The organism is Microbulbifer sediminum (assembly GCF_021729035.1).
GTDB classification, from domain to species: domain Bacteria; phylum Pseudomonadota; class Gammaproteobacteria; order Pseudomonadales; family Cellvibrionaceae; genus Microbulbifer; species Microbulbifer sediminum.
The window spans coordinates 1-115343 of the sequence record NZ_JAJSAP010000008.1 but is presented as its reverse complement, the minus strand read 5'-3'; the positions used below and the strand labels follow the sequence as shown (position 1 = coordinate 115343).

The following is a 115343-nucleotide window of genomic DNA, read 5'->3' as shown; positions in this document are numbered from 1 at the left end:
GTCGGTCATGTTGCCGGCACTCTCAAACTGGGACTGGGCAAGTGCCAGGTATGTGGCCTCCCCGGTGGCAGCTAGGAAAGCAAGACAGGTGTTTTTCAGGCGGCGTGCGGCAATATCATCAGCTTCGGGCCGGTATGGCCCCTCCCGGGTAAAGGCACGGTAAGTCGCCAGTAATTCCTCGTGCAAGGCCTGTCCCAGTGACACTTCAGCAAATTCCCGGGCCGCAATGATCGCTTGCGCATCGATCTCCCCGGCCTCTTCCGCCAGCACCTGTGCACTGGGCAGGGACAGCATCTCGGCAACCAGTGCCGGATCCAGCTCCCTGTTCTGCAGCACCGCGCGATAGGCGGATACCAATTCGGGGGAAAGCTGCATCTCCCGCCCCGCGCGATAATCCTGCTGCAGGGATTCCAGCGCGATGAAAGCCAGTCTCTGGCCAGCATCCCAGCGATTGAACGCATCGGACTCGCTGCGCATCAGGAACAACAGCTGCTCGGGGGTATAGCCGTAGCGCAGTTTAACCGGGGCGGAAAACCCGCGCAGCAGCGACGGCAGTGGCTTTTCCGGTAATCCCTTGAAACGAAACGTCTGCTCCGCCTCACTGACCTGCAGCACCAGTTCGGTGTGACCCGCCTGGTCCAGCGGCATATCATTGCCGATAGGATCCAGCAGCGCCATTTTCAACGGAATATGGAACGGTGCCTTTTCGGGCTGGCCCGGGGTGGCCGGACAGGACTGCCGCACCGTGAGTGCGTAATCGCCGGTTCCGGGGTCATAAGCATCCGTAACCTCCAGTACCGGTGTCCCCGCCTGGCTGTACCAACGGCGGAACTGCTGCAGGTCAACACCGTTGGCGTCTTCCATAGCCTTGACAAAATCCTCGCAGGTGACCGCCTGGCCGTCATGGCGCTCAAAGTACAGGTCGCTGCCACGCCTGAATGCTTCCTCGCCCAGCAGTGTATGGATCATGCGCACAACTTCAGCCCCTTTCTCATAGACGGTCAGGGTATAGAAGTTGGAAATTTCCATGTAGGAATCCGGACGCACCGGATGTGCCATGGGACCGTCGTCTTCGGCAAATTGCGCCGTGCGCAGCATGGACACATCCTCGATCCGTTTGACCGCACGGGAATTCATATCAGCGGAAAATTCGGCATCGCGGAAAACAGTAAAGCCCTCTTTCAGGCTCAGCTGGAACCAGTCTCGGCAAGTCACCCGGTTACCGGACCAGTTATGGAAATACTCATGGGCAACGATCGACTCAATACGCTGAAAGGCCGCGTCAGTGGCAGTCTCTGGGCTGGCAAGGACGCAGGCAGAATTGAAGATATTCAGGCCCTTGTTTTCCATAGCGCCCATATTGAAATGATCCACCGCCACGACCATAAATATATCCAGGTCATATTCACGCCCGTAGACCTCCTCATCCCAGCGCATGGCCTTCTTCAGGGAACGCATGGCGTGCTCGCACTTGCCGATGTTTTTTGACTCGGTAAAGATTTGCAGCTTTATCTCGCGGCCACTAGCTGTAATAAAGGCGTCCTCTACATGCTGCAGGTCCCCTGCCACCAGGGCGAACAGGTAGGACGGCTTGGCGAATGGGTCCTCCCAGGTAACAAAGTGGCGGCCATCTTCCGTTTCGCCTCGCTCAACTTCGTTGCCGTTGGATAGCAAGACAGGGTAGTCGCGCGGCGCCACGATCGTGGTCGTGAACCGCGACATGACATCGGGGCGGTCCGGGTAAAAGGTAATCTTGCGGAAACCCTCTGCCTCGCACTGGGTGCAATACATGCCGTTGGAGAGATACAAGCCTTCCAGGGAAGTGTTGTCTTCCGGGTTGATGCGATTGCTGATTTCCACCACGAACTCAGGTCGCTCCACATCCACTGACAGCCCCTCGACTGAGGTCCTGAAGCTCTCGCTTGCCACGGGCTCGCCGTCAATCGCGAGTGACAGTAATTCCAGCTCTACACCCTGGAGTTCCAGCGGTGGCAGCTTAATGTCCGCCCCGCCGTTTTCCTGCGCCACTGCTTCCGGATTCCGGCGGATATGCAGCTGGGAACGGACCAGCGTACCCCGGGGCTGCAACTCGAAGTGCAGGCGGGTCTGGTCCACCAGGTAATCGGGTACCCGGTAGTCGCGGAGACGGACTGTGCGCGGCTGGGCGTCTTTCATTGAGTAATTCCCTTGGCTTGCTTGCGGAAGTGCTTAAGTCGCCGCACACCTGGGGCGGCGGGCATCAGGCGCAAACTATAACCTCCGCGCCCCCGGGGATTCCAGCCAGCATTCTTCGCCGGGCCCGATCAGCATGCGGGCGAGCTAAAAAGCGCCATTGCAGCCAGCGGGCAGTCGTCGCCCCAGGCAATCGACGACAGGCAACGGACGGCTGCTGGCACCCCGCGTTATTTTTTTTCTCCAGCCGGTTACACTGTCTCCTGCCAGCGCCTGCAACCGGCATGGCCCAGAAACACCGTAGTCAATCCCACTTCAGGGGCCGAATGTGACCAGGTCGCGCCTGACATTTCTGCTTGTGATCTGCTGCCTTCTGGCAGTCATACTGGGGTGGGCATGGCTCGAGCGGGACCGCCTGGCAACCGGGCTAGCCAACCACCTTGCCGGAGAAGCCGAGGTCACGCGCATCGAGGGCCTGCAACTAACCCCCGGTGGACTGGACATCCGTTACGTGTCGCTGGTCCTGTCCAGCGGTACACCAGTCCAGTTGACGGGCATCACAATTTTGAACCCTTTAAGCCTGGCGCTCGGACGTGCGGCGACGCGGAGCGAAATAACCGTCGAAACCCTGCGCCTGGGCAGCACCCCGCCCTCTTCTGCCGCTCGCCCAGCCGTAAAAAGGGTCCACCTAAGTGACCTCCTGGCGATAGTCCGGCGGGCATTGCCACTTCGCCTGGACGTCCGCCACCTGGTCCCCGCCGGGGCCCCGGATCATCCACTCCAGGTACAGCTGGACCGCCCTGGAAGCGGGCGTCAGATCAGGTTCCGGATCTCCGGTGCAGGAGTGGCGGGACTGCTGATCATGGACACGCAGGATCCCGCGACACTCGGGAACGCGCCACTGGGGATAGAGGCCGCACTGGGAGAGTCACCATCCTCCCCGGCCATGGAAATCAGCGGGACTTTAGTACCGGACACAAGCCCTGGCGCACCAGGTACACCGCCGAATTCCTGGGCCAGTGAACTTGCCCTGTCACTCAACCTGGAACACCTTGGCCAAGCCCTCCCAAGGTTGCCAGTGGGGGCCCATATCGGGGAGATTCTGGGGCCCTTGTATCACTCTGTAACCACTGGTCACCCCAGCGGGACACTGCAGGTAGCGCTGAACGGCAATATCCCCGACAACCTGTTAAGCCTGGAACGCTACGGGCCAGCAACCATCAGGATTGACGGTCGGGAAGCAGCGGTCAATCTCACCGCGCTGGAGCCGCCGCTACCAATGAGAATGGTCCTGACCACCGATAAACCGCTTCGACTGGACCTGGCCAGCCTCAAACCCCTGCAAGTTCCCCGGGCCATGGGGGCTGCGCACCTGCGGCTGGCAGCGATCGGCACCCCCGGCACGCATCTCCTCACTGCCGCGGTCCAGGCCCATGGCGAAGCCGGTGTCTCCCGTGTCTCAGCCAATGGCTCGCTCGACCTGGCAGCGACCGTCTCTGTCCTCGAATCCAGCCCCGACAATTTCCTTGGCAGACTACGGGCGGCCGGCATCCGCAGCGCCAAGGGCGAAGTGCTGTTCAACGCCGCTGCCTCCCTGCCGCCTGTCGACCAGTTTACTGGTGACAGTGCCGCCACGAACCTGGTCGTGGAGCTCCAGCCCGGGGGCCAGCCCAGTGCAGATATTGTTGCAGGAAACACAATGCCAACGGCAATACGGCAGCTTTTCCAGGCCCTGTCTCTCAAGCGGGCAAGGGCATCGGCAACACTGGAGGGACCTGTTCGACTCCGTGCGGACCGCTGGCCCGGCCCGATCACCCTAGACAGTGAAACAATCCACTTGGCACTGGCGGACCACTCGGGCACAAAACGACTTTCAGCTACGATGGAATCACTGGAGTGCCGAACAGGTTCTGACAAGCAATGCAGGATCTCACTCACAGCACAGGCACCGAAGTTGGGCGTCGACGGGAAAACCGGTGCTTCCATCGCCGACACCCGCCTTGCATTGCGAGGAAAACTGGTATTCGGTACCGGAGAAAGCAGACTGGACAGCGAGCAGTTTAACATCAGCACAGCGTCATTGAAGGTGGGCGGGCTGGAGGCGGAAAGTGCCACTATTGAATCCGGCGACCTTTCCTGCAAGGCCGGTTCGCAGCAGGTTGTCCGTTGCACCGGCGACCTGCTGGCGACGCTCGTATGGTTCAAGGCCGGGCACCTGGAAGGTGGGGGATCGATCAAGCTGGAAGAGCTGGACCTGGCTCGCCAACAGGACAAGCTGCGGATTTCCGGCGTTTACAGCAGCGATGACTGGAGTACCCGAATTAATGACAAGTATCAGGTAATTGCCGAGGCCCGGGGCAAGTTTGACTTCCGCAATCAGGCCCTGCATGGCGATTCCAAAGTGAAACTGGGACACCTCGAGGCCAATGGCAAATGGCAACATGACTTCTCAACCGATGAAGGCTCCCTGACATTTTCTATCCCTGGGGCAGTATTCAGCCGGGACAGGCCCCTCAGCAACGCGGTCTCAGGTTTACCGGTGGAGCTGGTTTCCGGCCGGCTGCACGCTGTCAGCAGCCTTTCCTGGCCGGCGCGAGACTCAGATATGCTGAATACCGAACTGGAAGGCATTGCAGCCATTTATGACAAGACTTTTGCGGTGGGAATTACCGGTGATATTTCGCTGGCGAGACAGAATGGACAGTGGTACACCCTAAAGCCGCAGCCTATCGCAATCGATAGCATCGATGTGGGCGTTCCTATCGAGAATGCCCGCTTCCAGCTGGCGCTGTCCCCGGGTGGAGACCTGGTAATGAGCGGGCTCAGCGCAGAGCTGCTCGGCGGGAGCGTAAAATCTGAATCAGTTACCTGGAACCTGAATGGAGAAGAACGGCGTAGCCAAGTGTCGTTGGCCGGCGTTTCGCTCGAAGCCCTGAGCAATCAAATGGAGGCCGATAATTTTGCCGCTAGCGGTATACTGGACATGACCATCCCCCTGCATACAGATGCAGGGGGGATCACGGTGGAAAGCGGAACGGTCAAGGCCCGCCCGCCCGGTGGTCGCCTGCGCTACTATGGTGCCTTCTCGCCGGAAATGCTCGCCAGTAATCCGCAACTCAAAATGCTCGCGGGAGCACTGGAGGATTACGACTACCGCTCGCTGAGTGGCACCCTCGAGTATCCCCCCAGTGGTGACATGCAGATGAAACTCAAGCTGGTGGGGCGCAGTGCTTCCGTGGACAAGGACCGCGACCTGATCATTAACCTCAACCTGGAAAACAACATCCCCGCCATGCTCCGCTCACTGCAGGCAAGCCGGGACCTGGCTGACGCCCTGGAAAAACAGCTCCAGTGAGCAATTGCCCGGGTAAACCCGATTCAGTTTGGGTTAAGCTGGGTACCCTAGAATAGAATGGCGTTGAATCGAAGGAGTGCCAGATGAACTATCGCCCACTGCGACCTTTACTGTTCGCGGCCGCCCTGATGACAACCGGCTGTACCCCAACGGTTGCGGTGCAGGCACCCAGCGAACCGATTACCGTTAACCTGAACGTAAAGATCGAGCACGAAATCCGCGTCAAGGTGGACCGTGAGCTGGAGAATCTGTTCGAGGACAAGGAAGGTATTTTCTAAGGAGCCTATGATGAAAACCGTGAAGCACATCCTGCTGGCCCTGACTTTCGCAGTTGCACTACCCGCCGCCGCCATCACCCTGGATGCCGCCCGTAACCAGGGGCTTGTCGGTGAGGCCAACAGCGGCTATATCGCCGTAGTCGACCAAAGTTCGGCAGAACTGGAGCAGCTCGTCGCTGAGGTCAACGCCAAACGCAAGCGCGAGTACACCGCCATTGCCAAACGCAACGGCATCTCTGTCGCCCAGGTGGCCGCTCGCGCCGCAGAGAAACTGGAGGCGCGCCTCCCACCCGGCGCCTATTACCAGGACAACCGTGGTCGCTGGGTACAAAAGTAGGACCGGCCCCCGAAAGAACCGGTACCAAAAAGCCCGCATCCGTTGCCGTGATGCGGGCCTTTGATCCGGTAACAGTGCTGCCAGCCGTGCGGATACTGCGGTTCAGAGATTCCCGAACAGTGACATACCGTCGAGCCCCTGCTTTTCCATGACTTCCCGCAGGCGCTTCAGTGCATCGACCTGGATCTGCCGCACACGCTCGCGCGTCAGGCCAATTTCACGCCCTACTTCTTCCAGGGTACTGGCCTCGTAGCCACGCAGCCCAAAGCGGCGGGAAACCACCTCGCACTGCTTGTCCGGCAGCTCCTCCAGCCAGCGATTGATGCTGTCAAACAGATCGGTGTCCTGCAGCAATTCGGCCGGGTCAGATTCATGCTGGTCCGGTATCGTGTCCACCAGGGTTTTTTCCGAGGAGGGACCAATCGGGGTATCCACCGACGTTACCCGCTCATTCAGGCCCAGCATGCGCTCGACATCCTCAACGGGCTTCTCCAGCAGCGTCGCGATTTCCTCCGCCGAGGGCTCATGGTCGAGCTTTTGCGCCAGCTCCCGCGAAGCGCGAAGGTAGACATTCAGCTCCTTGACCACATGAATCGGCAACCGGATAGTCCGCGTCTGGTTCATAATGGCCCGCTCGATTGTCTGGCGGATCCACCATGTGGCGTAAGTGGAAAAACGGAAACCGCGCTCCGGGTCAAACTTCTCCACCGCACGAATCAGGCCCAGGTTGCCCTCCTCAATAAGATCGAGCAAAGCGAGGCCGCGGCTTACATAACGACGCGCAATCTTTACCACCAGCCGTAGGTTACTCTCGATCATGCGCTTTCGCGCTGCCGCATCACCGCGCAGGGCCTTACGCGCGTAGTAAACCTCTTCCTCCGCTGTCAGCAGGGGGGAAAAGCCGATTTCATTGAGGTAAAGCTGGGTCGCGTCGAGGTTCTTCTGCAGGTAGGTATCGCTATCGCTCCTGCGCACCCGGGGTTTGAGCGGTGTAGGCTCGGAAGTTGTTTTTGCCGCTTTTTTCACGGGCCGGCGCCCGGCTTTCGGTTTAGCCTCTCCGGAAGGCTTTGCCTGAACTTTCTGTTTTGACTGATCTGCTGCCAACTCTGGAGGAAGATCTGCTTCGCCAGCCACAGAAGACTGGTGTTGCCGTTGTGCATCCATTTCCCCAACTCCTTGTACTATGCCAATATCAGCCGCACCTCGGGCAAGCAGGGCCAAGGAGCCCCGTTACTTTCGGCGCGACAGCCACCGGGCCTGGACGACCGCTGGGGAGGGCGCGGGTACACTTACAAGGAAGGACTATCTTGATGCCGACCTTGCAGCCGTCACTACTCCGGTGACTACCTCAAGTGGTACAAACAAAAATCCATTTTTATCTGCAGAGCCTTCGGGCCACCTGGGTTATGGCAGGTAGGTCATGGGGTCGACCGGCTGACCGTTGCGACGGATCTCGAAGTGGAGCTTGTTGCGGCTGGTACCACTTGAACCCAGTTCCGCGATCCTCTGCCCCGCTTTCACCGTGCTGCCCTCCTTCACAAGAAGCTTGTGATTATGGGCATAAGCACTCAGATACTCCTCACTGTGCTTGACGATCAGCAGGTTTCCGTAGCCTCGTAGCGCACTTCCCGCGTAGATCACAGTGCCATCGGCTGCTGCAAGGACAGAGTCCCCCTTTTCCCCGGCAATATCAACTCCCTTGCGGAGGGGGTCCCCGGAAGCAAAGCGGCTGATCAACTTGCCGCGGGCAGGCCATTGCCACCGGATGGGGCCGCCCGAGGGCGCTGGTGTCGGTTTCTTAACCGGTCGGGGTGTCAAGGATTTTGAGCGCACAGGCGGCTTTGGCCTTGCCTGTTCCGGTTTTCTTACCGGTGCCCTGGCGACGGATTTCACCACCGGCCTCGAAGCCGGCCGGGACTTGGCGACAGGCTCAGGCCGTGATTCAACGCGCGGCGCCTTACCGTATAGTCTCAGCCGCTGGCCTGGGTAAATACTGTACGGAGCCCCTATACCATTCAGCGCTGCGAGCTCACGATAATCCCGCCCGTACCGCCAGGCGATGGAATAGAGAGTCTCCCCTTTGCTGACTGTATGGTGACCTATACGGATACTGGGAGGCTGGGCCAGGGAGCTGGTGGGCGCCGCGGGACTGGAGCACGCGGCAATGGCGACCGGCAACAGTCCAAAGATTAATATTTTAAACACACGACGAGCTTTCTGACTGAAAGCAGAACCATTGTCGCGCCATTGGCAGTGCCTAAAATGTTGAATCAAGTGACATTCCATTATTCTCTTTTTACATCAACCCGGAACATTTATGGAAAAAGTGTATAAAAAAATGTTCCGAAATTGTGCCCCCAAACCACAGAAAACACTGTCCATCCGACCTAAAACAGGTCACAGGGAAAGAAAGTAGCTTTTCGCGCCCCTTATTTGTGCGCGGGGCTTACTGCCCTGCCCAGGTGATCTACGGCAAGGACCAGCACCACCGCCAGCAACGCGGCCGCTGTCGCCTGCAGGATGAACGGCTCGGCCCCGGTTTCCCCGGCAAATCGCCACGGCAGCGCGTTGGACAACAGCGGGGTCAACTTGTCCCCCGCCACTAACGATTCTTCCGGTAGCTTCCAGGGCCAGACGATTTTAAGGCTGCCGAGCAGCACACCGGCGAGGAATGCCAGGGTCCGGGCCGGAAAATGGTGCATCAGCCAGGATAACAGCCGGCTGAACAGCATAAGCCCGGTAACCGCCCCGCCTGCAAAACAGAGAAGGTTGGCAACCTGCAGTTCGTGCACCGCCTCCAGCACCCGCGGGTAGATACCGATCAACAAAAGAATAAAAGAGCCCGAAATCCCGGGCAGTATCATGGCGCAGATCGCCAGGGCTCCGGACAGGAACAGGGTTACCGGCGTTGCGGTCACCTGTCCCGGGCGGACCTCACTGACACCCACCGCAAGCAGTACACCCAGCACCAGGCAGGCGAACACCGACCAGCCCCAGCGGGGGACCTGGCGGAGGATAGGCACGGTGGACGCCAGGATCAGGCCGAAAAAGAAAGACCAGACCACTATTGGGTAATTATCCAGCAGGAAACTGATCAGGCCCGCAAGGCTGAACACACTCACCAGTATCCCGCAGAACAGCGCCAGGAGGAAATTGCCATTGATGTACTGCCATGCCACCAAGGGGCCATGGCGCCTGAGTAAAGTCACGCAATGCGGGCCGATCTGGCTCAGGCTGTCGAGTAACTCACGGTAGATCCCGGTGATAAAGGCAATGGTGCCACCGGAAACGCCGGGAACCACATCTGCGGCGCCCATTGCCATGCCCCGCAGCACAATGCCCCAATAGCGGCTTTTCAGGGAGGCCAGGCCGTCCATCAACGAATCACCCCCGACAGCAGCGGCACGAATCGGACCGGTTCCAGCCGCTCGACTTCAAAGCGGTCGCTGTCCTCCCGCCGCGTCACCAGGGTCAGGAACTGGCGCTCGGTACCTACCGGAATCACCAGGACCCCCTCAGGCGCGAGCTGCTCCTTCAATTCCATCGGGATGCTGGACGGCGCCGCAGCGGTAAGGATTGCATCGAAGGGCCCCTTCTCGGGCCAGCCGAATCCCTCACTACTGACCTTTGTCTCCACATTGTATATACCCAGCTCCCGCAACCGGCTTCGTGCCTGCCCCAGCAGCGGGGCAATGCGCTCCACCGAGCACAGGTGCTCAACCAGCCGCGCAAGGATTGCCGTCTGGTACCCGGAGCCGGTGCCGACCTCCAGCACCCGGTGCAGGGATTTGGCGCGGCTCAGCAGCAACTCAGTCATCCGCGCGACAATATAGGGCTGGGAAATCGTCTGGCCATACCCGATCGGGAGCGAGGTATCCTCGTAAGCCCGGATGGCAAGGGCTTCATCGAGAAACAGGTGACGGGGGGTGGATGCCATTACCTCGAGCACTTCCTCGTTCTGGATTCCCCCTTCCCGCAGACGCTGTATCAGGCGGTTGCGGGTGCGCTGGGATGTCATCCCCAGCCCTTCGCGTTTCAAGCGGTCCATAGTGTCCCTTTCAACTGGCGACGGGCCCCTGGTCCCGTCGGCGTGCCGGCTCTGTCGCCGGTTATGATTCTTAGTTGTCGTCTATTTTATGGCGGCATTCGCAACGTTGGCCAGTTCTGCCAGTTCCCGTAATACCGCGGTGGCAAAAGCACCGACAGGAAGGGCGAAGGCCAGCTCCAGGTCATCGCCAAGCCATTCACTCTCCAGCGCCTCCGGCTTCAGAACCAGGGGCCGCCGCTCCTGTTTGAGACCACAGTGCTCCAGCCAGTCGCACCAGGGCTGCCACGGCTCAATCGCGTGCGCCTCGAGTTCGGCCAGCGCCGCGCCGGCCGGGTTCCTGCCTCGCCCCCACAAGGGACCGGTGGGCATGGTGTCGGGCTCCCCGTCCAGTAACCGCTGCCAGTTGCCGTCCAGCACCCGCCGCGCCAGGACCTGGTTGAACAGCCAGCTGCGGGCTGCTGACATGGCGAAAGTACGCTCGCTCTTACGGCTGCGCCCTCCCTCTTCTGCCAGCCGCCGCGCCAGCGACAGGTTGCCACCAGCGCGCCCGAAGCGCTGCTCGCCGAAATAATTCGGCACCCCGCCAGAGAGGCGGTCGATCAGTGTGTCGGCCTTATCCCGATCACCGTGCACATCACGCAGCCGGATCCGGAAGCGGTTGCCGGCATGCTCCCCGCGACGCAACTTGCGCGGGCCGCGCCCATGCTGGAGCAGTTCTATCTCCTCATTGACCACGGCGCCCCAGTCGGGTTCGGGCTTTTGTGCCAGCCAGACGCTGAACCATTGTGTGGTGACCGCATGGCGATCCTTGAGACCGTAATAACTCACGTCCCGCGGTGCCACGCCAGCCACCCGGGCAAGCTGTTGCGCCACCCAGCCGGTGTTGGCGCCGCGCTTGCGAACCTGCAGGTAGACATGCTCACCCGACTCGGCGAGTGTGGGAGCAGCCAGCTCCTCTACCACAAAATCCTCCGGCTCGCGCCGGAACAGGGCGCTGATCGCCGGGCCGCCCAGTGTACGCGGCCAGTCCAGGTCCCATTGCTCAGTCATCCACGCGCTCCAGCAGCACCGACGCCATGGCCGCGATGCCCTCACCCCGGCCGGTAAACCCGAGGCGCTCACTGGTGGTCGCCTTGACACTCACATCAGCGGGAGCGACAGCGCAGTCAGCGGCAATATTGGCCCGCATCTCACCGATATGGGGTGCCATTTTTGGCTTCTGAGCAATCAGGGTGCAGTCGGCGTTGCCCAGTCGGTAACCGCGTCGCTGTATCTCCCCGACCACGTGGCGCAACAGGCCGCGACTATCCGCACCCGCAAAGCGGCTGTCCGTATCGGGGAAATGATGGCCAATATCACCGAGGGCCAGCGCGCCCAGGAGGGCATCGGCCAGCGCATGGAGCAATACGTCTCCATCGCTGTGGGCTTCGAGCCCGCGGCTGTGGGGAATCCTGACACCGCCAAGAATGACATGGTCTCCCTCTCCGAAGGCATGCACGTCAAAGCCCTGGCCAATTCGAATACTCACTTGCGATTCTTCTCTCTGTTACTTACCCGTCGCCCGTCGCTTCAGCAGTTGTTCAACGCCTGGGTTCCGTCGCCGCGTAGCGCAGCCTCAGGACAGCCTCGGCCAGCGGGATGTCCGCAGGCAGGGTCACTTTGATGTTGTCCCTGCGGCCCTCCACCAGCAGCGGGCGATGGCCCTCCAGCTCCAGTGCACTGGCTTCATCGGTAATGCCCTCGCCCCGCTCCAGGCCCCTGCGCAGGCAGCGGTGTAGTTCCCCGAGCGGTGCCCGCTGGGGAGTCTGCGCCTGCCAGATGTGTGCTCGATCAAGGGTCTCGGCCACCCGTTCGCAACCCCCTTCCGCTTTGCCCAGCTTCAGCGTGTCGCTGGACCGCTGTGCCAGTAATGCCATTGGCTCGCTGTCGTCATCGAGCAGCGCGTGGATGTCATCGAGCGAGATACAGGGCCGGGCTGCATCGTGTACCAGCACCTGGGTTTCAGGCGCCACCCGGCCGGCAAGGAAGTTGAGGGCCTCCAGCACGGAATGGGCACGCTCTGGGCCACCGGTCGCCCGGTGCACCCGGTTGTCCGAGGATTCTGGAATATGCTGGTAGTAGGGATCATCATCGGATACTGCCACCACGACACCGGCCAGCCCCGGCCAGGTCAGGATATTGCGCAGAGTGAGGGAAAGGAGTGGGCGACCCAACAGGGGGAGGTATTGCTTGGGACGATCGGCCCCCATCCTCTTGCCCACCCCTGCGGCGGGAACCACTACCCAGTAGCCTGAAATCACTGGTTTTGGCCCTCCTCGGGATCGAGAAAGATAAACAGTGTCTCGCCCTCCTTGATCAGGCCAAGGTCGTAACGTGCCTTCGCCTCGACCCCTTCGGTACCTTCCTTGACACTGCGCACTTCACGCAACAGCTGCCGGTTTTCCCGCAACAGGGCCGCGTTTTTTTCACGCTGTTCGTCAAGCTGGCGCTGCAGCCGCGATACTTCCGCCATGCTGCCCTCACCGACCCATAGGCGGTACTGCATGACAAGCAGGGAAACAACAAGGAAAGCCAGCAACCATTTCATAACGGTGTCAATCATTTACCGGCCCGCGAATGCGGCAAGATGCCGCATTCGCGGGGACAGGCGCTTACTTGAACTCCGCGCGGCCGCGATAAGGAGCCTTACCGTCCAGTTCTGCCTCGATACGCAGCAGGCGGTTGTACTTCGCCACGCGGTCGGACCGGCACAGGGAGCCGGTCTTGATCTGGCCCGCAGCAGTTGCCACGGCCAGGTCGGCGATGGTGGTATCCTCGGTCTCGCCGGAACGGTGGGAGATCACCGCCGTGTAACCAGCTTCCTTGGCCATCTTGATCGCGTCCAGGGTCTCGCTCAGGGAACCGATCTGGTTGAACTTGATCAGGATGGAATTACCCACGCCCTTCTCGATACCCTCTTTCAGGATCTTGGTATTGGTTACGAACAGGTCGTCGCCCACCAGCTGGACCTTGTCACCGATTTTGTCGGTGAGGATCTTCCAGCCATCCCAGTCACCCTCGTCCATGCCATCCTCGATGGACAGGATCGGATAGTTCGCGGAGAGGTCTGCCAGGTAATCAGCAAAGCCGGCACTGTCGAACTGCTTGCCCTCACCGGACAGGTCGTATTTGCCGTCCTTATAGAATTCGGATGAGGCGCAGTCCAAAGCCAGGGTAATGTCGTCGCCCAGCTTGTAGCCAGCCTTCTCTACCGCCTCGGCGATTACTTTCAGTGCAGCTTCATTGGACGGCAGGTTGGGAGCAAAACCACCCTCATCGCCCACGGCAGTGTTGAGGCCCTGGGCCGACAGTACCTTCTTGAGGGAATGGAAGATCTCGGCACCCTGGCGCAGGGCTTCGGCAAAGCTCTTGGCCTTTACCGGCTGGATCATGAATTCCTGGATATCCACATTGTTGTCAGCATGCTCGCCACCATTGAGGATATTCATCATCGGCACCGGCATGGTGTATTCACCCGCCGTGCCATTCACTTCCGCAATGTGCTGGTAAAGCGGCACATTCTTGGAAGCCGCCGCGGCCTTGGCCGCCGCCAGGGAAACCGCCAGGATTGCATTGGCGCCCAGCGTGGATTTGTTCTCGGTGCCGTCAGCATCGATCATTGCCTTGTCCAGCGCACGCTGGTCAGCGGCGTCCATACCCTTGAGCAGGTCGGCAATAGTGGTGTTGATATTCTCTACCGCTTTCAGCACCCCTTTACCCAGGTAACGCCCCTTATCCCCATCACGCAGCTCCAGCGCCTCGCGGGAGCCCGTGGATGCACCGGAGGGTGCGCAGGCGGAACCGATGGAACCATCCTCCAGGACAACGTCCGCTTCCACGGTGGGGTTACCACGGGAATCCAGCACTTCAAAGGCTTTGACAGCAACGATCTTGCTCATTAACAGACTCCATGTTGAAAGTTATTTAATTGAAAGTGTTCGACCGCGGGGACAATAACCCCCACGACTTGTTCGATCCCGGCGCTACTTGGTATCCAGCGGCTCGAAGCCCTTCACCAGGTCATCCACCGCTTTCATCTGGGCCAGGAAAGGTTCCAGCTTCTCCAGCGGCAGGGCACTGGGCCCGTCACACAGGGCCTTATCCGGATCCGGGTGTGCCTCGAGGAACAGGCCGGCGATGCCCACCGCCAGTCCCGCACGTCCCAGCTCGGTCACCTGGGCGCGTCGGCCACCTGAGGCAGCGCCAGAGGGGTCGCGCATCTGCAGCGAGTGGGTGACGTCAAAAATCAGTGGCGCACCGCCGGAAGCATCGATCATGGTGCGGAAGCCCAGCATATCCACCACCAGGTTGTCATAACCGAAGCAGGCACCGCGCTCGCACAGGATGATTTTCTCGTTACCACCCTCGGCGAACTTTTCCACCACGTTCTTCACCTGCGGCGGGCTCATAAACTGGGGCTTTTTCACATTGATCACAGCGCCGGTGGCCGCCATCGCCTTCACCAGGTCTGTCTGCCGGGCCAGGAAGGCCGGCAGCTGGATTACATCCACCACCTCAGCGACTGGTGCAGCCTGGTCTGGCTCGTGCACATCGGTGATCAGGGGAACACCGAAAGTCTTCTTGATTTCCTCGAAGATTTTCAGGCCCTCTTCCATACCCGGACCTCGGTAGGAATGGATGGAGGATCGGTTGGCCTTGTCGAAGGAAGCCTTGAACACGTAGGGAATACCGAGCTTCTCGGTCACTTTGACATAGTGTTCGGCCACCTGCATGGCCAGGTCGCGGGACTCCAGTACATTCATGCCGCCGAACAGCGTGAAGGGGCTATCGTTGGCGACCCGGACTTTTCCGACTTCAATGGTTTTCATTTTCTTCCCTTTGTCTTGCGCTCTACCGTCAGGGGGAAATACGCAGATGGGCTGTATACATGCAAAAAGGCCCGCGGGCGGGCCCTGTTTTTTATACGTCCTGCTTATCGTGCTGGCGCATGGCCGCGGCTACAAAGCTCTCAAACAGCGGGTGGCCATCGCGCGGCGTCGAGGTGAATTCCGGGTGGAACTGGCAGGCGACAAACCAGGGATGCTCCGGTAGCTCGACCATTTCCACCAGGGTGTCATCCGCAGACCAGCCACCGATCTTCAGGCCTGCCTTCTGCAGGCGATCAACGTAATTGTTGTTGACCTCATAGCGATGGCGATGGCGCTCGACGATTACATCCGCACCATATATCTCACGGGCCTTGCTGTCCTTGGCAAGCCGACACTCCTGGCCGCCGAGACGCATGGTGCCCCCCAGGTCGGACTGCTCATCGCGCTTCTCGACCTTGCCCTCACTATCAATCCACTCGGTGATCAGTCCTATCACCGGATGACTGGTGTTGACATCAAACTCGGTGCTGTTGGCCTCTTTCAGGCCCAGCACATTGCGGGCGTACTCAATGACCACGGACTGCAGGCCAAGACAAATACCCAGGAAAGGAATGCCATTCTCCCGCGCATAACGCACAGACTCGAGCTTGCCTTCCAGGCCGCGCTCGCCGAACCCGCCAGGCACCAGGATGGCGTCGGCGTCCTTGATCAGGTCCAGCCCGCCCTCGGCCTCCACATCCTCGGCGTTGACGAAATCAATATCGACCTTGCAGCGATGCTTGATACCGGCATGGGTCAGCGACTCGATCAGCGACTTGTAGGCATCCAGCAGCTCCATGTACTTACCGACCATGGCAATTTTCACTTCGTGGTCGGGATTCAGCTTGCCATCCACAACCCCGTCCCACTCGGACAGGTCAGGCGCTTCGCACTCCAGCTGCAGCTTTTCCACCACGATATCGTCGAGGCCATAGGTATGCAGCAGGCGCGGCACGCTATAGATGGTCTTGGCATCCGGCAGCGGCACCACCGCCCGCTCCTCGACATTGGTGAACAGCGCAATCTTGCGCCGCGAATCCTCGTCGATCTCACGCTCGGAGCGGCAAAGCAGAATATCCGGCTGTAGGCCGATAGAGCGCAGCTCCTTCACGGAGTGCTGGGTCGGCTTGGTCTTGGTCTCACCGGCAGTGGCGATAAACGGCACGTAGCTCAGGTGGATCAACAGGGCGCGGTTGAGTCCCAGCTCCACGCGCAGCTGGCGTACTGACTCCAGGAACGGCTGGGATTCGATATCTCCCACAGTGCCGCCGATTTCGACGATGGCCACGTCCATGTCGCGGCCGCCTTCCAGTACCCGGCGCTTGATCTCGTCAGTAATGTGCGGGATCACCTGCACGGTACCGCCCAGGTAGTCACCGCGGCGCTCCTTGCGCAGCACGGTTTCGTAGACCCGGCCGGTGGTGAAGTTGTTGCGCTTGGACATGCGCGTGCGGATGAACCGCTCATAGTGCCCCAGGTCCAGGTCCGTCTCGGCGCCATCTTCGGTCACATAGACCTCGCCGTGCTGGAAGGGGCTCATGGTGCCCGGGTCAACGTTGATATAGGGGTCAAGCTTGAGGATGGTTACCTTGAGGCCGCGCGCTTCAAGAATAGCGGCCAGGGAGGCGGAGGCGATACCTTTCCCCAACGAGGAAACCACGCCACCGGTAACAAATATATAGCGCGTCATGCAAAACCTTGGTCAATCTGAGTGCCCGATGGAATCGGGTTGCGGGGCTGGCAGAGGCCGCACCGGGTGGCGCCATTCCTCTGCCTCGAGATGGGACGCCAGACTACCAGAATGCAGGATTCTGCTCAATCAGAAAACGTCTCCGGTTGCCAGCGGGGGACCTCCGGCAACGACTCACTCCCGGCAACGCGGCACAGGAACAGGTCGCCAACGGCCAGCATTCGCTCCCCCTCAAAGATTAGTGGAACCCGCTCGCGCAGCCAGGGCTCCAGCCCGTACTCCTGCAGTAGCTTCTTGAGCACCTGGGAATGCGGCCGCCCCACCGGCCTGGCCCGCTCACCACCATGGCGAAAGCGCACCCGGTAATTCCCCCTGGGCCATCCAGCCGGGGGGAGCAGCATCCCGGCACCCGGGATACGAAGGGCCTCCGTCCCGGACCAGGCCAGCTCCAGGTCCGGATCGGCGGGCTCCAGGGGCGGCAGCAAGTAGAGGCGCTCCCGGTAACGCCGGGCGGACAGGGCACAGAGCTCGACCGCCGGCTGGCGATCGCCGCGCGCCTCTCCCACCTGGCGCAGGAGTTCATCCAGCTGCACCGCGGTGGGCGCCTCCCATGCATGCTGGTACACCCAGTACCGCAGCAGGTTCTTGCGCCGTGCCAGACTCAGGGTATCCAGGGCTTCCAGGCCGATACTCTCCCCGCAGCGCTCGCTGCGCAAGCCACAGGCCCGCAGGTCTTCCAGAGCAACCTCCTGCAGTAGCTCCGCAGCCTCCCCCAGGTTGGCAGCCGCACGCCCCACCCGCTCGCGGAGGGGCCAGCGCGCCCGCAGCCCGGGCATCACTTCCCGGCGCAGGTAGTTGCGATCAAAACGCGTATCCTCATTGCTCTCGTCCTCCACCCAGGCGAGACCGGCCTCCCTGGCATACCGCTCCAGCTCCGGGCGCCCGATACCCAGCAGCAGTCGCACCAGCCGTCCCCGCCCCAGCGGCCGATCGGCCGCCATGCCGGCCAGGCCCTGCACACCGGCGCCGCGCAGCAGGCGCAACAGGAAGGTTTCCGCCTGGTCATCGCCATGGTGCGCGGTCAGCAGCTGGTCCCCGTCCTGCAGGACGCCGGCAAAGGCGGCGTAACGGGCACGTCGCGCGGCCTCTTCCAGCCCCCGGCCACTGTCGCTGACCGTTACACGCTCAGCGACAAAGGGAATATCGAGGGATATGGCCAACTCCTGGCAGTGCGCCTCCCAATCCGCGGAGTTCCGTGATAACTGGTGGTTCACGTGGATTGCGCTACAGGGCACGCCCAGTGCACTGAGCAGATGCAGCAAGACACAGGAATCGAGCCCGCCACTCAGGGCGACCCAGCGGCGCCCGTTGCAGGGATGCGCCGCCAGCGCCGCTGCCAGCCGTCGCTGTATATTCCCGACTTGATCGTGCATATCTCCCCACGCCGGATACTACCGGCCCAATCCGCACCTGCCACACACTGAAAAATGAAAAAGGCGCCGGCGACTCTCGCCCGGCGCCCTGTTGCGCTCAGTCTACAACAATGTCTTCAACAATCCCCACGACACTCCAGTGGGGGTATGCCGCGGCCAGCCGGTTAGCGGATGGCCTCCGCCACCCGGGTGCCAAGGGCACCGGCGGAAGCCGGGTTCTGCCCCGTGATCAGCCGGCCATCAACGACCACATGGGATTGCCAGTCCGCAGCGCTGCTGAACTGCGCCCCCGCCGACTCCAGAGCGTCTTCCAGCATAAAAGGTACCGTGCCGGCCAGGCCGACTGCCCGCTCCTCGCTGTTGGTAAATCCCGTCACCTTGCGCCCCTCGATCAGGCTGCTGCCATCCTCCAGCGTAATACCCAGGAGGGCTGCCGGGCCGTGGCACACTGCCGCCACCACGCCACCGCGGTCATAGATTGCCGCTGCCACCCGGTTGACGGCTTCATTGCGCGGAAAGTCCCACATGGTTCCATGGCCGCCGACAAAGATGACCGCAGCGTAGGAAGAGGGATCTACCGATGCCAGTGCCGGCGTATCCTGGATTTGTTGCCGGGTTTCCCCCGAGGCCAGGAACCGGCTGTTGTCCGCATCTTCTTTCTCCAGGCTACGGGGATCGATGGGAGCTTCACCACCAGCGATACTCGCGATATCCACCCCAATCCCCGCGTCGGCCAGGGCGAAGTAGGGATGTGTCAGCTCCGCCATCCAGAATCCGGTTTCTTTACCAGTGTCCCCCATCCGGTCGTGGCTCGTCAGCACCATCAGGACTCGCTCTTCGGCCATGGCGCCGGAAGTTGAGATTCCCAGCAGGACCAATGCCACCAGATTTATCAGTGCTTTCATCGGGTATCCTCAATTCAAGTGCCTGTCATGGACCCAAGCGTAACCGGCATCTGGCCATCGATAAAATCGAAAACCCGGATCTGGCTTATCCATTTTTTCTATTACAGCTGTGTGGCGATAACTCCGCCTGTCCGACACCCATCCCTGCAACACCAAAGGATGCGCCCAGCCGGGTCCACAGCGAGCCAGGCCGGCCCGAAATAGCAACTCTTTACAATAACTGGCGGGTCAGTACCGCTACAATCCCGCCCAACCGACAATTATTTGCAAAACAGAATAAAGTTACGGGAGCCGGTTGATGGAAGCGATTGAGAGTCAAGTAAAACAGGGGCACGCCGGAATCCAGGATTCCCCACCCCTCGCCTTTATCCTGCTGATCTGCAGTGTGGCCACCATTGGTGGCTTCCTGTTCGGTTTTGACAGCGGCGTGATCAACGGCACTGTCGAGGGTCTCCAGCAGGCCTTCAATTCCAACAGCGCCGGTACCGGGTTCAATGTTTCTTCCATGCTGCTGGGTTGCGCCGTCGGCGCCTTCGGTGCTGGCCGGATGGCAGATATCTGGGGCCGCAAGCGGCTGCTGCTTCTGGCCGCGGTCTTTTTCCTGCTGAGCGCCTGGGGCTCGGGTATCGCATCCTCTTCGCTTGAATTCGTGGTATTCCGGGTTATCGGTGGCCTCGCCGTAGGCGCGGCCAGTGTGCTGTCACCGGCCTATATCAGCGAGGTTGCACCAGCCGCGTGGCGTGGCAGGTTGTCCACGATCCAGCAGGTGGCGATCATCTCGGGCCTGTTCACCGCGTTTGTCAGCAACTACCTGCTGGCGCAGGTGGCCGGGTCGGCGATGACCGAATGGTGGTACGGCTACGAAGCCTGGCGCTGGATGTTCTGGGTGGAAATATTGCCCGCCGCAGTATTTTTCCTGGCCCTGCTATGGATCCCCGAAAGCCCCCGTTACCTGGTAATTTCACGGCAGGACAATCGCGCCCGGGCCGAGCTCCAGCGCCTGTATCCAGGCGCCGGGGCGGCGGATGCGAAGCTGCGCGATGTCCAGGCATCCGTGGCAGCCGACCACAAGCCGAGATTCGCCGACCTGCTGGATAGCGCCGGCAAGATCCGGGGCATCGTCTGGGTAGGTATCGGTTTGGCCGTATTCCAGCAGTTGGTGGGCATCAATGTGGTCTTCTATTACGGCGCTGTCCTCTGGCAATCAGTGGGTTTCTCTGAATCTGATGCCCTGCTGATCAACGTCATTTCCGGGGCGGTCAGCATTGGTGCCTGCCTGATCGCGCTGGGGCTAATTGACCGCATCGGCCGCAAACCACTGCTGTTCTTCGGCTCAGTGGGCATGGCTGTCACCCTCGCCATGATGGTCGCCGCATTCAGCACTGCCAGCCTGGATGGGAGCGGCAAGCTGATACTCTCCGACCAGATGGGCATCGTCGCCCTGATTGCCGCCAATGCCTATGTATTCTTCTTTAACTTTTCCTGGGGCCCGGTGATGTGGGTGATGCTCGGGGAAATGTTTCCCAACCAGGTGCGCGGCTCCGGCCTCGCAGTGGCGGGACTGGCCCAGTGGGGTTCAAACTTTGCCATCACCCTGAGCTTCCCTGCCCTGCTGGCCCTGGTCGGGTTGGCCGGGACCTACTCCCTGTATATGCTTTGCGCGGCCCTGTCCGTGCTGTTTGTGGCCCGCTGGATTAACGAGACTGCCGGCCTCGAGCTGGAACAGATGCCTGGCTGATTTACCACGGGCGGCATCGGATGCCGCCCGCTCCCTCCCTGCCATTGATGCCGGCCGGCAAAACTTTTTCCCACCTAAACCACCCAATCGGCAACACAGGGCCAAATCTTCCGACTCTATTGTTCGAAAAGTACAACAGTACTGATCTGCTGGGCTTGCCCCGCGGCAGATGATAAATTCCGCCAACGCACAATCACCACAATTTTCACAGAAAATTCAAACAAGAGTTACACATGGTCCAGCTCGTTGTGGATTCCGGATGCGACCTTCCGGATGAGTTTCTACGCAAATTTTCCATCCCGGTCCTCCCGCATACTGTGAGTGTGGGTAAGGATGTTTTCGGTGACCAGCGCAACCCCGCGCAGATGGCTCACTTCTATACCCTGTCCCTGGTGGATCGCTCCCACCAGATTGTCACCGGGCCCGCTCCCATGGCGGAAATTGAAAGCATGCTCCAGGCGGCGATCAAGAAAGGCCACAACGACATCGTCGTGCAGACGATCAACGCAGCCAACAGCCCAACCTATGCCAACGCCGTGGCCGCCGCCGAGAATCTCACCACCCGCGGTGCGGATGGATCGGTACGGGTTCACACGGTTGATACCCATTCGCTGTTCTCCGGCCAGGGGCTGCTGGCCCTGTACACGCTGTCGCTGATCCGTCGCGGCCTGGACGGCGCCCAGGTTGCGACCAAGGCAGAGGAGTTCCGCCGCAAGGTGCACGGCTACGCCGCGATCCGCGATGTCTATTACGTGCGCAAGCGCGCGCGCAGCAAGAACGAGAACAGCATCAGCTGGCTGAAGGCGATGGCCGCGCGCCTGCTGAAACTGAACCCTATCCTGTCGATGCACCACGAAGGCAGTACCGTCACCGATACCCTGCGTGGGTACGACCGCTGTACCGAGGCTCTGTTCAGGCTTGCCGTCGATAAAATCCGCGCAGGTGAACTACTGATGCCTATCGTGATGGTAAGTATCGCCGGCAAGCTCTCAGACCTGGAGAAGGTCCCGGGCTACCAGCTGCTGAAGTCAGTCGCCGAGGAACACCAGGTGAAAATCCATCAATCCGTGATGAGCCTTTCCGGCGGGATTAACCTGGGACCGGGCACGGTGTCCCTGGCGCTGGCCTCCGAAACGCCCTGAACCGCCTCACCAGGGGATTCCCTGGCCGCGAGCGCGAGCACAAAAAAAGCCACGGCAAGGTTACTTGCCGTGGCTTTTTTATATGACAGGCCCGCTTCTGACCGCCAACGCTATTCGCTTCCAGCGATCCGGGCGGTCAGGTGATATTGCCGTAGCTCATCAGGCGCTGGTAGCGCTTCTCCAGCAACTCGTCGATAGGTACATTGCGCAGCCGGTCCAGCTGCTCGACCAGGCGCTCCTGCAACCGCGCCGCCATTGCACCCGGGTCCCGGTGAGCGCCGCCCAGTGGCTCCGCGATGGTTTCGTCGACAATGCCCAGCTCCTCCAGCACACTGGAAGTGACACCCATGGCCTCCGCCGCCAGCGGCGCCTTCTCCACGGTTTTCCAGATGATGTTGGCACAGCCCTCCGGCGAAATCACAAAGTAAGTGGAGTACTGCAGCATATTCAGCTGGTCGCCAACCCCGATCGCCAGCGCGCCACCGGACGACCCCTCACCGATTACCGTACAGATAATCGGGGTCCGCAACCGCGACATGACCGCCAGGTTCTGGGCGATGGCCTCACTGATACCCCGCTCTTCACTGTCGATCCCCGGATAGGCCCCCGGGGTGTCGATCAGCGTCAGCACCGGCATCTTGAAGCGCTCCGCCATTTCCATGATCCGCAGGGCCTTGCGGTACCCCTCAGGTTTGGGCATACCGAAGTTACGTGCCACCTTGTCGTTCACGGAGCGGCCCTTTTCCTCCCCGATGACCGCGACCGGTTTGCCATCGAGACGTGCGATACCGGAGATAATGGCCTTGTCGTCTCCGAAGTGGCGATCGCCGTGGAGTTCATCCCAGTCCGTGAACATCCGCTCGATATAGTCTTTCGAGTAGGGACGCTGCGGGTGGCGGGCCACCTGCACCACCTGCCAGGGGGTCAGGTCCGCATAGATGGTCTCGGTGAGGCTGCGACTTTTTTCGCGCAGGCGGGCCACTTCGTCGGCGATATTCAGTTCATTGTCGTCGCCGACGTGCTGCAGCTCCTTGATCTTGCTTTCGAGCTCAGCAATCGGCTGTTCAAACTCGAGAAAATTGAAATTCATGCAATCCGCGCCTTTCAACTGTAAAAATGCCACCGGGCGATAATGGCGGCATAGCTTACCCCCATAGAACCGGGCAGTCGACCCGCGTTGCCAGTTTGGCCACTTTGGCGTCCGTAATCTCCTTTTTGGCCGCCGCCCCGGGCCTCAGCAACCCGGGCTTATCGCTCAACATAGTCGAGAACGACCCGGTCGCGGCCCAGCAGCTCCCGCAGGGACTGGACCATCTGGTCGTTCGGCTCCACCTTCCATTCTGCCGGCAACCGGAAAGTACCGCGGGCATCGCTGCGCTCCACTTCCATCAGCACGCCGCAGCTGCCCCCCACGTACGGGCGCAGGCAAGCGGACAGCCGTCGGGCCAGTCCCGCCGGTGCACTGGCACTGTCCAGTTTCAGGCGCACCCCGGTCACACTGCCCTGGCGCAGCTCATCCAGGGTTGCCACCCCGTTGACGGTCATCTTCAGCCCACCACTGTAATCATCGTGGGCCACCGGGCCATCCAGCACCAACAGGGAATCCTTGACCAGTTTCTCCCGGTGCTCGCCAAACGCCTCGCTGAACACCGCCGCCTCGATCCGGGCGCTACGGTCGTCCAGGGTGACAATGGCCATGGAGTCGCCGCGCTTGGTCTTCATCACCCGCAGGGCAACCACCAGCCCTGCCACTTTCTGTGATTCCCGCCCGGGTTTCAGGTCCGCAATGCGGGACTTCACCAGATGCTGCAGCTCATCCTCGTATTCGTCGATGGGGTGGCCGGTGAGGTACAGACCGAGGGTGTTCTTTTCCCCCTCGAGGCGCTCGCGGATCCCCCAGGGCCGGGCACGGCGGAATTCCGCATAGACATCGCCCTCGGCGGCAGTGGGCACCACCTCACCGAACAGGTCCATCATGCCAGCGCTGTTATTGCGCGACTGCTGCTCGGCGGCCTTGACCGCTTCGTCCACGGCACTGAACAGCACCGCACGGGCATAGTTGAGGCCATCGCTGCCCTCCCCGCCCGGACCGATGCTGTCCAGGGCACCGGAGCGTACCAACGCCTCCAGGGCGCGCTTGTTGACCTTGCGCGGGTCGATTCGCGAACAGAAATCGAACAGGTCTGTGAAGGGGCCGCCCTCGCTGCGCACGGCGATGATATTCTCGATCGGGCCCTCCCCCAGCCCCTTGATGGCGCCCAGGCCGTAGACAATACGGTTGTCCACATCCACCGAGAACTGGTAGGCGCCCAGGTTCACATCCGGAGGCACCATCTCCAGGCCCATGGCCCGGCACTCCTCGATAAAGGTGACCACCTTGTCGGTCTTGTCCATGTCGGAAGACATGGTGGCGGCCATGAACTGTGCCGGGTAGTGGGCCTTGAGCCACGCGGTCTGGTAGGACACCAGGGCATAGGCCGCGGAGTGGGACTTGTTGAAGCCGTAGCCGGCGAACTTTTCCACCAGGTCGAAGATTTTCGTCGCCAGGTCGGGATCGACGCCCTGCTCTTTCGCGCCACTGGCGAAGACTTCCCGCTGCTTGGCCATCTCCTCGGGCTTTTTCTTGCCCATGGCCCGTCGCAGCATGTCGGCGCCCCCAAGGGTATAACCCGCCAGTTCCTGGGCGATCTGCATCACCTGCTCCTGGTAGACGATCACCCCGTAGGTGGGCTCCAGGATCGGCTTCAGCTTCTCGTGCTGGTACTTGGCATCCGGATAGGCCACCTGGGCGCGGCCGTGCTTCCGGTTGATGAAGTCATCCACCATGCCCGACTGCAGCGGGCCCGGGCGGAACAGGGCCACCAGGGCAATCATGTCCTCGAGGTTATCCGGTTGCAGGCGCTTGATCAGGTCCTTCATACCCCGGGATTCAAGCTGGAACACAGCCGTGGTCTCGGCCCGCTTGATCATCCTGTAGGTTTCGGGGTCGTCCAGTGGCAGCGCCTCGATGACCAGCGGCTCCTTGCCCTCACGGGCACGCTGCTCGTCCACCATGTCCTTGGCCCAGTCGATGATGGTCAGGGTACGCAGGCCGAGGAAGTCAAACTTCACCAGGCCAGCGTCTTCCACATCGTTCTTGTCAAACTGGGTCACCAGGCCGGCGCCAGTCTCATCGCAATACAACGGCGCGAAGTCAGTCAGCTTGGTGGGCGCAATCACCACGCCACCGGCGTGCTTGCCCACATTCCGGGCGACCCCCTCGAGCTGCAGGGCCATCTCCCAGATTTCCTGGCCCTCTTCGTCGCCGTCGAGGAATTCCCGCAGGATATCCTCCTGCTCGAACGCTTTTTCCAGGGTCATGCCCGGGTCGGGCGGTATCATCTTGGACAGCTTGTCGGCCAGGCCGTAGGACTTGCCCTGCACCCGGGCCACGTCGCGCACTACCGCTTTCGCGGCCATGGTGCCGAACGTGATGATCTGGCTCACGGCGTTGCGGCCGTAGTAGTCGGCCACATAACCGATCACCCGATCCCGCTTCTCCATACAGAAATCGACGTCGAAGTCGGGCATCGATACCCGTTCCGGGTTAAGGAAACGCTCGAACAGCAGGTCATACTGCAGCGGGTCCAGGTCAGTGATCTTCAGCGCATAGGCAACCAGCGAGCCGGCACCCGAGCCCCGTCCCGGTCCCACCGGGATATCGTGGTCCTTGGCCCACTGAATAAAGTCCATCACGATCAGGAAGTAGCCCGGGAAGCCCATCTGGATAATGATGTCCAGCTCGAAACGCAGCCGCTTCTCGTAGGCGGCGCGGCGCTCGGCATAGTCGGGGGCCGACTGCTCGAGGATAGTCTCCAGGCGTGCATCCAGCCCCTCGAAGGAGATCTTCTCGAAGAACTGGTTTTCGGTCATGCCCTCCGGAATCGGGTACTCCGGCAGGAAATACTTGCCCAGCTGGATCGGGGCCGAGCAACGCCGGGCAATCTCAACAGTGTTCTGCAGGGCCTCCGGAATATCGCTGAACAGCTCCTGCATTTCCTCCGCCGTACGGAAGTACTGTTCCGGCGAGTAGCGACGCTCGCGACGCGGGTCGTCCAGGGCCCGCCCATCGTGAATGCACACGCGCACCTCGTGAGCCTCAAACTCGCTCTCCTCGAGGAAACGCACATCATTGGTGGCCACCACCGGCAGCTGCAGTCGTTCAGCCAGGCCCACCGCCGCGTGCAGGTAATCTTCATCACCCGGACGGCCGGTGCGTTGCAGCTCCAGGTAGTACCGGCCCGGGAAAACCTGCGCCCACTGCCGGGCGAGATCCTCTGCCTGGGCGGTGCGACCGGCAATCAATGCGCGGCCCACATCACCGTATTTGGCACCAGAGAGTGCCAGCACGCCCTCGGCATACTCCGGCAGCCATTCACGGCGAATATAGGCATTGCCGTGATACTGCCCCTCCATCCAGGCACGGGAGATCAGCTCAGTGATATTCAGGTAGCCCTTGGTGTTCATGGCAAACAGCGAGATCAGCGTCGGCTGCTCCTCGCCGCCCTCGCTGAGCCAGAAGTCCGCACCGGTAATGGGCTTGATGCCGGCCCCGAGGCAGGCCTTGTAGAACTTGATCTGACCGTAGAAATTGGTCTGGTCGGTCAATGCCAGAGCTGGCATTTCCAGTTCCGAAGCGCGGGCCACCAGTGGTTTGATCCGCACCAGGCCGTCGATCAGGGAATATTCCGAGTGGACTCGTAAGTGAACAAAGGGTTGGGTCATATTCTTCTGTATTGAATGCTTTGTGCGCGCCCCGTCACTGCCGCCATCGCCACGGCCACTGACAATGTGGGAAATCCGGCGCGTGGAGTGTCCCGGCCGGCGGTCGTTTCCTGGGTACGCTTAACGTTTCGAAATTCTAGCGGGCAGGCTACCAGAGCCGACCCATCTGCCGGGCGCGCTCGGTACAGCGTTGCAACACCGAGCGCCGCTCATCGTTATTCATATTGCCCCAGCGACTGATCTCCATGCCGGTGCGGAAACAGCCCTCGCAGATGTCCTCCGCGTTAAGGGCACAGACCGAGATGCAGGGGGACCTCACCGGCTTGGCAGCTGCCGTCGTTGCGGCATCCACGGGATTCTGCACTTTCACGGTCATGGTGCGTCGAGGGCAACCAGCTCTTCGGCGAAGCGACGGCCATTGTCGGCATAGTGGTCACTACTGGCCTTCAGCAGCTCGAGCATTGACTGGTCGAGGGTTTTGACCACCTTACCGGGACTGCCCAGGACCATGGAGAAGTCCGGGACTTCCATATTCTCGGTAACCAGTGCATTGGCGCCGATCACGCAACCACGGCCGATTTTGGCCCCATTGAGGATGACGGCATTGATTCCCACCAGGGAGTAGTCACCGATTTCGCAGCCGTGCAGCATCGCCTTGTGGCCTACCGTCACCCCGGTACCGATCGTCAGGGGAACACCGGGGTCGGTGTGCAGCACCGCACCGTCCTGGACATTGCTGTCCTCACCGATGGTGATGCGATCACAGTCACCGCGCACGACCGCGTTGAACCACACCGAGCTGCGACTGAGCATGCGTACATTGCCGATCACATGGGCACCCGGGGCGATGTAATGCCCCTCCCCTTCAAGTTCTGGCTGGTTTTCGCCCAGTCTGTACAGCATCTGGCCTCCGGCAGTGGATCTATTCAAGCGGCCATTATCCCGCCCGTGGCCGGTCATTGCCAGCAGCTTCCGCACGTTTCAGCGGAGGAAAAAAGACCCTGAGTAATATCCGCCGGAAGACGGGCCAGCAGGAGGGCCGGGACCGCCGGTGTCCCAGGCCAGCTCTGCCTACAGCAGCTCGCCCTGCCGGGTAAAGCGGGCCCCCTCGAGGGTGAGCAGGCGGGCCTTCAGCTCCAGTCCACCGGCGTAGCCGGTCAGGGTCCCATCGGCACCGATAACGCGATGGCAGGGAATCACAATGGCGAGGGGGTTAGCGCCATTGGCCCGCGCAACCGCTCGGACCGCCTTTGGATTACCCAGCGCCTCCGCCTGCTGGCGATAGCTGCGGGTCTCACCGAAAGGGATATCCCGCAGGGCCGTCCAGACCCGCTGCTGGAAAGGTGTGCCCGGGGGATGCAGGCGCAGGTCGAAAGCCTGTCGATTGCCAGCCAGGTACTCTCCCAACTGGACCGACGCCTTATCGGTCAGGGCACAGGACCGCCGCTGCCACCCGGGGCGAATCCCCGGCGCCTGGCCGTCGCGAACGAACCCCAGCGCAACCAACCCCGCCTGCGGGCCGCTGTCCTCAGCGGCGATACAGACATCGCCAAAAGCGGTGGGGTAAATCTCGTAAACGATCATTTATTGTCTCCGGTTTGAAGCGACTGCCACAGCAGCAGTGCGCCATAAGACCGCCATGGTCGCCATTGCTCCGCGCGGGCCCTGGCCGCACCCGGGGTGGCCCGGTCACCGCCCTCCCCAAGCGCCTGGAGGATACCAAGGTCGGAGGCCGGGAAGGCATCGGGCAGTGACAGCCCACGCATGGCGATGTACTGGGCTGTCCAGTCGCCGATTCCCGGCAACGCCGTCAACTGAGAACACCATCGCTCCAGGTCAGTCTCGGTGAAGTCTACCTGGCCTTCCAGGGCGGCCGCCACGAATGCCCGCAGCGTCGCTGCCCGCGCCCGGGTCACCCCCAAACCCTCGAAATCCACCCCGGCCAGCTGTCCGGCAGCCGGGAACAGTCGCCACTCGCGGCCACTGGTATCCACGAAGCGGCCCCCGTAGCGCTCCACCAGCCGGCCGGCGATGGTTGTCGCCGCGGCGACCGATATCTGCTGGCCGAGAATTGCCCGCAAGGCATACTCGAACGGGTCCCAGGCGCCCGGCAGCCGCACTCCCGGCAAGCGCTGCAGCTGCTGGGCCAGCAGCGGATCGGCAGAAAGCACCTGCCCGATCTCGCCGGTATCCGAGTCCAGGTCAAACAGCCTGCGCAACCGCTGGTTGAGGACATAGAGTCCGCGCGCATCGCCGGAATCCAGCTCCACCACCAGCCGATGCGCGGCCGTATCGTCACTGACCCGCAGCACACCAGGCTCCCCGCCCTCCAGGCAAAAGCTCCGCAGGTAAACGCCATCAATCACCTCTTCCACGCCCCTGAGGGCGCGGACACGAAAGAACGCCAGCAGTTGCCGCCAGTCGAAGGGCGGCCGGTAGGGGAGATAGAACCGGACTCCACCACTTACCGCAGTCCCGGCTTGGCCGTCCTGCCGCACATCGGACGGGGTGCGGTGGCATATCTCACGGAATACCGCATTGAAACGGCGCGTGCTGTTAAACCCGGCCTCGAAAGCCACCTGGGCCACCGGCAACCGGGTCTCACGCAAGAGCCCCAGCGCAAACATGACCCGCTCCACCTGCCAGTATTGCAGTGGGCTCATGCCCAGGTGCTCATTGAACAGCCGCCGCAGGTAGCGGCTGCTGATTCCCAGTCGCGCCGCCAGCGATTCCACCGACAATCCCTCGCGCTCACTGCGCATCAACGCCAGCGCCCTCTGTACGGTGGTACCTACCAATCCCCAGGCCGGACTGCCGGGCGCCGCATCGGGACGACATCGGCGGCACGGCCGATACCCCGCGGTCGCAGCCTCGGCCGCAGTGCGAAAGTACTCGACATTTTTTTCCAGCGGCGCGCGGGCCGGGCAGATTGGACGGCAGAAGATGCGGGTGGTTTTTACCGCGGTGTAGAACAGGCCATCAAATCTCTGGTCCCGGGCCAGCCGGGCACGGGAACAGGTTTCAGGGGACAAACGCACTGGCAACTCCTCTTCAGCTGGAGCCAGTCTATGGGCATTCCGGGCGGGAGACGAGTCACTTTCGGAACTGACAGGCCCGGGACTCCATAGGCACCTTTACTGGCGGGACGACTGGCAAGCGCGCCCGGGGCGGGGACCTGCCGGGCTACAGGTTGCGAAGCTTTAGGCGGGTTCGCCGGCCGGCCACATTCAATCTCCGGCCACATTTTGATGCCCTCGAAGTGCGCCGGGGTAGCCTCCCCTACCGGGTCAACCCGCTGGATGCCTGTCTCCCCTGCCTGGTGCCCCTGACACCGCAAAGAGAAGGTTTCGAACAGGCTCCGCTCTCACTGGCTGCGCAGGCAATTCCGACTCCCGGGCCCCGGGCTGCAACGATCCGGAAAGCCACAATACCAGGACGTCAAAACGACAGTAAATCATGAATAGTCACGACCAAAGACCCCAAACTCAATAGCATTGACGCCAAGGCGTAGACATGCATCACACTTTAAATTAGAAACCCATCACAACCCTAAGTGAATTTTTTTTACTAAGGGGTAAAAGAACGCCGTCACCATTCAGCTGCCGTGACGGCATGTCAGGGGCGACAGGGAAGTTGCTGTTCAGGATGCAGCCACCGACCACACGGGAGTGCCGGTCAGCGGATGCTGCTTTTCGAATGCATCTCCGCAGCTTTTCCCGCCTCGGATCGATAAAAAAAACCGCTCCCGGAGATCCTCGCATGACGCGTTTCCCAACCTTTATGCTCGCTGTAACCCTCACGCTGCTTTTCGGCTGTACTGCGGACGACAGTGGCCGGCAGCGGACAACCGCTGTCGATACCGGGGCCGCTGCAGCAGTGGACAGTGATGGTGATGGCATTACCGATGCGGATGACAATTGCCCGGGGACAGCCAACAGCAACCAGGCGGATGCCGACAATGACACTATCGGCGATGCCTGTGACGTTGACCAGGACGGCGACGGGGTCGACAACAACATCGATAACTGCCCCGCTACCGACAATCCTGACCAGGCAGATGGCGACCGTGACGGGGTCGGCGATGCCTGTGATAACGATATCGATGGCGATTCGGTGGGCAACGATGCCGATAACTGCCCGCTGGTTGCGAACAGCGGGCAGGAAGACCTCGACGGCGATGGCACCGGTGACAGCTGTGACAATGACACCGACGGTGACGATGTTACTGACAGCCTCGACAACTGTCCCGCGACTGTAAACCCGGGACAGGAGGACCAGGATAACGACGATATCGGGGATGCCTGTGATTCTGACAGTGACTCAGATGATGATGGTGTTGACGATGGTGTGGACAACTGCCCTTCTGCAGCCAACCCAGACCAGGAGGATACTGACAACGACGGCGCCGGAGATGCCTGCGACAACGATGATGACGGCGATAGCATCGCCGACGAATCGGATAATTGCCCGCTCGCAGCCAATGAGGACCAGGCCGACCTGGACAGGGATGGTATTGGCGATGCCTGTGACGACGACCACGATGGCGACAATATCCCATCCGCCGGGGACAATTGTCCCGATACCCACAATCCCGGCCAGGAGGACTCGGACAATGACTCCATTGGCGACGCCTGTGATGAGTTCACAGACCGTGACGACGATGGCATCGCCGATGAAAATGACAACTGTCCCGCCACCGCCAATGACGACCAGGCCGATGCTGATAACGACGGTATTGGTGACGCCTGTGAAAACGACGGGGATGATGACGGAATTCCCGATGATTCCGATAACTGTCCCGCGCTCGCCAACGAAGAGCAGTCAAACACCGACGGCGACGAGCTGGGCGATGCCTGTGACAGCGACGACGACAACGACGGTATCGAGGATGGCTCAGACAACTGCCCCCTGGTTGCCAATACGGACCAGTCGGACCTCGATGGCGACGGCACTGGCGACGCCTGCGATGAAGACCTCGATGGCGATGGCCTGCCCAACGCCAGCGACAACTGCCCAGCGGTGGCAAATGACGACCAGGAGGACCAGGACGGCGACGGCATCGGCGACGCATGCGATGCGGACAGTGATACCGACAATGACGGGCTGGATGACGGCGAGGACAACTGCCCGGCAGAGCCCAATGCCGGCCAGGACGATCTCGACGGCGACGGTGTTGGCGATGCCTGCGACGCCGATGTCGACGGCGATGGCTTCCCCAACGATGAGGACAACTGCCCCATGACCGCCAATGACCAGGCGGATAGCGACGGGGACGGCCTCGGTGACGCCTGTGACAACGATCTGGACGGTGATTCGGTCAATGACAGCGAGGATAACTGCCCGATCGATTACAACCCGGGCCAGTCAGATCTCGACGGTGACGGCACCGGAGATGTCTGCGACCCTGATCGCGACGGCGATGGGCTGGCTAACACTGACGACAACTGTCCCGCAGCTTCAAACCCGGATCAGCTCGATGCGGATGGGGACGGGATCGGCGATGCCTGTGACTCCGACGTGGATAACGATGGTGTAGCCAACGAGGAGGATAACTGTCCCCAGACCGCCAATCCCGAGCAGGACGACTTCGATAACGATGGCATCGGCGATGTCTGCGACAGCGGCCTGGCCGCCACGTGTGAATCTGTCGGCGATTTCCAGCCGATCACCACCAGTGACTCCTGGCTGGCCCACGGCATTATTTCACCCTGCGAGGGATGCTCTGTCACCAGTCCCGGCCGGGTTACCAATGACGTGTTCACCGACGCCGCCCGTATTGAGGTATCCGCCGGTGCCGGGGGCGGAGCCTATATCGATGTCACAAAAACCACGGTATTGAGCGGCAGGCATCGCATTGGTTTCCTGGTGGAGAAACCGGCCTCCCTGCTGGACCTGGTACTCCTGGAGACAGTGCGCATCAGCACCATGCTGAACGGCCAGCCAACCGGTGACAGTGGCACCGGCAGCGCGCTGGTGGTGTTCGATGTCGACGGTGCCGTGAACCAGCGCGTCATCACCATCAACTCGGTACAGGATTTCAATCGGGTGCGCCTGAGCCTCGGCAGCCTGCCCACCGAGGTGAACCAGCTGGACGTGTACATGGCCTGCCTGGCCCCCATCAACCCCTGATCGGCGACCGGCTGCCGGGCTTTAGCCCGCAGCCGGTTATTACTGTTCGCTTTTTGGCGCGACCACCGGCCACTCCTGTAGGCTTGAGCCCGGACCCAGTTGCCGGTCAGCCCTCCCAACAACAAAAAAACCCGGCAGCGACGCCGGGTTTCTTTATGGGTCAGGGGAGTAATGAGACTTATTTCAGACCCAGCACTTCCTTGCCCTGGATGAAAGTGACATCCACCGGGATATCGGCATCGGACAGCCGATCCAGGTCGGCCTGCAATTCGGTACCGACCACGCCCTTGCTCTCCAGCAGTTCTTTTGACTTCTTGTAATCACCGTCACCCTGAATGGTCAGGATCAGGTTGGAAAGGCTGGTCATCGCTTCCTGCATTTTGTCGAAGTCGACACTGTACTGCCCGGTTTCGGGGTCACGGGTAAAGGCACCCTGCTCCTTGAAGTAGTTGAAGCGCATCATGTTGGCCTTGCCATGGGCACTGGCGGCACCGAAGCGCACACTGCGGAAAATGCTGGCCAGGAAGGTGACGTAATTGTCCATCAGCTCACCTTCCTCGATCTCACCTTTCTCGTGGAGGCGGGTCACCATATAGAGACCCAGGATATCCGCCTTGCCCTCTTCCAGCGCCGAGGAGGTTTCCTTCAGGGCCTGGCGCACGTTGCTGCCATCGGTGACCGTCTTCTTGATGCCCAGGCCATGGGCCACTTCGTGGAACATGGTGTTGGAGAAGAAGGCCGGGAAAGTGATGTGCTGGCGCTGGTCCTCGGCGATCAGTACCTCACTGATGGGTACCAGGATCTTGTCAAACTTCGCGCGCATGGCATTTTTCAGTTGCAGGCGGCGAGTGCCTTTGGCCAGCTGCACCTCTTCATCGTTGGGCAGGTTGATGGCGATGGTCTTGGAACCAGCATTGCTGTGACCAGCGTAATACAGTACATCGTACGCATTCAGGTCGGAATCAGTGCCCGGCACCTCGGACTTGTACTTGTCGGGCACCGGCAGGCCTTTCTGCAGTTCCGGCAGGAAAGCAGCGAACTTGGCCAGTTTCTCACTCCACTGCATGTCTTTCAGCAGTACGTAGGACTCGTACGCAGTGCGGTAGGCAAACAGCTGGTCCTCGTAATTCTCAATCGGGCCAATTACCACATCGATCTCGTTGTCCTTCATATCCATCCAGGCCATATCGCTGGGGCGGAAATCATCGGACACCAGGGCATCGGCACGCATGCTCAGGTAGTTGGCAAACTGCTCGTCCTCGGCCAGCTTGGATGCCTGGCGCAGGACTTCCGCGGCCTTTTCAAGATCACTTTTATAGGCTTCGCTATATGGTACCAGCTTGAGATTGCCGTCCTGGTCGCGGCGAACCAGTGAGTACAGGCCATCCTTACCCGGCTGCTCCCACTTCTCGAACTCCTGCTTGGTCATGTCTTCCGGGTAGAACTCCGCACCGAGCGGCTTGGGGCCGTAGCCGTCGATAAACGGCTCGTTGTTGTTCAGCCGGTCCCAGGGCCCGTAGTTGATGCGTGCGAACTTGCGCTTGGCATTGTCCTCAATACCCGGCAACAGTTCTTCGGCAGGACCGAATGACTGCAGCCAGAAAAGCCGGTCCATGATTTTGCTGGCATCAATCAGCAGGCCAATCATCTGCCGCTGGTCTTCGGAGAGATCGGACAGGTCCGCATTCAGCTCCACCGGAACATAGATGTCGAAGCGGGTATTGGCTTCGCCGGACTCCACCTGGGTCTGCTCCACCGCTGTTCCGGTCTCTTCCACTACCTCGGTTTCCTGTTGCTCGCGGGGCGAACAGGCGCTCATGACAGCCAGCGCCAGCAGCGCTGTGGCAAATTTTGCAGTCTTCATAATTGGTCTCTGCCTATCGTTATCGTTGCAACGGCTCGCAACATTAGTGCGGTGTGAAGCAATTATCAAGGAAGCGCTCGAGAGCCTCAGTAGTCGCGGGCCCCGCTGTTCAATTCATAACCAGTAATTTTCTCCCTTTCCCCCTGCTCCTGCTGCATACGCCAGAGCGCAGCGTAGGGGCCATCCTGCAGGAGCAGCTGTTCATGACTCCCCTGCTCAACGATCCGCCCCTCGTCCAGCACCAGGATCACGTCCGCGTCCACCACCGTTGAGAGGCGGTGGGCGATCACCAGTGTGGTCTGTTCGCGGGCCACTTCCCGTAGCGCCTCCAGGATGCCCCGCTCGGAGCGGCTGTCCAGAGATGAGGTGGCCTCGTCGAACACCATGATCGGCGGGTGTTTCAGCAAGGCCCGGGCGATGGCCACGCGCTGGCGCTCACCGCCAGAGAGCTTCAGGCCCCGCTCCCCCACCAGCGTGTGGGCTCCCTCGGGGAGTTGGCGGACAAAATCGGATAACTGCGCGTGACGGATGGCCTCCATAACCTCCGTGTCGCTGGCGTCGACGCGCCCGTAACGGACATTTTCCAGCAGCGACTGGTTGAACAGCACCGTATCCTGGGGCACCACACCGATCGCAGAGCGCAGGGAGGCCTGGGTAACAGTACGGATATCCTGGCCATCTACCAAAATACGCCCGGCTCCGGCATCGTAGAAACGGAACAGCAGCTTGAAAAGCGTTGACTTGCCAGCACCACTGGCGCCGACAATCGCCACTTTCTCGCCCGGCCTCACAGTAAAGGTCACGCCTTTCAGGATCTCGCGGTCCCGCCGGTAGCCGAATCGCACATCCTCGAACTCCACCCGGCCCTCCGTCACCCGCAATTCCCGCGCCCCGGGTATATCCTCGACGCCCGGTGATACTTCCAGCAAGTCAAACATCTTTTCGATATTGGCCAGCGAGCCCTTCATTTCCCGGTAGACGAACCCGAGGAAGTTGAGTGGGATAAAAATCTGCATCATAAAGGCATTGATCAGCACGAAGTCGCCAATGGTCATCTGCCCCTGCGTGACGCGGGTAGCGGCCACCACCATCGCCGCAGTCATGGCAGTGGCGATAATCAGTGCCTGGCCCGCATTGAGGCCAAATAATGACAGGCGGTTCTTGCGCCGTGCCCGCTCCCACTGGGCCAGCTCCACATCGTAATGCCCTGCCTCATATTGCTCATTACCGAAATACTTGACCGTTTCGTAATTCAGCAGGCTGTCCACTGAGCGGCTGCTACTCCTGGACTCTGCCTCGTTCAGCTCGCGCACAAAACGCGTACGCCATTCGGTGGCGACAACGGAGAAACCGATATAAACCACCACCGCCCCCAGCACCAACAGGGCGAACACAGCGCTGTAATTCCACCACAACAGTACAGCCACCATGCCGATTTCCAGCAGCGTCGGGATAATATTGAACACCATAAAGCGCATCAGGAAGCCAATGCCGGAAATACCGCGCTCGATATCCCGCGACAGCCCGCCGGTTCGCCGGTTCAGGTGAAAATCCAGATCCAGCCGGTGCAGGTGCCGGAATACTTCCAGCCCGATCCGCCGCTGGGCGCGCTCGGTCACCCTTCCGAAAATGGTGTCGCGCAACTCACCGAACAGCACACTGGAAAGGCGCACCGCCCCATAAGCCAGCAACAGCCCCAGTGGCAGGGCGATGGCCGCGGTGGCACCGCCAGCAGCGTCCAGATCGTCGACGATATGCTTGAGGATGAATGGCAGCCCGACGCTGGCCAGCTTGGCCCCAACCAGGCACAGCAGGGCCAGCATCACTGCGCGGCGAAATTCGAGCAAATAGGGAAACAGGGTCTTCAACGCCCCCCAGTGGACATCTTCCAGGGCGACGGCGGACTTGGGTCTGGGCATAGTCGAACTCGGGTAAAACCAGCGGACATTATACGGGCCGGGTGGCACGCTCCAGCCGCCCCGGTAACGCCCACGTCAGTGAATTGAGATTAATTCAGCGCCCGCAATGGCACATCGCCGCGATGGGCGATCTCGGCATCCAGTATCTTGACCAGGAACTCGGTCAGGACACCGGCGGTAAAGCCCCAGATTTCGTACTCCTGGAACTGGTAGGCAGGCAGGTAAATGGCGTGCTCGTCGATGGTGATGCGATCCGTACGGATACGCGGGTCATCGAGGAAGAACGACAGGGGAACACGGAAAATCGCATCCAGCTCCCCGGGATTGGGCGTCAATTGTATATCGGGCGCAACCACTCCCAGCCAGGGGGTCACATGCACATTCCAGCGCGTGGTCCGAGACCACAGCGGGCCCAGCACCCTTACAGCTTCCGGGGGGATACCCACTTCCTCCTGCGTTTCCCGCAGGGCGGTCTGCTGCAGCGAGCTGTCGCCAGGCTCCCAGCGGCCGCCCGGCAGCGACACCTCGCCGGAATGCGTGGACAGGTTGGCAGAGCGTAAAGTGAGAATGACTTCCGGGTCCGCCTCATCGGTCAGCGCCAGCAATACTGCCGCGTGGCCCGTCAGGTCCGGCTTGTGCGGCACACGGGACTCCAGCTGCTCCCGCAGTCGGGAAAATTTACGCTCGATTTTGTCCAGCATCTGTCTGTTATCTGTACACCTGCAACTGCTAACAGGAATGCCCCGGCCTGCGCGGCACGGGCATCGTCACTCTCTACTATACGGCAAGCAATCGCTGTGACCACAATTTCGCGTCCGGGTTTAACCATCCGTACCGGTTCCCACCTGGTGTTCCGCCGGTGTGTGTCCCCCCTTTACCTTTTCCCGGAAGCCCTGCACCAGCGCGTAGTACACCGGCACCAGCAATGTGGCAAAAACCGCCGCTGCAGTCATGCCCCCGAAAACCGCCAGGCCCAGGGAAATACGGCTGGCGGCCCCGGCGCCAGAGGCCAGCAGCAGTGGCAGCACCCCCAGCACGAACGACAGTGCCGTCATCAGCACGGCACGGAACCGCAGCCGGGTGGCACTGATCGCCGCCTCGGCCACGGGCTTGCCGGCATCGCGCTCGTTCGCGGCAAACTCCACAATCAGGATTGCACTCTTGGCCGCCATGCCGATCAGCAATACCAGGCCAATCTGGGTATACAGGTTGTTCACCGCCCCCGCCAGCCAGTTGACCAGCAACGCCCCCGCGATGGCGACCGGAACGCAGAGCATTACCGCCACCGGAATCAGCCAGCTTTCATACTGCGCCACCAGGAACAGGTATACGAATACGATGGCAAGTGAAAACAGGATCGGTGCCATGTTCCCGGAAGTGATTTCCTGCAGGCTGGACCCGGTCCACTCGTAGCTGTACCCGGCGGGCAGGCGCCCGGCCACCTGTTCCATCGCCCGCATCGCGTCGCCACTGGAATACCCCGCGGCCTGGGCACCATTGATGGTGACACTGTTGTACAGGTTGTAGCGATCGATGGTCTGGGGGGCCACCGTGGGCGAGATCTCGACGATGGAAGTAACCGGCACCAGCTCACCGCTGTTGGCGCGCACAAAGAACCCGGACAGGTCCTGCTCCTCGCTGCGGAACTGCTCGTCACCCTGCAGCATGACCCGGAAGACCTTGCCGAACAGGTTGAAGTCGTTGACATAAAAGCCACCCAGCTGGGTCTGCAACGTGTTGTAGACATCCGTCAGCTGTACCCCCAGCGTATGGGCCTTGTCCCGGTCGACCTCCAGTGCCAGCTGCGGGGTGCTCGCCTGGAAACTGGTAAACGCCTGCGCGATCTCCGGCCGCTGGTTGGCCTGGCCGAGGACATCGTACAGGACACCGGCCAGCTCTGAGGCATCGCGGCCCATCAGGTCGGTGAGGATAAACTCAAAGCCACCGATGGTACCCACCCCCGGCAACGGCGGCGTGGGAAATACCATTACGCGTGCCTCGGGCACCGCCGCCACATTCTGCTGCACCCGCTGCATGACCGCCATCTGGTGCTGGGACCGTTCCGGCCGCTCTTCCCACGGACGCAGAATCCCGATCATGAAGGCCGAGTTGGAACTGACATTGTTGGCCAGGATATTGAATCCCGGCACTGCCATCACGTGGGCGACTTCCGGCTCGGCTCGCATGATCTCACGAATCTGCTCAACCACGGGGCCAGTACGATTTAATGAAGCCCCCTCGGACAGCTGCACATGCACCAGGAAGAACCCCTGATCCTCGTCGGGAATAAAGCCAGTGGGCACCGAGGTAAACAACCAGTAGCAGAGCGCTACAATCCCGACGACTGACAGCGCACCCATCAATGGCCGGGCCACCCAGAACGCGACCATGGCCATATAGGATCTGGTCAGCCGGTGCAGTGTCTTGTTGAACCAGCCGAACACCCCGGTCTCCTTCACACCGGCAACCTCACCGCGTTCACCGCGCTTGAGCAAGGTGGCACAGAGAGCCGGGCTGAGAGTCAGGGCATTGATGGAGGAGATGACCACGGCCATGCTGATGGTGACTGCGAACTGCCGGTACATGCCTCCGGTCAGGCCCGGCATCAACGTCACCGGCACAAACACAGCCAGCAACACAAGCGTGGTGGCAATTACCGGCCCGGTCACCTCCTCCATGGACTTGAGGGCTGCCTCCCGTGGTGGCAGCCCCTCAGACATCAGGCGCTGGGTGTTTTCCACCACGACAATGGCATCGTCCACTACAATTCCGATAGCCAGGATCAGCGCAAACAGGGTAACGGTATTGATGGTCATACCGAATGCCAGCATCAGGGCAAAAGTACCGATCAACGACACCGGAATGGCAATAGCGGGAATCAGGGTGGAGCGGATATCCTGCAGGAACAGGAATACCACCAGGATTACCAGTACCAGTGCTATCACCAGCGTCTCTACCACTTCCCTGATCGACGCACTGACAAATTCGGTGGTGTCGTAGAGTATTTCCGCCTCCAGCCCCTCGGGGAAGCGCTCTTCCAGTACCGCCATGCGTTCCCGGATACCCTCGGCCACGTTCAGCGCATTGGCATCCGGCAGCTGGTAAACTGCGATCACCGCTGCCGGCTTGCCGTCCAGCCGGCCGTAAGCGCTGTAAAACTCACTGCCCAGTTCCACCCGGGCAACATCCTTCATTCGCACCATCCCTCCCGCGGGATTCGCGCGCAGGCTGATGTCCTTGAACTCCTCCACATCCACCAGCCGCCCCTGGGCGAGAATGTTGTACTGGAACTGCTGGTCCTTGCCGATCGGGGGGGAGCCGATCTGGCCGGCGGCAACCTGCATATTCTGGGCCCGCACCGCATTGATTACATCCTGCGCAGTAATATCCAGCGCCGCCATCCGGTCCGGGTTCAGCCAGATGCGCATGGCGTAATTCAGGGAGCCGAGAATACTGACTTCGCTGACCCCCGGTACCCGCGCCAGTTCGTCGCGGATAAATATCTGGGCATAGTTGGCCAGGAAGAGCTCGTCGAACCTGCCCTCCGGAGAGATCAGGTTAACCACCAGCAGCATGGTGTTGGACTGCTTGCGCACGATCACGCCATTGCGGCGCACTTCTTCCGGCAGCGCCGGTGTGGCCTGCTGTACCCGGTTCTGCACATTGACCTGCGCGATATCGTCGTCAGTACCGCTCTCGAAAGTCACCGTCAATCGGTAACTGCCGTCATTGCCGCTGGAAGAGGACATATACAGCATGTTCTCGACCCCGTTGACCTCCGTCTCCAGCGGCACGGCCACACTATCCCGCATGACCTCGGCACTGGCGCCATCAAACCGGGTGGTAGCGGTGATGGTCGGCGGTGCAAGATCGGGAAACTGGGCAACGGGCAGCAACGGCAGGGACAGCAGTCCGGCCAGGGTGATCAGGATTGAAATCACAAAAGCGAACCTGGTTCGCCGGATAAAAAATGCGCTGATCAAAAAGATCCACTCCCTGTCCGCAACATTCCGTCTCCCTCACGCCCGCCCGTACCGCCACGGTCGGTGCCCTGGCCCGCTTACTTGCCGTCGGTGGGCGCAGGACCTTCGTCGTTCCCGGACCTGTCCCGCTTTTCCCGCCGCTCACCTTCCGTGCGACCAGTGCCCTCGCGACTCGCGGGATGGTGGTTGGCGTAGGGGTTACGGGCGGAGGACTGGGGATCCACCGGTTGCTCCGCGACCACCCGCTGCAGCCCGTTAACGATCACGGTTTCACCGGCTTTCAGGCCCTCTTCCACGGCCCAGAGCTCTCCTTCCCGCTGGCCCAGCTCCAGATACCGGCGATGCGCAATATCCTGCCCGTCCACCACGAATACATAGCGCCCCTGCATGTCCTCCAGTACCGCCGACTGCGGCACCAGGGGCTTGACCTGTTCGCCGCCGCCGTAGACCCGCACTGACACGCGCGCAAACTGCCCCTGGATCAGCAGCTGATCGGGGTTGGGAAATTCGGCCCGGACTGCCACCGAGCCGGTATTCGGGTTGACCTTATTGTCGACAAAGGCAATGGCGCCCAGGTGGGGATAATAACTGCCGTCCGGCTGCTCGATACGGATATCCCGCCGTTCCGGCCGCAACCCGGCCTGCTCGCGACGCTCTGCGGTAATCTGGACTGAGAACACCCGATCCTCCGGCACCTCGAACAGTACGTACACCGGGTCGGTATTGAGTATGGTCGCGAGTGGCTCTGACTGCGGTCCCACCAGGGCACCGACAGGAAAGGCGGAGCGGCCGATACGCCCGGTCAAAGGCGCATAAATGCGGGTATAGGAGAGGTTCAACTCCGCCGTACTGACGTCAGCCCTGGCTTCTTTCAGGCTGGCCTGGGCCTGCTCGAAATCCCCCTTCAGGCGGTCGAAGTCCGACTTGCTGATAAAACCCCGCGGCGCCAACTCGCGACCGCGCTCGTAGTTGCGCTCGGTCACCTCCAGTGCGGCACGAGCCCTCGAAACCGCCGCACGGCGATTTTCCAGTATCGCCACAAACGGCTGCGGATCAATCTCGTAAAGCAGTTCGCCTTCCCTGACGAGGCTGCCCTCCTCGAAATAACGCCCCTGGATATTGCCCTCTACCCGCGGCCTGACCTGCAATTCATCGGTAGCCTCAATCCGGCCGACATACTCAAACCGGGGAATTACCGGCTGCTCGCGCACAGAGAGTACCTCCACCGGTGGCGGGGGTGGCGCACTTTGCTCTGGTCCCCGGTCACCACAGGCACCGAGCATGATCGTCAACAATCCCACGCACAACCCGGGGACCCGGGTGCGGGCGTTCATGGCCGGACTGTCACTATACCCGGTGGCCTTTTTCATTCTTCAACTATAGATGTTGCCACTGGCAGGTTGCGTGGCAGGCGATGGCCGGAGGCGTCAACAGGGAAGTCGGGAATTCCCGGTGCGGATGGGCTGCTGTCGCGGGGCGGCGTGGCCGGCATGCCGTTTAACCTGTGGCGGGTTGTGGGCGTGGTCGCATGTCGCGCCCTGCGGGACGAATCGGGCCTGATCGCCCGCCTGGCCAGCCCCCGGAAATACCGGGGCAGGACCGCTGGCGGCTTGTTTCGGGGCGTGTTTGCCAGTGCTCTCGGCCTCAATGCTATCGCCGGTGACCAATCTGCTGCACTGCTACTGCCCACCCTGCTCTACGGGCGCTCCACGGCCGCCCTGCCGGTTCCATTGCCACGCCGCTCCCGGACGTCCTCTATGGCTATACCGGCTTCAGGGTGGTCCGGTTGGCGCAAACGCGGGACGGCAGCAAACCGGGCTGAGCCCGTGCTCCGGCGGGCGGATTAATGGTCCACAGGCACTGACGCCCCGGGTACGCGGGCGTATAATGCCTCCATGAAATTCTGTAGCCACTGCGGCAGCGATGCTGTCACCTTTTCCATCCCCGAGGGCGACGATCGCCCACGCCACCTCTGCGGTGGGTGCGGTGCCATTCACTACATCAACCCCCGAGTCATTGTCGGCGTGCTGCCGTACCTGGGTGACCGGGTGTTGCTCTGCAAGCGCGCCATCGAGCCCCGGCTGGGGCTGTGGACCCTGCCCGCCGGGTTTATGGAAAATGGGGAGACCAGCGAGGAGGGCGCCCTTCGGGAGAGTTGGGAGGAGGCCCGCGCCAACATCCGTGTGGACGACCTGTATACCGTCTATGACATTCCGCACATCAACCAGGTCTACCTGATCTATCGCGGTGAACTGACCGATACCAACTTCGGCGCCGGTCCCGAGTCACTCGAGGTAGAGCTGTTCCGGGAAGAGGAAATCCCCTGGCAGGAGATCGCCTTCCCGATAATGAGCGAGACCCTGACCCACTACTTCTCCGATCGCCGTGAAGGGTCTTACCCACTGCACCGCGGGGTCATCACGCGCAAGCTCTGACGCCAGGGGCAAGCCTCCCCCTGGTCACCGGTTTCCCCGGTGTTTGCCTACCCGCCGGCAGACTTATGCTGCAGCAACCAGCGATAGAGGTCCTCTCCCACGTATGCGCGGACCCAGACATCGTGCGCCATGTCCCCGTGCACGGTGAAGCGCACGTCGCCGCCCAACTCTTCCAACCGATTGATACCGGCATAGACATTCGACTCGGTCGCGACCGCCGGCAAACGCCCGCCAGGCGTATTCAGTTGCAGCGATCGTCCAGCTTCCACAGATCGAAGGCGGGCTCCTCATACGGATGGGCCGCGCGCATCGCCGCCAGGGCCTCATCGACCAGGTCATCGGCACAGACCAGCTCCACGCGGTATTCATTTACCTGCTCTACTTCGCCGCTCTGGCCAATAAATGGCTGGCTACCCGGTAACGGCCGGAACTGGCCGGTACCGGCCACCTGCCAGCAGCAGCTGTCGTAGTCGCCGATACGGCCGGCACCGGCAACGAACAGGGCCTGCTTAACGGGCTCCAGGTGAGTCTCGGGAATATAAACGCAGAGTTTGTACATGGTATTGGTACCGGCTCCGGGAGTTCATGATGCCGGGCCCTACGGGCCCGCGAATGAATCAGGTAGTACCTGCCTGCCCCCATGGGGGCAGGAAGAGGATCAGTACAGCAGTGTCATCAGCTTGCGCTGGTACTGGGTCGCCAACGGGTCGCCTGCTCCCAGGCTCTTTACCATATCCAGGTAAGCCTGCCTGGCGGCACCGTCAGCGTAGGTAATATCGCTGCGCAGGATCTCCAGCAACAGGTCCAGCGCCTCCTGGGTGCGATGGGCCTGGCTATACTGCACCGCCAGTTTGTAGGCGGTATCGAAGTCACCGGGATTCTTTTCCAGAGCTTCCTGCAAGGCCTTGATCTCCGGTGTTTCCGCCGCCTGCTGCTTCAGCTCCAGCTGTGACACCAGCTGCTGGTAATCGCTGTCCTGGTCTGCCAGCAGGATCTTGCCGAGCACCTCCTCGGCCTCCTGGGTGCGGTTCTGCTCCAGCAGCACTGCGGCCAGCTGCTTGGCGATATCCTGGCGTTCGCCGGAGTCAGAGTAGGCCTGCCGCAGTACCGGCAGCGCCTCATCCAGCTTGCCCTCGCCTACCAGCGCCTTGCCCTGCTCCAGTTTCAGGTCCCAGGGTTTGGGCAGGTACTTGTCCAGCATCTCGCGGATCTGCTTTTCCGGCTGGGCGCCGGCGAAGCCGTCCACCGGCTGGCCTTCCTTCAGCACCATCACCGTGGGCAGGCTGCGTACCCCCAGTTGCCCGGCCAGCATCTGCTCCGTATCCGCATTCACCTTCGCCAGCAGGAACTGGCCGGCGTACTCGTTGGCGAGCTTTTCCAGCACCGGCATCAGCTGTTTGCAGGGTTCGCACCAGTCGGCCCAGAAGTCCACGACCACCGGGCGTTTCATGGATTCCTCGATCAGCACCTGCTGGGCGTTTTCCGCCGTGACATCGACAATAAATTCGTTCACAACCACTCCTGAATCTGATTTTGGGCGCAGTTTACCCGATCGCCCAATTTCCGACCAACACCCGCCACCCTGTCAGCGATGCCTCTGGCGCACCCGTACCCACACCAGGCGGGCCAGGTAGAGCAGGAACAGCCCCAGTAGCGTCCATGGCAGCAGGTAGGCCACTGCGGTCACGGTGTCGGCGATTCCTTGCGACAGACGCCCGCCAAAGCTGCGGAAAGCACCGGCAATCGGCTGGGCAAAAGATTTCTGTGACAGCGATAACAGCCGGATTTGTACCCGGTCCATCTCCACACGCTGCAGCAAGCGGCTGCGTTTGCCCGCGGCCATTTCCAGGTCGGACTGGACCCGCGCCAGCTCCGAAGCGACTTTCACCAGTGCCTCGATATCGTCGGTCGAGCGCTCACTGAGGGCCTCCAGCCGGGCGCGGTAATCCCGCAGCATTTCCACCCGTTTCTGGTTATCCACAATGGCGTCGCCCAGGTCCTCGATACTGGTGGAACGCCCGGTTGTAGTGCCGCCGTCCGCCGCCACCTCCAGCAACGCCGGGACCCCCGCCGGCAGCACGCGCACTTCGATATGTCCGCTGACATAGTTACTGGTATTCAAACGGCTATCAAGGAGGGTACAGCGGTACTTCGTATCCTCAGCACACCATGCCAGTAGTGCCTCGAAGCGTGCCTCGAGCTCATCCACCGGATATTCCACTGATACCGCATGGGTATACGCCAGGTACTTTGTGCGCTGGCGCTGGACGTCGGCAACCTTGAGCGCCGCGGTCTGGGCTGCTGGCTCGGCCATCCGGGCAGAATCATCACTGGATTCGCGACTGCAGCCGGTGAGCAGCAGGGCCACCAGCAAGGCAAGGAAGAATCGATCAGTCATCAACGGCATCCACAATAATGATGAAAATCAGTGTGTCAGCGGTAAAGGGCCTCCACGCCATGGCGCAGTTCCAGCGCGGTGCGCTCGGCCTTTTTCAGGCCCCGCACCACCAGGCCATAGGAACGGTCCATCATCCTCTCAATCTCGTAATCCGGCACACTGCCGTCCAGCCGCACCGTGTTCCAGTGTTTCTTGTTCATGTGGTAGCCCGGCAACACGCCGGTGAAAATATCGCGCAGCGCCTGCGCCTCATCCGGGTCGCACTTGAGGTTGGTGCGCCCCACACCGCCTTCGATACTGAGCGTTGCAAACATTTTCCCCCGCACCCTGAACACCGCCACCTCTGGGCCGAAGGGAAAATCCTCCCGGGCCTCGGGTCGGGACAGGAGGTAATCACGGGCGCTTGCATATTCCATCCCTGGAACTCCCTACAGGCTCACCAGTCCAGCGATGAAGGCAGGCGCGGGGACGACAGCAGCGTAGAGAAGCGCTGCCAGCGTTCTTCCGGTGATGTCGCCTGTTCCACGTAATTCGCCACCAGCTGCTTGCCCCAGTTGTAATTGATCACATAGGCACCGTAGGTATCGACAAAACGCTTGCGCTGGGCCGCGCGCTCGGGGCTGCGCAGACCATAGGTCTGGAACAGCTCCACGACTTTTTCGCCGTCAATCTCGCCGTCGATATACTGGCGTGCGATTTCATTTTCGGCAAAGCCCAGCTGCTCCTGCAGCTCCAGCACCCGGTCGTACCGTTCCGCATCTGCGGGGTCGAGCCCGGCCAGGGGATAAAGCACGCTCTTTTCAAATTCCAGCTTTTCCTTACCCGGGAATGCCAGCTCGATCCCGTAATTCGCGCTGCCCTCGGCGATCAGGGACTGCGGGCTGAACAGGGGGTAGACACTGTATTCGATCCAGCCCCGATCCTTCACCAGGGACTGTTCCAGCAGGGCATTATAGGTGTGGTGACCGGGGTATCCCTCGTGACACCCCAGGTCGATGGCACGGTCGATCATGACCGGCAACTCGGTATTGACCTGGATCAGGCTGTGCGCGTCGCCCTGGTACCAGTTGTAGCCACTCCAGGGCTTGTCAGTGACATACTCCAGTTCGAAATCCTCTTTGGCCGGCAGGTCGACATACTGCTTGGTACGTTCGCGGCAGGCATCGATTGCGGCATCGAACACTGCCGGCAGTTTTTCCGCGGGAATCTCAAACTGCGCCTTGAAGGACTTCACCCGCTGGTGCAGCGGTTCCTCCCCCGGCAACAGCTGGTCCAGTTCCGCCAGCACCGGTTCGAACTCGGCCAGCTCTCGTTTCGGCGGACGGGTATCGTAAAGCAGCTGCGCATCACTCTCGAAGGTACTTTCCCGTGCACCCGCCAGGGTTTCAGCATGCGCACGAAGAGCGCGCAGCTGGGTTTTCAGGTAATGCTGGCGCAGTGATTCCATATCGGCGGCCGGCTCGATATTTTCCGGCAACTGGCTGACCAGGTCCGCGGCCCGCGCGGCCAGATCGGCCGCACTGTCCTCACTGGACTTCGCCTCGGTGCGCAATGCTTCCGGACCATAATAGGCATCCACGTAACTGTCATCGTGATTGCCAAGCTCCAGCACCAGTTTTACATAGTCGCGAGCAAGCCGGTCCATATCCGGTTGGCCCTGCCCTTCGGTTTCCAACGCTGCGTCATCCGCAGCGGGGGCCGCCGGTCGGTCACCACACCCAACCAGGGCCAGGAAAGTAATGGAAATAAAGCAAGCCAGGTTGCGAATGGTCATGAGGTCTCCTGCATGATCTGTCCATGGTTCTCCGGGATCGCTGTCCCGGCAAAGATTCTATCCGACCAGTAGCGCGCTCTCTGGTTGGCGACGTTGGCTTCCCCGCGCTCGAGGGCGGCAAAAATGGCATGCTCGGCCTCCTCCAGTTGCCGCAGCAACCTGGAGCGCGCGGACTCGCTGCCGATCCACTGGTCACGCCAGGCCCGGTGCCGTTCCCAGCTGTCCCGCTCGCAGACATGCCAGCTTCCCGTGAAGTCTACCGGCTTGAACAGGCTACTGCATGTCAGCCCGGTACCGGTAAAGGCAATGCGCGGCGCGCCCTGCCCCAGCGCCACAATCATGGCGTTGGCAGTCTGGGAGGGCCGCAGCCACGGGAAAAGCGCCCCGGGAGGCGCCGCGTGCATGCACAGGTCCGCATTGCCACTGGGATGCCCATGCCGGTGATGCCGGAGGATACGGGCAAAATCCGCAAAGCCCACGCGATCGACCTGGAGGGATTTCAGTTCAGCAAGAGCAGCTGCGCGCCGGCGGCGGGAGGCACCAAAGAAAGGCAACAGGCGGGTGTCATTGGCGCGATCAAAACAGCCACCCCCCTCGCGGACGTCATCGCTGGCGAGCTCGAAGTCACTGCCGATCGTCAGGCCGTTCGAAATGGCATCATAGTGCTGCACCCGGCGGGCCACCCAGCGGCGCCCGGCCGTCTCCAGCTTCCAGGTTTCCGCCCCATCGGCGATCAGGAAACTGTTGTCGTAGCGGAGATTGCGCTGGCTATAGCCGGCAGGGCCACCCTGCCCGAAACGTTCCAGCAATTCGACAATCACGCGCAGTGCACGGGCGGCACTGTCAGCCCGCTCCAGCGCCAGGCGCACCAGGTCCATCCCCAGCAGGGCCACCCCAGCCTGGTTTACACGGCGGGAAAAAATCGCTTCGTTGCCGATCGCAACACCGCATTCATTGACCCCCATCTCCGCCCCCCACATCCATGCCGGTCGTGCCAGGACACAGCCATGGCGGTCGGGCACCTGCGGAATTTCCAGCCAGGTACAGCGCAAGGTGGGCTCAGTGTCGCCGCGCACTGCCGGCAACACTTCAACACGCTGTGCTTCCAGCGGGTCGCGGTCGCTGTTCTTGGCCAGCCAGGTGATACTGCCTGCCCGGTAAACCAGGGTGTCACACATGCACGGCACCGGCGGGTTGCATCATCCACTGGACTTCCCGCACCGCGCGCTCGGCGGACTCCAGTGCGCCTTCCATATAACCGTACCAGCGCGTCGCAAACTCGGTGCCGGCCCAGTGGATGTTCCCGTTCGGTTCACGCAGGCGCTCGCCGTGACGGGTCCAGCCCCCGGGAGGAAAGTATGCGGCATAGCACCCTCGCGTCCAGGGCTCACTGCTCCAGTCCCGGTCGACATATTCTTCCGGGTGACGCGCCTGCTCACCGAAGAAAGCGGCAAAGCAGTCCAGCACCACCTGCCGGCGTTCCTCGTCCGCCATAGCGCTGTAATGGCGTGCGGCGTCGCCCTCGAGGAAGCCCATCAGCAGACCGGAGTTGCGGCCGGGCTCGGAGTTATCAAACGTCACCCGCACAGGGCCAATGGTGCTGGTCACCTGGCCAGACAGTTGCTTTTCGCGCCAGAAAGGCCGGTCGTAGCGGGCGATGCACTTGATACATGAGCCCGCAGGCATCCGTTGCAGCAACTGGTCGCGCCAGGCCGGCAGCTCCGGTTCAAAGCGGATCCGCAACGCCTGGTTGGGTGGGATGGCGATGATCAGCCGCCGGCAGCGGATTGCGCCCCCGGTATACTCCACCTGCAGGGCATTGTCCGCAGCATGCGAAACCCTCGTAACCGCGGCATTGAGCTGGACACGCTGCCCCAGCTCCGCCGCCATCCGCTCACACAGGCCTGCAGTTCCACCACGCACACGATCCTGCTGCGCACCGCCAGTCACCGCCAGCAGTTTTGCCAGGGAATCTCCCGAACGGGCATAAAACAGGGCATGCAGCAGGGAAATATCGCAGGGCTCGGCAGCAAAAACAGCGCCGACCGCCACGTTGAACAGGCGCCGCGCCGTGGCGGTACGGCAGTTCTGCCGAATCCAGGTCTGCAGCGTCATGCCGTCCCAGTCGGCGGCCTGGCGGTGGGACCAGGGCGCAGAGGGATCCACGGAACGCGCCATTTTCTCGAACCTGGACAGCGCCAAGCCCAGGTCCAGCATGGCCATGGGATTGATACGGGGAACAGTGCCGCGGTACCGGCGGGGTTTCCCACCGAGAAAGAGGAGATTGTCACCCTGGTCATAAAGCGGCCAGGTTTCCACCCCCAGCTCCGCCACCAGGCGGTACATCCGCTCCTGGCCGGGCCCCAGCCACTGTCCCCCCAGGTCGACAGTATCGCCATTGGCAAAGGTATGGTTGAACAGGCGCCCACCAACCTTGTCGCGTGCCTCGAGGACCCGCACCGAATAATCGTTTTGCAACAAGCGCGCTGCCTGCAGCCCCGATATGCCGGCCCCGAGAATTGCCACATCGACTTCTTCCATCGCGCTTCTCCCGCTCAGACCTGTTATTGCCGCGAATCTTCCGGCGCGGTCCCGCCGCGCCCCGCTCCTGCCAGCCATACACTGGAAATTACCGCGCCGTCCCGCTGCCTCCCCTGTATCACCCGCCCGCCGACAACTGCCGTAGTACGCCCGTCATCACCCAGGTCCCAGAGGTCGCCGCGCAGGAAGGTGTTCATCCCCCCGCGCAGGTGCCGGCCACGACCGGCCAGGGCATATTTCCTCCAGGCTTCTCCCTCACTGATCTGGCCTATATCCACCGGGTTCACATCGGCGGGAGCCTTGGCCCCGTTGTAGCCCTGCCACGGCTGTGACCAGATACCACTGGGCGAGGAAAATGATGGCACCACCACGATCTCTGCAGCGGACAACTGGGCCCAGGTATCCGGGTACCAGCTGTCGGCGCAGATCAGGACCCCCAGGCGTCCGGCCGGGGTGTCGAATACCGGCAGTGGTGCCCGGGACGGCCGGGTAAAGGGGAGCTCGCTTTCAATGGGATAGACCTTACGCACCGGCCCGCGGATACGCCCCCCGGGCTCGAATACAAAGCTCGCGTTGTAGAGGGGGCCCTGGCCAGGCCTGATTGCGCCCGCGGACACAGAGGGATCCGGCAGCACGATGGAGCCGGCCACCAGCGTCACCCCGAATTGTTGCGCAAGACTGGAAAATACCGCCTGGTACTCCGCCGCCATAAGCACTGCCTTGGACCGGAACAGTGCAGCGGCAAACGGGTCGTCCGCACCTCCGTCCACCAGCTCCCCATACAGCGCAGTGGAGAAAGCCGGCAGGTTACCCAGCGCTGCCCACAGCATGGCAGCGGTGGTGCCGGATGCACGGAAAACAGGATATCCCTCGCCAGAAGCCACCAGCCAGGTGCCAATATGCTCGGGTAATACCACCAGGGTCTGCGGGACCAACCAGCCCTCAGCCTGGGCATGGGTGAGGTAACCCGCCAGTTTGCGGCGCAGGCGCGCACCATCGATGTAATCTTCCGGGCGCAACCAGGGCTGGATCGAGACGATATTGGTTGCACCGGCAACAGGGGTATTAAGCGGCTCAAGGACCGGCGCGGCATTACCGGCAATGGCCTGGCCGTCGGTTTTGGGCAAAACCAGGTCCGCAGGCAGCTGCGCGAACAGCACCGGTATCGCAAGTACCAACAGCAGTAACAGTGACAGCAGTCGTTTTCTTTTCATTATTGTTCTTTGTTACCCGGCCCCGCAGCTTAAGCAGCCAGTTCCCGGAGCCGGCAGATGGCGCCAAATAAGAACCAATGTACCACCGCTAGCCTGTATCTGGCACCCTGATCACTTTTCCGCCGCTCTCGCCGGAATCAAGTCCCAGGAACTACACTGGAGCTCACTCCCTGGAGACACAGCCCGGAGCCCTTTCCCAGCCATGGCCCGCATCCTGTTTCAATTCTACGGGAACCTGAACGATTTTCTCTCCGCCAGGCGTCGCGAGCAATACATCAGGCTGGACCGGGAGCACCCGGGTTCAGTGAAGGACGCCATCGAGAGCCTGGGCGTTCCACATGTGGAGGTAGACAGGATTTGGGTGGACGGGCGCCCCCAGGACTTCGATTATCAGCTGCAGGATGGCGACCGGGTACACGTATACCCGCGGTCGGCCGACGGGCTGGGGCTTATGCCACCACCCCAGAATACGCCCGTTTTCGTACTCGACTGCCACCTGGGACGCCTGGCACGCTACCTGCGCCTGCTGGGGTTCGACAGCCTGTTTGAGGGGAACTATCAAGACAGGCAACTCCTCCAGCTCTCGGTGGAGCAGGACCGCACCCTGCTGACCCGCGACCGCGACCTGCTGAAGAGAAAAGACCTGCGGCGTGGCTACTACGTGCGTGCAACGCGCCCCCGGCAACAACTGCAAGAGGTGTCAACACGCTTCGGGCTGGCCCGGAAGCTGCGCCCATTCAGCCGCTGCACCGTCTGTAACGGCCAGCTATCACCTGTGGCCGGGCAGGCGGTCGCCGCACAATTGCAGCCGCGCACCCGGCGTTACTACCGCGAATTCCTGCAGTGCCACGATTGCGGTCGTGTCTACTGGAAAGGCAGCCACTTCCAGCGCCTGCGGCGGCTGGTTGACGAGGTACGCCACGGTGGCCGTCCGGCTCAACGTCCCTGATCCCCAGCGCCATCAGGCTCTGCAGCCTCTTCAGGTGTCAACGCTTCCTCGTCGGTAATCGTACTCAACTCGTCAGATACTGGCGCCTTACGCAGCACCATGAAACCCGACACACCGGCAATGACGGACGCCAGCAACACACCGGCCTTGGCCTGCACCAGCATCCCCTCCTCGCCGTAAAAAGCGAGTTCGGAGATGAAAATCGACATGGTGAAACCGATACCGCCGAGCAGCGCCACCCCGATAATGTGATGGAAACTGGCCGCGCTGGGCAACCGGCCGAGTCCCAGTTTCCAGCCGATCCAGGTGGCCCCGACAATTCCCACCAGCTTGCCGAATACCAGGCCCAGGATGACCCCCAGGGTGACGGGGTTGAGTACGGCGGTCGAGCTGGTGAAGCTGTCGATGGGGATGCCCGCATTTGCCAGTGCGAAAATCGGGATCACGATAAAGGCCACCGGTGTGTGCAGGCGGGTCTCCATGCGCTGCAGCGGTGACTGGGCCAGGTTGACGCCATTGCCCAGCGCCATTACCCGGGCTCGCAAGGCATCGTTGGCGATGATCTTGTCACCGGGGCGGAAACAGCGATCGAAGCTGCGGATGATGTCCTTCACAAAGGTACTGAATGCCACCGGGTCGTACTTGGGGCGCGCCGGCAGCGCCATCGCGGTAATCACACCTGCCAGGGTCGCGTGAATGCCGGTGACATACAGCTCATACCAGAGCAGGACGCCGATGAAGATATAGGCGGGGGAACGGCGTACCCCGGCGAACTTCAGCAGCCACATGATGACCACCAGCAGGCCCGAGGTCATCAGGGCAGTCAGGTTGACGCTCTCGGTATACCAGATGGCGATCACCAGGATAGCGCCCAGGTCGTCAACAATGGCCAGGGCCACCAGGAATGTCACGACCGATCGCGGCACCCGGTTGCCAAGCAAGGCGATACACCCCACAGCAAAGGCGATATCCGTGGCCATGGGGATACCCCAGCCGCGCGCGCCTTCGGCATCACTATTCAGCGATGCGTATATCAACGCCGGCACCACCATGCCGCCGATGGCCGCCATCACCGGCAGCACTGCCTGCTTCAGCTCCGATAACTCACCCACCAGGAACTCGCGCTTGAGTTCGAGCCCGACCAGGAAAAAGAAAATGGCCATCAGGCCGTCATTGATCCAGTGGTGCACACTGAGGGAAAAGCTCCAGTCGCCGGCGTTGATACTGATCGGCATGTGGAGGATATGCTTGTAGGCTTCCTGGAGTGGGGAATTGGCAATGACCAGGGCAACGATTGCACAGGTGATGAGGAGCAGGCCACTGCTACTCTGGCGGTGGATAAACTCTTCAAAGGGTGTGACCAGGCGTCCAAAAGCACTCTCGAGAGGCGCTTCAAAGACCTTACCCTTGCGAACCCTGAACTTGCCCAGAACGCTTTTCGCCATCAGCCGGTGGTCTCCTTCATCTTTTAAGCATAGAGCTTCTACAGAACGGGCGCAGAGAGTAGCATGACGCCTACGTCGACCACTACTGAAAGAACTATAGTGCCATTCATGACCCGACTGGATCAGTTACTCGTAAAGCTGAAACTGGCCAATTCCCGTACACATGCCAAGAAACTGATCGACAGCGGTCGGGTGATGCTGGACACGGGTAGCGGATGGCGTCCGGCGCAGAAGGCCGGCCAGTCAGTCCCCGAGAGCCAGCGACTGCAGGTGACCCCCCTGCCCGAGGATCGCTATGTCTCCCGCGCCGGGCTCAAGCTGGCGGCCATTCTCGACCACACCGGGCTGGATCCGTCGGGCTGGAAGGCGCTGGATGTGGGCTGCTCCACCGGAGGTTTCAGTGACTGCCTGCTACAGCGAGGCGCCTCGCTGGTGGTGGGCGTTGACGTGGGCCGCGGCCAACTGGCGCAGAGCCTGCGCGATGATCCGCGGATGCAGCTGTTCGAGGGCATCAATGCCCGGCATCTGGAACCGGCACAGCTGGCGCCCTACAGTAACGGCGGCTTCGATGCCGTGGTAATGGATGTCTCGTTTATTTCCCAGACGCTCATCCTGCCCCAATTGCCGCCCCTGCTCCGCCCTGGCGGGCAACTGCTCAGCCTGGTCAAGCCGCAGTTCGAAGTCGGGGCCGGGAATATCGGCAAGGGTGGTGTGGTCCGGGATACCTCCCTGTATCCGCAGGTGCAGGAGAAGATCTCCGGGCTGTGCGAAACACTGGGACTAGAGGTCCGCGAGTACATCGAAAGCCCTATCCGGGGTGGCGACGGTAATCGGGAGTTTTTGCTCTGGGCCCAGCGACCGGCGGATTAATTCAGTATCTTCTCGAGCTTGGCCTTGAAGCGCGGGGATGCAGCTTCCGTGGGAGAGGATTTACGCGGCGGACGCAAAGTGAGGTCGCCCTGGCAGTTGACACAGGTCTTGCCCAGCTGTTCGCAGCAATCAGGACAGTAGGTGCACTCGAAAGAGCAGATATAGGCCCGGTCGGCCAGTCCCAGCGACGCGCCACAGCGCTCGCAACTCTGCTTCATTTTCAACATGGCGGTTCCAGATCCTTGCAATTACAAACGCCGCAGCGAACGGGTGGGCGGCCCCGCGGCGGGACTATCCGCGAGCGGAGCCACCTCCAGGCACTGGAGACCAGCCAGCGAAAGTAACGCTTACTCGGTCTCGAGCTGCTTGTCGGTACGAGCGGCCATAATAAAGTCGTTCTTGTGTAAGCCACCGGCCTCGTGGCTCCACCAGGTTACCGTCACCTTGCCCCACTCCGTGAGCAGCGCCGGATGATGGCCCACCTCTTCCGCAATCTCGCCCACGCGGTTGGTAAAAGCCAGCGCCTGCTTGAAATTGCGAAACTTGAATACGCGCTCCAGCTGCATGACACCGTCACGGGTGACCGGAGTCCAATCGGGGATTTCGCGTATCAGTTCTGCAAGTTCCTCGTCACTCACCAGGGGTGCGTCGGCACGGCAGGCTTCACACTTCTGTTCGGCAAGATCGGTCATGGGGAGTTCCTCTGCTGATTCAAATTTTTGTTTACGCTTGGAATTGCACCACACTCTACTCGCCGCCCCCGGCCTAGACAAGCTCGCCGGAAAAAACCGGATTGTATGTGGTTTTTGCCCGCACAGATGGGACAGAGTCCTAAAAAATGAGCAATCAGCGCCACAGGCCGGGTGAACCCTCCCGGCACCAATTCAGATAAAAACGATTACTGAACCCCTGCATTCGGGCACAAATGCCAATGCGGATATGCTAATTTCCCTGCCATACGAATCCTGACCAAGAGAGGGACTATGAGACGCTCACTCACCACCCTGGCACTGCTGGCGATGCTCAGCGGGTGTACACCGGACAAAGCTGAACAGAACGATGTCAGCGAATCTGCCAGCGGGACCACGGCCGGCCACCAACAGCAGACCGCGAAGCAGGATCAGGTCACCGCGAGCACGACTTTTGCTGACCTGTCGACGGAAATGATTGAACAACTGTGGCAGCTGTTCCCCTCCTGGGCTGTACGCGAGGGTTACTACGCAGTGGCAGACCAGCTGGCTATCCCCGACAACCAGCAACGTCAGCGCGTCCTGGAGTTTGCCGGGGATTACCAGGCCCGTTTCGCTGAAATTGATGCTGCGACCCTGGATGCCAGCGCCCGCAGCGACCTGGCACTGATCCAGAACTTCCTCGACAAACTGGTATGGGAAATGTCGGAGTTCAAATCACACGAGTGGAACCCGGCCAATTACAACGTTTCCCATGCATTCTCGTTGATCCTGAATACCGATTACGCCCCGCTGGACGAGCGCCTGCGAACCTTTAGCAAGCGGCTGGAGAAAGTGCCGGCCTATTACCAGGCTGCAAAAGAGTCTCTGGATAAACCTGCATCACCGCAGCTGGTACTCGCGATCCAGCAAAACGAGGGTGCCAAGGGCATCTTCGGTGGGGAACTGGATAAAAAGATTGCCGAAAGCGGCCTGGAACAGGCAGAGAAAGAGGAACTGCGCCAGCGCGCAGAAGCCGCCCGGGATGCCATCGAGGGCTATATAACCTACCTGCAGACAATGCATGCGGAACTGGAGAATACCCAGGACTATAAGGACTTCCGCATTGGTGAAGAGTTGTACGAACAAAAGTTTGCTACGATATCCAGATCGGCATGACGGCCAGCGAACTTTACCAACGGGCCCTGGCAGAGAAAGAGACGCTGCATAACCGGATGGCGGAACTGGCGGACAAACTGTGGCCGAAGTACTTCCCCGACCAGCGGCCGCCGGAAGACCGCCTGGAGAAGATCCGCGCGGTGCTGGAAAAGCTGTCCCGGCACCACGCCACCAAGGAAACTTTCAAGGCCGAGGTGGAGAAGCAGATTCCGGAACTGGTGGCCTTCGTCAGGGAAAAAGATCTGCTCACCCTGGATGAGAGCAAGCCGCTGGTAGTGCGCACAACCCCGCCCTATATGCGCGGCTTTTCCGTGGCCTCCATCAATGCGCCCGGGCCCTACGACAAGGAAGCCAACACCTACTACAACGTCATGCCCATCGAGGAGTTCGAAGACGACGCGGCAGAGAGCTTCCTGCGCGAATACAACACCTACATGATGCAGATCCTGAATATCCACGAGGCCATCCCCGGGCACTACACACAACTGGTCTATGCCAACCAGTCCCCCAGCCTGGTCAAAAGCATCCTCGCCAACGGTGCCATGATCGAGGGCTGGGCCGTCTACACGGAGCGCATGATGCTCGACGCCGGCTACCGGGACTTCTCGCCGGAACTGTGGATGATGTATTACAAGTGGAACCTGCGCACGGTGATCAATACCATCCTGGACTACGAGATCCAGGTGAAGGGTATTGACCAGGAGCGGGCCATGGACCTGCTGGCGCGCCAGGGCTTCCAGCAGAAAGCCGAGGCCATGGGCAAATGGCGCCGCGCCACCCTGAGCCAGGTACAGCTCACCAGTTACTTCGCCGGCTATGCCGATATCCTCGCGCTACGCGAGGAGATGGAAGAGAAGCTGGGTGACGATTTCGACCTGAAAGAATTCCACGAGAAATTCCTCAGCTACGGCAATGCGCCGGTACCGGTAATCCGGGAATTGATGCTGGCGGAGCTGGACCAGCAGGGCTAAAGCAATATCCCTCCGCACATAAAAAAGGCCGGGCCCCTCGCGGGACCCGGCCTTTTTTCAGGGCAGCGTTAAACCGCTCCCGCCTCGATCTTCTCCTTCCAGATCACCGGCCCGGTGTTGTGCACCGATTCGCCCTGGCTGTCCACGGCCACGGTCACGGGCATATCTTCCACCTCGAACTCGTAGATGGCTTCCATACCCAGTTCCGGGAAGGCTACCACTTTGGCGTCCTTGATCGCCTGGGCCACCAGGTAGGCGGCGCCGCCGACGGCCATCAGGTAAACCGCCTTGTTGTCGCGGATGGCCTCGATGGCGGTCGGGCCGCGCTCGGCCTTGCCGATCATGCCCAGCAGTCCGGTCTCTTCCAGCATGGTACGGGTGAACTTGTCCATGCGGGTAGCCGTGGTGGGGCCAGCCGGGCCCACCACTTCCTCGCGCACAGGGTCCACCGGACCCACGTAGTAGATAAAGCGGCCGGCCAGGTCCACCGGCAGGGACTCGCCCTTGGCCAGGATATCGACCATTTTCTTGTGGGCCGCATCGCGGCCGGTCAGCATCTTGCCGTTCAGCAGCAGGGTCTCGCCCGGCTGCCAGCTCAATACGTCCTCGCGAGTGACCTCGTCCAGGTTGACGCGGCGGGTATTGCTGCCGGCCTCACGGGTGATCTCCGGCCAGTCTTCCAGCTTCGGCGGCGCCTGCCGCGCTGCACCGGAACCGTCCAGGGTGAAATGGGTGTGGCGGGTGGCAGCGCAGTTGGGGATGATGGCCACCGCCTTGTTGGCGGCGTGGGTGGGATAGTCCTTCACCTTCACGTCCAGAACCGTGGTCAGGCCACCCAGGCCCTGGGCGCCGATGCCCAGCTTGTTGACCTTGTCGAACAGTTCGAGGCGCAGCTCCTCGGCGCGGTTGGCAGCACCCCGCTCTTGCAGGTCCTGGATATCGATCGGGTCCAGCAGTGACTCCTTGGCCAGCAGCATGGCTTTCTCGGCGGTTCCGCCGACCCCGATGCCGAGCATTCCCGGGGGGCACCAGCCGGCCCCCATCTGCGGCACCATCTTCAGCACCCAGTCGACCACAGAGTCGGACGGGTTCAGCATGGCAAACTTGCTCTTTGCCTCACTGCCGCCGCCCTTGGCGGCTACATAGACCTCCACGGTATCACCGGGGACGATCTCAAAGTGAATCACCGCCGGGGTATTGTCCCCGGTGTTCTTGCGGGCACCGTCCGGGTCCTCGAGGATGGAGGCGCGCAGGACGTTGTCCGGGTTGTTATAGGCACGGCGCACACCCTCGTTGACCATGTCGGTCACGCTCATGTCCGCATCCCACTGCACATTCATGCCCACTTTCAGCTTGACGGTCACGATACCCGTGTCCTGGCAGATGGGGCGGTGGCCCTGGGCGCACATGCGGGAATTGATCAGGATCTGGGCCATGGCGTCCTTCGCCGCCGGGTTGGCCTCCTTCTCGTAAGCCTGGTTCAGGGCCTGGATAAAGTCCTGCGGGTGGTAGTAGGAAATAAACTGCAGCGCATCCGCGACGCTGTCGATCAGGTCATCCTGGCGGATAGTGGTCATAGCCGTCTCCGGTTTACGTCTCAAGGCGGGCGATTTTACATGAATTGCGGGCAAATTCCCCGATTGGGGAAGCATGGGGACAGGCGCGGCCGGCAATATTCGAGAGTCGGAAAGTCGCGACCCGGGAATCCGGGCCACGAGGGGGCAAGACCTTACTGGATGCCAGCGGTGCTGCCGCCGGACTGCAGGCTGCGGATGGCATCGCGCAGCTGCACCAGATCCTTGTTCACGGAGCGGCGGTAGGCGTCGATGGATTCCACGGCCTCCTCGTTGGCGCTCACCCGGCCGCCCAGGTCACTGCGCACCGAGTTGAGCTGGCGCTCGAGGCTGGCCAACTTGTCCTTGAGGTCGCGCTGGTTGCTGGTCGTGGTCTCACGCAACTCGGACAGGGCAAACTCCACCGAGGCGATCTTCTTCACGCTGTCGCTGAGGCCACTGACCTTGCCAGCCAGCTGGGCGGCCTGCTTCTTGGCCGCAGCGGCATCCTTGGCGGCGGCAGCAGCCGCTGCCTTGTTGGCGGCGATGTTCTTGCGGTTGGTATCGTGGGAAACACCCCACAGTTTACGGATCTCGGAGGAATTCTCCTTCACCCGGGCATTGAGGACCTCCACAGACGCAGTTGACTCCTCGTCCGACATTTCGAAACGCTTCTCGAGTTCCACGATCCGCTCTTCTGCGCTCACCAGTTGCGAGCGGGTGTCCTGCCACTGGGTGTAGAGGAAGCCCGCACTGCCGACGCCGGCGAGTGCCAGGATCAGGGCCACGACGGCCAGGACTGAGGAGCCACCGGAGCCACCCTCATCGTCGACAGGGGCCGGTTTCGGGGCGCTGCCGCGGGGGGCACCCCCAATCGGTTTGTTGTCCATCTCCGGGTCTATGGCGGGACCACGGCCATCCAGGGTCGGCTCTCTGCGTTGCATCGTTAGATATACCCGATTTGTGCGTTTGGCTCGCGCACCTGGCCACTGGCCCGTACACGAGGATTGATTGGTCGATTTCAGCGGCAGTTATACCAAAAATTGACGAAAAAGTAAGCGTTTACCGCTTAAGATTAGCCGACCCACTTGTCTTCGCCGTATTTGCCCCCATACGCTGTAGTCAGCCACATGCCTGGTTAATTCTGCAATCCGGCGTGTGTAAAATGCCTTCATCCACAAACTGAGATATAAGGAAGGAAGAAATCATGGCTCACGTTCTCCCCGAACTCCCCTACGCGATGAATGCCCTGGAACCGCACATCTCCCAGGAAACCCTGGAGTATCACTACGGCAAGCACCACAAGACTTATGTGGACAAGCTGAATGGCCTGCTGGAGGGTACTGCCGACGCCGAGAAGTCCCTGGAAGACGTGATCAAGTCTTCTTCCGGCGGCGTGTTCAATAACGCGGCCCAGATCTGGAACCACACCTTCTACTGGAACTGCCTGAGCCCCAACGGTGGCGGTGCAGCCTCCGGTGCCATTGCCGAGGCCATCGACAAGGCATTTGGTTCCTTTGACAAGTTCAAGGAAGAGTTCACCAACAGCGCCGTTAACAACTTCGGTTCCGGTTGGACCTGGCTGGTCAAGAAAGGCGACGGCTCCGTGGCGATCGTCAACACCTCCAATGCGGGCACCCCGCTGACCGAGGCCGACCAGACACCACTGCTGACCTGCGACGTATGGGAGCATGCCTACTACATCGACTACCGCAATGCGCGGCCGAAGTACATGGAAGCTTTCTGGAATCTGGTGAACTGGGACTTCGTCAACCAGAACTTTGCCTGATCCGGAAGATCAATAAAGCGGGCTAGCAGCCCGCTTTTTTACTTTCCGGGGACCAGAAATCCGGTGGCGCCCTGCCCCGGTATATCCCCCTCCCCAGTAACCCATAAAAGTTTTAACCAGACGGGAATGCAAAACATGCAGTTCAACAAGACCCTGATTGCCGCAGCCATCAGCACCCTGGTAATGGCAGGCTGTGAGCGGGCCGGGAATGACCAGACCCCGACTGCCGAGACCAAGCCTGTCGCGGAGAGCGGCGCCGAGCATACAGCACAGGGGGCAGCAGAATCCGCAGGTGAGTCCTCTGTCAACCCAGAAGCGGTGGCCGCAGCCAACCAACTGTTTGAAGACCACTTCCAGGAGCTGCTGGAGCGCAGTCCGGAATTCAAGACCTTCCTTGGCAAGACCGACGATGAGGATTACGGCAAGTGGGACAATCTCTCGCCGGAATTCGAGCGGGAAACCATGGAGATTGAGAAGCGCCAGCTGGGTGAGCTGCAGGAGATTGATGCCAGCCAACTGGACGATGCCACTGCGCTTAGCCTGAAACTGGCTATCCGTAACAAGGAAGAGGAAATCGAGGACTTCAAGTGGCGCCTGCACACCTACCCGGTCAACCAGATGTATGCCGTGCACACCGGTGTCGCATCGCTGCTGATCAACCAACACCGCATCGACGATACCGAGGATGCCGAGGCCTACATCTCGCGCCTCAACGCGCTGCCAGGCCACTTTGACCAGCTGATCGCCAACCTGGAAGAGCGGGCCGAGGCCGGCGTTATCCCGCCCAAGTTCGTATTCCCGTACGTCATCAGCGATGGCAAGAATCTGATTACCGGCGCCCCCTTCACCGACGGGGAAGACAGCACCCTGTTCGAGGACTTCAAGGGCAAGGTGGAAAAGCTGGAAGTTGCGAAGGAAGAGAAACAGGCCCTGGTGGAGCAGGCGAAAACGGCCCTGCAGGAGAGCGCCCAGCCGGCTTATGAAAAGCTGATCGCCTACCTGGGTGAGCTGGAGAAAAAAGCCACCACCGACGACGGTGCCTGGAAGCTGCCGGACGGCGATGAGTACTATGCCCACCGCCTGAACGTATACACCACCACCGACATGACCGCCGATGAAATCCACCAGAAGGGACTCGACGAGGTCGAGCGTATCCACGGTGAAATGCGCGAAATCATGGAACAGGTGGAGTTCGACGGCACCCTGCAGGAATTCTTCGAGTTCATGCGCGCCGATGAGCAGTTCTACTACCCGAACACCGAGGAAGGCAAAGAGCGCTACCTGAAAGAAGCCACGGCAATCATCGACAACATGAAAGGCCGCCTGGATGAGCTCTTCATCACCAAGCCGGAAGCGGACCTGACCGTCAAGGCCGTGGAGCCCTTCCGCGAAAAATCGGCAGGCAAGGCGTTTTACCAGCGCCCGGCGCCGGACGGCTCGCGCCCCGGCATCTACTACGCCAACCTCTACAACACCAAGGATATGCCCACTTACCAGATGGAGGCGCTGGCCTATCACGAGGGCATTCCGGGCCACCACATGCAGCTGTCCATCGCGCAGGAACTGGAGGGCATTCCCAAGTTCCGCAAGTTTGGTGGCTACACCGCCTATACCGAGGGCTGGGGTCTCTACTCCGAGCTGGTGCCGAAGGAGATCGGCCTGTACAAGGATCCCTACTCTGACTTTGGCCGCCTGGCCATGGAACTCTGGCGGGCCGCGCGCCTGGTGGTGGACACCGGCATCCACAGCAAGAAGTGGACCCGTGAAGAGGCGATCGCATACCTGGGAGAAAACACCCCCAACCCGAAGGGCGACCAGGTCAAGGCCATCGAGCGCTATATCGTGCTGCCGGGACAGGCAACCGCCTACAAGATCGGTATGCTGAAGATCCTCGAACTGCGTGAGAAAGCCAGGCAGGAGCTGGGCGACCAGTTCGACATCCGTGGATTCCACGACACAGTGCTGGCCAATGGTGCCGTGCCACTGGACGTGCTGGAGGAACTGGTGGACGAGTGGGTTGCGGAGGTGAAGGCGCAACAGTAACGCGACACCCTCCAATCCTTGAAAGGCGGGCCCCCGGGGCCCGCTTTTTTATGCCCCCCTGGCTGTAGCCCTGACCGCCCTGCCAGGGCAAAGCAGGAAGACCTGCACCGCACTTTCCCGTCCTAGCACACCGGCGACTTGAAATCACCGGGCTTCAATGCCAGCAGGGAGCAGCTGATTTTCTGCAGGATGTTTTCCGCCGTATTGCCCATGATAAAGCCCGGGATTCCCGTACGGGCCACGGTCCCCATTACCAGCAGGTCGAATTTTTTCTCTTCCACCAGCAACGGGATAAAGCGAGCCGGATTAGCAATGGTGTGATGGACTTCCATCGGGCCATCAATACCCGCTGCACGGATAAGCACATCCAGCTTGGCCCGGTGCTTTGCCCCGGCTTGCTCCACCACGCGGTCAATCTCGGCATCAGGCAGGTCGAGCGGGAAGTTCTGTCGCAGGTAAGCATCCACGTCGTAATCCCAGCAGGAAACAATATGCAGCGTCCCTTCCCAGGAATCGGCCAACGCCCGTGACAACCGCAATAGGCGTATCGCCAGGTGATATGCATGGCCCTCCCCGCATTCAGGATCAATTGCCACAAGCACCCGGATATCGTCACGCCCATGATGTACCGGCCGGCATAACCATACCGGGCAAGGGCACTTGCGCAACAACTCCATATCCATCGCCTTGAACCCCTTACGCCGGCTACGCCCCTCGACATTCTTGATCACCATATCGAAGTCGTCGTCGATCACCCGGCGGATTACCCGCTCCGCCGGAGTGCTGCCACACTCCACCTCGATGGAGACCGGCAACTCTGTGGCCGAGAGCCCCTCATCCGCCAGAACTGAATCCAGGGATGCTTGTACACGCGCGGCGAGCCCGTCGCCGTATACACCGGCGTAGTCCCCGAACTCCTCCGGTAATGCCGGGCAGACGGCGAAAATATGGAGTTCTGCGCCACTGGTACGGGCCAGGCTGACAGCCTGGTGAAGCCCATCATTGGCCTCATCGATCGCGTGACTCACGAAAAGTAGTTTATGAAGATTCTGCATAACCAGAGACCTGAAATCAGGAAAGTTGATTACCAAACGCGCCGCACCGAATTTGTCCGCAGTGCCACAATTAAAGGACCGGGGCCGGATATTCCCAACCGCGCCCCGGACAGTATGGCGGCAGGCGTGCCACAGCGCCTGCAATCCGTGGTATCCGAAGGCGACAGAAGCGACATGGAACCAGGCTATGGCACGTGACCAGTACCTGCGCGCGCATTTAATGGGGATAGACACCCATGAGGAACCGATCGTGTTCATGCGCGACGACTGCGCGATCTGCCGGGCCGAGGGATTCACGGCGAACACACGGCTGCAGATCCGAAGTGACAACCGTAATCTGATCGCCACGCTTCATACTGTCAGTGCCGATGTTTTACCCGGCGGGGTCATCGGCTTCTCAGACAGCGCCTGGGCATTCCTCAACCTCGCTGCCGGACAGGAGGTGGAGGTCCGGCACGCACCGCTGGTCCACTCCCTGAGTTCACTGCGCAAGAAAATCTATGGCAGCGAACTCAACGAGCGCGAGATCAGTGGCATCATCCGTGATATCAGCCGCAGGCTCTATTCGGATATAGAGATCGCCGCCTTCCTCACCGCGTGCGCGACCGGGGGTATCAACCGGCCGGAAACCCGGGCTCTCACGGATGCAATGGTCATGAGTGGCAACCGCCTGCAATGGCCAGGGTATCCCCGGGTCTACGACAAACACTGTATCGGCGGCCTGCCCGGCAACCGCACCACCCCGATTGTGATCTCGATCGTCAGTGCCGCCGGACTGGTGATACCCAAAACCTCATCCCATGCCATTACCTCGCCGGCGGGCACCGCCGATACCATGGCGGTATTGACCGAAGTGGACCTTTCCCTGCGGGAACTGCAGCAGGTCGTCCTCAACACCGGCGCCTGCCTTGCGGCCGGGGGCAGGGTCGGCCTGAGCCCCACCGACGATATCCTGATCCGGATAGAACGGGCACTGAACCTGGACAGCGAGGGCCAGCTGGTGGCTTCGGTCCTGTCCAAGAAAGTCGCCGCAGGTTCGACCCATGTGCTGATCGACATGCCTGTGGGCCCGACAGTCAAACTGCGCAGCCGGGAAAATGCCGAGCGCCTCTCCCGATTGTTCTCCGCCGTCGCCGAAGACCTGGGACTGGAACTGCGCTGCATTGTCACCGACGGCAGCCAACCGGTCGGGTTCGGTATCGGTCCGGTAGAGGAAGCCCGGGACGTCCTGGCAGTATTGCACAAGCAGCCCGAGGCGCCGGTGGACCTCGCGGATCGATCAGTCCTGCTGGCCTCTCGCCTGCTGGCCATGGCCAGTGGCGAAGACGACCAGCACTGTGAGGAGGAAGCCCGCGAGCTGCTGCAATCGGGTCGCGCCTTACGGCAGTTTGAACGCATCTGCGCTGCCCAGGGTGGGATGAAGGCGTTTCGTGATGCCCGCTACAGTGCTCCGCTAAAAGCCGGGCGCTCGGGGACCCTGGTAACCATGGACAACAGGCGCCTGGCGCAGCTTGCAAAGCTCGCCGGGGCACCCTCGTCCCCGAATGCCGGACTACGACTACATGTAAAACTCGGCGAGTCGGTTACCGAGGGACAGGTACTGGCGACATTGCTGGCCGACTCCCCCGGGGAACTCACTTATGCCCAGGAGTATTTCCGTCGCAACCACAAACTCTTTTACGTCGGGGAGCCGGGCGAGTGAGACCACTGTTATTCGCCCTGGAGCAGCCACTACCACTCGTCGACCCGCTGCTGGTACAGCTGGCTGCACAACGGGCTGATGTGGTCCGGCACCGCTTCCCCGACGGCGAGACCTACCTGCGCGTGGAGACGCCGCCGCGGGACCGGGACTGTGTGATTCTCGCCAATTTCTGTGATCCGGACCCGGGCTATCTGGCGCTGGTCTACCTGGCCGCCACACTGAGAGATCTCGGTGCAGCGTCGGTTGGCCTGGTAGCACCCTACCTGTGCTACATGCGCCAGGATTGCCGGTTCAGGGATGGTGAAGCGGTTACCTCGCGTATTTTCGCCAGTGAGTTGTCCAGAACGGTCGATTGGCTGGTTACCGTAGATCCCCACCTGCACCGCTACCAAAGCCTCGGTGAGATCTATTCCATCCCTGCACTCGCCCTGTCGGCCACCGGCACGATCGGAAATTGGGTTCGCCAGCAGGAGACCGCTTTTCTACTGGTAGGGCCAGACAGTGAAAGTCGCCAGTGGGTAGCGGCACTGGCCAGGGACACGGGCTTGCCATTTATCGTGGGGGAAAAAGTCCGGTCCAGCGATTCCGCAGTGTCGGTGCAAATCCCCGACATCGGCGAATTCGGCGACCGCACCGCCCTTATCGTGGATGATGTCATTTCTACCGGCCATACATTGATGGAGACCGCCGCGGAATTGCGGCGCGCGGGTCTGGAGCCTGTCGACTGCGCCGCGGTCCATGGGATTTTCGCTGGTAACTGCGAAAGAGAGCTGCGGGAAGCCGGCATACGCCGCATTTATACCAGCAACAGTATACCGGGGCCGCATTGTGCGTTCGACCTGGCGCCCCTGCTGGCGGAATCAGTCCGCAAACTGCTGAGCGACCCCGCCAAACCTGCAGGCAACCGGAGGACAGGTCAGTGAACCTACTCTTTCTCGGCGCCACCCAGACAGTCACCGGCTCCAAGTTCCTGGTGGAGCATGGCCGCACCCGGTTACTGGTGGACTGTGGCCTGTTCCAGGGTTACAAGTGGCTGCGGGAGCGGAATTGGCAAGCACCCGCCTTCGATTTCCACAACCTGGATGGCATCCTGCTGACCCACGCGCACCTGGACCACTCCGGCTATATTCCCCGGCTCTACCAGCTCGGGTATCGCGGCCCGGTGTATTGCCACCCCGCCACCATGGATCTCTGCAGTATCCTGTTACCAGACGCAGGGCATATCCAGGAGGAGGACGCCCGATTTTACGCGCGCCATCACCTGGGAAAACACGCCCACCCCCAACCCCTTTACGATGGCGAGACGGCCGAGCGCAGCCTGGAGCTATTCCAGCCGGTGGCATTTGGTGAGCCTGTGCGCATTGGTGAGCTTACCGCGAGGCTGCAGAGTGCGGGCCATATCCTCGGTGCGGGAAGTGTCATCCTGGAGGCCGGAGGCAGGCGTGTGGGATTCTCGGGAGACGTGGGCCGCCCCGACGATGTCCTCATGTACCCGCCGGCCCCGCTACCAGGACTGGACCTGCTGTTACTGGAGTCCACTTACGGCGACCGCCGCCACCCGGACGTGGACATACAGGAAGAACTCAACCGGGTAGTCAATGACGTAGTGGGCCGCGGAGGCGTGCTGGTGATACCCAGTTTTGCCGTGGGGCGGGCGCAGACACTGCAACATATGCTGGTCAGGGCGATGGAGGCCGGCGATATACCCCGGCTGCCAATCTTCCTCGACAGCCCCATGGCGATCGATGCCTCCCACATCTACAGCCGCTATTCCGACTTGCACCGGCTGACAAAAGACGAGTGCCGGCGCATGAGCCAGGGGGTCACCTATACCCGTGAGATTGCCGCATCCAAGGCGCTGGAAAATATCCAGTATCCCCACATCATCATTGCCGGCAGTGGTATGGCTTCCGGGGGCCGGGTCCTGCATCACCTCAAGCGCCTGCTGCCCAACCACCGCACCACGGTCCTGTTTGCCGGTTACCAGGCCGGTGGCACCCGGGGCGCCCGCCTGATGGCCGGAGGCAGTACCGTAAAGATTCACGGGGAATATATTCCCTGCCGCGCGAATGTCGAAATGCTCGAGGGGCTTTCCGCCCACGCGGACTACCTGGACCTGACGCGCTGGCTACAATCCTCCCAGCTGCAGCCGGGCACCGCGATCCAGCTGGTGCATGGGGAACCTGATGCCGCTGATTGCCTGCGCCTGTACCTGCAGGATCACACCCGCTTTCACGTGGAGGTCGCACAGTACCGCCAGATACTGCGCCTGTGATTCCAGCAAACCGCGGAGCGCGTCAGATTTTCAGCACTTCCTTCACAAAGGGAATGGTGATTTTGCGTTTGGCCATGAGCGACGCCCGGTCCAGTTGTTCCAGGCACGCAAACAATGCGCCAGTGTGGCGTGGTGCCCGGTGCAGGATATACAGCGCCACGTCTTCGGGCAGGTCAAAACCCCGCCGGCGGCTACGCTGGCGCAAGGCGGCCAGCTTATCGCTGTCGTTGAGGGGTTGCAGCTGGAAGGTCAGCCCCCACTGCAGGCGCGAAGCCAGGTCAGCCAGCTCCAGCCCGAGCCCGCGGGGTGAGCGCCGTGCGCCCAGGAGCATCTGGCCACCGGCATCCCGCACCCGGTTGAAGAGGTGGAACAGCGCCGTCTGCCAGGCCGGCTGCTCCTGTAGCAGGTGCATGCCGTCGATGCAGATCAGCTCTACCTCTTCCAGCCCGTCCAGGATGACCGCTGGATCCATGGGCAGCAGCTCTTCCAGGGGCAGGTACTGGAAACTGCGTCCGCTGTCCTCAGCGCTCTGGCACACAGACTGCAGCAGGTGGCTGACACCGGATCCCTCATCACCCCACAGGTAAATCAACTGCTCTGGCAGGCCGCCAGAGGCAAATCCCTGCAGGGCAGCCACAACCTGCCGGTTGGGGTCCTCGGGGGACAGGTAAAAGTTATCGAACGTGGCGTCATCGCGCAGTGACACCCCCAGGGGGAGCTGCTGCGGCACACCGCTTTGCTTATTCATCTCACTGCCAGCGATAACGCAGGGGGTTCTCCGCGCTGCCGACGGGCGCGCGATAGCCACTGAGGTCGATCGGATCCTGTTCCGACTCAGCCCGCAGCTTACGGTTCAGTGCCAGGGCGTCGCGCAGGTTGCGCATGGCCACACCGGTGCTCAGCGCAAAACGCATGCGCTCCCCGTCCACCTGTAGCAGGTCCGCTCGGCTGACCTGGGCGAGACCACGCAGGTAGGCCGAAACCTCGTTGTAATCGGCAAATGTAGACACGCCCACCAGTTCCAGGACCACAGAACTGGTCTCGCCGCCACCGGCATCCGGGCGCACCGCATAGCGCTGGGCCAGCAGGTTGGCCGCCTCGTCGATCCCCTGCTGGGCCACGGCTTCAAGCGAATCCCCGGTGGCATCAAAGGCATAGCTGCGGCCGCCGTGTAGCAGCAGCCAGTTGCCCTGCCAGCGCCCTTCGGAAAGCTGCAGCAGTCGCCCCATCAGGCTTGCATCCGGCTGGTAACGCGCCGCGGCGTTCTTTGCCGCGCGCTCATCCTGAGCCCAGAGGTTGCCCAGCGGCAGGGCGCGGCGATCGGTGCTGTCCAGGGCCGGGAAGTCCAGCGGCAGGCCGCGCGCAATGCCAGCGGCGTCCAGAGCGGAAAAGACTTCCGGGGACTCGATCTCGCTGAGGTAGCTGCGGCCGTGTTGCAGCGAATCCACCGCCAGCCAGACCAGCGTACCGGGACGGTTGTTGGGCCACATGGGCAACTGCAGTTCATGGACCTTGGCCGCCACAGCCTGGGGGTCGAACGTCAGCTGCACGTAAAGCTGGTCGTCCTCGGTGAGATAGCGATAGCCCTGCATGAACGACTGCGCCTCGCGCAGCGCCGGGCTCAGCGCCCCGCTGCCGGCAACCGCAGGATCACCGGTCACCCGCACAAAGACCTGCTCTAGGCCGCGGCTGGCCGCGGCTGCACGGTCACTTGCGCTGCGGCTGGGGACGGGCTCCGCCACCTCGTACAGGTCAGCGATTACCCGAGCCTGAGCCAGCGACATCGTTAGGCACAGGGCAAGGGCAAGCAACTTCGTCGCTGTTGCCATACCGCACCGGACCAGCATCTGCATCTCTTCAACTCCCCAAAACCACTTGTTCTGTTGACCGGCCAGTGCACGGCTGTAGGGCCCGGGTGACGGGCGCCAGCACGGCTTTCGGCCTGTATCGGGCCCGGGTTAAAGCGGGCCAGAGCGGCTATTGTATCAGTGTCGGTTTTTTCTCCCAGCCCCGAGTTCGCACATTTGGGGGAAATTCCTCTAGAATACGCGCCCTCCGACAGCCCATTGCAGGATGAATCATGAGCGATTCCAAGCCACAGTCCCTCAGTTACAAAGATGCCGGTGTCGACATCGACGCGGGCAATGCCCTGGTCGACCGCATCAAGCACGTCGCCAAGCGGACCCAGCGCCCGGAAGTGATGGGCGGCCTGGGAGGCTTTGGCGCACTGTGTGAGCTCCCCAAGGGCTACAAGGAGCCCGTGCTGGTCTCGGGCACCGACGGTGTCGGCACCAAGCTGCGCCTGGCGATGGACCTCGGTATCCACGACACCATCGGCATCGACCTGGTTGCCATGTGTGTGAATGACCTGGTCGTGGCCGGCGCCGAACCCCTTCTTTTCCTCGATTACTACGCCACCGGCAAGCTCAATGTGGACATCGCCGCCGAGGTTGTCAGCGGCATCGGCCGCGGTTGTGAGCTGGCCGGCTGCGCCCTCGTGGGCGGCGAAACCGCCGAAATGCCCGGTATGTACGAGGGCGACGACTACGACCTGGCGGGCTTTTGCGTAGGCGTGGTGGAAAAATCCGGCATTATCGATGGCAGCAACGTCGCCGCCGGCGACAAGCTGATCGGCCTGGCCTCAAGCGGCCCCCACTCCAACGGTTATTCACTGGTGCGAAAGGTACTGGAAGTCAGTGGCGCCGACCTGAAACAGGATATGGGCGGCGTGACACTGGCCGAGGCCCTCATGGCACCGACCCGGATCTACGTCAAGAACCTGCTGGAGCTGATCGGCAAATCCCAGGTCAACGCGCTGAGCCACATCACCGGCGGCGGCCTGCTGGAAAATCTGCCACGCGTCCTGCCGGAGGGCACCTGCGCCAATATCGATACTACCAGCTGGGAAATGCCGCCGGTTTTCGAGTGGCTACGCCAGAGCGGCAACATCGACCGGCGTGAAATGTACCGCACGTTCAACTGTGGTGTGGGCATGGTCATCTGCGTGCCCGCGGACCAGGCCAACGAGGCGCTGGACATCCTGCGCGAGGCAGGTGAGGAAGCATTCATCATCGGCAGCATCGAGTCCAGTTCCGGTGGCGAGGCAGTGGAACTTTCGGGGCTCTGATGGCGCAGAAGAAATGTCGGGTGGCGGTGCTGATCTCCGGCAGCGGTACCAACCTGCAGGCACTGATCGACGCTGCCGCGGGCAACGATAGCGGCTATGAATTGTGCGCGGTCATCAGCAACAAGGCGGATGCCTATGGCCTGACCCGCGCTCGCGACGCGGGCATTCCCGTGTCGGTAGTCAATCACCGCGATTACGCCGACCGGGAATCGTTCGATCGGACCCTGATCGAGAGTATCGACGGATATGGCGCAGAGCTGGTGGTGCTGGCCGGTTTCATGCGTATCCTCACGCCCGAATTCGTCCGCCATTACCGTGGTCGCCTGCTGAATATCCACCCTTCCCTACTGCCCAAGTACCAGGGTTTGCATACCCACCAGCGGGCGCTGGAGGCCGGTGATACCGAGCACGGCGTCACCGTGCATTTCGTGACGGAGGAACTCGACGGTGGCCCGTCCATCCTGCAGGCGGTAATCCCGGTGGAGCCCGGCGACACTGCGGAAAGCCTCGCCCGGCGCGTCCAGGTACAGGAACATATTATTTACCCGCTTGCAGTGCGCTGGTTTGCCGAAGGGCGGCTGCGCATGGCCGGCGACCACTCCGAACTCGACGGCGAGCCTCTCCCTGCAACCGGGAAACTGATCAGGAGCTGAACAGATATTCCCTGCCCCATTGCGGGCACTTTTTGCAGCAGGCAATGGTCAAAGCTATCGTAGGGCCCTGGGATTGGCCGGCAACCCATTGCCGGCCCCGGAAACCCTGCCAGCACGAACGCCATCAGGAAAAGGGAGATCGCCGTGCCCGTTCGCCAGTCCATACTCTTTCTTTTACTAGCCAGTTTTGCTGTCATTAGTCGCGCCCAGGTGCTGGAGCCATTTTCCGCGACCTATTCCGCCAGCTATAACGGCATCAAGGTAAAGGCCGAGCGCAAGCTCTCCGGCAACGGCGACGACTGGCGGCTTGATTTCCGGGCAGATTCGTTCCTCGCCGATATCCGTGAGCATTCGCGTTTTTCCCTCTCTGATTCGCGAATCACACCCCGCCACTACGAGTACCACCGCACAGGGCTCGGCCGGAACCGGCACACAGCGCTCAATTTTGAAGATGGGCGCGTCGTCAACATATCGGAACCGGACCGCACGCTCGAGAATCCACCCGGGGCTATCCACGACAAGATCAGCTACCAGTTGCAGCTGGCGCTGGACGTTGCGGCCGGCAAGGAAGACCTTGTCTATCAGGTCGCAGATGGCAAGCGAGTGCGCACTTACCGCTTTGCCGTTACCGGCACCGAGACGCTACAGACGCCCCTCGGGCCGGTAGACACAGTAAAAGTGGAACGCGTGCGTGAGGAAGGAGCAGATCGCTCCACTTACATCTGGTTTGCACCCACGTGGAATCACGCGCTGGTGAAATTGATGCAAGAAGAAAATGGCGAAACCTACCAGATTTCCTTGACCAAATTCTCCACCCCGGGAGACAGTTCCCGCCAAGACTGAAAAGTTTCGAACAGTACGTAAAAATAAAGAAAAAGTGGCGCGAAATGATAGATTTTTCGCGTTTTAGTCTTTATAAAGTGGCCCGCTTGCCCTGAAACAATATTCTGGCGCTGCTAGAATTTTTGAGTCAGGGAATCGATTGCGAACCCGGGAACCTGAACGGGGTTCTCCATCGCACCACCGTGACTGTTTCACGGTTGCTGAGCGATGATTTAGTAAACAGCAATTCAAAACAGAGTGGGACCTCATGAAAAAGAAACTTCTGCGTCGTGCAGTTCTGGCTGCAGCAATCAGCACCGCCTCCAGCGGTACCATGGCCGCGGGTTTTTACCTGCAGGAAACCAATCCTGCTGGCCTTGGCCGCGCATTTGCGGCGGAAAACACCATTGGTGACAACGCCGCCATCCTGAACCGCAACCCAGCCGGTTCTGCTCTGTTTGACCGGATTTCCCTGTCCGCCGGTGTTACCTACGTCAATCCCGAGATCGACGCAGCCGGCGACATCGACTTTACTGTTGTGGGCACCAACCCCATTACCGGCCAGCCCGTGCCGCTCGCCCAGGTGGGGCCATTCCGCGACACTGCCAACGACTATGCCAGCGATGCCTTTGTCCCCGACTTCGCGCTGGCCGTTCCCTTTGACGACTGCTGGTCATTCGGCCTGGGCATGTTCACTGACTACGGCCTGGAAACCGACTTCGAACCGGACTGGCTGGTGACCCATATTGCCGATAAAACTGAGCTGCTGACGGTCAATATCGCCCCCTCCGTGGCTTACAACTTCAATGACCAGTTCAGCATCGGCCTGGCGGTGAATTTCATGTACGCCGACGCGACGCTGAAGACCAAGGTGCCGCGCAACCTGAGTGAACAGACCGGTCTGTTCCTGCCCGACGGATCTGGCATCCCCGAGCTGAGCATCCTCGACCTGGATGGCGACGACTGGGATGTAGGCTGGACCCTCGGCGCCCTGTGGCAGATCAATGAAAACTCCCGCTTCGGTATCTCCTATCATTCCGAGCTGGATCCGAAACTCGAAGGCGACGTCAATTCCCAGGCCCTGCCCAACAACATGGGTGGTGTCGGCCTGCGGAACGCCTCCGCTAACCTGACCCTGGACCTGCCGGATACGCTGGAGCTGGGCTTCTACCACCGTTTCAACAGCCAATGGGGCCTGGCCCTCGGTGCCATGTGGACCGACTGGGATGACTTCGAGCGACTCGAAGGTTTTATCCCCAGCCAGAAGTTTGGCGTCGATCCCGAGCCCTACAACCCGCTGCTGATCAAGGAAGAGAACTTCGAGAGCGGCATGCGTTACAGTGTTGCAGGCGAGTACTATCCCTGTGAGGAAGTTACCTTGCGCATTGGTTACGCCTACGATGAAGGCGCAGCGCGGGATGGCCTGTTTGACGAAGAGACCGCAAGCTTCGGCCGCCCGATCACCTGGCGCACCCTGTCCATCCCGGACACCGATCGCCAGTGGGTGACCTTCGGCGGCACCTATAAGTTCAGCGACGAGTTGTCGGTTGACGGCGGCTTCGCCTATCTCTGGGGTGACGACGAGACCATCCAGGAAGGCAGCGTAATCCCGACCGATTCCCTCGTCGGCCCAGGCACAGCCCTGGTCACCTACTTCGATGGTGGCACTACCAATATCGAAGCCTGGCTGGCCGGTGTTTCCGTGAACTACAACTTCTGATCCCAGGACCGGGAGCAGATTCAAAAGGCCGGGCAGCCACTGCCCGGCCTTTTTTGTTGGCCAGTGGTGTGAAAGCGTCACCCTGGAGCAACGCCCCATCATTGCGCAAACGCTTTCCCGCCCGCACCACCATAGAGCCTGTAGCACCGGCTATGCCTCCGCGTCATGCGGCACAACATTATATTTCTCCCCGCATCGCCCCCGCCACGCGCCACGACACCGGGTAAAGCCGGTGCAATGCGCGGGATTGGATGCTCGAAGCCGGATCATGCTGCACGGCCAAAGCACATTGGCATGATGTGTGCTTCTATCCAGCTGAGTCCCCGGAAAAAAGGCTGCCAACTGCACCTCCGGAGAAAGCCTCGGCTTTACCACTTACCGTGAAGCAGTACCTGTACAGGTAATCCAGGGACAACGGTAATCACAGGGCAGCAATACACATTCACGGCAGGTGCGAGCCTGCAGGTAGCCGAGCAAAGACGCTCATTGATCCAGTGCCAAAGGTACCGATCAATGGGCGTTTTTTTTTGGCTTGGGGAAATACAGGACAACGGCACAGGAGAAAGGCAGATGAGATGGAAAAAACCATTCGGGACGCTGGCGGGTGCGGCCATATTTTTGAGCGGGCTGCTAAGCGGGACAGCAACTGCCGAGGCGGTGGAACTCGGTTATCCGGAAAAGGAGGAGCTGACGTTTGGCTTTATCAAACTGACCGATATGGCGCCCATCGCCATAGCCTACGAGAAAGGCTTTTTCGAGGATGAGGGGCTGTACGTCACCATTGAGGCCCAGGCCAACTGGAAAGTGTTGCTGGACGGCGTCATCGATGGCCGGCTGGACGGCGCCCATATGCTGGCAGGCCAGCCGATCGCAGCCACCATGGGTTTTGGTACCCAGGCCGAGATCATTACGCCGTTCTCGATGGACCTGAATGGCAACGGCATCACCGTTTCCAACACAATCTGGGAGCAGATGAAACCGCATATTCCCAAACGGGAGGATGGCCTGCCCGCTCGCCCCATCAAGGCCGACGCCCTTAAGCCCGTGGTGGAGCAATACCAGGCCGAAGGGAAGCCGTTCAATATGGGTATGGTATTCCCCGTTTCCACCCATAACTACGAACTGCGTTACTGGCTGGCTGCAGGCGGTATCCACCCCGGCTTCTATGCACCGCATAAGGGCGACATCTCCGGGCAGATCGACGCGGATGCACTTTTGTCAGTCACCCCCCCTCCACAGATGCCGGCCACGCTCGAGTCCGGAACCATCTACGGCTACTGCGTGGGCGAACCCTGGAACCAGCAGGCGGTATTCAAGGGCATCGGGGTACCGGTGGTTACCGACTATGAAATCTGGAAGGACAACCCGGAGAAAGTCTTCGGTATCACCAAAAAGTTCGCGGAGCAGTATCCTAATACGACCATTCGCCTGACCCGGGCGCTGATTCGCGCCGCCATGTGGCTGGATGAAAACAACAATGCAAACCGCCCCGAAGCGGTGAAGATCCTGTCCCAGTCCCACTACGTGGGCGCCGACCGGGAAGTAATCGCCAACAGCATGACCGGCACTTTCGAGTACGAAAAGGGCGATAAGCGTCCCGTGCCGGACTTCAATGTCTTCTTCCGCTACAACGCCACCTACCCCTATTACTCTGACGCCATCTGGTACCTGACACAGATGCGGCGCTGGGGCCAGATTCCAGAAGACAAGAGTGATGAGTGGTACAAGAACCTGGCCAAACGTGTCTATCGGCCGGATATCTACGAGGCAGCGGCCCGGTCGCTGATTACAGAGGGCCTGGCGAAAGCGGAACAGTTCCCCGACTTTGACGCCGAGGACGGCTTCCGCGCACCACAGACCCACTTTATCGACGGCATCGTGTACAACGGCAGGGAACCCAACGCCTATATCGACAAGTTTCCCATTGGCCTGAAGAGCGGCGAGAAACTCTGATGATCCATCTACCTGTCGCCGGGTAAGCCCACGCACTGCCCGGCAGCAAAATGACTCAAAGAGATCACCGAAAATGACAAGCAGCACCTTTAATACCGGCAAGATATTCAACTGGCGTTTGCAGCTGACCAGCCGCGGGCAGCCCCTTCGGCTACTGAACCTGCTGGCGCTGCCGGCGACGGGAGTGCTGGTTTTTCTCCTCTTGTGGACGGTGGGCGCCCGCAATATCGACACCTCGCTGGGGAAATTTCCCGGGCCGGTCGCCGTGTGGGAGCAGTTCGGCGCGCTCTATAGTGAGCACCAACGCTCACGGGACAAAGAGGCGGCCTTCTACGAGCGCCAGCGGGAGCGCAACGCGAGGAGGCTGGCCGAGGACCCGGATTACGAAGCGAAAATACGGGACTATACCGGCAAGGAGACCTTTATCGACCAGATCGGCACGAGCCTGGTCACAGTAATGAGTGGCTTCCTGCTGGCAGCACTGATCGCCATCCCACTTGGGATTGCCATCGGCCTCAGTCCGGCTCTGAATGCCGCTTGCAACCCGATTATCCAAGTGTTCAAGCCAGTCTCACCGCTGGCCTGGCTGCCACTGGTGACCATGGTTGTAAGCGCGGTATATGCCACCCCGGACCCGATAATCGCCAAGTCGTTTATCAATTCCATGATCACTGTGACGCTGTGCTGCCTGTGGCCCATGGTGATCAATACTGCCGTGGGTGTCGCCTCCGTTGACCGCGACCTACTGAACGTCAGCAAGGTTCTGCGACTTCCCGCGCTGGAACATGTCCGACGAATCGTACTACCCGCCTCCGTACCCATGATCTTTACCGGTATGCGTCTCTCCCTTGGGGTGGCGTGGATGGTACTGATTGCGGCGGAAATGCTGGCCCAGAATCCCGGGCTGGGGAAATTTGTCTGGGATGAATTCCAGAATGGCAGCTCAGACTCACTCGCGCGCATCATGGCCGCAGTTGTCGTTATCGGCTTTATCGGCTTCCTGCTGGACCGCTCAATGCTTCAGTTACAGAGGTTCTTCTCCTGGGACAAGGACACGGCAACTCACTGAAACACAACTGCCCGACTATCTCGCCGGACGATATTCCCGGCCATCCTGAATGAGGTTTTCCATGAGCACACTTCTAGATATCAGCCAGGTAGGTATGGAGTTCCCCACCCCGAGTGGCCCTTTTACGGCCTTACGGGATATCAACCTGAAAATCCGCCAGGGCGAATTTGTGTCCCTGATCGGCCACTCCGGCTGTGGTAAATCCACAGTCCTTAATATCGTTGCCGGCCTGCACCGTGCCACCTCCGGGGGAGTGATCCTGAACGGCCGCGAAGTCACCGAGCCTGGGCCCGAACGAGCCGTGGTTTTCCAGAACCACTCGCTCTTGCCGTGGCTAACCGCTTACGAGAATGTGGAGTTGGCGGTAAAGCAGGTCTTCCGCAAGCGAATGTCCCGCCCTGAGATCCGGGAATGGATCGATCATAACCTTGAACTGGTACACATGACGCACGCCGCACACAAGCGCCCCGGGGAAATCTCCGGCGGCATGAAGCAACGGGTGGGAATTGCACGCGCCCTTGCCATGCAGCCCAAAGTCCTGTTGATGGATGAGCCCTTTGGGGCACTGGATGCACTCACCCGCGCACATATGCAGGACTCCCTGATGGAAATACAGGCTGACCTGAAAAACACTGTGATAATGATCACTCACGATGTCGATGAGGCCGTGCTGCTATCCGATCGCATTGTCATGATGACCAACGGCCCCGCTGCCACCATCGGCGAGGTCCTGGATATAGATCTTGAACGCCCACGCCATCGCCTGGAACTGGCGGGTGACAGCCACTACAACCACTACCGCGCGCGGGTGCTGAAGTTCCTGCACGAACGACATGCCAAACCCGGCCTTGATCGGAGTCAGCGACAACCAGCTCCTGTAGCTGACGAAACAGTACAGGGCTCTGCCCGCGATACCGGGAAAGTCGTCGACGCCGCCTGATTCAGGCTCACTCTATCCGTTACCGACGGGGCATATTTCTTCACCACCCTCCTGACATTGTCGGTAACAGACGATGACAACCGGGTTGTGCCTGGAGTAAATTGATTGTCGAAAAAATGGAGACCAAAAATGAAAAGAACCACTCAAAATATTTTCCGGGGCCTGCTGGCCCTCGCCGTGACAATGGCACACTCCCACAGCGCCATCGGCCAGGACACACCACTGGAACAGGAGCCAGCAGTGGACAGCCTCGCCGAGGCACTACGCCAGGGCAATGCCACACTGGATTTCCGCGCTCGTAGTGAAACAGTGGATGTTGAGGGCACTGACTCTGTCGACCTGTTCAGCCTGAAAACCCGGCTCACGCTCGCCTCGGAAGAATACCGGGGCTTCAGTGCCATGCTGGAAATGGATGATGTGACCCACATCACCGAATTCGAAGGTGGGATTGCGGACCCGGAAGGTACCGAGGTCAACCAGTACATTCTCGCCTATTCAACGGGAGCCACGACCCTCAGGTACGGCCGACAGCGTATCCTGCTGGATAACCAGCGTTTTGTCGGCGGGGTCGGCTTTCGCCAGAACGAGCAAACCTACGATGGCTTCAGCCTGAGTAACACCAGTCTTGAGGACACCACGCTGTTCCTCGCCCATATCGACAACGTCAACCGGATCTTCGGCGAGGACAGCCCGCTTGGCGACCATGAAAACGATACCTACCTGTTCAATGCGAGGTACGAAGGGATTTCCCTGGGTGCCCTGTCCGCCTATGCCTACCTGATCGACAACGAGACCGCGCCACTCTTCTCGACCGATACCTACGGCGTGCGCTTCGCCGGCGGCACGGGCAACCTCGATTACCAACTGGAATATGCCACCCAGACTGAGGCCGGCGACAACCCCGTTCCATACACCGCAGACTACGTGCTGGTCGACGGTGCATACGAGCTGGGACCGATCAAACTCGCCGCAGGATACGAACTCCTGGGTGCGGATGGCGGCGACGGCCAGTTTATTACCCCGCTCGCGACACTGCATAAGTTCCAGGGCTGGAACGACAAGTTCCTCGGTGGTGGCACCGGCAATATTCCCGGCGGAATCGAGGACACCTATGTCAGCGCGGGCACGACCCTGGCTGGGGTAAAGCTCGCACTGAACTACCACCAACTCAGTTCTGATGATCCCGAAACCTCAGGCATGAAGAAACTTGGCAGTGAATATGGCTTCCTGCTTGCCGGCAAGGTCGGTGTGGTAGGGATGAGCCTCAAATACAGCCAGTACCAGGCCGATGAATTCAGCGTGGATACGGAAAAGCTCTGGTTAACGGCACAGGCACAGTTCTGACTGTCAAAACACAGGAGGAGCCTGGCACTAAGCCAGTGCCAAGCCATAAAAAAAGCCCGGCAATAGCCGGGCTTTTTTGTTTCGATCTGTCGCGTGGCGAGCGGTGCTCGCAACAGTATCAAGATCACGCCTTTCCTCGCCATCCATGGCGAAACTTCATCGTGTTCGATCAGGCCCCGGTCCGGCCGTCCTCGGCCGGTCGAATAATCAAGCAGCGGGCAGTACTCGCGCTCGAGCCGACATTCAGCGTTATCGTCGCCATCCATGGCGAGATTTCATCGTGTTTGATCAGGCCCCGGCCCGGGCCGTCCTTGGCCGGTCGAATAATCAAGCAGCGAGCAGTACTCGCTATACGCTTGATTATTCCCAACCGCACTGGCGACCCTGGTTTTGCTCTTCCAGGTAAGTCATCAGCGGCTGGAAGTAATCGATGATGGCCTCGGCATCCAGCTCGCGCTGGCCTGTCAGGGCTTCCATCGCATCCGGCCACGGCTTGCTGGCACCCATGGCCAGCATGTTGCGCAGCTTCTCGCCCGCCGCCTCGTTGTTATAAATCGAGCAGCGGTGCAGCGGCCCCTCGTGACCGGCAGCCTCGCATAGTGCACGGTGGAACTGGAATTGCTGGATCCGAGCCAGGAAATAGCGCGCATAGGGCGTGTTACCCGGGATATGGTACTTGGCACCCGGATCAAAATTGGCCTCGCTGCGGCTCACCGGGGCCTGGATACCCTGGTAGTCCTCGCGCAGCTGCCACCATGCCTTGTTGTAGTCGCTGGGCTCGACTTCGCCACTGAAGACCTGCCAGCGCCACTTGTCCACCATCAATCCGAATGGCAGGAAGGCGATCTTGTCCAGTGCCTGGCGCATCAGGAAGCCCATATCCTTGCTCTCGTCCGGGACTTCGTCCATCAGGCCGATCTGCTTCAGGTATTTCGGTGTGATGGAAAGAGCGATTGCATCGCCCACCGCCTCGTGGAAGCCATCGTTGGCACCCTCCTGGTAAAGGAAAGGCTGGTCGTTATAGATGCGCTGGTAAAAGTTGTGGCCCAGCTCATGGTGAATGGTAATAAAGTCATCTGCCGTTTTCTGGATACACATCTTGATACGGATGTCGTCCTTGTTATCCAGGTTCCAGGCACTGGCATGGCAGACCACGTCGCGGTCCCGCGGCTTGGTGAACTGGGAGCGCTCCCAGAAGGTCTCGGGCAGTGGCTTGAAGCCCAGCGACGTGAAGAAACGCTCGCCGACCTTGACCATTTCCTTTTCGTCCATACCCGCATCCACGACCAGCTGGGTCAGGTCGTATGGGGCTTCCATATCTTCGTCCTTGACCACATCGTAGATGTTGCCCCACTCCTGCGCCCACATATTGCCCAGCAGGTGTGCCGGAATCTTGCCGTTGGGCGGCACCACGTCGTCGCCGTAGCGCTCGTTCAGCTTGGCACGCACATGGCAGTGAAGCGCTTCATACAGCGGCTTGACCTTGCCCCACTGTGCGTCCATGTCGGTAGAGAAGGCATCCGCCTGCATATCGTACTTGGAGCGCCACATCTCGCTCAGGTCCTTGTAACCCAGCTCCCGGGCACCGGCATTGGCAATCTCAACCTGGCGCTCGTACAGCGGTTTCATGGGCGGGGACACCTTGCGCCAGCCAACCCACAGCTCCTGCAGCAGCTCCGGATCGCGACTCTCTGCCATCAGGCGGCCCATCTCGGTCAGGCCGTAGCATTTTTCCTCGTCGCCCTCGCCGGTGCAGTACTTGCCGGAGCCATACATACCCTGGAGCTTGGAGCCGATCTGTGCCAGCTCCGCTGTCAGTTCCGGGTCCTGGGGCGCTGGCAACACCAGCCCCTGCTTCAGCATGGTGAGCTGGCGGCGGGTTTCCGCGTCGAGTTCCAGGTCATCGAAGCGGGCGGCTTCGTTGGCCAGCTCGACGGCGAGGGAGGTAAAGCGTTCCGAGGCCAGGGCCTCGGTGTACTGGGAATCTACATTGATGTAAGTAGCCGCGAGCCAGGACGCGTGGGCACCCTCTTCGGCCATCTTGGCCAGTCGCTGCTGCGCCTCTTCCAGGAATGCCTTGGCATCCTGGGCAGTCACCGCGCCATTGCCGGATTCACGGGTACCGGTTTCAGTGGCAGACCCGCCTGCTCCAGCGCCGGCGCTCTCCGCGGTCATATTTGCTGTGGCGTTGTCAGTCGCGGCATCTTCGGGCGCGTCCTGGCGGCTATCACAGCCAGCCAGCACCACCGCCACTGCGGCGGCCAGGGCAATCTTCTTCATCAGCTCCCTCTCTGCTTTTCAGTTATATTTGACGACGTTTTATAGCATAAGCGCGGCCCCGGGCGGGCTGCAGCCGCCACAACACACGCACATCGGCATGAAATTCCCCCGACAAGCCGGGAAAAAAACAAAAATCCTGCAAAACCGGGATCTGGCGTCTGTATGGGGATAATAGTGCCCGGGCGGGCGGGGAATTGGAGGCAGCCCAACCAGCACACCCTCGGCACATGACATCACTGCTACCGTTGCTCCCTTCCGGGCCTGGCGGAGTTCACAGCTGTTCATTGCGAGGGGACCGGAAGGGCCGCCACTGCAAGCTTCGACCCTGCTTCAGTGCCGAAGAGGGCGCGATTATAGAGACTCAACGGCGCGAGTTCCACCCCCTTAATCAGGTTATACTGTGCAACGCAGTAAACCCGGAAGTTTTAACGCCTGAGGAACCTCATGCACCTCTTTGTCGACAACCTGATCAATATCGATTTCAGCTACCTCGATCACCACCGCGGCCTGGTCGGCGAGACCTGGCTGGCCAACGCTGCTCTGGACGGTGCGCTGGACGAACAGGGGATGGTGTGTGACTTTGGGGTCGTAAAGAAAACCCTGCGCCATTGGCTGGACGAGGAGCTGGATCACCGCCTGCTGGTGCCGACCGCTTCGCCCTACCTCTCCCTGAAGGAAAATGGAAACCAGGTATCTGTAGACTGGCAGCTCGAGGGCGGCGAGCGGATCACTGTCAGCGGCCCCCGCCAGGCGTTTGCGCTGGTGGAGGCCGACTCTATCGATATGGACAGTGTCGCCACCTGGAGCGTCGGGCAGCTGGCCAGCGCTTTCCCCACCAGCGTGGAAAAACTGCAGTTATCATTCAGCTGCGAGGAAATCACCGATGCTTTCTATCATTACAGCCACGGGCTGAAAAAACACGCGGGGAACTGTCAGCGAATCGCCCACGGTCATCGTTCCCGTATTTGCATTTTCGTCAACGGCGAGCGCAGCGCCCAATGGGAGGAGCGCTGGGCCGAGCGCTGGCGGGATATCTACCTGGGAACCCGTGAGGACCTGGTGGCCGACGGGGATACTGGCCGGCTGCATTTCGCCTACCGGGCGCAACAGGGCCAGTTTACCCTGGAGATTCCCGCCGATCACTGCGAGCTGGTCGACTGCGACACCACGGTGGAACAGCTGGCCATGTATATCGCCAACAGCATTGCCGCCGAAGAGCCCGGCCACGATGTGCGTGTGCGTGCCTACGAGGGGCTGGGCAAAGGTGCGGTGGCCAGCGCACGCGTCTGAAGGGCAGCGGCTGCTGCCTGCCCGGTTTCCTGTATCGAGAGCTTCCCCGACGTGAACCTGATTCTCCTGCACCCTGAAGATTTTATTGAACCCAACCGTGCCCGGCTCACCGGTCGCCGGGCCGAGCATATCCTTAAGGTACACCGCGCTGCAGAAGGAGAGCAGTTGCGTGTTGGCCTGCTGGGTGGCGACATCGGCAGCGCGATCGTCCTCGGGCTGGGCAACCAGCAGGTTGACCTGGAGGTCTCTGTCACGCCCGCCGACCCACCGCCGCCCCCGTTGCCGGTAAAACTGGTGCTGGCCCTGCCACGCCCCAAAATGCTCAACCGCATCGTCCAACACGCCACCGCCATGGGCGTGAAAGAAATCTACCTGATCAATGCCTACAGGGTGGAAAAATCCTACTGGCAGACCCCGTGGCTGGAAGCGGAGAAACTGCGCGAACAATGCCTGCTGGGGCTCGAACAGGCGGTGGACACGGCAATGCCCCGTATCGAGTTGCGCAAGCGTTTCAAACCGTTCGTGGAGGACGAGCTTCCAGCTATCAGTGCCGGCACCCAGGCGCTGGTGGCGCATCCGGTGTCGGCCGCCCCCTGCCCCGTGGACACGGACCAGCCGGTGACACTGGCGGTGGGCCCGGAAGGCGGGTTCATCCCCTATGAAGTGCAGAAACTCCAGGAGCAGGGGTTTGCAGCCGTGCACCTGGGACCCCGGATACTGAAAGTGGAAACGGCACTGCCCGTGCTACTGTCACGACTCCACCCGGCCCGCTGACCCCTCTGCCGCATTTCCCGGACATAAAAAAGCCGCGTAAAAACGCGGCACTAAACTGGTGACTTGAGCCACCGGGTCTCACAGAGTGGGGGCCAGCATGCCCCCGGGGAGAAACTCCCTACAAGGCCGGGCAGTCCCCGGCCAAATCACAAGCAGCGTCACTTCGCGTTAACTCTTTCGGTACGGGGTTCAGGCCACTGCACCTTCTGCCGCCGCCTCTTTCTGCAGCGCCAGTTTCGGGTCCACATACTCATAGCCCAGCACATCGGCAACTGCCTGGTAGGTCACCATACCGGCGTGGACGTTCAGGCCCTCCAGCAGGTTGGCGTCGTCCAGCAGTGCCTGCTTGGCGCCCTTGTTGGCCAGCGCCACAGCGTACGGCAGGGTGGCGTTGTTGAGGGCCATGGTGGAGGTGCGCGCAACACCACCCGGCATGTTGGCTACACAGTAGTGCACCACCCCGTCGACAACGTAGGTCGGCTCCTGGTGGGTGGTCGCCTTGGAGGTCTCGAAGCAACCACCCTGGTCGATGGCCACATCCACAACGACCGCGCCTTTCTTCATGCGGCTGATCATGTCACGGGTCAGCAGCTTCGGTGCCGCGGCACCCGGGATCAGGACCGCACCCACAACCATGTCTGCTTCCAGGGCATGCTGCTCGATCGCGTCGTTGGTGGAGTACTCGGTGCGCACGGCGCCGCCGAAGATATCGTCCAGCTGGCGCAGGCGCGGCAGCGAGCGATCCAGGATAGTCACGTCAGCGCCCATACCCAGGGCCATCTTGGCCGCGTTGGTGCCCACGACACCACCACCGATGATCAGCACCTTGGCCGGTGCTACGCCGGGCACGCCGCCCAGCAGTACGCCCAGTCCACCCTGCGCCTTCTCCAGGTGGTGCGCACCGCACTGCACGGACATACGGCCCGCAACCTCGGACATCGGCGCCAGCAGCGGCAGGCCACCGGTACGGTCGGTTACGGTCTCGTAAGCGATGCAGGTAGCGCCGGACTTCACCAGCAGCTCGGTCTGCTTGGGGTCCGGGGCCAGGTGCAGGTAGGTGTACAACAGCTGGCCGGGGCGCAGCATTTCGCACTCGTGCGGCTGCGGCTCTTTCACCTTGACGATCATGTCGGCACTGGCGAAGATCTCTTCCGGAGTGTCGATGATCTTGGCACCCGCCTGCTCGTACATTTCATCGGTAAAGCCGATGGCGGAACCACCGTCTTTCTGCACGATCACTTCGTGACCGTGGCTGATGAGCTCACGAACACTCGCCGGCGTCAGGCCGATACGGTACTCGTGGTTCTTAATCTCTTTCGGTACACCGATCAACATTTTTATCTCTCCCAGTGTTCTGGCTGATGCGCCGGTTTTTCAGGTGACGGGTACAGCACCCTGCCTCTGTGATTTCACCCAGTATAAGCACACGGTTAGAGTGTATTTATGTAAGATTTTCTGCTTTACTAGTGGAATCCACTGCTTATGACCCTTGAAAGACCGTTTTTTAAGCAAACCAATCAGTCCGGAGCCCGACGATGCGCAAACGCGCCAGTGAATTGAGCACCATTGACCGCAATATCCTGCGGGTCCTGCAGAAGAATGGCCGCACCAGCTATGCGGAACTGGCCCGCCAGGTGGGCCTTACCGCGACTCCCTGCATCGAGCGGGTCAAGCGCCTGGAGAGCGACGGAGTGATCCAGGGCTACACCACCCTGATCAACCCCGAATTCCTCGATGCGGCACTGGTGGTCTTTGTACAGATACGCCTCAACCGCTCTGCCCAGGATGCCTTCGAGGAGTTCCGCAACGCCGTGGCGGAATTACCGGAGGTGCAGGAGTGCTACCTGGTGTCGGGTAACTTTGACTACCTGATCAAGGCGCGGGTGGCCGATATGAGTGCCTATCGCAGGTTCTACGGGGAGACACTGCTGACCCTGCCGGAAGTGCAGGAGTGCACGAGCTACGTGGTCATGGAGGAGGTAAAGGAGACCCTGGAAGTGCCGGTGCACTACAACCGGTAGACAGGGCTCACCCGGGAGGGGGAACCATGGCCAGGGCAGGCTACCCCGCCCGGCCTGGCTGCGCCTCAGTAGCGGATACCAAAAGCGCGATAGACGAAACCGATCACCCAGGCCGGGCCGATCAGCAGGAACTGCAAATCCTTGAAGAAAGATGGCTTCTTGCCCTCGATATGGTGGCCGACAAACTGCAATACCCACATGGCCACAAATACCCCCAGCGCTGTCTGCCAGACCGGCACCCCGATGCGGTCAGCCACTCCCCAGCCCCAGAAACACACGGCGCTCAGCGCCGCCATGCCCAGGGCCACGGGGAACGACAGCATCAGGTAAAAAACCAGCGTCGGCACCAGGGCCACCACGGCCCAGTTCAGCCAGGGTATGACAGACATAAAGCCGGGCTGGGGGATTTCCCACAACAGTCCCACCACAGTGGCATAGATGGCCGGCACCGCCAGCCAGTGGATCGCTTTGTTGACCGGGTTCCGGTGGCTCTCGCCGTATTCCGCGAACCACTCCTCTGCAGTGCGCATGCTCACATCCTCGCTTATTATCATTCTCTTAGTGGCTAGTGGCTAGTGGCTAGTGGCTCCAATCATCCGGCAGCAGCGCCCGGGAATCAATATCCCCCGGTACTCAGGGATAGCAGCGGGTCAGCGCCGCACCACCGCTTCCAGCTGGAGCCGGTACAGCTCGGCCATGGCCTCGTCGAAACAGCAGAAGACGACCCTTTTCGGTGCGACGTCCCGCTCCAGGTGCGGCTGTACCTCTTCCACGGCAATCTCAACCGCCAGCTCCGGCGGATAGTCGTAGACACCACAGCTGATGGCGGGGAATGCGATCGAGTGGATATTTTCGCGACGGGCCAGGGCCAGGCAGTGCCGGTAACAACTGGCCAGCAATTCGGGCTCACCCAGGTTGCCGCCACGCCAGACTGGCCCGACCGTGTGGTAAATGCGTTTGACGGGAATTTCAAAGGCGGGAGTGGCGCGCACTTCCCCTACGGGACAGCCACCGATCCTGCGACAGGCCTCATCCAGGCCCGGGCCCGCGGCCCGGTGAATGGCGCCGTCGACGCCACCCCCGCCGGCCAGCCGCTGGTTGGCGGCATTGACGATTACATCGACCTGCAATCGAGTGATATCACCGACATGGACTTCGATCACTCAGTATCTCCAACCGCTTATTAAACGAATTGCTGCGGATGGACATCCTTTTCGCTCTACAGCTGCCCCACTGCCGGCACGCGGCTGCGGGGACGGCCACTGAGAACGCTGCCGGCCAGGGCGTTTCCCACGCCGTCCGGGCAGCCCCGGCAGCGCTTGCGGCAGGCGGGCGCCGTCAGGAGCCCAGCAGCTGCCGGTGGCGCGCTGCCACCGCGGCGGGACATTTCGTCGCCGCACTAACTATCACGATAGCAGCTGCAGAGAGAACGAAGCCCGGCAACAGCTCATACAGGTCAAAGATCCCACCGGACAGCTGGCGCCAGACCACCACCGTCAGGCCTCCGACGATCACGCCGGCAATGGCCCCGGCACCGGTCATGCGCGACCAGAACACGCTGATGAGGGTGGCCGGACCAAACGCCGCGCCAAGGCCTGCCCAGGCATAAGCCACCACGTCCAGCACCTTGGATTCCGGATCCATGGCCACCGCCACCGCAATCAGGGACAGCGCCACCACGGCCCAGCGGCCGACCTTCACCATCGCTTCAGGGCTGGTCTTGCGCCCGAACCAGACATGGTAGATGTCCTCAGCCAGCGCCGCGGAACTCACCAGCAGCTGCGAGTCGGCGGTACTCATGATCGCCGACAGAATGGCCGCCAGCAGGATGCCGGCCACCAGGGGATGGAACAGGGCCTCCACCAGCTCCATGAATACACGCTCTCCATCCGGCAGTGTCTGCGCCAGTTCCAGGTGGCCGAAGAGCCCCACGGACATGGCACCCAGGAAACCGAACAGGGACCAGACTGCCGCAACCGTGGCCGCTGTGGGCACATCCTCGGGGCGGCGCACCGCCATAAACCGGGCGACAATATGGGGCTGGCCGAAGTACCCCAGGCCCCAGGCCAGCGAACTCAGGATGGCGGCAATACCCAGCGCCTGCCCGGTGTTGTCCTGCATCCAGTGCATCAGCTCCGGCACCTTGTCGTGTAGCCGGCTCCAGCTGGCCGCAAAACCGCCCTCATCATTGATCACCACCAGCGGCACCGCCACCAGCGCCAGGCTCATCAGCAGGCCCTGGATCACATCGGTCCAGGATACCGCCAGGAAGCCACCGAACAGGGTGTAGGAGATCACTGCCGCGGCCCCGATCAGCACCGCCCACTTGTAGTCCCAGCCGAATACGGTCTCGAACAGCTTGCCGCCGGCAATGAGGCCTGAGGCCACGTAGAAGAGGAAGAACAGCAGGATAAAGAATGCACACACGGTGCGCAGGTAGGGGTGGCCCAGATTGAACCGCCGGTGCAGGTAGGCGGGCACCGTCAGGGCGTCATCCAGCTCGTAGGTATAGATACGCAGGCGCCGGGCCATGGTAGTCCAGCTCAGCACGATGCCGGAAAACAGTCCCAGCGCAATCCATGCCGAGGACAGCCCGCTGGCATAGGCGGCGCCCGGCAGCCCCAGTAGCAGCCAGCCACTCATATCCGACGCGCCGGCACTCAGAGCCGCTACCGCCGGCGGCAGCGAGCGGCCGCCGAGGAAGTAATCGCTGGCATCCCGGGTTCGCAGGTAGGCGATAACACCGATCGCCAGGATCATCGCCAGGTAGGCGACAAAAGTAAGCGCAATAAGCCATTGTCCAGACATAGGGTGGTTCCTTGATCCGTGGTGACCACAGCAGCTGACCCGTGCCGCGACGCACGAATACAAAAGATTGCGCCAGCGGGCTTCAGAATAGATCCTGCGGCCGTTTTTTTTGTTTATTGCGCGCAAATCTACCCATTAGCTGGCGGCAACTCAAACCACAAACTAAACATTGGGATAGATACGGAAAAACCTGACAACACTATGGGCATTTGTCTGGACGAATTACGACTTCTGGTCATTCGTCCCACACTCAAGCATCTCAGGGCCTGGTCAGCCGGTATGGAAAACCTGCTACTGGGCACGGCCGCACAGGAATCACAGCTGGGTTTCCACCTGAAACTGGGCCGTCGCCACGGTCTCGGCCTGTACCAGATCCAGCCCCACACCCACCGGGAAATCTGGGACAGATTCCTGATCAACCACCCTGCCCTGGCCTCCAAGGTAAGGGGACTGGCCAGCCAGCGGGATTTCCTCGACCACCCCCACAGCGAGCTCACCACCAACCTTCGCTACGCCACCGCGATCGCCTGGCTGGTCTACCGTGCCGCCGGGATCGACCGGGTCGATGAGGCAAATATACGCACCATGGCGAAACTGTGGCACCGGCATTTCCACCATGGCCCGGCGGCCAGCGCCCGTGACTTTGTGCACAGTTATACCGGGCTGGTGCTGGGCGACCTTACAGATTCAATGCGTCAATATAACGCGGAGCCTGCTCCTGCTCCGCATCCGGCGCCCACTCCCCGGGCGTCCAGGAGTGCACCTGCCGCTCAATTGAGCGTCCAGACGGCTCGCTAGCGGCGGGCTCAGACCGGTCCAGCTCCAGGCTGTTGAAATCATAGAGTTCCGTGTCCGCCAGCTGCGACGGCGACACCCGGGTCAGCGCCGCGAAGATATTCTCCGAGCGACCCGGGTACTTGCGGTCCCACTCCCTCAGCATCTGCTTGATTGCCTGGCGCTGCAGGTTCTCCTGGCTGCCGCACAGGTTGCAGGGAATGATGGGGAACTCTTTGTGCGCGGCAAACTTCTCGATGTCCTCCTCGCGGCAGTAGGCCAGCGGGCGAATCACGATATTGCGGCCATCATCCGCGCGCAGTTTCGGTGGCATGGCCTTCAGGCGTCCACCATAGAACATATTCAGGAACAGGGTCTCGACAATATCGTCCTTGTGGTGCCCCAGGGCCACCTTGGTGGCACCGATTTCTTCTGCGAAGCCATACAGGGTACCGCGGCGCAGGCGTGAACAGAGACCACAGGTGGTCTTGCCCTCGGGCACAACCTCCTTGACCACCGAATAGGTATCCTTCTCCACGATGTGGTAAGGCACTCCCAGGGATTCCAGGTACTCCGGCAACACGTGCTCGGGAAAGCCAGGCTGCTTCTGGTCCATATTCACCGCCACCAGCTCGAAGTTCACCGGGGCGGTCTTCTGCAGGTTGAGCAGGATGTCCAGCATGGCATAGGAATCCTTGCCACCGGACAGGCACACCATGATCTTGTCGCCGTCCTCGATCATATTGAAATCGGCGATGGCGCGGCCCACGTTGCGGCGCAGGCGCTTCTGCAGTTTGTTGAATTCCAGCCGCTCGCGGCGGTTTTCCAGTTCGGACATGGTGTTACCCTGACAACAGCTGCGGTGCCCCTGGCACCGGGTTCGATCACGTGCGCCCCTCCGGGCCCAATCAGGCCGCGATTGTACGCATTTCGCTCAGGGCTTGCACAGTTTCTCTGACTCACCGGTTTCGGCTTCAATCAGCGACTCCACGCAGGGCCAGACATGATCCAGCAACGCCGGCTGCGCCTCTGCCGTCGGGTGAATGCCATCGGTCTGCATGCCCCCATCCTCCAGAGCCACGGGCTCGAGGAAAAACGGGACCAGCGAGACCTGCTCCGCTCTCGCCACTTCGGGGTAAACCGCGGCAAAGGCATCCGTGTAGGCGGCACCGTAATTCGGCGGCATGCGCATGCCCAGCAGCAGCACGCCGGCGCCCTCTTCCCGCGCCATCTGCACCATGCGTTGCAGGTTATTCTGCAGCGACCGTGGGGGGTAACCGCGCAAGCCATCGTTCCCCCCCAGTTCCACAATCAGCCAACTGGGCCTGTGCTCCTGCAGCAGCCTGGGCAGGCGTGCCAGGCCCCCGGAAGTGGTCTCGCCGCTGACACTGGCGTTGACCACTTCCACATCCTTGCCCTCTTCCTGCAGTCGATCGCGCAGGAGCTGCACCCAGCCCTGGGATTCGTCCATACCATAGGCCGCGCTGACACTATCGCCCAGCACCAGCAGCTTGTCCGCCGCACTGGCCTCCAGCTGACCCAACGGGACCAGCAGAAGCAGGCACACGCCGAGCTGCCTGAACCCCCGCCGGAAAAAATCTGTCGTCATGTCATACTCTCCACTGCTTTGATCGTATACCGACAAGAATCCCTGTATCCCAGACAGTAAGCAAGGTTAAGGAAGTCTCATGTCCGCAATGTTGAGGGCCGAAAACCTCTACCACCGGGTAGCCACCAGTGAGGGCCCGCTGACCCTATTAAATAATATTTCCCTGCAGTTGGCCCGCGGCGAGAGCCTCGCCATTACCGGCGCGTCCGGCTCCGGCAAATCCACACTGCTGGGATTGCTGGCAGGCCTCGATCGTCCCACCGAGGGCCGGATCTGGCTGGCGGGCGATGAGATCACCGCCATGGACGAAGAGCAGCGGGCAGCGGTGCGGGCCCGCTGCGTGGGCTTTGTGTTCCAGACATTCCAGCTGCTGCCCGGCCTGACCGCGCAGGAGAATGTGATGTTGCCCAGTGAGCTGCGCGGGGATCGCAATGCCGCCGGGCGCGCCGCGGAATTCCTCGCCCGGGTCGGCCTGGAACACCGCCTGGGGCACTACCCCCGGCAACTGTCCGGCGGGGAACAGCAGCGGGTGGCCATCGCCCGTGCGTTTGCCAGCTTCTCCGGCAATGACGGCATCCTGTTTGCCGATGAGCCAACCGGCAGCCTGGATGCGGGCAACGGCGAAAAAGTAATCGACCTCCTGTTCCAGCTCAACGCCGAGTCCGCCACCACCCTGGTGCTGGTGACCCACGAGCAGCGCCTGGCGGAACGCTGCCAGGCGCATCTGCGCATGGCAGCCGGTGAAATCCAGTCCGCCGACATCCTGCCCCGGGACGGGGGCAACCTGTCGGAGGTATCCGCCTGATGGCCGCGACTCCCACCCTGCCCCTGAAACTGCTCGGCCGCGACTGGCGCGGCGGCGAGCTGGCACTGATTGCCACCGCCCTGGTACTCGCGGTGGCCTGTGTGACCGCCATTGCGCACTTCAGCGACCGCCTGACCCGCGCCATGCATATCCAGTCGCAGACCTTCCTCGCCGCCGAACGGGTTGTGCGGAGCAGCAAGCCGGTTGATCCCGCGTGGATCGACGAGGCCCGCGACCGAGGTCTGGAGCGGGCGGAGACTGTGTCCTTTGCCTCCATGCTCTCGGCCGGCGAGCAATTCCAGTTTGCCGCCATCAAGGCAGTGAGTGCTGGATACCCGCTGGTGGGCCACCTGGAAATGCGCACCGCCACGGAAGCACCGAGGGAGGTGGTGGCACGGGGACCAGGCGCCGGCGAGGTATGGCTGGAACCGCGGCTGCTGCCACTACTGGAACTGGAGATGGGCGACCGGCTACAGGTGGGCGAGGCCGAACTGCTGGTGAGCGGGTTACTGGATCACGAGCCCGACCGCAGTGACAACCTGTTTTCCATGGGCGCGCGGGTGATGATGAATATCGCCGACCTCCCCGCCACTAATATCATCCAGCCCGGCAGCCGCGTACGGTATCGCTACCTGTTTGCCGGCGACGATGCGGCCCTGGAAAGTTACTTCAAGTGGCTGGAGCCACGCCTGACCGAACACCAGCGGGTGATCGACCTGCGCGAGGGGCAGCCCCGGGTCGCCTCTGCGCTGGACCGGGCCGAGAGCTTCCTGTTCTTGGCCGGCAGCCTGGCCGTGTTGCTGGCCAGTGTCGCCGTAGGCCTGGCGGCACGCCGCTACAGCCTGCGCCACACCGCCTACGTGGCGGTAATGAAAAGCCTGGGCGCAGGCCGTGGCAAGGTACTGCAGATTTACATCGGCCAGCTGGTGGCACTGGCCCTGTGTGCCACCGCTGTCGGCCTGCTGATCGGCAGCCTGGTCCAGGCCCAGGCGGTCACCCTGATGTCGGATTTCTTCCCGGTGGACCCGCCACCCAGCAGCTGGAGCCCGCTGCTCGTGGGGCTGGCCACCGGCTTTGCCTGCGCCTTCGGTTTTGCCCTGCCGCCCCTGTTCCGGCTGGCCCGCACCGACCCGATGCAAACCCTGCGCCGGGACTGGAGCAACCCGGATCGCCGCGAGTGGCTGGGCCTGGTCATGGGGCCCGCCAGCATGCTCCTGCTGATCTGGTGGTTATCGGGCAGCCTGCCCATCACCCTGGCCCTGTTTGCCGGCATGGCGCTGCTGGTAGGCGGCAGCGCGCTGGTCAATCGACTACTGGTGCGCGGCCAACTGGCCTCCCTTGGCGGTGCCTGGCGCATCGCCCTGGGCAGCCTGCAGCGCCGCGCGGCCTTCAATACCCTCCTGATCGCTGCCTTCGGTACCGGCCTGCTGGCAATGCTGGCACTGGTCTTCGCCCGCACCACGCTCATTGAAGAATGGCGCATGCAGCTGCCGGAAAATGCCCCCAACCATTTCCTGTTCAACATCGCCCCCCATGATGTCGGGCGACTGCGGGGGTTCCTGGACAACAACGGTATCGCGGCCACGGAAATCTACCCCATGGTCCGTGGTCGCCTGGTGGCCATCAACGACATCCCCGCTAAGGAGCGCGAGGAGCAGGCAGGCGCCCTGCGACGCGAACTCAACCTGAGCTGGACCGACAACCTGGCGCCGGACAATCGTATCGTTGCCGGCAATTGGTGGGACAAGGCGGATGAGGGCGTCTCGGTCGAAGTCGAACTGGCGGCGCGCCTGAACCTGGCCCTGGGAGACAAGCTGCGTTTCTCCATCGGCGGGCTCGAGATCGAGACCCACGTTGCCAGCCTGCGCTCACTCGACTGGAACAGTATGCGGCCCAATTTCTACATGCTGTTTGCCCCCGGTACCCTGGACGACTTCCCGGCTACCTATATCACCAGCTTCTACCTGCCGGCGGACCAGAAGCTGCTGGTCAACGAGCTGGTGCGCAACTACCCGAGTGTCAGCCTGATCGAGCTGGACAAGATCATCGAGCGCATCCGCGACACCATTGGCCAGGTATCCCTGGCGATCGAGTCAGTAATGGCTCTGATGCTGGTGGCAGGCGTACTGGTGCTGGTTTCCGGCGTGCGCTCCAGTATCGCCGAACGCCTGCAGGAGGCGGCGATCATCCGCACCCTGGGTGGCCGCCGGGGACTGCTGCTCAAGAGCCTGGTGATCGAATTCGGCCTCCTCGGCATTGCCGCCGGGCTGCTGGCCGCCATCGGCGCCGAGGCGACGCTGGCGATACTGGCAATGCGGGTATTCGAGCTGCCGTTCAGCCTGCATCCGCTGTTGTGGCTTGCGGGCCCCGTTGCCGGCGCCCTGCTGGTGGGTATCGCCGGCACCCTGGCCTGCCGCAGCTCGGTCAGCCAGCCGCCACTGAAAGTACTGCGGGAACTGGCCTGATTAAATCCGGTCCCGCAAAAGGTACAATGTCGCCTTTCCCCAGCCCCGCGCCGCGGGGCTGTCACTCACCGCAACAAAAACCTTTCTGTATGGACCTCGATTTCGATCGCAAACACATCTGGCATCCCTACTCCTCCCTGATCGACCCGCCGCCCGTATACCCGGTGGCCCGCGCCGAGGGTGTGCGCTTCTTCCTTGAGGACGGCCGCGGCCTGATCGACGGCATGTCGTCCTGGTGGTGCGCCCTGCACGGCTACAACGTGCCGGAGCTCAACCGGGCCGCGCGCGAGCAGATGGAGAAAATGTCACATGTCATGTTCGGGGGCCTCACCCACGAGCCGGCGATCGAGCTCTCTCGCAAGCTGGTGGACATCACCCCGGCACCGCTACAGCGGGTATTCCTCGCCGATTCCGGTTCGGTATCAGTGGAAGTCTCCATCAAGATGGCCCTGCAGTACTGGCAATCACAGGGCAAGAGCGAAAAGAACCGGCTGCTAGCCCTACGCAATGGCTATCACGGCGACACCTTCGGTGCCATGGCCACCTGCGACCCGGTTACCGGTATGCACCACCTGTTTGCCAGCCACCTGACGCAGCACCTGTTCGCCCCGGCACCGCGGCCAGGGTTCGACCAACCCTGCGGCGACGAAGATATTGCCGAGCTGCGGCAGGTAATCGAGGAAAACCACAACCAGCTGGCGGCACTGATCCTGGAGCCCATCGTCCAGGGGGCCGGCGGGATGCGGTTCTATTCGCCGGAATACCTGAGGCGCGCACGGGCGCTCTGCGACGAGTTCGACCTGCTGCTGATCGCCGACGAGATCGCCACCGGCTTCGGGCGCAGTGGCAAACTGTTTGCATGCGAGCACGCCGGTATCAGCCCGGATATCCTGACCCTGGGCAAGGCACTCACCGGCGGCACCATGACCCTGGCCGCCACCCTGTGCACGGACCGGGTGGCCGAGGGAATCTGTCGCGGTGAGGCGGGAGTGTTCATGCATGGGCCAACGTTCATGGGCAACCCGCTCGCCTGTGCCGTCTCCAACGCCAGCATCGACCTGCTGCTGGCGGGTCCGTGGCGGGAGCGTGTCAACGCGATCGAGGGCCAGCTGCGCGAGGAGCTGGCGCCCCTCGCGGACAGCCCTGCGGTTCGGGATGTACGCAGCCTCGGCGCCATCGGCGTGGTTGAAATGCACGAGCCGGTAGACATGAAACGGGTCCAGGAAGCACTGATTGAGCGCGGTGTATGGCTGCGCCCCTTCGGCCGTATGGTGTACGCCATGCCCCCGTATATTATTAATCCGGAGGAACTCAGCCAGCTGACCACGGCGATGGTGGAAGTACTCGCTGCAGAAGGCTGAGTGCCGATAATAGAAATAAAGACCGCGTTACCAGATTGAGTTAAGGACCAGCGTGCAGCCCCTATTACAAATTTCCGACCTGGAATGCCGCTATGGCTCCCGGGTGATCCTGGAATCCGTTGCCCTCACCCTGCAGCAGGGCGAGATCGGCTGCCTGCTGGGTCCCAGCGGCTGTGGCAAGACCACACTGCTGCACGCCATTGCCGGTTTCCAGCCGATCTTCCGCGGCAGCATCTCGCTGGACGGTGAGGTTATCTCTACACCCGCCGCGGCGCTGCCACCGGAAAAACGGCAGATCGGGGTGGTATTCCAGGACTACGCTCTCTTCCCCCATCTCTCTGTTGCGCAGAACCTCGCCTTTGGCCTGGCCGGGATCCCGCGCGCGGAACAGCAGGCCCGCGTGGAGGAAATGCTGGAGCTGGTGCGCCTGCACCAGTACGCCGGCCATTACCCCCACCAGCTCTCCGGCGGCCAGCAGCAGCGGGTCGCCCTGGCCCGTGCCCTGGCGCCGCGCCCGCGGCTGCTGCTGATGGACGAGCCGTTTTCCAACCTGGATACCGAGTTGCGCCGCAGTCTCGCCGGAGAGGTGCGGCACATCCTGCGTGAAACAGGCACCTCGGCCCTGATAGTCACCCACGATCGTAGCGAGGCCTTTATCGCCGGCGATCGTATCGGCGTGATCACCCACGGGCACCTGCAACAGTGGGACACGCCGGAAACTGTCTACCGATACCCCGCCTCTACCGGGGTGGCCCGTATCGTTGGCGAGGGCAACCTGCTGGAGGGGAAGGTCGTGCAACCGGGCCTGGTCGATACCGAACTCGGACAGGTGGAAATCGCGGATACCGGCAGCCCCACCGGGACCCACGTGGATATTTTCGTACGGAACGGCGACCTGGTGGCCGGCGAGCATCACCGCGCGGTCACGGTACAGGTGGTGGAGAAACACTTTCTCGGCGACAGCGCCCTGTATCGCTTCCGGCTGCCCGGTGGGCGGACCATCGAAGCCAGCCTCGACAGTCCAGTCGATATCGGGCCGGGGCAGGAAATCCCGCTGCGCATGGAGACGCCGCTGGTATTTGCCCGGGACAGGCTCTGATTGCCCCGCCGGGCCCAGGCCCGGTTACAGGGCCGGGGCCTCGGTTTCGCGCAGCAATTCGGCTCCGTCACCCCGGTGCGCCCGCCCCATGGAGCGACTCAGCAGGATAACCGGCAAAAGCCCCACCAGCACGATCATCAGGGCGCCCAATGCCGAGCGCTCCAGCATTTCGTCGGACGCAAATTGGTAAACGTAAGTGGCCAGTGTTTCAAAACCGAAGGGGCGTAGCAGCAGCGTCGCCGGCAATTCCTTCATGCAGTCCACGAATACCACCAGTGCCCCGCTCAGCAACCCGGCGCGTATCAGCGGCAGGTGTACATACCACAGGGTTTGCCAACTGTTCCGCCCAAGTGCGCGCGCTGCCCGGTCCATCGAGGGAGTCACCTTTTCCAGGCTGGTTTCCGCTGCCCCGGCCGAAACCGCCAGGAAGCGCGCGGTGTAGGCAAACAGGATCGCGAATACCGTGCCGCTCAATAGCAGGCCGGTGGAAATACCGAACTGGCTGCGCATGAAGGCGTCCAGGGTATTATCAAAAATGCCCAGGGGAATCAGCACACCGATTGCCATCACTGCGCCGGGCATGGCGTAGCCGAGTCGGGCAAACCCGACCAGCACCCTGACTGTGCGGGTGGGGAAAAGGCGCTTGCCGTAGGCCAGTAACAATCCCAGCAATGCGGTGCAGGCCGCGGCGCCAAAAGAGAGCGCAAAGCTGTTGCGGGCGATACCGATAAAATCGTCCGTCCAGTAACTGGCAAAATTCCCCAGGGCATAACTGCCCAGCACCAGCAAGGGCACCCCGAAACCGCCGGCCAGCACCAGCAGGCAGAAACCGCTGGCCAGCCAGGCGCGGCCACCGCGCAATTGGTAGGCCTCCTCGGTGCGCCCGGTAGATTGCACGTAGTGGCGCTGCCGTGCCCGGCCGAGCCTTTCCAGTGAGATCAGCAAGACGACAAACACCAGTGTGCTGCAGGCGATTTGTGCCGCACCACCCAGGTTGCCTCGACTCAGCCAGGTATCGTAGATGCCGACACTCAGCGTGCGTACGGCGAAGAAATCCACCGTGCCGAAGTCATTGAGGGTTTCCATCAACACCAGAGACAGGCCTACGGCGATCGCCGGTCGGGCCATGGGCAGTGATACCCTGCGAAAACTCTGCCAGGGAGAACAACCCAGCGCGCGACTGGCCGCGCGGATACTACCGCACTGCTCCAGGAACGCGGCCCGCGAGAGCATGTAGACGTAGGGATACAGCACCAGCGACAGCATCGCGATAGCGCCGCCCATGCTGCGGATTTCCGGGAACCAATAGTCCCTGGCCGTCTGCCAGCCGAACCAGTCCCGCAGTGCCCCCTGCACCGGGCCGGCGAACTCCAGCAGGTCGGTATAAACATAGGCAATGACGTAGGCCGGCACGGCAAAGGGCAATAACAGCGCCCACTCGAACAGGCCTCGGCCCGGAAACCGGCACATAGTCACCAGCCAGGCGGCCCCCACCCCGGTCACCAGGGTAAAAAACCCCACTCCGGCAGCGAGCACCAGGGTCTCGGACACATAGTGGAAAAAGACGGTCTCCAGCAGGTGCGGCCAGATATTTTCCTCGGGGAAAAATGCCAGCCAGAAAATTGCCAGCACCGGCAGCGCCACCAACAGCGATACCGCAGCCACGAGGATCAACCACAGGCGAGCCGAGGTATCCGCACCGGCCGCGGGAAACTTTTCCTGCACGTTCACCATACGCAAAAAGCGCGGCCCGCCCGGGCCGCGCTTCCATCATCTGCCAGTGTATAAACCCGGTCCGCAGACCGGCGTGACATTCAAAAGGGATTCAGGATCAGAAGTCGAAACCGACCTCGTCCACCAGCCGGGAGGCCGTGGGCACATGGGAACCGATTTCAGTCAGGCTGATATCGTCTTCCTTGAACTCGCCCATATATTGATTGATCAGGTCAGAACGCGGCGTACCCGGGCGCACCGGGAACTCGAAGTTCTTCTCTGCGTACAGGTACTGCGCCTGCTCACCGGACAGGAACTCGAGCAGTTTCACCGCATTTTCCCGGTTCGGCGCATGCTTGGTAAGCGCCGCACCGGAGATAAACATATGCGTGCCGCGATCCTCCTGATTGGGGAATACCAGGTTGACGGACTTGGCCCAGCCAATCTGCTCCGGCTCTTCCTTGTTGGTGATCATCTTGCCGAAGTAGTAGCTGTTGCCCAGCGACAGGTCGCAGACCCCCTCGCTGATTGCCTTCACCTGGGCGCGATCATTGCCCTGCGGCTTGCGGGCCAGGTTGGCCTTGAGCCCTTCCAGCCACTGTTTGGTCTCCTCCTCGCCGTGATGGGCGATCATGGAAGCGAACAGCGACAGGTTGTACGGATGCTTGCCACTGCGCGTGCAGATGCGACCTTTCCACTTCGGGTCTGCCAGTTCCTCGTAGCGGGTGATTTCACCGGGCTCGACCCGGTCCTTGGAAGCGTAGATCAGGCGGGCCCGCGTGGTCAGCCCGAACCAGTGGTCTTCGGGATCGCGGAACTGGGACGGGATATTCTCTTCCAGCACTTCCGAATCCACTGCCTGGGTAAGCCCCTTATCCACCAGTTCCATCAGGTTGCTGGTATTGGAGGTCAGCACCAGGTCCGCGGGGCTGTTGCGCCCCTCCCGCTGCAGGCGCTCGTTCAGGCCCTTGCTGGCGTATACCACGCGGGTTTCGATACCGGTCTCTTCGGTGAATTTATCCAGTACCGGTTCGATCAGGAATGGCTGGCGGTAAGAGTAAATATTGACCTGCTCGGCGGCAGCGCTACCCATGGCAACGCCGAGGGCCACCGCGGCGGTGGAAAGACGGCAGAAAATACGCGCGATCATCCAATGTCCCTTTACTGTTTCTGTGGTCTGATTTTGAGAAGAATTCTCATTTCTAACGAAGCCAAAGTCAACTGCAGCCTGACCCACACACGAAAACCGGCCAGTCTCCCGGCAAAGTCGTATTTTTCAACCTATGCTTGCAGACACAACATCGAACTCCAGGGAGACGATATGAACCGCTATATGCCCCTTTTGGCACTGATGGTGCCCTTGGCCCTCGTCGGCTGCGGCCGCGAAGAGGAGAGTGAAACCATCGACCTCGAACAGGAAGTGCCGGCTGAAAGTACCTCAGATATGGACAGCATGCCCGAGTCGGACCAATCCCAGGACATGCCGCAGGATGAGTCACCTTCCACAGGCGACCAGGATGCCACCGGCCCGCAGATGGGAGACACCTCCGAAGTGGAAGTCTGTACCGAGGAATGGTTTGCCTGGCTGAACCAGAAAGTCATTACCAACCCGGACCTTCAGGCCGAACTGGATGCAGCTTATCCCGACGGCCCGCCGGAAGTCGGTAGCGATGAATGGTTCCTGGCCATGGACAAGCTGACCGGTGGTGACGGCGCCCATGGCCCTGATGGCGGCAGCGACGAATGGTGCAACATGATGCAAAGCCGCGTCGACAAGATGTCGAACGCCAACTAAGAGGGTGCCGTCGGCCCCGCCACTAAGGGGACACCCCTGCATTGACTGCCGGGGTTATCCCCGGCGTCCTGCAGGAGGATTCCATGAACCCATTGAGAAGCCTGCTGGTGGCTGCCGTCTTTGCTTCGGCTTCAATGCCGCAGGCACTGGCCGCGGATGAAGAAGAGGAAAAGCCACCCCCCGGAGCCATGGCCCTGTCCACCGTGCTCACGCAACTGGAACAGCAGGGTTATACCCCCATCATCGAAGTTTCACTCAGCAACGATCGCTGGGAGGTCGAGGCCTACAAAACCGGGGAAAAACGGGAACTCGAGGTAGATCCCAATACTGGTGCCGTGCTCTCGGATAAACCCTCAGACTGACATGCCAAACGGCAAGGACCCCCGCATCCGCGGCGGTCCTTCCACTTCGTGACTGTCCACACTTTTCAGCCCTGCCAGCCTCCCGGGCCTCGTCCCCACGTCCCCGGAAGCTTCCCCGACCATATGGCAAGGCACTGCAGGTCCGAACGACTTTCCCCTCAGCCACTAAAACTTTTGGATTTTTTCCTGGCGGACATTACCACTACGGTATTTTCCGAGTGGTTGGGAGCACGCCATGAGCCTGTTGTCCGGAATCCTGCCCAGTGTCCTGCTCGCCGGGGGGCTGACCATGCCCATACCGCCCGATCCCCAGATCGAGCCCAACATCAATCTTTATGACAGTGAAGACCTGTACGGGGACGAACCGGATGTAATCGCCCTGGAGGTTTCCACCATCCGTGAGCGGCTGCGGGGCCTGGGCTACCACCCGATCACCTCGATGAAATTCAAGAACGGTCGCTGGTCGGTGATCGCCTACCGGGGCAAACGCGCCCGCCACCTGCGGGTGGAACCCAATACCGGCTGGGTGTTGTCCGACCGGCCCGCGGACGGACGCTGACCCCTTTTCAACGCGCCCCTTCCGGTCGCCATCCCTTCCGTTATCCCTTGTCGGGCGGTGACAACCCCAGCCCGTGGTCCAGTGGGGCATTGCCCAGGGTACGCGCGTAGTCGAGGAATCTCCGTGCGGCAGGCGACAAAGGACGCGACTGGCGACGCCCCAGGTACCAGCGCGTGTTGATAGGCAACTCCTGCACATCCAGTACCGCCAGCCCGGCACTACCTCCAAACGCCAGTGTATGTTCCGAGAGAATCGAGACCCCGAGCCCCGACATCACCGCATGCTTGATCGCTTCATTGCTCTCGATAGTCATCCGCACGCTGAGTTCCGCCCCCTGGCGGTCCAGGAACCGCTCGATCGCATGCCGGGTACCGGAGCCCTCCTCGCGGCGCAGGAACGGATAGCCGGCGAACTCCGCCAGCGGGATATTCCGCCTGCCTGCCAACGGGTGGTTCTCCGGTGCAATGGCCAGCAGGCGATTGGGCAGGAACTCCACCAGTTCCAGGTCCGGGTTATCCGGTGGGTGGCTGAACACATAGAAATCGTCCTCATCCTCCCCGGTGCGCTCGATAATCTGTCGGCGGTTCCCCACCCGGAAACGGATGTCCAGTTGCGGGTGCTGCTGGTAAAACTCACCGATCAGGTGCGGGATAAAGTATTTGGCCGTGGTGACTACCGCCAGCTGCAGACTCCCTGTCTCCAGCCCCCGCAGGTCGGCGAGTTTCAGATCCAGGTACTCGTAGCAACGCAGTATCTCGCGGGCGCTCTCCACCACCGCCTGCCCCGCCTCGGTAAAGCGCAGCTGCTTGCCAACCGAGTAGTACAGCGGCAGCCCCACCGCGTCGGCGAGCTTGGCCAGCTGCATGGAGACGCTCGGCTGGGTCAGGTACAGCTGCCGCGCGGCGGCACTGATACTGCGCTGCTCGTATACCACCAGCATGATTTCCAGCTGCCGCACCGTGCCGATATGGGCATGGACCCTGTGAGAGACCATCCTGACTACCTATAAGCAAAAATATATAGATAGCATTCTAATTATCTATTTTTATCTATTAAAGCCCCTGACGATAATGCGCCGCAATTCGGACACAGACACAAGGGGGGATCATGACTAAAGCACAGTTCCTGTTTGGCATGGCGGTCGGTGCGATGCTGGCAACATCGGGTACGGCACTGTACGCGGCCGGAATCACCGGCGGCGCCCTCAGTGGCACGGGCCTGCTGGTACTGCTGGTCAATGTTGTGTACTGGACCCTGGAACGCAGGGCTTCGGCTTCCGGCAACTCCCCGGCGCTGGCACGGGTCGGGAATGCCGGTGGGCGCTCCACCGCGGCACGTGGCGGAGTGGCCTGAAGATGCAACTGGACATCGTTGTCGGTTTCTTCATTCTCGGGGTCTTTGCCCAGCTGGTACGCAGCGACCTGCGCCTGCCGGAGGGGCTGTACAAGTCCTGCGTTATTTTCCTGTTACTGGCGATTGGCCTGAAAGGCGGCAAGGCCCTCAGCGCGTCACCCATTGCCACCCTGCTGCCGCAGTCCCTGGCAGTGGTCGCCTTCGGCGCCCTGCTCCCCCTGGTCGCTTTCCCTATCCTGCGTTACGTCGGCCGCTGGTCGCGAATCGACGCGGCCGCCACCGCAGCGCACTACGGCTCGGTAAGCGTCGCCACCTACGCCGTTGCCATTGCCCTGCTGGAGAGCCGCGGGGTCAGCTATGAAGCGTATTTCCCACTGTTCGTGGCCCTGCTGGAGGTACCAGCCATCATCATCGGCATCCTGCTGGCGGGCACCGTCGCTGCAGGCACTGGCGACCGCGGGGCAGACTGGGGCAAGGTCACCCGGGAGATATTCCTCAACCAGGGCGTGCTCCTGCTGCTGGGCGGTATCGCAATCGGCGCCTGGGCCGGGGACCGCACGGCATCGGTGATGCCGTTCTTCGGCGACCTCTTCCACGGGGTGCTGGCGCTATTCCTGCTGGAAATGGGCCGGGTGGCGGCCGAGCGGTTGCCCGCCATCCGCCGCCAGGGCGCGTTCCTGCTCAGCTTCGGGGTACTGATGCCACTGCTCGGCGCAGCCGGCGGCGGCGCCCTGGCCACCCTGATAGGGCTCAGTCCCGGCGGCATCGTGCTGCTGGCCGTGCTCGGCAGCAGCGCCTCGTATATCGCCGTGCCCGCGGCAATGGCCGTGGCCCTGCCGCAGGCCAATGCCAGCGTCTCTATCACCCTGTCACTGGCAATCACCTTCCCCTTCAACGTGCTGGTCGCCATCCCGGCCTACCTGGCACTGGTTCAACACTGGAGTTAACGCACCGTGGAAACAATCAAGTTTGAAAAGGTCATGATCGTGATGGGCTCCCGCTCGGACTGGCCCACCATGAAAAATGCCACCCAGCCCCTGGCGGAGCTGGAAGTGCCATTTGGCTCCGCGGTGGTATCCGCCCATCGCACGCCCCAGCGCCTGGTGGAGTTCGCGCAGAACGCGCGGGACGCGGGTACCCAGGTGATCATCGCCGGCGCCGGCGGCTCCGCGCACCTGCCCGGCATGATCGCGGCATTCAGCCCGCTGCCGGTGATGGCGGTACCCGTGGAAAGCAAATTCATGACCGGCATGGACAGCCTGCTGTCCATTGTGCAGATGCCCAAAGGCGTCGCGGTGGCCACCCAGGCGGTGGGCAAGTCCGGTGCTTTCAACGCGGGCCTGATGGCGGCGCAGATACTATCCCTGGCAGATGCGCAGCTGGCACAGCGGCTGATCGCCTGGCGGGAGCAACAGAGCGCCCAGGTGCCGCTGGAGGTGGAGTGATCATGGGCCGTCGAGTCGGGATTATCGGTTGCGGGCAGCTGGCCCGGATGATGGCCCAGGAAGGCCAGGCACTGGGCCTGGAATTCGCCTTCGTGGCCCTGGGCACCGAGGGTACCGCCTGTGTGCAGGACCTGGGCAATGTGGTGAGGCACGAAAAGGGCACTGATGCCGCGACCCTGTTCCGGGCCCTGGGCAGCCCGGAAGTGATCACCACCGAGCGGGAGGATGTCCCCCTGGACCTGCTGCGCGCGCTGGAACCCTTCTGCCCGGTCTACCCGCGGCCCGATGCCGTGGCGAAGACCCAGCACCGCCTGCGGGAAAAGCTCTCCCTGCTGGAATCCGGCATTCCGGTAGCGCCGTTCATCCCGGCGGAAAACTATCACGAGGTTTCCGCTGCCATCCGCTACCTGGGCTACCCGGCGTTTATCAAAGCCTGCGAGAGCGGCTACGACGGCAAAAACCAGTGGCGCATCGACGGCCCGGCACAGCTGGAACGACTGCGCCCGGAACTGGGTACCCTGCCCTACGTAGTGGAAAAGGGTATGCCGTTCACGCGGGAGGTTTCCATCATCGGCGTGCGCAGTGCCAGCGGCGAGACCCGCACTTACCCGCTGACCGAGAACCAGCACGTCAACGGCACCCTGCTGCTCTCCCGAGCGCCGGCGCTACCGCGTGATGGCGAACAGCTGGACATCGCGCAACGCTACCTGCAGACACTGCTACAGGACTGGGATTATGTGGGCGTACTGGCCATGGAGTGCTTCGTCACGCCATCGGGCATCCTGGTCAACGAGCTGGCACCACGGGTCCACAACAGTGGCCACTGGACCCTCGGCGGGGCTGCCACCAGCCAGTTTGCCAACCACCTGCGGGCAATTCTCGACATGCCACTCGGTGATACCGGCGGCAGCCGCCCCGTGGCCATGGTGAATATGCTGGGGGTCGATACGGTACCGGATACCGCCAACGAGGGCGTCTGGGTCTACGGCAAAACCCGCAAGCCGGGGCGCAAACTGGGCCATGTCTTGCTACTCGATGACCATGGCGAGCGTCTGGAGCGGCGGATCGGGGAAGTACTGGCCGAGCTCTACCCCGAACAAGGCCAGCAGTACGCAGCGAGCGCCTGAGTCGCGGCGGGCGCGCCGGGTGCGTCACAGCACCCCCGCCCGCGCGACACTACCCCCATCACATCCCAACCCCATCACACCCCATACCGTTCACTTTTCACTTTCCTCTGGAGCAGCCGGTTTGCGCAAGGCGTAGCGCAGAATAGCGTAACCCGCCGCGCCCGACAGGATAGAGCCCACCAGGATGCCCACCCGCTCGTCGAAGAAGCGGTCGACCCCGGTTTCCTCAAAGGCGAGCGAACCGATAAACAGGCTCATGGTAAAGCCGATGCCACAAATGACCGCGATACCGTACAGGGTGAGCCAGGACATATCCCGCGGCAACTGCGCCACGCCCAACCGGATACCCAGCCAGCACATGGAGAAGATCCCCACCTGGTTGCCCACAAACAGCCCCAGCGCAATTCCCATTGGCACACCGTGCAGGAAATAACGCTCATCCATATTCCCGAAGTCGACGCCGGCATTGGCAAAAGCGAACAGCGGCAGGATAAAGAAAGTGACGGTGGGATGCAGTGCCTTCTCCAGGTCCTTCAGGGGCGACACCGCCGGGTCCCGCCGCGAGTACATGGGCATAAACATGGCCAGTAATACTCCGGCCAGGGTGGCGTGGACGCCGCTTTTCAGCAGCGACGCCCACATGACCAGGCCAACAGCAAAATAGGCCCGGCGATGCTCCACCCCGGTGACTTTCATGATCGACAACACGACCAGGCAACCCGAGGCCACCGACAGGGCAAACAGGGATATGTTCTCGGTGTAAAACAGGGCGATGATCAGGATGGCGCCGATATCGTCGAATATGGCCAGGGAAGTCAGGAACACCTTGGCGGACCTGGGCACCCGGGAGCCGAGCAATGACAGCACACCCAGAGCAAAGGCGATATCAGTGGCCGCAGGGATGGCCCAACCTTTCAGTGCCACCGGATCATCCCAGTTGAAGGCCACGTAAACCAGCGCCGGCACCAGCATGCCGCCAATGGCCCCCAAGCCCGGGAGTATTACCTGCGAGCGCTCGGATAACTCCCCCTCCAGCAGCTCGCGCTTCAGCTCCAGGCCAATCATGAAGAAAAACACCGCCATCAGGCCATCGTTGATCCACAACAGCAACGGCTTGTCGATGGCGAAGCCACCCACGCGGATTTCCATCGGCGTCTGTAGCAACAGCGCATAAATGCGCTCCAGCGGCGAGTTCGCCATCAGGATCGCCAGCAATGCCATCAGGATCAACAGGATGCCGCCCGCGGATTCCAGCTGGAAAAATCGGTTGATAAACCCCGGCCCCGTTCGCTGCATATACCCTCCCTGGGTTTCCCGGCACTCCCCCCTATCATAAGCCAGCTGGCGGACTGTCGCTGAACTCAATGGCTTGTCGGCGCCGACGGGACTGCTTGCTGATGCTGAGCCCGATTACTGGTAGTCTCGGGCACCCCAAAGACAAATGGCCCGATTTATGTCCGCCTCTGCCCTCATCACCATTGCCGTGTTCATCTTCGTCGCGATTCACCTGTACCGGCGATTCCATCGTGAGAGTGAGCGCAAACACACCGAGGCTCTCCAGTCCGGCACCCTCGAACACCCGGCGCTGGACCGGGGGCAAATCGATGAGGCACTGCAGGTGATCGACGAGAAACTGGAAAAGTACCGGCTCGATTACATAGCGCTCCATCCGCAACCCCGGCGGGCCGAGCACCCCTGGCAGAGCAAGTTTGGCGGCCGCCCGTACTGGCCGCGTTCCCAACCCTATCCCAAGGCAGCCAATAACCGCCGGCTGTTTCTGCTGGCACAGCTGAACTTTGAGGAAATCCCCGAGCTCCCCTCAATGCTGGGCCTGCCAGATACCGGCCTGCTGCAGTTCTTCATCACCGACGACGAACTCCTCGGCCTGCCTCTGGATGTTCCCACCGGCAATATGGAGGAGCTGAATTACCGGGTCATTTACCATCCGGAGATCGAGCGCGAACCAGACCTGCTGGAACAACAGGTGCCAGACAGTCGCGAGGCCCAGTATTTCCCCCTGGCAGGTGAGTATGCACTGACGTTTTCCCGGGAGTCAGGCCTGCCTGCACTCGCCGATTACCGCTTCGGCCGCACCGGTATAGACCTGGGCGTACTGCCCGACGAGGTCCTCGACGAATTGTTCGATCGCAACGAGGCCGCCGGCAGCCGGGTCGGGGGCTATGCCAACTTCACCCAGGAAGACCCCCGCCAGGGACAGGAGGAAAATGCCTGGCCGCTGCTGTTCCAGATGGACAGTGAAAGTCGGGACGGAGTGGAAATCCTCTGGGGAGATGCGGGTGTCGGCAACTTCTTTATCCGCCCCGAGGACCTGGCCCAGCGCGACTTCAGCCGGGTCTGGTACAACTGGGACTGCTGCTAGGGGCGACGCACTAGCAGGCGCCGGCCGCCCGCACCACCAGGTGGAGCAAGCGACTGAAAGCCGCATTGCTGTCGGCCGATGCCGACTCCTCCATGGTGTGGTAACCGGTGGTGGGGACCTGCAGGGTCGTGCCCTGCACGTAGCCCTCGGATGCCGCCACGATGCGCCCCAGCTCGGTACTCCCCAGGGACTGGGGTTCCTGCCCTTCGGCCTCCGCCGTACGATTCAGGTCCTCGATATACGCATCCTTGAACCCGTAACGGATGTCGTGCTCACGGCACAGGGCCTCCAGCATGGTGGTGGTCGGCCCGTGGAACGCGGCATTGGCATCGCGCCGGCGCAATGCCACCTGCTGCTGGTCTGCGGTGGCGCGGTCCGGGTAGGGGCTGGTGTCCACCACAATCAGGCGGTCGGTGCCGCCGTTGAAGCGGCGGAACCACTCCAGCAGGTAGCGCCAGCTGCTGCCCGATTCCTCCTGCGCGGTAAAGAAGGCGGTTCCCTGGAATCCCAGGGCAAACAGGTGCACCAGGTGCGCGACCGTAAGCACGTTATCCAGCTGTGCACTGAGAATACCGTTTTCCACAGTCAACCGGTCGGTGAAAGCCACCGGTGTCCCGGCGACCAGGTGGCCCAGCCCCTTCACTTCGAAAATCAGGTTACTGCGGTACTCGCACACATAGGCCCGATCGATTTCACCGGTGCCCAGGTAGGAACCGGACCAGGGCTCATAGGCCGTCACCGACACCCCGTGAAAGCGATCCACCACCTTGCGCATCAGTTTTTCGGATACTGAATTGCCCAGCAGATCGGAGCGACGCCCGGCCACAAAGGCGGCGTACTGGAATTCGTTGGGGCCTGTACAGATCAGGCCGTGGCGGTCCACATGGGCGGAAAACATCACCGCGTCCGGCTCACGCCCCTGTGCCACCAGCAGCCCCTCATACCAGGTTACCCTCGCCCCCCGCTCCTCCAGTTCCCGCTGGAGTACCCGGAAAAAGGCATGTTCGGCGCCCACCACACTGGGGCTGCGCACCAGCACCTTGAGCAAGTCGATAAACTCGTCCGGTTTCTGCATGGATGGGAGCCCCCCTGTTGGTTTACGCAAATTGACCAGCGACAATCAGTCAGGCAGTCCCGGTACCGCCAGGCCGCCCTCAGCGCCACGACTGCTGGCGGGCCCGGCGACCGGTGACGCAACAATACCCCGTACCCGGTTGACCAGCGACACCAGGACAAAGCTCAACAGCATCAGCAGGTACCAGGATGAAAGCTTGGCCAGCGGTACCGGGTTCCAGCCAGCGGACTGGTTAGGGTAGACCCAGATATTCACGTAAGTGGCGATATTTTCCGCCAGCCAGATAAAGAGCGCGACCAAAAACCATCCCAGTAACAGCGGCATATGGCGATACTCGGTATTGATGCGAAAGTAAATACGCGTACGCCAGAATAGCAGCGCCGTAACCCCGAGTAACAGCCAGCGCAGGTCCGGCAGGAAATGGTGGGTAAAGAAATTGACGTAAATCAGGGAAACCAGGGCCACTGCCCAGAAATGTCCCGGGTACTCCGTGAAGCGGAAATCGAAAATCCGCCAGACACGTGCGATATAGCTCCCCACCGCGCTGTACATGAACCCGGTAAACAGCGGCACATTGCCTACTCCGAATACAAAGGCCTCCGGATACACCCAGGATCCGATGCTATCGGCAGTTTTGAACAGTTCCATTACCGTGGCCACGAGGTGAAAGACCACAATCACCAGCGCCTCCCGCAGGGTCTCAAAGCGGAAAACCAGCAAGAAAGCCTGGAAGGCTACTGCCGCCAGGAAAATGAAGTCGTAGCGGTGCAGGGTTTCCAGCGGGTACCAGTAGCGCGTGACAATCATCACCAGCAGCAGGAAGCCGCCAAACATGCACCCGTAGGCCTGCTTGAGGCCAAACAGCCAAAACTCTCTGAAAAAGGTCGCCGGAATCATGCCGCCCCCGTAGAAACGCCGGTGCAGACCGGCAATCCGTAGAGTTTCCTGCCTATTGCCGGCTAAAGCAAGTGGCCAGTGCCCCTATTACGGATAGGCTATGGAAGCGGCGCGACGTGAATGAAAATACAACAAACCCTCTCCTCACCCGCTGAGAAGGGATAACCATCCTTCCGCGACAGCCCCTTGCACATCGGTCAAACAGAGAGCGGCGATGTGTAATAAGAAATATCCGCCCCCATACCTCCACAGGTTACGACCTTCTACCAGCGCTCTTGACAGGAGAGTTCGTGTCCGGAAAAGATAAACCATGAGTAACAATGAACACTACCTGGTGAAGCCAATACATTGTGCTTAACCTCCATGCGCAGCAACAAGGGCGCCACCAACCAGCCATAGCTACCATTCCCTTACCCTCCAGCCATGACAGATGAGATAAAGAACAGCGTGATCAGGTGGATGCATCTGCCAGGGCACTTCACATAGAGTTATTTCACCTGCCCAGGTGATTTATTGCTTTCTCTGCGGCAAGGAGGCCGCTTGCAGCGCAGGAAAATAAGCCGCAACCAAATGTTCCTGCACCAGCGAAAAACAACCCCTCAACGCCGCACTCTAAACTTGTATATCGACCGGGCCCCATCTGACTGGGAATATGCGCAGGGCCATAGATACCACCCTCCGGCGCCCTGACCCGGTCTACGCACTCGACAGGTGTCACACACTCAGAGAAGGTTATGTGCTCAGACAATGCTGGGATCTCTGCTTCGGCCTCTGCGACCATACCCTTAACAATATCGCTCTTCAGTTTTGTATAATCTTCACCTCGCTCCTCCGGCTTCAACTGTACCCATTTGTCGAAGCCGGCAATATTCCCCCCCATAAGTATTTGCAAAGTGTGATGCCCTTCAGGAGCAAAACCTCCCGTCGGATCTCGAACGCTGGGGCTGTTAAGGAATATTGCCTGTTCTGGCCTGGGAATGGAGTTCCCGAGCCATGCATCATAGTATGGATCAAGATCCCACCCTGAGAATCTCGATATATTGCATGAACCAATGTAAGAGGAAAGGTCCAGGTCTGTTCCGATAAAAGCACTGATGATGGAGCCAGACGGCTTAAGACGATTGGCCTTTTTGAATTCTCGATGTGGCACTAACTTTCGTTCAAGAAGGGAACATATTGTCACTTTAGGGTCAATATTACTAACAACAACAGCGCTGCTGTATTCATTCCCATTTTCAGTCCTGACCAACCATTTTCCATTTTTTCTAATAAGGGATTTCACCGGGTCCGAGTGAACTAATACCGCCCCCACCTGGCGTAATCGTTTAACGAAAGCATCGCGCAAGGCGCGGCTTCCTCCACGAGGATAATACGCCCCCTGTAGAAAATATGACCAGACACCGAAAGCCACGGCTGCGGATGCCCGCCTTGGTCCCAGAGCCACATCAAACAAGGGGGCCGAAAGCACAGCCTGAAGTTTTCTATCATTGGTAATACTGTCAAGCACATCCTGATACGTAGACCTGCCATAATGGAGCATGACCGGATTCTTCAGTAGGTACGGTATCCAACCTAAATGGCTACCTCGAACCATTCTATGGGGTTCACATGCCTGATCAATTTTCATTGTAAGGTCAAGAAACTTACAAATACCCTTCTCCTCTCTCGGAAAATCCCCAATGAGCCTTTCCGCTAATTGCTCCCTGCCTTTACAAAAATTAAATTCATAGCCAGGAAATACATAACGATCAAAACCTTCCGGATCAAGCTCTATAAACTCAAAGTCTTCAAGGCCAAGTTGATCAAGGATTTCCCTGAATGATCCTCCTGACCCAAGCTTACCAATATAATGAAGCCCAAGATCGAAACTGTACTCCCCATAAACTACTGGCCGGATATAGCCTCCAAATTCATCACTGGCTTCCAGAAGCAGAGTCCGAAAACCATCCTGGGAAAGCCTTGTGGCAGAGGCAAGACCTCCAATACCTGAACCAATAACAATTGCATCATATCCAGCCATGACCGAATCCTTCTATCAATTGACCAACGCCCAGGGCTAGAGGCGGAATTACTGCAGTTCAAAATGAGAAACGGCGTCCCCGTATACCTTCAGCCGAGGCATCCACATGCCAAAAGCAAAACGCCGCCACTGTGCTTTTACACCCTTTTCGATACGGTCACCGATATCCCGTCGATTTTTCGCCAGTACTCCACAGTACGCTTGAGCACCTCATCGGTGACGCTGGCCTTCAGGTGCCCTACCTCGTTGGATACCTACCGCTCCCGCTGCGCGTTCTCCATCACTGCGCGCACCAGGGCTCTCGCCCGTACGCAGTTATCGTCCTCGACATGAGAAGTGTAGGGCGCGAGCACAGATTCTCCACTGGCGGACCAACCTTCCACATGGGGGTAACGCTGCGTACCCGCAGCACCTTGGGGGGTGAACCAAATGCCGAAAAACGTATTATCGGGGCTCGAATACCGCCGCCTCGATGTAGGCACTGATATGCTGGGTGATTTCAAGATAAGCAAAGACCCGGGAACCCTTTGCGTGCGGCTGGCGCGCAGCGGCGGCTTATATCGGTAAATTCATACAATCCGGCTACAAGCTACTTCTTGCTGGTAACTCCGGTTTATTTTGGCATACAGCCCACCGCGCAGTGATACTCTCGCGCAGAATCCGATACGCCGCCAACAGTGTCGACACCTGACCGCAGGGGTTTGAGTTTAATCACGCTGTTACCGGAACGCATACCGGGTGTGGATCAGGTCAACTGCAAAAATCCAGCGGCCAGGATTAACGGGGGCGCTGCCCGCCCGCTCCACACCAGCGCATCCGCGAGCCAGCGTGAGCGCAGGCCCAGTTGTCGCTGCCAATGATCACTGGGATTTGCCCAGGCGAGGGCGCAGGTACCTACCAGCGCCACGGTGATGACCGCGTTGGTTCCTATGGTGCGGTCAACAAAATCGAGTACCGGCACTCCGTCAATTCGCCAATCCAGCTTACTGTAGGAAAGCGCTGACGGCAGTCCTAACAGCGCGATGGCGCCCAGGCTTAAGACCACTGCAAGCCGTGAACCAACAGCGGTAACCTGCTCTCGTACCGCCGCAACGATCACCTTGGCCCCGCCAATGCAAGAAGAGAAAGCCGCCAGAAAAAACAGCCAGAAGAATACCGGCGCGAGCAGGTTACCGAAACCATTATGATCAAAAGCTTTTGGCAATGTCGTAAATGCCAGGGCACTGCCTCCGGCTGGGTCCAGCCCCGCGGCGAAAACCAGTGGAAAGATCGCCAATCCTGCAAGCACCGCCACGATGGAGTTCACACTGGCAATCGAGAGAACTGACCGGGCTACGTTGACCCGCTGAGGCAGGTAGCTGCCATAAGTAATCAGGTAGCCCTGCCCGATCGTCAGCGAATAAAACGCCTGCCCAAAAGCAGCACGCCATACTGAGTCGTCGCCGAGCTTGGCGAAGTCCGGCATAAACAAAAAAGCCGCAGTACGGCCCGCATCACCGGTCGCCAGGGCAAAAATAGCGAGTCCGACAATAGCCGCCATCAGGGCCGGCATCATGATCCGCGCGAAGCTCTCAATGCCACTGACACCAAAAAAGAGCACGCCGGCCACTAACACACAGGTAACCAGGAAATAGCTCGCGGAAGCGTAGCCTCCGGTGAACGTCAAGAAGTCAGGCACTGCGCCCAGCGATGATTCCAGCGCATAGCCTAATGTCCAGCCAGTCACGACAAAGTAATAGCTGTCAATAATCAGGGTCAGCAATACCACTGCCAGTCCGATTACCACCAGGCGGCGACCCATACGCTGAAAGCTTGAGATCGTCGAGCCATGGGCAAGACGCCCGGCGGCTATCTCGAGTGCCGCGAATGGCACGGCAAAGAGTGAGACAGCAAGTACATAACACAGCAGGAAAACCGCTCCGCCGTTCTCCCCCACCATGGTAGGGAACCGCCACAAATTACCCAGCCCAACGCCTGCAGCAGAGACGGAAAGCACGAACGCGCGCTCCGACGACCAAACCGTATAAGGCTGCTCACCCTGCTCGGCCGCGGTGCGTGAAACATCACTGACCGCCGTCTCCGCCTGCGCGTGTCGCTGCCGGGGCCGTGATACATGCTCATGTTCAAAAGCCGGCGGCCGCCCTGTTCCTTGCCCTTCAGCGCCCGGTCCTTCACTTGCCATTGATTCCGACATGGTCCTCCTATCGAAGATTAGATAGCAGCTAGCGCGCGCCACATACCGGCGCATGACTGGCCCTGGGAGCAACTCAGGACCTTGCAAGCGCAACACAAGAAGTCTTCAGCTGAGCATACTCAGAGGGTCGCGCCTCGGCTAAAGCAATAATGTCTGGCCAAAGACCAACAGCAGGGGCGCAGCCTAACATAGGCTTCATTGTCTCAACAGGCCAGCTACAGGGCCGCGTCAGCCCCCTTCTTTCCTCCCAGTGCCCGGTCTAGATTCTAAAGTTGCACAATTCACGGACGGATTATCTTCCTGATCCCGCCTGTTTTTTTGTCCTGGCACGGTCGGGTAAGGTGCTGTAGAGGCCAGGAAAGAGTCACGGTACTACTGAACTCCGTGTTGGGCGAAACGTCCTTTAGTAGCAGAACAGAGTGATATTAAGCATGGTTGGCTCGCAGCCCGCAGAACGGAGATATATTGGCTGGATAAGAAAAGTGATCTGCACAGGCTGCCCGGGTGGTCAGCCCTGTCAAATCAATCAACAGCACCTAAGTGCATCAGTACCAGATAAAAACCCGAAAAAACTACCGGCAGAGTGATAATCAGGCTCGCGACCAAGGCTGAGTGGATTACGCATCGGCAACGAGAACAATACCCTGCATCTAGCTCGCGCACCTCAAAACTCTGGTAAATATTCTTGGAAACCCTCTTGTTCCAGCCCATAAACCGTAAGGGAATCGTGTACAATCGCCACAGTGGTTTTAAATCCTCAAACTCGAAGGCCTTCCGACACCTGGGACAAAGGTATCCAGAAACCACGTAACCGCGACGCTTCTCCTTTCTATTAAGCACCACCAGATAAGCTACGGCAAAAGTAATAGAAATCGTCACCCCAAACATTGAGTCGCAATCAATCATCTTAGTAATTTAATACCAGTAGCGTCCGGCGCCGTGAATTGCCAGTTGCTGTTTTTGACTCTATACCCACCAGAAAACCAACCCAAAAGCGCGCCCAGTAAAATGGCAGGAAGCAATAAAACAATTTTTACCTTTGAAATCTCGACATTTAAGTTGAACCAATTTAACGCATTTTCAACATAGAGGAGCAATAAAACAGTAGCAATAATGGTGATTATAAAGCTTACATATACACTGGCATTCGCTTTCAGGTGAATATTGCAATTGCCACACCTTGTTGAGAACGCATTCCTGGCCCTAATCCAATCTTTGAATTGGATAGCGTTTTCATTGCAATTTGGACATTTCATAGCCAACAGTTCTGTCATTCAACGCCCCACTTAGCCGCAGCCACGCGGAGCTTGTTTGTTGTGTTAGCGTAGCGACAACACAGCAAACAAGCGGAGTGTGAGATGTCGGATACAGTGGATTGTTATGTTTTTAATGATAAGCAATAAACATCAGAACATTGTATTTTCATTGGCTGATTTTTCTGGAACAGCTTGAATTACATCCCAGTGCTCAACAATCTTACCATCGGCCACTCTAAAAATATCTACTATTGCGCCACCGTTTTTTCCTGGCCAGTGATAGTGTTTAACATGAAGTACGACCAAGTCGCCTTCTGCTATGGCTCGTACAATTTCACCAGATGGTTCTGTTTGAGCTGAACCCGGGTTGACACTCTTTATGAATCTTCTTAACGCTTCCTTCCCATCAGAAAGATTAGGGTTATGCTGGATATATTGATCCCCAATATATTTGTCAATTGCCTCATGCCCAGCACGGAGAATAACTTCGTTGTAGAAATTCGTCACAAGCTCTTTATTGGCATCAGGTGATGCGCTAGCCCCCAAAGAAATAAAAATTGCAGTAAAGAATACTGGAAAAACTTTATGAAACATTTAATTGCACCATTCTAGTTTAGAAACATAATGATCTGCTATCACTTTCGTGGACACTTTATGCCGCCAGTTTTTCATATTCGGACGGTGATTGGTAGCCGAGACTGGAGTGAAGCCGGTCTCGGTTGTAGAAC

At 60.8% G+C, this 115343-nt stretch carries 98 protein-coding genes, 1 other RNA gene and 1 pseudogene (1 of these 100 running past the window's edge); 39 read left to right on the top strand and 61 right to left on the bottom strand.

Annotated features, from left to right (window positions below; genetic code table 11):
• Positions 1-2175, bottom strand: the 5' portion of a protein-coding gene (pepN, locus tag LVD11_RS14280; RefSeq protein WP_237060122.1) for an aminopeptidase N. It extends 480 nt beyond the left edge of the window; the window shows 2175 of its 2655 coding nt (coding positions 1-2175); it begins with the start codon at positions 2173-2175; its stop codon lies beyond the left edge, outside the window.
• 325 nt (positions 2176-2500) lie between these two features.
• On the opposite strand from pepN, the gene LVD11_RS14270 reads away from it, so the two are divergent.
• The 3 genes from LVD11_RS14270 to LVD11_RS14260 all read left to right on the top strand — a co-directional run bounded on the left by LVD11_RS14270 (position 2501) and on the right by LVD11_RS14260 (position 6142).
• A complete protein-coding gene (locus LVD11_RS14270) occupies positions 2501-5527 on the top strand; it encodes an intermembrane phospholipid transport YdbH family protein (RefSeq protein ID WP_439651293.1) in 3027 nt (1008 codons plus the stop codon).
• 83 nt (positions 5528-5610) lie between these two features.
• A complete protein-coding gene (locus LVD11_RS14265; RefSeq protein ID WP_237060117.1) occupies positions 5611-5805 on the top strand; it encodes a YnbE family lipoprotein in 195 nt (64 codons plus the stop codon).
• Between the two features lie 10 nt (positions 5806-5815).
• Positions 5816-6142, top strand: coding sequence for a YdbL family probable chaperone protein (locus LVD11_RS14260; RefSeq protein ID WP_237060116.1), 327 nt, complete (start codon positions 5816-5818; stop codon positions 6140-6142).
• Positions 6143-6244: 102 nt separating this feature from the next.
• Here LVD11_RS14260 and rpoS read toward each other — a convergent pair whose 3' ends face one another.
• From rpoS to LVD11_RS14195, 13 genes are all read right to left on the bottom strand, one after another.
• Positions 6245-7168 (bottom strand): RNA polymerase sigma factor RpoS, encoded by a 924-nt coding sequence (gene rpoS, locus LVD11_RS14255; RefSeq protein WP_369413324.1) that lies wholly within the window; start codon positions 7166-7168, stop codon positions 6245-6247.
• A 378-nt stretch (positions 7169-7546) separates the two neighbouring features.
• Positions 7547-8428 carry a peptidoglycan DD-metalloendopeptidase family protein gene (locus LVD11_RS14250; RefSeq protein WP_369413323.1) on the bottom strand — a complete coding sequence of 294 codons (882 nt, stop codon included), beginning with the start codon at positions 8426-8428 and terminating at the stop codon, positions 7547-7549.
• Between the two features lie 143 nt (positions 8429-8571).
• Positions 8572-9519 carry a DUF368 domain-containing protein gene (locus tag LVD11_RS14245; RefSeq protein ID WP_237060114.1) on the bottom strand — a complete coding sequence of 316 codons (948 nt, stop codon included), beginning with the start codon at positions 9517-9519 and terminating at the stop codon, positions 8572-8574.
• Positions 9519-10190 (bottom strand): protein-L-isoaspartate(D-aspartate) O-methyltransferase, encoded by a 672-nt coding sequence (locus LVD11_RS14240; RefSeq protein ID WP_237060113.1) that lies wholly within the window; start codon positions 10188-10190, stop codon positions 9519-9521. The genes LVD11_RS14245 and LVD11_RS14240 overlap by 1 nt, the downstream gene beginning before the upstream one ends.
• An 81-nt stretch (positions 10191-10271) precedes the next feature.
• Positions 10272-11240: a tRNA pseudouridine(13) synthase TruD gene (gene truD / locus LVD11_RS14235; protein ID WP_237060111.1), complete on the bottom strand. Its 969-nt coding sequence runs from the start codon at positions 11238-11240 to the stop codon at positions 10272-10274.
• On the bottom strand, positions 11233-11712 hold the full coding sequence (gene ispF / locus LVD11_RS14230) for a 2-C-methyl-D-erythritol 2,4-cyclodiphosphate synthase (RefSeq protein ID WP_237060196.1): 480 nt from the start codon (positions 11710-11712) through the stop codon (positions 11233-11235). Before ispF ends, truD begins: the two co-directional genes overlap by 8 nt.
• 58 nt (positions 11713-11770) lie before the next feature.
• Positions 11771-12490, bottom strand: a complete 720-nt coding sequence (gene ispD / locus LVD11_RS14225; protein WP_237060109.1) for a 2-C-methyl-D-erythritol 4-phosphate cytidylyltransferase — start codon at positions 12488-12490, stop codon at positions 11771-11773.
• A complete protein-coding gene (locus LVD11_RS14220; RefSeq protein WP_237060194.1) occupies positions 12487-12777 on the bottom strand; it encodes a septum formation initiator family protein in 291 nt (96 codons plus the stop codon). The genes ispD and LVD11_RS14220 overlap by 4 nt, the downstream gene beginning before the upstream one ends.
• A gap of 64 nt (positions 12778-12841) precedes the next feature.
• Positions 12842-14128, bottom strand: a complete 1287-nt coding sequence (eno, locus tag LVD11_RS14215; RefSeq protein ID WP_237060107.1) for a phosphopyruvate hydratase — start codon at positions 14126-14128, stop codon at positions 12842-12844.
• An 84-nt stretch (positions 14129-14212) separates the two neighbouring features.
• The gene (gene kdsA, locus LVD11_RS14210; RefSeq protein WP_237060105.1) at positions 14213-15058 is read right to left on the bottom strand and encodes a 3-deoxy-8-phosphooctulonate synthase; all 846 of its coding nucleotides are present in this window, start codon (positions 15056-15058) and stop codon (positions 14213-14215) included.
• A 91-nt stretch (positions 15059-15149) separates the two neighbouring features.
• The gene (gene pyrG / locus LVD11_RS14205) at positions 15150-16787 is read right to left on the bottom strand and encodes a CTP synthase (protein ID WP_237060103.1); all 1638 of its coding nucleotides are present in this window, start codon (positions 16785-16787) and stop codon (positions 15150-15152) included.
• A gap of 125 nt (positions 16788-16912) precedes the next feature.
• Positions 16913-18220 carry a tRNA lysidine(34) synthetase TilS gene (gene tilS, locus LVD11_RS14200; protein WP_237060101.1) on the bottom strand — a complete coding sequence of 436 codons (1308 nt, stop codon included), beginning with the start codon at positions 18218-18220 and terminating at the stop codon, positions 16913-16915.
• Between the two features lie 164 nt (positions 18221-18384).
• Positions 18385-19125, bottom strand: a complete 741-nt coding sequence (locus LVD11_RS14195) for a type 1 glutamine amidotransferase domain-containing protein (RefSeq protein WP_237060100.1) — start codon at positions 19123-19125, stop codon at positions 18385-18387.
• A gap of 298 nt (positions 19126-19423) precedes the next feature.
• Between LVD11_RS14195 and LVD11_RS14190 the strand changes: the two genes are divergently transcribed.
• Both LVD11_RS14190 and LVD11_RS14185 read left to right on the top strand, forming a co-directional pair.
• Positions 19424-20863 (top strand): sugar porter family MFS transporter, encoded by a 1440-nt coding sequence (locus LVD11_RS14190; RefSeq protein ID WP_237060099.1) that lies wholly within the window; start codon positions 19424-19426, stop codon positions 20861-20863.
• 233 nt (positions 20864-21096) lie between these two features.
• Complete coding sequence (locus LVD11_RS14185) at positions 21097-22005, top strand: DegV family protein (RefSeq protein ID WP_237060098.1); 909 nt, start codon at positions 21097-21099, stop codon at positions 22003-22005.
• A gap of 136 nt (positions 22006-22141) precedes the next feature.
• On the opposite strand, the gene LVD11_RS14180 is transcribed toward LVD11_RS14185, so the two are convergent.
• The 6 genes from LVD11_RS14180 to LVD11_RS14155 form a co-directional block, all read right to left on the bottom strand.
• Entirely contained in the window at positions 22142-23095 is a 954-nt protein-coding gene (locus LVD11_RS14180; protein ID WP_237060097.1) for an acetyl-CoA carboxylase carboxyltransferase subunit alpha, read from the bottom strand.
• A gap of 158 nt (positions 23096-23253) precedes the next feature.
• Positions 23254-26769, bottom strand: a complete 3516-nt coding sequence (gene dnaE / locus LVD11_RS14175; protein ID WP_237060096.1) for a DNA polymerase III subunit alpha — start codon at positions 26767-26769, stop codon at positions 23254-23256.
• Between the two features lie 148 nt (positions 26770-26917).
• Entirely contained in the window at positions 26918-27145 is a 228-nt protein-coding gene (locus tag LVD11_RS14170) for a DUF1289 domain-containing protein (protein WP_237060095.1), read from the bottom strand.
• Positions 27142-27672 carry a gamma carbonic anhydrase family protein gene (locus LVD11_RS14165; protein WP_237060094.1) on the bottom strand — a complete coding sequence of 177 codons (531 nt, stop codon included), beginning with the start codon at positions 27670-27672 and terminating at the stop codon, positions 27142-27144. The genes LVD11_RS14170 and LVD11_RS14165 overlap by 4 nt, the downstream gene beginning before the upstream one ends.
• Positions 27673-27840: 168 nt before the next feature.
• Positions 27841-28353 (bottom strand): methylated-DNA--[protein]-cysteine S-methyltransferase, encoded by a 513-nt coding sequence (locus tag LVD11_RS16980; RefSeq protein WP_305080697.1) that lies wholly within the window; start codon positions 28351-28353, stop codon positions 27841-27843.
• Complete coding sequence (locus LVD11_RS14155; RefSeq protein ID WP_237060092.1) at positions 28350-29807, bottom strand: AlkA N-terminal domain-containing protein; 1458 nt, start codon at positions 29805-29807, stop codon at positions 28350-28352. Before LVD11_RS14155 ends, LVD11_RS16980 begins: the two co-directional genes overlap by 4 nt.
• Before the next feature lie 721 nt (positions 29808-30528).
• On the opposite strand from LVD11_RS14155, the gene LVD11_RS14150 reads away from it, so the two are divergent.
• Positions 30529-32898 carry a thrombospondin type 3 repeat-containing protein gene (locus LVD11_RS14150; RefSeq protein ID WP_237060090.1) on the top strand — a complete coding sequence of 790 codons (2370 nt, stop codon included), beginning with the start codon at positions 30529-30531 and terminating at the stop codon, positions 32896-32898.
• 178 nt (positions 32899-33076) lie between these two features.
• Here the strand turns inward: LVD11_RS14150 and LVD11_RS14145 are convergent, their stop codons facing one another.
• The 5 genes from LVD11_RS14145 to LVD11_RS14125 form a co-directional block, all read right to left on the bottom strand.
• Positions 33077-34762 (bottom strand): DUF8614 domain-containing protein, encoded by a 1686-nt coding sequence (locus LVD11_RS14145; RefSeq protein ID WP_237060088.1) that lies wholly within the window; start codon positions 34760-34762, stop codon positions 33077-33079.
• A gap of 86 nt (positions 34763-34848) precedes the next feature.
• A complete protein-coding gene (locus tag LVD11_RS14140) occupies positions 34849-36681 on the bottom strand; it encodes an ABCB family ABC transporter ATP-binding protein/permease (RefSeq protein ID WP_237060086.1) in 1833 nt (610 codons plus the stop codon).
• Positions 36682-36770: 89 nt separating this feature from the next.
• Positions 36771-37382, bottom strand: coding sequence for an NUDIX hydrolase (locus LVD11_RS14135; RefSeq protein WP_237060084.1), 612 nt, complete (start codon positions 37380-37382; stop codon positions 36771-36773).
• Between the two features lie 120 nt (positions 37383-37502).
• Positions 37503-40664, bottom strand: a complete 3162-nt coding sequence (locus LVD11_RS14130) for an efflux RND transporter permease subunit (RefSeq protein ID WP_237060082.1) — start codon at positions 40662-40664, stop codon at positions 37503-37505.
• A 77-nt stretch (positions 40665-40741) separates the two neighbouring features.
• Entirely contained in the window at positions 40742-42034 is a 1293-nt protein-coding gene (locus tag LVD11_RS14125) for an efflux RND transporter periplasmic adaptor subunit (RefSeq protein ID WP_237060080.1), read from the bottom strand.
• A gap of 525 nt (positions 42035-42559) precedes the next feature.
• Between LVD11_RS14125 and LVD11_RS14120 the strand changes: the two genes are divergently transcribed.
• Positions 42560-43099 (top strand): NUDIX hydrolase, encoded by a 540-nt coding sequence (locus tag LVD11_RS14120; RefSeq protein ID WP_237060077.1) that lies wholly within the window; start codon positions 42560-42562, stop codon positions 43097-43099.
• Positions 43100-43146: 47 nt separating this feature from the next.
• On the opposite strand, the gene LVD11_RS14115 is transcribed toward LVD11_RS14120, so the two are convergent.
• The 9 genes from LVD11_RS14115 to LVD11_RS14075 all read right to left on the bottom strand — a co-directional run bounded on the left by LVD11_RS14115 (position 43147) and on the right by LVD11_RS14075 (position 51026).
• Positions 43147-43368, bottom strand: a complete 222-nt coding sequence (locus LVD11_RS14115) for a hypothetical protein (RefSeq protein ID WP_237060075.1) — start codon at positions 43366-43368, stop codon at positions 43147-43149.
• Positions 43341-43658: a YqfO family protein gene (locus LVD11_RS14110; protein WP_237060074.1), complete on the bottom strand. Its 318-nt coding sequence runs from the start codon at positions 43656-43658 to the stop codon at positions 43341-43343. Before LVD11_RS14110 ends, LVD11_RS14115 begins: the two co-directional genes overlap by 28 nt.
• Positions 43659-43757: 99 nt before the next feature.
• The gene (gene trxA, locus LVD11_RS14105) at positions 43758-44612 is read right to left on the bottom strand and encodes a thioredoxin (RefSeq protein WP_237060073.1); all 855 of its coding nucleotides are present in this window, start codon (positions 44610-44612) and stop codon (positions 43758-43760) included.
• Positions 44613-44684: 72 nt separating this feature from the next.
• Positions 44685-45497 carry a DUF4349 domain-containing protein gene (locus LVD11_RS14100; RefSeq protein WP_237060072.1) on the bottom strand — a complete coding sequence of 271 codons (813 nt, stop codon included), beginning with the start codon at positions 45495-45497 and terminating at the stop codon, positions 44685-44687.
• A 35-nt stretch (positions 45498-45532) separates the two neighbouring features.
• The gene (locus LVD11_RS14095; protein ID WP_237060071.1) at positions 45533-45913 is read right to left on the bottom strand and encodes an MmcQ/YjbR family DNA-binding protein; all 381 of its coding nucleotides are present in this window, start codon (positions 45911-45913) and stop codon (positions 45533-45535) included.
• A gap of 20 nt (positions 45914-45933) precedes the next feature.
• The gene (locus tag LVD11_RS14090; RefSeq protein ID WP_237060070.1) at positions 45934-47271 is read right to left on the bottom strand and encodes a hypothetical protein; all 1338 of its coding nucleotides are present in this window, start codon (positions 47269-47271) and stop codon (positions 45934-45936) included.
• Complete coding sequence (locus LVD11_RS14085) at positions 47268-48449, bottom strand: C69 family dipeptidase (protein WP_237060069.1); 1182 nt, start codon at positions 48447-48449, stop codon at positions 47268-47270. The genes LVD11_RS14090 and LVD11_RS14085 overlap by 4 nt, the downstream gene beginning before the upstream one ends.
• Positions 48442-49812, bottom strand: a complete 1371-nt coding sequence (locus tag LVD11_RS14080) for a flavin monoamine oxidase family protein (protein ID WP_237060067.1) — start codon at positions 49810-49812, stop codon at positions 48442-48444. Before LVD11_RS14080 ends, LVD11_RS14085 begins: the two co-directional genes overlap by 8 nt.
• Positions 49813-49835: 23 nt before the next feature.
• The gene (locus LVD11_RS14075) at positions 49836-51026 is read right to left on the bottom strand and encodes a carbon-nitrogen hydrolase family protein (protein WP_237060064.1); all 1191 of its coding nucleotides are present in this window, start codon (positions 51024-51026) and stop codon (positions 49836-49838) included.
• Between the two features lie 202 nt (positions 51027-51228).
• On the opposite strand from LVD11_RS14075, the gene LVD11_RS14070 reads away from it, so the two are divergent.
• Positions 51229-51975, top strand: a complete 747-nt coding sequence (locus LVD11_RS14070) for a Mut7-C RNAse domain-containing protein (protein WP_237060062.1) — start codon at positions 51229-51231, stop codon at positions 51973-51975.
• Here the strand turns inward: LVD11_RS14070 and nhaA (LVD11_RS14065) are convergent.
• The gene (gene nhaA, locus LVD11_RS14065) at positions 51963-53420 is read right to left on the bottom strand and encodes a Na+/H+ antiporter NhaA (protein ID WP_237060060.1); all 1458 of its coding nucleotides are present in this window, start codon (positions 53418-53420) and stop codon (positions 51963-51965) included. The genes LVD11_RS14070 and nhaA (LVD11_RS14065) overlap by 13 nt on opposite strands.
• A gap of 108 nt (positions 53421-53528) precedes the next feature.
• Between nhaA (LVD11_RS14065) and LVD11_RS14060 the strand changes: the two genes are divergently transcribed.
• Entirely contained in the window at positions 53529-54290 is a 762-nt protein-coding gene (locus LVD11_RS14060; RefSeq protein ID WP_237060058.1) for a TlyA family RNA methyltransferase, read from the top strand.
• Here LVD11_RS14060 and LVD11_RS14055 read toward each other — a convergent pair.
• Together LVD11_RS14055 and LVD11_RS14050 are read right to left on the bottom strand one after the other, a co-directional pair.
• Positions 54287-54517, bottom strand: coding sequence for a DUF1272 domain-containing protein (locus LVD11_RS14055; protein ID WP_237060056.1), 231 nt, complete (start codon positions 54515-54517; stop codon positions 54287-54289). The genes LVD11_RS14060 and LVD11_RS14055 overlap by 4 nt on opposite strands.
• Positions 54518-54637: 120 nt before the next feature.
• A complete protein-coding gene (locus LVD11_RS14050) occupies positions 54638-54982 on the bottom strand; it encodes a 4a-hydroxytetrahydrobiopterin dehydratase (protein WP_237060054.1) in 345 nt (114 codons plus the stop codon).
• A gap of 291 nt (positions 54983-55273) precedes the next feature.
• Between LVD11_RS14050 and LVD11_RS17010 the strand changes: the two are divergent.
• Positions 55274-57108: pseudogene (locus tag LVD11_RS17010) on the top strand (DUF885 domain-containing protein).
• Between the two features lie 68 nt (positions 57109-57176).
• Here LVD11_RS17010 and LVD11_RS14035 read toward each other — a convergent pair.
• Both LVD11_RS14035 and LVD11_RS14030 read right to left on the bottom strand, forming a co-directional pair.
• Positions 57177-58685 carry a fumarate hydratase gene (locus LVD11_RS14035; protein ID WP_237060048.1) on the bottom strand — a complete coding sequence of 503 codons (1509 nt, stop codon included), beginning with the start codon at positions 58683-58685 and terminating at the stop codon, positions 57177-57179.
• A gap of 152 nt (positions 58686-58837) precedes the next feature.
• Entirely contained in the window at positions 58838-59605 is a 768-nt protein-coding gene (locus tag LVD11_RS14030; RefSeq protein ID WP_237060046.1) for a hypothetical protein, read from the bottom strand.
• 263 nt (positions 59606-59868) lie between these two features.
• Between LVD11_RS14030 and LVD11_RS14025 the strand changes: the two genes are divergently transcribed.
• Positions 59869-60450, top strand: coding sequence for a superoxide dismutase (locus tag LVD11_RS14025; protein WP_237060044.1), 582 nt, complete (start codon positions 59869-59871; stop codon positions 60448-60450).
• A 135-nt stretch (positions 60451-60585) separates the two neighbouring features.
• Positions 60586-62493 (top strand): DUF885 domain-containing protein, encoded by a 1908-nt coding sequence (locus LVD11_RS14020; RefSeq protein WP_237060042.1) that lies wholly within the window; start codon positions 60586-60588, stop codon positions 62491-62493.
• A gap of 122 nt (positions 62494-62615) precedes the next feature.
• Here the strand turns inward: LVD11_RS14020 and LVD11_RS14015 are convergent, their stop codons facing one another.
• A complete protein-coding gene (locus LVD11_RS14015; protein WP_237060040.1) occupies positions 62616-63548 on the bottom strand; it encodes a universal stress protein in 933 nt (310 codons plus the stop codon).
• Here LVD11_RS14015 and LVD11_RS14010 point away from each other — a divergent pair.
• Genes LVD11_RS14010 through LVD11_RS13995 form a run of 4 tightly spaced genes read left to right on the top strand, consistent with a single transcriptional unit; the run spans position 63534 to position 67525 of the window.
• Positions 63534-63746 carry a hypothetical protein gene (locus tag LVD11_RS14010; RefSeq protein ID WP_237060038.1) on the top strand — a complete coding sequence of 71 codons (213 nt, stop codon included), beginning with the start codon at positions 63534-63536 and terminating at the stop codon, positions 63744-63746. The two genes, LVD11_RS14015 and LVD11_RS14010, sit on opposite strands and share 15 nt — an antisense overlap.
• Entirely contained in the window at positions 63736-65250 is a 1515-nt protein-coding gene (locus LVD11_RS14005) for a thymidine phosphorylase family protein (RefSeq protein WP_237060036.1), read from the top strand. The genes LVD11_RS14010 and LVD11_RS14005 overlap by 11 nt, the downstream gene beginning before the upstream one ends.
• Complete coding sequence (locus LVD11_RS14000; protein WP_237060034.1) at positions 65247-66173, top strand: ribose-phosphate diphosphokinase; 927 nt, start codon at positions 65247-65249, stop codon at positions 66171-66173. Before LVD11_RS14005 ends, LVD11_RS14000 begins: the two co-directional genes overlap by 4 nt.
• Positions 66170-67525, top strand: a complete 1356-nt coding sequence (locus LVD11_RS13995; RefSeq protein WP_237060033.1) for an MBL fold metallo-hydrolase RNA specificity domain-containing protein — start codon at positions 66170-66172, stop codon at positions 67523-67525. The genes LVD11_RS14000 and LVD11_RS13995 overlap by 4 nt, the downstream gene beginning before the upstream one ends.
• 22 nt (positions 67526-67547) lie before the next feature.
• Here LVD11_RS13995 and hda read toward each other — a convergent pair whose 3' ends face one another.
• Together hda and LVD11_RS13985 are read right to left on the bottom strand one after the other, a co-directional pair.
• Complete coding sequence (gene hda / locus LVD11_RS13990; protein ID WP_237060032.1) at positions 67548-68273, bottom strand: DnaA regulatory inactivator Hda; 726 nt, start codon at positions 68271-68273, stop codon at positions 67548-67550.
• Between the two features lies 1 nt (position 68274).
• Positions 68275-69354, bottom strand: a complete 1080-nt coding sequence (locus tag LVD11_RS13985; protein ID WP_237060031.1) for a DUF2066 domain-containing protein — start codon at positions 69352-69354, stop codon at positions 68275-68277.
• A 251-nt stretch (positions 69355-69605) separates the two neighbouring features.
• On the opposite strand from LVD11_RS13985, the gene purM reads away from it, so the two are divergent.
• The 8 genes from purM (at position 69606) to LVD11_RS13945 (ending at position 79153) form a co-directional block, all read left to right on the top strand.
• Complete coding sequence (gene purM / locus LVD11_RS13980; protein ID WP_237060030.1) at positions 69606-70652, top strand: phosphoribosylformylglycinamidine cyclo-ligase; 1047 nt, start codon at positions 69606-69608, stop codon at positions 70650-70652.
• Complete coding sequence (gene purN / locus LVD11_RS13975) at positions 70652-71305, top strand: phosphoribosylglycinamide formyltransferase (RefSeq protein ID WP_237060029.1); 654 nt, start codon at positions 70652-70654, stop codon at positions 71303-71305. The genes purM and purN overlap by 1 nt, the downstream gene beginning before the upstream one ends.
• A 144-nt stretch (positions 71306-71449) precedes the next feature.
• A complete protein-coding gene (locus LVD11_RS13970; protein ID WP_237060028.1) occupies positions 71450-72148 on the top strand; it encodes a DUF3108 domain-containing protein in 699 nt (232 codons plus the stop codon).
• 247 nt (positions 72149-72395) lie between these two features.
• Positions 72396-73847, top strand: a complete 1452-nt coding sequence (locus tag LVD11_RS13965; RefSeq protein ID WP_237060026.1) for an OmpP1/FadL family transporter — start codon at positions 72396-72398, stop codon at positions 73845-73847.
• A 570-nt stretch (positions 73848-74417) separates the two neighbouring features.
• Entirely contained in the window at positions 74418-75800 is a 1383-nt protein-coding gene (locus LVD11_RS13960) for a CmpA/NrtA family ABC transporter substrate-binding protein (RefSeq protein WP_237060024.1), read from the top strand.
• Between the two features lie 73 nt (positions 75801-75873).
• Entirely contained in the window at positions 75874-76869 is a 996-nt protein-coding gene (locus LVD11_RS13955; protein ID WP_237060022.1) for an ABC transporter permease, read from the top strand.
• Positions 76870-76930: 61 nt separating this feature from the next.
• On the top strand, positions 76931-77809 hold the full coding sequence (locus LVD11_RS13950; protein WP_237060020.1) for an ABC transporter ATP-binding protein: 879 nt from the start codon (positions 76931-76933) through the stop codon (positions 77807-77809).
• A 129-nt stretch (positions 77810-77938) separates the two neighbouring features.
• The gene (locus LVD11_RS13945; RefSeq protein ID WP_237060018.1) at positions 77939-79153 is read left to right on the top strand and encodes an alginate export family protein; all 1215 of its coding nucleotides are present in this window, start codon (positions 77939-77941) and stop codon (positions 79151-79153) included.
• 360 nt (positions 79154-79513) lie between these two features.
• Here the strand turns inward: LVD11_RS13945 and LVD11_RS13940 are convergent, their stop codons facing one another.
• Positions 79514-81433, bottom strand: coding sequence for a M2 family metallopeptidase (locus tag LVD11_RS13940; protein ID WP_237060016.1), 1920 nt, complete (start codon positions 81431-81433; stop codon positions 79514-79516).
• A gap of 204 nt (positions 81434-81637) precedes the next feature.
• Positions 81638-81734: signal recognition particle sRNA small type (gene ffs, locus LVD11_RS13935), an RNA gene on the bottom strand.
• Positions 81735-81877: 143 nt separating this feature from the next.
• On the opposite strand from ffs, the gene LVD11_RS13930 reads away from it, so the two are divergent.
• A complete protein-coding gene (locus LVD11_RS13930; protein ID WP_237060014.1) occupies positions 81878-82723 on the top strand; it encodes a 6-carboxytetrahydropterin synthase in 846 nt (281 codons plus the stop codon).
• 51 nt (positions 82724-82774) lie between these two features.
• The gene (locus LVD11_RS13925; protein WP_237060012.1) at positions 82775-83497 is read left to right on the top strand and encodes a 16S rRNA (uracil(1498)-N(3))-methyltransferase; all 723 of its coding nucleotides are present in this window, start codon (positions 82775-82777) and stop codon (positions 83495-83497) included.
• Positions 83498-83686: 189 nt separating this feature from the next.
• Here LVD11_RS13925 and ald read toward each other — a convergent pair whose 3' ends face one another.
• The gene (ald, locus tag LVD11_RS13920) at positions 83687-84832 is read right to left on the bottom strand and encodes an alanine dehydrogenase (protein WP_237060010.1); all 1146 of its coding nucleotides are present in this window, start codon (positions 84830-84832) and stop codon (positions 83687-83689) included.
• 200 nt (positions 84833-85032) lie between these two features.
• On the opposite strand from ald, the gene LVD11_RS13915 reads away from it, so the two are divergent.
• Entirely contained in the window at positions 85033-85518 is a 486-nt protein-coding gene (locus LVD11_RS13915) for an Lrp/AsnC ligand binding domain-containing protein (RefSeq protein ID WP_237060008.1), read from the top strand.
• 65 nt (positions 85519-85583) lie between these two features.
• Here the strand turns inward: LVD11_RS13915 and LVD11_RS13910 are convergent, their stop codons facing one another.
• The 6 genes from LVD11_RS13910 to LVD11_RS13885 form a co-directional block, all read right to left on the bottom strand.
• Positions 85584-86048 carry an Mpo1 family 2-hydroxy fatty acid dioxygenase gene (locus LVD11_RS13910; protein ID WP_237060007.1) on the bottom strand — a complete coding sequence of 155 codons (465 nt, stop codon included), beginning with the start codon at positions 86046-86048 and terminating at the stop codon, positions 85584-85586.
• A gap of 120 nt (positions 86049-86168) precedes the next feature.
• Positions 86169-86681, bottom strand: coding sequence for an O-acetyl-ADP-ribose deacetylase (locus LVD11_RS13905; RefSeq protein WP_237060006.1), 513 nt, complete (start codon positions 86679-86681; stop codon positions 86169-86171).
• 175 nt (positions 86682-86856) lie between these two features.
• Entirely contained in the window at positions 86857-88326 is a 1470-nt protein-coding gene (putP, locus tag LVD11_RS13900) for a sodium/proline symporter PutP (RefSeq protein ID WP_237060005.1), read from the bottom strand.
• 315 nt (positions 88327-88641) lie between these two features.
• The gene (locus tag LVD11_RS13895) at positions 88642-88977 is read right to left on the bottom strand and encodes a hypothetical protein (RefSeq protein WP_237060004.1); all 336 of its coding nucleotides are present in this window, start codon (positions 88975-88977) and stop codon (positions 88642-88644) included.
• 28 nt (positions 88978-89005) lie between these two features.
• Positions 89006-89938, bottom strand: a complete 933-nt coding sequence (gene ttcA / locus LVD11_RS13890) for a tRNA 2-thiocytidine(32) synthetase TtcA (protein WP_237060003.1) — start codon at positions 89936-89938, stop codon at positions 89006-89008.
• Between the two features lie 96 nt (positions 89939-90034).
• Entirely contained in the window at positions 90035-90709 is a 675-nt protein-coding gene (locus LVD11_RS13885; protein WP_237060002.1) for an arylesterase, read from the bottom strand.
• Positions 90710-90788: 79 nt separating this feature from the next.
• Here LVD11_RS13885 and LVD11_RS13880 point away from each other — a divergent pair, with 79 nt between their 5' ends.
• From LVD11_RS13880 to LVD11_RS13865, 4 genes are all read left to right on the top strand, one after another.
• Positions 90789-91514 carry an ABC transporter ATP-binding protein gene (locus LVD11_RS13880; protein ID WP_237060000.1) on the top strand — a complete coding sequence of 242 codons (726 nt, stop codon included), beginning with the start codon at positions 90789-90791 and terminating at the stop codon, positions 91512-91514.
• Entirely contained in the window at positions 91514-93979 is a 2466-nt protein-coding gene (locus LVD11_RS13875) for an ABC transporter permease (RefSeq protein WP_237059998.1), read from the top strand. The genes LVD11_RS13880 and LVD11_RS13875 overlap by 1 nt, the downstream gene beginning before the upstream one ends.
• Before the next feature lie 89 nt (positions 93980-94068).
• Positions 94069-95340 (top strand): adenosylmethionine--8-amino-7-oxononanoate transaminase, encoded by a 1272-nt coding sequence (bioA, locus tag LVD11_RS13870; protein ID WP_237059996.1) that lies wholly within the window; start codon positions 94069-94071, stop codon positions 95338-95340.
• A gap of 52 nt (positions 95341-95392) precedes the next feature.
• On the top strand, positions 95393-96439 hold the full coding sequence (locus LVD11_RS13865; protein WP_237059994.1) for an ABC transporter ATP-binding protein: 1047 nt from the start codon (positions 95393-95395) through the stop codon (positions 96437-96439).
• Positions 96440-96463: 24 nt separating this feature from the next.
• Here the strand turns inward: LVD11_RS13865 and LVD11_RS13860 are convergent, their stop codons facing one another.
• The gene (locus LVD11_RS13860; protein ID WP_237060192.1) at positions 96464-98173 is read right to left on the bottom strand and encodes an ABC transporter permease; all 1710 of its coding nucleotides are present in this window, start codon (positions 98171-98173) and stop codon (positions 96464-96466) included.
• Positions 98174-98270: 97 nt separating this feature from the next.
• The gene (locus LVD11_RS13855) at positions 98271-99302 is read right to left on the bottom strand and encodes a Fe(3+) ABC transporter substrate-binding protein (protein WP_237059992.1); all 1032 of its coding nucleotides are present in this window, start codon (positions 99300-99302) and stop codon (positions 98271-98273) included.
• A gap of 171 nt (positions 99303-99473) precedes the next feature.
• Between LVD11_RS13855 and LVD11_RS13850 the strand changes: the two genes are divergently transcribed.
• The 3 genes from LVD11_RS13850 (at position 99474) to LVD11_RS13840 (ending at position 100868) form a co-directional block, all read left to right on the top strand.
• Positions 99474-99947, top strand: a complete 474-nt coding sequence (locus tag LVD11_RS13850) for a hypothetical protein (RefSeq protein ID WP_237059990.1) — start codon at positions 99474-99476, stop codon at positions 99945-99947.
• An 83-nt stretch (positions 99948-100030) separates the two neighbouring features.
• Positions 100031-100309: a PepSY domain-containing protein gene (locus LVD11_RS13845; RefSeq protein ID WP_237059988.1), complete on the top strand. Its 279-nt coding sequence runs from the start codon at positions 100031-100033 to the stop codon at positions 100307-100309.
• A gap of 235 nt (positions 100310-100544) precedes the next feature.
• Positions 100545-100868, top strand: a complete 324-nt coding sequence (locus LVD11_RS13840) for a hypothetical protein (protein ID WP_237059986.1) — start codon at positions 100545-100547, stop codon at positions 100866-100868.
• Between the two features lie 40 nt (positions 100869-100908).
• Here LVD11_RS13840 and LVD11_RS13835 read toward each other — a convergent pair whose 3' ends face one another.
• Positions 100909-101862: a LysR family transcriptional regulator gene (locus tag LVD11_RS13835; RefSeq protein WP_237059984.1), complete on the bottom strand. Its 954-nt coding sequence runs from the start codon at positions 101860-101862 to the stop codon at positions 100909-100911.
• A gap of 113 nt (positions 101863-101975) precedes the next feature.
• On the opposite strand from LVD11_RS13835, the gene LVD11_RS13830 reads away from it, so the two are divergent.
• The 4 genes from LVD11_RS13830 to LVD11_RS13815 are packed head-to-tail and all read left to right on the top strand — an operon-like array spanning position 101976 to position 104793.
• Positions 101976-102221, top strand: a complete 246-nt coding sequence (locus tag LVD11_RS13830; RefSeq protein WP_237059982.1) for a hypothetical protein — start codon at positions 101976-101978, stop codon at positions 102219-102221.
• Between the two features lie 2 nt (positions 102222-102223).
• Positions 102224-103168: a sodium-dependent bicarbonate transport family permease gene (locus LVD11_RS13825; RefSeq protein ID WP_237059980.1), complete on the top strand. Its 945-nt coding sequence runs from the start codon at positions 102224-102226 to the stop codon at positions 103166-103168.
• 33 nt (positions 103169-103201) lie between these two features.
• Entirely contained in the window at positions 103202-103666 is a 465-nt protein-coding gene (gene purE, locus LVD11_RS13820) for a 5-(carboxyamino)imidazole ribonucleotide mutase (RefSeq protein ID WP_255775708.1), read from the top strand.
• 2 nt (positions 103667-103668) lie between these two features.
• Positions 103669-104793: a 5-(carboxyamino)imidazole ribonucleotide synthase gene (locus tag LVD11_RS13815; RefSeq protein ID WP_237059977.1), complete on the top strand. Its 1125-nt coding sequence runs from the start codon at positions 103669-103671 to the stop codon at positions 104791-104793.
• 90 nt (positions 104794-104883) lie between these two features.
• Here LVD11_RS13815 and nhaA (LVD11_RS13810) read toward each other — a convergent pair whose 3' ends face one another.
• On the bottom strand, positions 104884-106089 hold the full coding sequence (gene nhaA, locus LVD11_RS13810) for a Na+/H+ antiporter NhaA (RefSeq protein ID WP_237059975.1): 1206 nt from the start codon (positions 106087-106089) through the stop codon (positions 104884-104886).
• Between the two features lie 157 nt (positions 106090-106246).
• Here nhaA (LVD11_RS13810) and LVD11_RS13805 point away from each other — a divergent pair, with 157 nt between their 5' ends.
• Positions 106247-107173, top strand: a complete 927-nt coding sequence (locus LVD11_RS13805) for a YwqG family protein (protein WP_237059974.1) — start codon at positions 106247-106249, stop codon at positions 107171-107173.
• Between the two features lie 10 nt (positions 107174-107183).
• Here the strand turns inward: LVD11_RS13805 and LVD11_RS13800 are convergent, their stop codons facing one another.
• The 6 genes from LVD11_RS13800 to LVD11_RS13775 all read right to left on the bottom strand — a co-directional run bounded on the left by LVD11_RS13800 (position 107184) and on the right by LVD11_RS13775 (position 115209).
• Complete coding sequence (locus LVD11_RS13800; protein WP_237059972.1) at positions 107184-108248, bottom strand: peptidase M42; 1065 nt, start codon at positions 108246-108248, stop codon at positions 107184-107186.
• Between the two features lie 45 nt (positions 108249-108293).
• Positions 108294-109145: a DUF817 domain-containing protein gene (locus LVD11_RS13795; protein WP_237059971.1), complete on the bottom strand. Its 852-nt coding sequence runs from the start codon at positions 109143-109145 to the stop codon at positions 108294-108296.
• A gap of 493 nt (positions 109146-109638) precedes the next feature.
• Positions 109639-111165: a phytoene desaturase family protein gene (locus LVD11_RS13790; protein ID WP_237059970.1), complete on the bottom strand. Its 1527-nt coding sequence runs from the start codon at positions 111163-111165 to the stop codon at positions 109639-109641.
• 745 nt (positions 111166-111910) lie between these two features.
• Positions 111911-113359: a sodium-dependent transporter gene (locus tag LVD11_RS13785; protein ID WP_237059969.1), complete on the bottom strand. Its 1449-nt coding sequence runs from the start codon at positions 113357-113359 to the stop codon at positions 111911-111913.
• A 902-nt stretch (positions 113360-114261) separates the two neighbouring features.
• Entirely contained in the window at positions 114262-114633 is a 372-nt protein-coding gene (locus LVD11_RS13780; protein WP_237059968.1) for a hypothetical protein, read from the bottom strand.
• Positions 114634-114765: 132 nt separating this feature from the next.
• Positions 114766-115209 (bottom strand): nuclear transport factor 2 family protein, encoded by a 444-nt coding sequence (locus LVD11_RS13775; RefSeq protein WP_237059967.1) that lies wholly within the window; start codon positions 115207-115209, stop codon positions 114766-114768.
• Between the last annotated feature and the right edge of the window lie 134 nt (positions 115210-115343).

Bases quoted from the DNA above. Each gene is read 5' to 3' on its own strand.
- LVD11_RS14265 (WP_237060117.1), top strand. From the start codon at position 5,611: ATGAACTATCGCCCACTGCGACCTTTACTGTTCGCGGCCGCCCTGATG.
- LVD11_RS14260 (WP_237060116.1), top strand. From the start codon at position 5,816: ATGAAAACCGTGAAGCACATCCTGCTGGCCCTGACTTTCGCAGTTGCA.
- LVD11_RS14250 (WP_369413323.1), bottom strand. From the start codon at position 8,428: ATGGAATGTCACTTGATTCAACATTTTAGGCACTGCCAATGGCGCGAC.
- LVD11_RS14245 (WP_237060114.1), bottom strand. From the start codon at position 9,519: ATGGACGGCCTGGCCTCCCTGAAAAGCCGCTATTGGGGCATTGTGCTG.
- LVD11_RS14240 (WP_237060113.1), bottom strand. From the start codon at position 10,190: ATGGACCGCTTGAAACGCGAAGGGCTGGGGATGACATCCCAGCGCACC.
- truD (WP_237060111.1), bottom strand. From the start codon at position 11,240: ATGACTGAGCAATGGGACCTGGACTGGCCGCGTACACTGGGCGGCCCG.
- LVD11_RS14220 (WP_237060194.1), bottom strand. From the start codon at position 12,777: ATGAAATGGTTGCTGGCTTTCCTTGTTGTTTCCCTGCTTGTCATGCAG.
- eno (WP_237060107.1), bottom strand. From the start codon at position 14,128: ATGAGCAAGATCGTTGCTGTCAAAGCCTTTGAAGTGCTGGATTCCCGT.
- kdsA (WP_237060105.1), bottom strand. From the start codon at position 15,058: ATGAAAACCATTGAAGTCGGAAAAGTCCGGGTCGCCAACGATAGCCCC.
- pyrG (WP_237060103.1), bottom strand. From the start codon at position 16,787: ATGACGCGCTATATATTTGTTACCGGTGGCGTGGTTTCCTCGTTGGGG.
- tilS (WP_237060101.1), bottom strand. From the start codon at position 18,220: ATGCACGATCAAGTCGGGAATATACAGCGACGGCTGGCAGCGGCGCTG.
- LVD11_RS14195 (WP_237060100.1), bottom strand. From the start codon at position 19,125: ATGAAAGCACTGATAAATCTGGTGGCATTGGTCCTGCTGGGAATCTCA.
- LVD11_RS14190 (WP_237060099.1), top strand. From the start codon at position 19,424: ATGGAAGCGATTGAGAGTCAAGTAAAACAGGGGCACGCCGGAATCCAG.
- LVD11_RS14185 (WP_237060098.1), top strand. From the start codon at position 21,097: ATGGTCCAGCTCGTTGTGGATTCCGGATGCGACCTTCCGGATGAGTTT.
- LVD11_RS14180 (WP_237060097.1), bottom strand. From the start codon at position 23,095: ATGAATTTCAATTTTCTCGAGTTTGAACAGCCGATTGCTGAGCTCGAA.
- dnaE (WP_237060096.1), bottom strand. From the start codon at position 26,769: ATGACCCAACCCTTTGTTCACTTACGAGTCCACTCGGAATATTCCCTG.
- LVD11_RS14170 (WP_237060095.1), bottom strand. From the start codon at position 27,145: ATGACCGTGAAAGTGCAGAATCCCGTGGATGCCGCAACGACGGCAGCT.
- LVD11_RS14165 (WP_237060094.1), bottom strand. From the start codon at position 27,672: ATGCTGTACAGACTGGGCGAAAACCAGCCAGAACTTGAAGGGGAGGGG.
- LVD11_RS16980 (WP_305080697.1), bottom strand. From the start codon at position 28,353: ATGATCGTTTACGAGATTTACCCCACCGCTTTTGGCGATGTCTGTATC.
- LVD11_RS14150 (WP_237060090.1), top strand. From the start codon at position 30,529: ATGACGCGTTTCCCAACCTTTATGCTCGCTGTAACCCTCACGCTGCTT.
- LVD11_RS14145 (WP_237060088.1), bottom strand. From the start codon at position 34,762: ATGAAGACTGCAAAATTTGCCACAGCGCTGCTGGCGCTGGCTGTCATG.
- LVD11_RS14140 (WP_237060086.1), bottom strand. From the start codon at position 36,681: ATGCCCAGACCCAAGTCCGCCGTCGCCCTGGAAGATGTCCACTGGGGG.
- LVD11_RS14135 (WP_237060084.1), bottom strand. From the start codon at position 37,382: ATGCTGGACAAAATCGAGCGTAAATTTTCCCGACTGCGGGAGCAGCTG.
- LVD11_RS14125 (WP_237060080.1), bottom strand. From the start codon at position 42,034: ATGAAAAAGGCCACCGGGTATAGTGACAGTCCGGCCATGAACGCCCGC.
- LVD11_RS14120 (WP_237060077.1), top strand. From the start codon at position 42,560: ATGAAATTCTGTAGCCACTGCGGCAGCGATGCTGTCACCTTTTCCATC.
- LVD11_RS14110 (WP_237060074.1), bottom strand. From the start codon at position 43,658: ATGTACAAACTCTGCGTTTATATTCCCGAGACTCACCTGGAGCCCGTT.
- LVD11_RS14100 (WP_237060072.1), bottom strand. From the start codon at position 45,497: ATGACTGATCGATTCTTCCTTGCCTTGCTGGTGGCCCTGCTGCTCACC.
- LVD11_RS14095 (WP_237060071.1), bottom strand. From the start codon at position 45,913: ATGGAATATGCAAGCGCCCGTGATTACCTCCTGTCCCGACCCGAGGCC.
- LVD11_RS14090 (WP_237060070.1), bottom strand. From the start codon at position 47,271: ATGACCATTCGCAACCTGGCTTGCTTTATTTCCATTACTTTCCTGGCC.
- LVD11_RS14085 (WP_237060069.1), bottom strand. From the start codon at position 48,449: ATGTGTGACACCCTGGTTTACCGGGCAGGCAGTATCACCTGGCTGGCC.
- LVD11_RS14080 (WP_237060067.1), bottom strand. From the start codon at position 49,812: ATGGAAGAAGTCGATGTGGCAATTCTCGGGGCCGGCATATCGGGGCTG.
- LVD11_RS14075 (WP_237060064.1), bottom strand. From the start codon at position 51,026: ATGAAAAGAAAACGACTGCTGTCACTGTTACTGCTGTTGGTACTTGCG.
- LVD11_RS14070 (WP_237060062.1), top strand. From the start codon at position 51,229: ATGGCCCGCATCCTGTTTCAATTCTACGGGAACCTGAACGATTTTCTC.
- nhaA (WP_237060060.1), bottom strand. From the start codon at position 53,420: ATGGCGAAAAGCGTTCTGGGCAAGTTCAGGGTTCGCAAGGGTAAGGTC.
- LVD11_RS14060 (WP_237060058.1), top strand. From the start codon at position 53,529: ATGACCCGACTGGATCAGTTACTCGTAAAGCTGAAACTGGCCAATTCC.
- LVD11_RS14055 (WP_237060056.1), bottom strand. From the start codon at position 54,517: ATGTTGAAAATGAAGCAGAGTTGCGAGCGCTGTGGCGCGTCGCTGGGA.
- LVD11_RS14050 (WP_237060054.1), bottom strand. From the start codon at position 54,982: ATGACCGATCTTGCCGAACAGAAGTGTGAAGCCTGCCGTGCCGACGCA.
- LVD11_RS14035 (WP_237060048.1), bottom strand. From the start codon at position 58,685: ATGACCACTATCCGCCAGGATGACCTGATCGACAGCGTCGCGGATGCG.
- LVD11_RS14030 (WP_237060046.1), bottom strand. From the start codon at position 59,605: ATGCAACGCAGAGAGCCGACCCTGGATGGCCGTGGTCCCGCCATAGAC.
- LVD11_RS14025 (WP_237060044.1), top strand. From the start codon at position 59,869: ATGGCTCACGTTCTCCCCGAACTCCCCTACGCGATGAATGCCCTGGAA.
- LVD11_RS14020 (WP_237060042.1), top strand. From the start codon at position 60,586: ATGCAGTTCAACAAGACCCTGATTGCCGCAGCCATCAGCACCCTGGTA.
- LVD11_RS14010 (WP_237060038.1), top strand. From the start codon at position 63,534: ATGAAGATTCTGCATAACCAGAGACCTGAAATCAGGAAAGTTGATTAC.
- LVD11_RS14015 (WP_237060040.1), bottom strand. From the start codon at position 63,548: ATGCAGAATCTTCATAAACTACTTTTCGTGAGTCACGCGATCGATGAG.
- LVD11_RS14005 (WP_237060036.1), top strand. From the start codon at position 63,736: ATGGCACGTGACCAGTACCTGCGCGCGCATTTAATGGGGATAGACACC.
- hda (WP_237060032.1), bottom strand. From the start codon at position 68,273: ATGAATAAGCAAAGCGGTGTGCCGCAGCAGCTCCCCCTGGGGGTGTCA.
- LVD11_RS13985 (WP_237060031.1), bottom strand. From the start codon at position 69,354: ATGGCAACAGCGACGAAGTTGCTTGCCCTTGCCCTGTGCCTAACGATG.
- purM (WP_237060030.1), top strand. From the start codon at position 69,606: ATGAGCGATTCCAAGCCACAGTCCCTCAGTTACAAAGATGCCGGTGTC.
- purN (WP_237060029.1), top strand. From the start codon at position 70,652: ATGGCGCAGAAGAAATGTCGGGTGGCGGTGCTGATCTCCGGCAGCGGT.
- LVD11_RS13965 (WP_237060026.1), top strand. From the start codon at position 72,396: ATGAAAAAGAAACTTCTGCGTCGTGCAGTTCTGGCTGCAGCAATCAGC.
- LVD11_RS13960 (WP_237060024.1), top strand. From the start codon at position 74,418: ATGAGATGGAAAAAACCATTCGGGACGCTGGCGGGTGCGGCCATATTT.
- LVD11_RS13955 (WP_237060022.1), top strand. From the start codon at position 75,874: ATGACAAGCAGCACCTTTAATACCGGCAAGATATTCAACTGGCGTTTG.
- LVD11_RS13950 (WP_237060020.1), top strand. From the start codon at position 76,931: ATGAGCACACTTCTAGATATCAGCCAGGTAGGTATGGAGTTCCCCACC.
- LVD11_RS13945 (WP_237060018.1), top strand. From the start codon at position 77,939: ATGAAAAGAACCACTCAAAATATTTTCCGGGGCCTGCTGGCCCTCGCC.
- LVD11_RS13940 (WP_237060016.1), bottom strand. From the start codon at position 81,433: ATGAAGAAGATTGCCCTGGCCGCCGCAGTGGCGGTGGTGCTGGCTGGC.
- LVD11_RS13930 (WP_237060014.1), top strand. From the start codon at position 81,878: ATGCACCTCTTTGTCGACAACCTGATCAATATCGATTTCAGCTACCTC.
- ald (WP_237060010.1), bottom strand. From the start codon at position 84,832: ATGTTGATCGGTGTACCGAAAGAGATTAAGAACCACGAGTACCGTATC.
- LVD11_RS13915 (WP_237060008.1), top strand. From the start codon at position 85,033: ATGCGCAAACGCGCCAGTGAATTGAGCACCATTGACCGCAATATCCTG.
- LVD11_RS13910 (WP_237060007.1), bottom strand. From the start codon at position 86,048: ATGCGCACTGCAGAGGAGTGGTTCGCGGAATACGGCGAGAGCCACCGG.
- putP (WP_237060005.1), bottom strand. From the start codon at position 88,326: ATGTCTGGACAATGGCTTATTGCGCTTACTTTTGTCGCCTACCTGGCG.
- ttcA (WP_237060003.1), bottom strand. From the start codon at position 89,938: ATGTCCGAACTGGAAAACCGCCGCGAGCGGCTGGAATTCAACAAACTG.
- LVD11_RS13885 (WP_237060002.1), bottom strand. From the start codon at position 90,709: ATGACGACAGATTTTTTCCGGCGGGGGTTCAGGCAGCTCGGCGTGTGC.
- LVD11_RS13880 (WP_237060000.1), top strand. From the start codon at position 90,789: ATGTCCGCAATGTTGAGGGCCGAAAACCTCTACCACCGGGTAGCCACC.
- LVD11_RS13875 (WP_237059998.1), top strand. From the start codon at position 91,514: ATGGCCGCGACTCCCACCCTGCCCCTGAAACTGCTCGGCCGCGACTGG.
- bioA (WP_237059996.1), top strand. From the start codon at position 94,069: ATGGACCTCGATTTCGATCGCAAACACATCTGGCATCCCTACTCCTCC.
- LVD11_RS13860 (WP_237060192.1), bottom strand. From the start codon at position 98,173: ATGGTGAACGTGCAGGAAAAGTTTCCCGCGGCCGGTGCGGATACCTCG.
- LVD11_RS13855 (WP_237059992.1), bottom strand. From the start codon at position 99,302: ATGATCGCGCGTATTTTCTGCCGTCTTTCCACCGCCGCGGTGGCCCTC.
- LVD11_RS13850 (WP_237059990.1), top strand. From the start codon at position 99,474: ATGAACCGCTATATGCCCCTTTTGGCACTGATGGTGCCCTTGGCCCTC.
- LVD11_RS13845 (WP_237059988.1), top strand. From the start codon at position 100,031: ATGAACCCATTGAGAAGCCTGCTGGTGGCTGCCGTCTTTGCTTCGGCT.
- LVD11_RS13840 (WP_237059986.1), top strand. From the start codon at position 100,545: ATGAGCCTGTTGTCCGGAATCCTGCCCAGTGTCCTGCTCGCCGGGGGG.
- LVD11_RS13835 (WP_237059984.1), bottom strand. From the start codon at position 101,862: ATGGTCTCTCACAGGGTCCATGCCCATATCGGCACGGTGCGGCAGCTG.
- LVD11_RS13830 (WP_237059982.1), top strand. From the start codon at position 101,976: ATGACTAAAGCACAGTTCCTGTTTGGCATGGCGGTCGGTGCGATGCTG.
- LVD11_RS13825 (WP_237059980.1), top strand. From the start codon at position 102,224: ATGCAACTGGACATCGTTGTCGGTTTCTTCATTCTCGGGGTCTTTGCC.
- purE (WP_255775708.1), top strand. From the start codon at position 103,202: ATGATCGTGATGGGCTCCCGCTCGGACTGGCCCACCATGAAAAATGCC.
- LVD11_RS13815 (WP_237059977.1), top strand. From the start codon at position 103,669: ATGGGCCGTCGAGTCGGGATTATCGGTTGCGGGCAGCTGGCCCGGATG.
- nhaA (WP_237059975.1), bottom strand. From the start codon at position 106,089: ATGCAGCGAACGGGGCCGGGGTTTATCAACCGATTTTTCCAGCTGGAA.
- LVD11_RS13805 (WP_237059974.1), top strand. From the start codon at position 106,247: ATGTCCGCCTCTGCCCTCATCACCATTGCCGTGTTCATCTTCGTCGCG.
- LVD11_RS13800 (WP_237059972.1), bottom strand. From the start codon at position 108,248: ATGCAGAAACCGGACGAGTTTATCGACTTGCTCAAGGTGCTGGTGCGC.
- LVD11_RS13795 (WP_237059971.1), bottom strand. From the start codon at position 109,145: ATGATTCCGGCGACCTTTTTCAGAGAGTTTTGGCTGTTTGGCCTCAAG.
- LVD11_RS13790 (WP_237059970.1), bottom strand. From the start codon at position 111,165: ATGGCTGGATATGATGCAATTGTTATTGGTTCAGGTATTGGAGGTCTT.
- LVD11_RS13785 (WP_237059969.1), bottom strand. From the start codon at position 113,359: ATGTCGGAATCAATGGCAAGTGAAGGACCGGGCGCTGAAGGGCAAGGA.
- LVD11_RS13780 (WP_237059968.1), bottom strand. From the start codon at position 114,633: ATGACAGAACTGTTGGCTATGAAATGTCCAAATTGCAATGAAAACGCT.
- LVD11_RS13775 (WP_237059967.1), bottom strand. From the start codon at position 115,209: ATGTTTCATAAAGTTTTTCCAGTATTCTTTACTGCAATTTTTATTTCT.